The organism is Chitinophaga terrae (ex Kim and Jung 2007) (assembly GCF_900107795.1).
In the GTDB taxonomy this organism is placed as follows: domain Bacteria; phylum Bacteroidota; class Bacteroidia; order Chitinophagales; family Chitinophagaceae; genus Chitinophaga; species Chitinophaga terrae.
Window position 1 is genome coordinate 1 of sequence record NZ_FNRL01000027.1, and the last position, 92,010, is coordinate 92,010.

The 92,010-nt window shown below is 47.0% G+C and carries 63 protein-coding genes and 1 pseudogene; 24 read left to right on the forward strand and 40 right to left on the reverse strand.

Annotated features, from left to right (window positions below):
* Positions 1 to 207: pseudogene (locus BLV62_RS28645) on the forward strand (hypothetical protein); the annotation flags it as partial.
* 129 nt (positions 208 to 336) lie between these two features.
* On the opposite strand, the gene BLV62_RS22465 reads toward BLV62_RS28645, so the two are convergent.
* Positions 337 to 1,500, reverse strand: a complete 1,164-nt coding sequence (locus BLV62_RS22465) for a FecR family protein (protein ID WP_089764504.1) — start codon at positions 1,498 to 1,500, stop codon at positions 337 to 339.
* A 354-nt stretch (positions 1,501 to 1,854) separates the two neighbouring features.
* Here BLV62_RS22465 and BLV62_RS22470 point away from each other — a divergent pair, with 354 nt between their 5' ends.
* From BLV62_RS22470 to BLV62_RS22485, 4 genes are all read left to right on the forward strand, one after another.
* Entirely contained in the window at positions 1,855 to 2,232 is a 378-nt protein-coding gene (locus tag BLV62_RS22470; protein WP_089764506.1) for a helix-turn-helix domain-containing protein, read from the forward strand.
* 84 nt (positions 2,233 to 2,316) lie between these two features.
* On the forward strand, positions 2,317 to 3,072 hold the full coding sequence (locus tag BLV62_RS22475) for an SDR family oxidoreductase (RefSeq protein ID WP_089764507.1): 756 nt from the start codon (positions 2,317 to 2,319) through the stop codon (positions 3,070 to 3,072).
* A 76-nt stretch (positions 3,073 to 3,148) separates the two neighbouring features.
* Positions 3,149 to 3,499, forward strand: a complete 351-nt coding sequence (locus BLV62_RS22480) for a DoxX family protein (protein ID WP_089764509.1) — start codon at positions 3,149 to 3,151, stop codon at positions 3,497 to 3,499.
* A 105-nt stretch (positions 3,500 to 3,604) separates the two neighbouring features.
* A complete protein-coding gene (locus BLV62_RS22485; RefSeq protein WP_089764511.1) occupies positions 3,605 to 4,069 on the forward strand; it encodes a GNAT family N-acetyltransferase in 465 nt (154 codons plus the stop codon).
* Here the strand turns inward: BLV62_RS22485 and BLV62_RS22490 are convergent, their stop codons facing one another.
* The 9 genes from BLV62_RS22490 to BLV62_RS22530 form a co-directional block, all read right to left on the reverse strand.
* Entirely contained in the window at positions 4,070 to 4,567 is a 498-nt protein-coding gene (locus BLV62_RS22490) for an RNA polymerase sigma-70 factor (protein WP_168927952.1), read from the reverse strand.
* A 129-nt stretch (positions 4,568 to 4,696) separates the two neighbouring features.
* Positions 4,697 to 7,516: a M14 family metallopeptidase gene (locus BLV62_RS22495; RefSeq protein WP_089764514.1), complete on the reverse strand. Its 2,820-nt coding sequence runs from the start codon at positions 7,514 to 7,516 to the stop codon at positions 4,697 to 4,699.
* A gap of 18 nt (positions 7,517 to 7,534) precedes the next feature.
* Positions 7,535 to 8,989, reverse strand: a complete 1,455-nt coding sequence (locus tag BLV62_RS22500; protein ID WP_089764516.1) for an amidohydrolase — start codon at positions 8,987 to 8,989, stop codon at positions 7,535 to 7,537.
* An 11-nt stretch (positions 8,990 to 9,000) separates the two neighbouring features.
* Positions 9,001 to 11,724, reverse strand: a complete 2,724-nt coding sequence (locus BLV62_RS22505) for a M14 family metallopeptidase (RefSeq protein WP_089764612.1) — start codon at positions 11,722 to 11,724, stop codon at positions 9,001 to 9,003.
* A 149-nt stretch (positions 11,725 to 11,873) separates the two neighbouring features.
* Positions 11,874 to 12,494: a hypothetical protein gene (locus BLV62_RS22510; RefSeq protein ID WP_089764518.1), complete on the reverse strand. Its 621-nt coding sequence runs from the start codon at positions 12,492 to 12,494 to the stop codon at positions 11,874 to 11,876.
* 22 nt (positions 12,495 to 12,516) lie between these two features.
* Positions 12,517 to 14,127, reverse strand: coding sequence for a SusD/RagB family nutrient-binding outer membrane lipoprotein (locus BLV62_RS22515; protein ID WP_089764520.1), 1,611 nt, complete (start codon positions 14,125 to 14,127; stop codon positions 12,517 to 12,519).
* Between the two features lie 16 nt (positions 14,128 to 14,143).
* Positions 14,144 to 17,719, reverse strand: a complete 3,576-nt coding sequence (locus BLV62_RS22520) for a SusC/RagA family TonB-linked outer membrane protein (RefSeq protein ID WP_089764522.1) — start codon at positions 17,717 to 17,719, stop codon at positions 14,144 to 14,146.
* Positions 17,720 to 17,909: 190 nt separating this feature from the next.
* The gene (locus BLV62_RS22525) at positions 17,910 to 18,863 is read right to left on the reverse strand and encodes a FecR family protein (protein WP_089764524.1); all 954 of its coding nucleotides are present in this window, start codon (positions 18,861 to 18,863) and stop codon (positions 17,910 to 17,912) included.
* 57 nt (positions 18,864 to 18,920) lie between these two features.
* Positions 18,921 to 19,487, reverse strand: coding sequence for an RNA polymerase sigma-70 factor (locus BLV62_RS22530; protein ID WP_139170353.1), 567 nt, complete (start codon positions 19,485 to 19,487; stop codon positions 18,921 to 18,923).
* Positions 19,488 to 19,764: 277 nt separating this feature from the next.
* On the opposite strand from BLV62_RS22530, the gene BLV62_RS22535 reads away from it, so the two are divergent.
* Both BLV62_RS22535 and BLV62_RS22540 read left to right on the forward strand, forming a co-directional pair.
* Positions 19,765 to 20,871: a hypothetical protein gene (locus BLV62_RS22535; RefSeq protein WP_089764527.1), complete on the forward strand. Its 1,107-nt coding sequence runs from the start codon at positions 19,765 to 19,767 to the stop codon at positions 20,869 to 20,871.
* Positions 20,872 to 20,992: 121 nt separating this feature from the next.
* On the forward strand, positions 20,993 to 22,081 hold the full coding sequence (locus BLV62_RS22540; protein ID WP_089764529.1) for an acyl-CoA dehydrogenase family protein: 1,089 nt from the start codon (positions 20,993 to 20,995) through the stop codon (positions 22,079 to 22,081).
* A gap of 304 nt (positions 22,082 to 22,385) precedes the next feature.
* On the opposite strand, the gene BLV62_RS22545 is transcribed toward BLV62_RS22540, so the two are convergent.
* A complete protein-coding gene (locus BLV62_RS22545) occupies positions 22,386 to 23,357 on the reverse strand; it encodes an aldo/keto reductase (RefSeq protein ID WP_089764531.1) in 972 nt (323 codons plus the stop codon).
* Positions 23,358 to 23,547: 190 nt separating this feature from the next.
* Between BLV62_RS22545 and BLV62_RS22550 the strand changes: the two genes are divergently transcribed.
* Positions 23,548 to 24,420 carry a methylated-DNA--[protein]-cysteine S-methyltransferase gene (locus BLV62_RS22550; protein ID WP_089764614.1) on the forward strand — a complete coding sequence of 291 codons (873 nt, stop codon included), beginning with the start codon at positions 23,548 to 23,550 and terminating at the stop codon, positions 24,418 to 24,420.
* On the opposite strand, the gene BLV62_RS22555 is transcribed toward BLV62_RS22550, so the two are convergent.
* Positions 24,389 to 25,180 (reverse strand): 3-keto-disaccharide hydrolase, encoded by a 792-nt coding sequence (locus BLV62_RS22555; protein WP_089764533.1) that lies wholly within the window; start codon positions 25,178 to 25,180, stop codon positions 24,389 to 24,391. The genes BLV62_RS22550 and BLV62_RS22555 overlap by 32 nt on opposite strands.
* Before the next feature lie 41 nt (positions 25,181 to 25,221).
* Positions 25,222 to 27,255, reverse strand: a complete 2,034-nt coding sequence (locus tag BLV62_RS22560) for a right-handed parallel beta-helix repeat-containing protein (protein ID WP_139170354.1) — start codon at positions 27,253 to 27,255, stop codon at positions 25,222 to 25,224.
* A gap of 327 nt (positions 27,256 to 27,582) precedes the next feature.
* On the opposite strand from BLV62_RS22560, the gene BLV62_RS22570 reads away from it, so the two are divergent.
* Both BLV62_RS22570 and BLV62_RS22575 read left to right on the forward strand, forming a co-directional pair.
* Entirely contained in the window at positions 27,583 to 29,634 is a 2,052-nt protein-coding gene (locus BLV62_RS22570) for a glycoside hydrolase family 71/99 protein (RefSeq protein WP_139170355.1), read from the forward strand.
* 185 nt (positions 29,635 to 29,819) lie between these two features.
* Positions 29,820 to 30,119 (forward strand): hypothetical protein, encoded by a 300-nt coding sequence (locus BLV62_RS22575; protein WP_211117923.1) that lies wholly within the window; start codon positions 29,820 to 29,822, stop codon positions 30,117 to 30,119.
* Here the strand turns inward: BLV62_RS22575 and BLV62_RS22580 are convergent.
* On the reverse strand, positions 30,093 to 30,476 hold the full coding sequence (locus tag BLV62_RS22580; protein WP_089764541.1) for a ribosomal maturation YjgA family protein: 384 nt from the start codon (positions 30,474 to 30,476) through the stop codon (positions 30,093 to 30,095). The genes BLV62_RS22575 and BLV62_RS22580 overlap by 27 nt on opposite strands.
* A gap of 59 nt (positions 30,477 to 30,535) precedes the next feature.
* Here BLV62_RS22580 and BLV62_RS22585 point away from each other — a divergent pair, with 59 nt between their 5' ends.
* Positions 30,536 to 31,171: a class I SAM-dependent DNA methyltransferase gene (locus BLV62_RS22585; protein WP_089764542.1), complete on the forward strand. Its 636-nt coding sequence runs from the start codon at positions 30,536 to 30,538 to the stop codon at positions 31,169 to 31,171.
* A gap of 62 nt (positions 31,172 to 31,233) precedes the next feature.
* Here BLV62_RS22585 and BLV62_RS22590 read toward each other — a convergent pair whose 3' ends face one another.
* Positions 31,234 to 32,331 (reverse strand): endo-1,4-beta-xylanase, encoded by a 1,098-nt coding sequence (locus BLV62_RS22590; RefSeq protein WP_225889681.1) that lies wholly within the window; start codon positions 32,329 to 32,331, stop codon positions 31,234 to 31,236.
* A 308-nt stretch (positions 32,332 to 32,639) separates the two neighbouring features.
* On the opposite strand from BLV62_RS22590, the gene BLV62_RS22595 reads away from it, so the two are divergent.
* On the forward strand, positions 32,640 to 36,779 hold the full coding sequence (locus BLV62_RS22595; protein WP_089764546.1) for a hybrid sensor histidine kinase/response regulator transcription factor: 4,140 nt from the start codon (positions 32,640 to 32,642) through the stop codon (positions 36,777 to 36,779).
* 187 nt (positions 36,780 to 36,966) lie between these two features.
* Positions 36,967 to 37,179 carry a hypothetical protein gene (locus tag BLV62_RS22600; protein ID WP_139170356.1) on the forward strand — a complete coding sequence of 71 codons (213 nt, stop codon included), beginning with the start codon at positions 36,967 to 36,969 and terminating at the stop codon, positions 37,177 to 37,179.
* A 401-nt stretch (positions 37,180 to 37,580) separates the two neighbouring features.
* On the opposite strand, the gene BLV62_RS22605 is transcribed toward BLV62_RS22600, so the two are convergent.
* The 16 genes from BLV62_RS22605 to BLV62_RS22680 form a co-directional block, all read right to left on the reverse strand.
* Positions 37,581 to 38,180, reverse strand: coding sequence for a hypothetical protein (locus tag BLV62_RS22605; RefSeq protein WP_139170357.1), 600 nt, complete (start codon positions 38,178 to 38,180; stop codon positions 37,581 to 37,583).
* A gap of 503 nt (positions 38,181 to 38,683) precedes the next feature.
* Positions 38,684 to 39,211, reverse strand: a complete 528-nt coding sequence (locus BLV62_RS22610) for a hypothetical protein (protein WP_139170358.1) — start codon at positions 39,209 to 39,211, stop codon at positions 38,684 to 38,686.
* A gap of 75 nt (positions 39,212 to 39,286) precedes the next feature.
* Positions 39,287 to 43,762 carry a DUF6443 domain-containing protein gene (locus BLV62_RS22615; protein ID WP_168927953.1) on the reverse strand — a complete coding sequence of 1,492 codons (4,476 nt, stop codon included), beginning with the start codon at positions 43,760 to 43,762 and terminating at the stop codon, positions 39,287 to 39,289.
* Entirely contained in the window at positions 43,746 to 47,825 is a 4,080-nt protein-coding gene (locus BLV62_RS22620; protein WP_089764555.1) for a DUF5977 domain-containing protein, read from the reverse strand. The genes BLV62_RS22615 and BLV62_RS22620 overlap by 17 nt, the downstream gene beginning before the upstream one ends.
* Positions 47,826 to 48,133: 308 nt before the next feature.
* The gene (locus BLV62_RS22625) at positions 48,134 to 49,087 is read right to left on the reverse strand and encodes a DUF5627 domain-containing protein (protein ID WP_089764557.1); all 954 of its coding nucleotides are present in this window, start codon (positions 49,085 to 49,087) and stop codon (positions 48,134 to 48,136) included.
* Positions 49,088 to 49,124: 37 nt separating this feature from the next.
* Complete coding sequence (locus BLV62_RS22630; protein WP_089764559.1) at positions 49,125 to 50,891, reverse strand: RagB/SusD family nutrient uptake outer membrane protein; 1,767 nt, start codon at positions 50,889 to 50,891, stop codon at positions 49,125 to 49,127.
* 33 nt (positions 50,892 to 50,924) lie between these two features.
* Positions 50,925 to 53,744, reverse strand: coding sequence for a SusC/RagA family TonB-linked outer membrane protein (locus tag BLV62_RS22635; protein WP_089764561.1), 2,820 nt, complete (start codon positions 53,742 to 53,744; stop codon positions 50,925 to 50,927).
* Between the two features lie 47 nt (positions 53,745 to 53,791).
* Positions 53,792 to 55,669: a RagB/SusD family nutrient uptake outer membrane protein gene (locus BLV62_RS22640; RefSeq protein WP_089764616.1), complete on the reverse strand. Its 1,878-nt coding sequence runs from the start codon at positions 55,667 to 55,669 to the stop codon at positions 53,792 to 53,794.
* Between the two features lie 11 nt (positions 55,670 to 55,680).
* The gene (locus BLV62_RS22645; RefSeq protein WP_089764563.1) at positions 55,681 to 58,818 is read right to left on the reverse strand and encodes a SusC/RagA family TonB-linked outer membrane protein; all 3,138 of its coding nucleotides are present in this window, start codon (positions 58,816 to 58,818) and stop codon (positions 55,681 to 55,683) included.
* 500 nt (positions 58,819 to 59,318) lie between these two features.
* Positions 59,319 to 61,280: a family 43 glycosylhydrolase gene (locus BLV62_RS22650; protein ID WP_225889682.1), complete on the reverse strand. Its 1,962-nt coding sequence runs from the start codon at positions 61,278 to 61,280 to the stop codon at positions 59,319 to 59,321.
* Positions 61,281 to 61,465: 185 nt separating this feature from the next.
* Entirely contained in the window at positions 61,466 to 62,590 is a 1,125-nt protein-coding gene (locus BLV62_RS22655) for a RagB/SusD family nutrient uptake outer membrane protein (protein WP_089764567.1), read from the reverse strand.
* Positions 62,578 to 63,660 carry a ligand-binding sensor domain-containing protein gene (locus tag BLV62_RS22660; protein ID WP_089764569.1) on the reverse strand — a complete coding sequence of 361 codons (1,083 nt, stop codon included), beginning with the start codon at positions 63,658 to 63,660 and terminating at the stop codon, positions 62,578 to 62,580. The genes BLV62_RS22655 and BLV62_RS22660 overlap by 13 nt, the downstream gene beginning before the upstream one ends.
* A 69-nt stretch (positions 63,661 to 63,729) precedes the next feature.
* On the reverse strand, positions 63,730 to 64,293 hold the full coding sequence (locus BLV62_RS22665) for a hypothetical protein (protein ID WP_089764571.1): 564 nt from the start codon (positions 64,291 to 64,293) through the stop codon (positions 63,730 to 63,732).
* Positions 64,294 to 64,342: 49 nt separating this feature from the next.
* The gene (locus BLV62_RS22670) at positions 64,343 to 65,074 is read right to left on the reverse strand and encodes a protein phosphatase 2C domain-containing protein (protein WP_168927954.1); all 732 of its coding nucleotides are present in this window, start codon (positions 65,072 to 65,074) and stop codon (positions 64,343 to 64,345) included.
* Positions 65,075 to 65,101: 27 nt separating this feature from the next.
* Complete coding sequence (locus BLV62_RS22675; protein WP_089764575.1) at positions 65,102 to 65,809, reverse strand: carboxypeptidase-like regulatory domain-containing protein; 708 nt, start codon at positions 65,807 to 65,809, stop codon at positions 65,102 to 65,104.
* Positions 65,810 to 65,923: 114 nt separating this feature from the next.
* The gene (locus BLV62_RS22680; protein ID WP_089764576.1) at positions 65,924 to 66,946 is read right to left on the reverse strand and encodes a sialidase family protein; all 1,023 of its coding nucleotides are present in this window, start codon (positions 66,944 to 66,946) and stop codon (positions 65,924 to 65,926) included.
* Positions 66,947 to 67,203: 257 nt separating this feature from the next.
* On the opposite strand from BLV62_RS22680, the gene BLV62_RS22685 reads away from it, so the two are divergent.
* The gene (locus BLV62_RS22685; protein ID WP_089764578.1) at positions 67,204 to 67,956 is read left to right on the forward strand and encodes a nuclear transport factor 2 family protein; all 753 of its coding nucleotides are present in this window, start codon (positions 67,204 to 67,206) and stop codon (positions 67,954 to 67,956) included.
* Positions 67,957 to 67,965: 9 nt separating this feature from the next.
* Here BLV62_RS22685 and BLV62_RS22690 read toward each other — a convergent pair whose 3' ends face one another.
* Positions 67,966 to 68,808, reverse strand: a complete 843-nt coding sequence (locus tag BLV62_RS22690) for an SUMF1/EgtB/PvdO family nonheme iron enzyme (RefSeq protein WP_089764580.1) — start codon at positions 68,806 to 68,808, stop codon at positions 67,966 to 67,968.
* Complete coding sequence (locus BLV62_RS22695; protein WP_139170359.1) at positions 68,809 to 69,534, reverse strand: hypothetical protein; 726 nt, start codon at positions 69,532 to 69,534, stop codon at positions 68,809 to 68,811.
* A gap of 360 nt (positions 69,535 to 69,894) precedes the next feature.
* Between BLV62_RS22695 and abc-f the strand changes: the two genes are divergently transcribed.
* Positions 69,895 to 71,484, forward strand: a complete 1,590-nt coding sequence (gene abc-f, locus BLV62_RS22700; protein ID WP_089764583.1) for a ribosomal protection-like ABC-F family protein — start codon at positions 69,895 to 69,897, stop codon at positions 71,482 to 71,484.
* On the opposite strand, the gene BLV62_RS22705 is transcribed toward abc-f, so the two are convergent.
* The 4 genes from BLV62_RS22705 to BLV62_RS22720 all read right to left on the reverse strand — a co-directional run bounded on the left by BLV62_RS22705 (position 71,476) and on the right by BLV62_RS22720 (position 73,663).
* A complete protein-coding gene (locus tag BLV62_RS22705; protein ID WP_089764585.1) occupies positions 71,476 to 72,363 on the reverse strand; it encodes a DUF72 domain-containing protein in 888 nt (295 codons plus the stop codon). The two genes, abc-f and BLV62_RS22705, sit on opposite strands and share 9 nt — an antisense overlap.
* Before the next feature lie 78 nt (positions 72,364 to 72,441).
* The gene (locus BLV62_RS22710; RefSeq protein ID WP_089764586.1) at positions 72,442 to 72,819 is read right to left on the reverse strand and encodes a DoxX family membrane protein; all 378 of its coding nucleotides are present in this window, start codon (positions 72,817 to 72,819) and stop codon (positions 72,442 to 72,444) included.
* Between the two features lie 27 nt (positions 72,820 to 72,846).
* On the reverse strand, positions 72,847 to 73,347 hold the full coding sequence (locus BLV62_RS22715) for an SRPBCC family protein (RefSeq protein WP_089764588.1): 501 nt from the start codon (positions 73,345 to 73,347) through the stop codon (positions 72,847 to 72,849).
* Entirely contained in the window at positions 73,337 to 73,663 is a 327-nt protein-coding gene (locus tag BLV62_RS22720) for an ArsR/SmtB family transcription factor (RefSeq protein WP_089764590.1), read from the reverse strand. The genes BLV62_RS22715 and BLV62_RS22720 overlap by 11 nt, the downstream gene beginning before the upstream one ends.
* A gap of 298 nt (positions 73,664 to 73,961) precedes the next feature.
* Between BLV62_RS22720 and BLV62_RS22725 the strand changes: the two genes are divergently transcribed.
* Both BLV62_RS22725 and BLV62_RS22735 read left to right on the forward strand, forming a co-directional pair.
* On the forward strand, positions 73,962 to 74,339 hold the full coding sequence (locus BLV62_RS22725) for a hypothetical protein (protein WP_089764592.1): 378 nt from the start codon (positions 73,962 to 73,964) through the stop codon (positions 74,337 to 74,339).
* Positions 74,340 to 75,108: 769 nt separating this feature from the next.
* Positions 75,109 to 75,879: a hypothetical protein gene (locus BLV62_RS22735; protein WP_089764595.1), complete on the forward strand. Its 771-nt coding sequence runs from the start codon at positions 75,109 to 75,111 to the stop codon at positions 75,877 to 75,879.
* 64 nt (positions 75,880 to 75,943) lie between these two features.
* Here the strand turns inward: BLV62_RS22735 and BLV62_RS22740 are convergent, their stop codons facing one another.
* Positions 75,944 to 76,339, reverse strand: coding sequence for a barstar family protein (locus tag BLV62_RS22740; protein ID WP_089764618.1), 396 nt, complete (start codon positions 76,337 to 76,339; stop codon positions 75,944 to 75,946).
* Positions 76,340 to 76,430: 91 nt separating this feature from the next.
* Positions 76,431 to 77,081, reverse strand: a complete 651-nt coding sequence (locus BLV62_RS22745) for a DUF1349 domain-containing protein (RefSeq protein WP_089764596.1) — start codon at positions 77,079 to 77,081, stop codon at positions 76,431 to 76,433.
* 125 nt (positions 77,082 to 77,206) lie between these two features.
* On the opposite strand from BLV62_RS22745, the gene BLV62_RS22750 reads away from it, so the two are divergent.
* The 5 genes from BLV62_RS22750 (at position 77,207) to BLV62_RS22770 (ending at position 84,348) form a co-directional block, all read left to right on the forward strand.
* Complete coding sequence (locus BLV62_RS22750) at positions 77,207 to 77,968, forward strand: response regulator transcription factor (protein WP_089764598.1); 762 nt, start codon at positions 77,207 to 77,209, stop codon at positions 77,966 to 77,968.
* Positions 77,969 to 78,079: 111 nt separating this feature from the next.
* The gene (locus tag BLV62_RS22755) at positions 78,080 to 78,493 is read left to right on the forward strand and encodes a hypothetical protein (RefSeq protein ID WP_089764600.1); all 414 of its coding nucleotides are present in this window, start codon (positions 78,080 to 78,082) and stop codon (positions 78,491 to 78,493) included.
* Positions 78,494 to 78,647: 154 nt separating this feature from the next.
* A complete protein-coding gene (locus BLV62_RS22760; protein WP_089764602.1) occupies positions 78,648 to 79,730 on the forward strand; it encodes an efflux RND transporter periplasmic adaptor subunit in 1,083 nt (360 codons plus the stop codon).
* A 27-nt stretch (positions 79,731 to 79,757) separates the two neighbouring features.
* Complete coding sequence (locus BLV62_RS22765) at positions 79,758 to 82,922, forward strand: efflux RND transporter permease subunit (protein ID WP_089764604.1); 3,165 nt, start codon at positions 79,758 to 79,760, stop codon at positions 82,920 to 82,922.
* On the forward strand, positions 82,915 to 84,348 hold the full coding sequence (locus BLV62_RS22770; protein WP_089764605.1) for a TolC family protein: 1,434 nt from the start codon (positions 82,915 to 82,917) through the stop codon (positions 84,346 to 84,348). Before BLV62_RS22765 ends, BLV62_RS22770 begins: the two co-directional genes overlap by 8 nt.
* Positions 84,349 to 84,449: 101 nt before the next feature.
* Here the strand turns inward: BLV62_RS22770 and BLV62_RS22775 are convergent, their stop codons facing one another.
* Positions 84,450 to 85,988: a T9SS type A sorting domain-containing protein gene (locus BLV62_RS22775; RefSeq protein WP_089764607.1), complete on the reverse strand. Its 1,539-nt coding sequence runs from the start codon at positions 85,986 to 85,988 to the stop codon at positions 84,450 to 84,452.
* 535 nt (positions 85,989 to 86,523) lie between these two features.
* Between BLV62_RS22775 and BLV62_RS22780 the strand changes: the two genes are divergently transcribed.
* Both BLV62_RS22780 and BLV62_RS22785 read left to right on the forward strand, forming a co-directional pair.
* Positions 86,524 to 89,640, forward strand: a complete 3,117-nt coding sequence (locus BLV62_RS22780; RefSeq protein ID WP_089764608.1) for a hypothetical protein — start codon at positions 86,524 to 86,526, stop codon at positions 89,638 to 89,640.
* Between the two features lie 67 nt (positions 89,641 to 89,707).
* Positions 89,708 to 91,879, forward strand: coding sequence for a Hint domain-containing protein (locus tag BLV62_RS22785; protein WP_089764610.1), 2,172 nt, complete (start codon positions 89,708 to 89,710; stop codon positions 91,877 to 91,879).
* The last annotated feature ends 131 nt before the right edge of the window (positions 91,880 to 92,010 follow it).

The following is a 92,010-nucleotide window of genomic DNA, read 5'->3' on the forward strand; positions in this document are numbered from 1 at the left end:
AAAATGCAGGTCTATTGCGTGCTGATCGCTCAATTACTGATGGTGGTCATCAGAAAGAAAGCTGCCACGAAAAAATCTTTTGCTAATATGATCACCGTTATAAGATTACACCTGACAAGCTATGTTGGACTGATGGAATTTATTAAAGACACATATAAAGCATGGAGAAAAAAACACAATGCATCATCGCTTGCCTTTTCACCGTAATAAAGGAGGGGAGCTTCCCCCCATTTTGAAACAATCAAATTTTAGGCTGTAATCCTTATCAGAAAGGGATTACAGCCATTTTTAACCCGATTTTTGTCGGACAATAATGATTATTTTTCATCACGTTTGCTACATTACATCGATCACGCGGCCATTTATTTTAAAACGGGCGCCACTTACAAAGCTCAACATTTCAAGCACCTGCGGCAAACCTGCCTGCCGGCTGATGTTCCCGGTGATGCGTTTAACAGGCACATTCCCTTCATAGCGGATGCTTACATCATACCAGCGTGCCACTTCATTCATGATATCCCGAAAATCATCGTCCCTGAAAAAGAACACGCCATCTTTCCAGGCGGTGATCTTTTCTACATCCGCTTTCCCGATATTAACCCCGGTATTGCTAACCCTGGCTTCCTGGCCCGGTTTAAGGCGCCAGGAATGGTTTCCGTTTAACGCTACTTTAACAGCGCCCGATACCAGGGTAGTTTTTACTTCATTCTCGTAAGCGCCTATATTAAACCCGGTACCCAAAACCTGCACTTCTACCTCCCTCACTTTTACTTTGAACGGCTTTGACGGGTCCTGCGCTACATCAAAATATCCTTCTCCTGTCAGCTCCACTTCTCTTTCCCCTTTCCCGAAATGCACGGGGAAACGCAGCGACGATGCGGCATTCAGCCAAACCCTGGTGCCATCTTCCAGGGTAAGTTGGTATTGCCCTGCCTTAGGCGTAGTTAGCAGGTTATAAATAAGTTCCTCACTATTGGTTGCTCCTTTATGATATTGCAATGCGCCGTTTTGCTGGTTGATATCTGTTCCATCCGTTTCCTGGATCACTCCCAGCTGGCTTCCCAGTTTCACCTCTTTGCCGTTTCCTAACGTCAGCGTAGCAGTATTGCTGGCGGGACGAATGACAGGCAGTTTTTTTACCTCTGCGGTTATCTTCTTTTCTTCCGTTATCCTGCTCCAATTGTAACCCACCAGTACAACACCGCCAAGAACAGCTGCCGCCAACCCGGCAAGCAAAACCTTGCGATAAGGACGCATGGCACGACCGGTATCAGCCCTGGCCAAAACGCTTTCCCAATCGGCCTGCGTATCTATACTTTCCTGGAACTCCATCGCCGCTCTTACATTCTCCCTGGCCATTAACTGTTCATACGCCTCCTGGTGCTGCACATCCGCCTGGAGCCAGGCTGTCAGCTCCGCTTGTTCTTCGTTGCTGATCTCATTCTTGATCTTTTTCCATATCAGGTCTGCATACCTGAGATCATTGAACTTGTTTTCCATAAAGCCGTGTTACGATATAAAGAAACCCGGGACCGAAAAAAGGATGACAAGCGGGAGAAAATTTTCAAAATATTTTTCCATCGTTATTAAAGTAACTATTGACAGTTTCCTTTATAGCCCATTTCTACTTTCGAACTTGCACATTTACAGGTACTTTTGGTATATTTACTGTAGTATTCACTTAAGCAGCTGGTGATCCCTGGCCAATTATGGTCATACTCCTAACAGAGTAAATTAACCCGGGGTATGAACATGATCCTGAAACAGTAGAAAGTACCCATTTAGTTTCATCAACCCGACCGGCAGTTGCAGGGCGCTAGCGCAACCAGCAAGCTTTATCTTATTTTTATTGAGATGAATGAAATAAACCACGACATATTAAAACGAAGCAAGGAAATAACTGAAAAGTATTTCCGTTTTCTGGATAAACATATCTCTGATGTTGTTTCGGGGAAGGAAAGCGATTTTATGGAGATTAACCAGATCGCGAGCAAATTATTCCTTTCACATAAGCATTTGACTGATACAGTACAAAAAGAAACAGGGAACCATCCCTGTCATTTTTATGATCTCAGGATCATTGAAGAAGCCAAGAAAATGCTGTCCCAGACCGATCTGTCGGTTTCGGAGATTGCCAGGATACTGACCTACGACCCCTCTAATTTTTCAAAGTTCTTCAGGAAATTCACCAGGCAAACTCCGGGGGAATTCCGAAAACAACACCAGAAATAAAGTTCCGAAAAGTTCACCATGATATAATTACCGGGTCTTGCCATCTTCGCACTATCGATTACAAAACATTTAAAATCATAACAGATGGCAAGAAACGATCTAAACGGAAAAGTGGTCCTGATTGCAGGCGGCGCAAAGAATTTAGGAGGTTTGTTAAGCCGCAATTTTGCAGCCAAAGGAGCCAAAGTGGTGATCCACTATAACAGTGACAGCACAAAAGCAGATGCTGAAAAAACCCTGGCCGACATCACGAAAGCAGGAGGAGAAGCGTTTTTATTCCAGGCCGACCTGACAGATGTAAAGAATATCACGAAACTTTTTGACGCTGCAATCGCCAAATTCGGCGGCATCGATATCGCTATCAACACGGTAGGAAAAGTATTGAAAAAGCCGTTCACCGATACAACCGAAGAGGAATACGACAGCATGAGCGATATCAACTCGAAAGTGGCTTACTTCTTTATCCAGGAAGCAGGTAAAAAACTGAACGATAACGGCAAGATCAATACGATCGTCACTTCCTTATTGGCTGCATTTACCGGCTACTACTCTACTTATGCAGGCGCCAAGGCGCCGGTAGAACATTTTACCAGGGCGGCTTCCAAAGAATTTGGTTCCCGCGGTATTTCAGTAACTGCAGTAGCCCCGGGCCCGATGGATACGCCATTTTTCTACGGCCAGGAAAGCGATGAAGCTGTTTCTTATCACAAACATGCATCTGCATTGGGTGGATTGACAGATATCAAAGACATTGCGCCATTGGTAGAATTCCTGGTAACCGACGGCTGGTGGATCACCGGGCAAACCATTTTTGCGAACGGAGGTTATACTACAAGATAATCCCGAAAAATTTTGTATATTTTTGAAAGGCAAACAACCGGGTTGTTTGCCTTTCTTTTAAAACCTCGAAGCAGCTATGATAGCAAAAATCATCAATTCCGTTCTAATCCTTATCGCGGTATTTATGGGAGCCAAACAAGGCTGGAATATGCTTACCGCGAAACCCGAAATGCTGGAAATGTTCGGCAAATGGGATTTCAGCAAAAATGCCGTTATGATCAACGGCGCTGTAACACTGCTGGCTGCTGTGCTGATATTATTCCCCAGAACTTTTGTATGGGGCAACTTCCTGATGTCGGCAGGGATCCTGATGATCATTTGCCTGCAGTTACTGACCAGGAACCTGAAAGGCGCCGCCATAGAATTACCGTTCTTTCTTCTTAACCTCATCATCATCTACCTGCAATACCCGTTGAAAAATCAATGAATGCATCTGGCCACCTCTCCCGACGGCATGCGTACCATGAACATTGCCTGTAACAGCATACCTTCGCAGTGGAATATTATCATCATCCAATAAAAAGACATCCAGATGTCCAGGCATTTTAGATTCAGGGAACTAGGGGCAAACGAAGCAATACCTTACGACTTACTGCTGGCTGCAGATCCATCAAGGGAGCTGGTAGAAGAATATCTTGGCGCTTCGGCTGTGTATGTGGCGGAATATGAACGCCAGGTAGTTGGCGTGGTTGTGCTTTCAGAGATCAGCGATACGCAGGCGGAGATCAAAAATATTTCAGTAGAGGAAAGCATGCAGGGACAAGGGATCGGTAAATTCCTGCTCTCTGAGACCTGTAGAGTGGCGAAAGAAAAGCAGTATAAAAGTATCTGTATAGGTACCGCCAATTCAAGCATCATGCAGTTATACCTATACCAGAAAAAAGGGTTTGAAATAAGCAGTATCCGGCAGCATTTTTTTACGGATAATTATCCTGAACCTATTTATGAGAACGGGATACAGGCAAAACACATGATAATGCTGGAAATGGAATTGTGATCAAAGAAATAATAAGGTGAAGATCTCGGGATTCAATCGCTTTTTCAGCATTTCCAGGCCTCTTTTCTTTTGGGTTTTAACCGTGTTGATGCTGATGCTCAGTTTAGAAGCTATTTCCAGGTTCTTGAGTCCTTCCAGGTATCCCATCCGGATAACCTGCCTGCAGGCTTCCGGCAAGGTTTCCAGCGCCCTGTAAATTTCTCCCATCACCTCCGACCTGATCATGGTAAGCATTATACTGGTATCGTCGGCTTCCGATTGGCTGGAAGCAGCAGCATATTGTTCCACTACCCTGGCATGCCGTAAATAGTTCAGGCAGGCGTTCTTTACAGTAGTATAGAGAAAATTTTTAATAGCAGCGGGATGAGGAGTGATCTTTGATTGCTGGGCGAGATAAGTTACAAATGCTTCCTGCGCAATATCCCTGGCCTTGTCTTTATCTCCAGTGAACTGAAAAGCAAAATAACAAAGGCGGGTGTAGTACTCCTGAAAAAGCATGGCAGGTGACGGTATGTCGAATTGCATTGGCATGATACTCCCGGTCTCGATGCCCAATATACTTAAATTTATGACATAAATAACAAAGCAGCAGAAAGGCTCCTGCTGCTTTGTTTCCAGTGATTATTTTCAGTTGCCCGCCGGCAGGTTGATCGTAGGTCCGGGATTAGATGCGCCATACAAACCGTTGAACAACATTTTAAAGGTGCCCAGGGATTGGCCACGGAAGGTTATCTCAGGCCCGAATGCGTATAAAATGCCCTTGCCAACCGGGGCAGAAAATGCAGCCACTCCGTCTTTCAGGTAGCTTTGTCCCCATGCCCAGCCGCTGCGTAACGGGCGATCTGTAGAGAACCAGGCCAAAGGCTTCACTCCTTTCTCCGCCGCTTCAGCACCCAGTTTGAATACCGGGCTGTTATCAAAGTTGATATCCGCTTTCGAGAACATGCCCCAGGCAACTGGTTGCAATGTATCTACGCTCACGGCCAGGATACTTCCCGGCACAAAGTACTTGGTACCCGGCAAAGCCGTTTCCTTCCCATCAGCCCCTGTTTCCACCAGCGCATTTTTAACAGGAAGGCCTAAATGATAAGCGAGGCTGGTACTGCTTCCGATAGTAAGCACCGCTCCCCCGTCTTCCATAAATTGTTTGATCTGGGGTACCGACTTCTCAACCGTGATCTTGCCCAGCAAAGGCCTGTATTGTTCAGGTATCTCCGCTTCTACCGGCTCTTTAGGCGTATAGCCGCGATTGTTGTTTGCACCGCCGGGGGCAGGGATAGCCCTGGTTACAAAAATGATGGCATCATATTTTGCTTTTAGTCCGCCGGCATCAATATCCTTTGAGTAAATAACATCAAAAGGAAATTCATACTGCTCCAATATCCATCTCACCCAGCCTGAAGGCATAGAACCTCCGTAGGTATCCCATAAGGCTATACGCGCCTGGCTGGCCGGCAAAAGCCGGCGGGGCCGGGAATTGGCGGCAATAGTGTTTAACCCCAGTTGCGACGCTGCGTCAGATAATATAGCTGCCGCTTTTGCATTGCCAGGCACATAAAATGTACCTGCCGGTAAAGCCGATTTGCCGGTTACCGGAGCGGTTAAACGAAAAACAGGTACGCCTGCTTTCAGCAAACGATTCACGGCTATAAAGTTATTGTTGGCCTGCGGACTAATGAAATATCCCGCTTTCCCCGCTATCGCCTTCCCTTTTGGCGCCTCCTGCAATAAGCCTTCCGACATTTTATGAGGCACTTCAAATCCGTCCAGCACCCGGTCGAACCGGACGCCCATCTGGTACGCCAACGTCCATCCTGCCGCATCGTACGGCCTGATCGGGGGACCGCCAGGGTATTGAAAGTCGTTCGGGTGATCCTGTGGTTCGAACATATCCAGGATATGCGGACGGAAAGCCTGGTTGGTTTTCACTATAAAACTGCCTTTAGGATAGCTTTTACCGCCAACGGTAAAAGCTTCGGTTGCTACCTGTACATCCACTCCGGTCCTGATCAAAGCATTTACAAATTTCACAGCAGTACCAAAATCCGGTTGGTCTAACGGGATGATATAGCCCCGGGGATCTCTCAGGTTGGGATCTTTGTAAACAGCATCATAATACTTCGTATCAATATTACTGCCTCTTGTCATCCAGCCATAAGGGTCGCTCGCCTGGTTCTTTGCCTGTTCAGGAGTAAGCGGATGATCCTTTTGGTAAGCGGCGGTAATGGCGGCGGCATGGCTTGGACTTAAGGTCCAGGTATCCTTATTTCCTTTATCGATGGCGTTGCGCCCCATTTTATAGATATTGTACAGCAACTCATCCCGGTGCCTGGCCGCATAGTCCAGCACTGCGTAATTAAGGGAAAGAGAATAGTCGATAGATTGCCGGAAATACCATTTATCCTGCGGCGTTACGGGATTAGGGGTAGCGCCGTTAGGAACCAGGCGTTGGGGTACTACCGGTACCTTCTCAGGCGTAGGATTGCCTATAATTTCCGTCAACAGGCCTATCATGTTATGATACTGGGCGGTTGTACGCAACCCGCCGTTGTACCAGGTAGAAAAACTGGAACCATTCAGGCGGGTGAACCCTGGTTTGTCTTCAGCATTCAGGCGATTATACATCGCGGCGCCCAGGGCGTCGATACCCGTTATCATGAGCGGATCAAAGAAGTAGTTGAACGGGTCGCGATACGGAGGCCCTGCCAGAACTGAGCCTTCAGGGCCGCGCTGATGGTGATTGTACATGATCTGCGGTAACCAGTCCTGGTACATGAATTTACCCATGTTCCGGCTCTCTTTCATATTCATGATGTAGAAATCGCGGTTATTATCGTGCCCGATGTATTTCTGGTACAGCACCGGAAGCTGGTCTACCGATCTTTTCAGCGTATCGGGGTTCCGCATATACCAGTTGGCTACGAGTTCCTGGCCGTCGGGATTGGCGTGTACCAAAAGAATGATCACATTATCCAGTATCCTGTTGGTTTCGGGATCTGTCCGGGATGCCAGTTCATAAGCTGTTTCTATCAGTTGATGAGATCCAACCACTTCGTTGGCATGCAGGCCGCCGTCTATCCACACCACTGCCTTTCCTTCGTTTGCGAGTGTCCTGGCCTCCTGTTCCGTTATTCCTTCCGCTTTTGCCAGCTGCCGGGAAATAGACTGGTAACGGGACAGCCGGGCCAGGTTTTCCGGAGAAGAAACAATAAGCGCATATTGCTCCCTGCCTTCTTCTGTGCGGCCGATGCTTTGCAGTTTTACCCTTGGCGATGCAGCCGCCAGCTTTTTGAAATACCCTTCTGTTTGGGTATAATTGGCCAGCTGGTAATTGTCGCCGATATTAAAACCAAAATGTTCCTTTGGCGAAGGGATGCGGGAGCTTTGGGCGAATACGCCCAGGCAGGCGCCCAAAGCCAGCAACGAGGTAAATAATTTGTGCATCATGGTTTAGTTTTCGTTGTGTTATTTTCGATAGTCCAGGGCGGGTTTGCGATCGCCCAACATAGCTTCATAATGGAAGCCGGGCCCCTGGCGGTTGATCAGTTCTTCTTTTGCTTTTTTCAGCACATCAGGACTTTTAAACAGGTCGTAAGCTGTCAGCGCAATCGTTTTTGCTGCAACCATCATTCCCTTGGTGCCGATACTGCTTCCGGCGGCAGCCACATTCTGCCAGCTATGGCCCGACGAGCCGGGAACGAAGGTGGCTGTTACTACGCCGGCGGTAGGCACTACCCAGCTCACATCCGCCACATCTGACGATGCGCCGCCGTTGCTTTCCGTAACGATCTTAAACGGTTGTACGGTAGCCGCAATGGAAGACGGGTTGTTAATACCCGTTGTTTCTGCAAACGTTTTCTGTATACCGGCAGCGAAGCTGTTCTCTTCCGGCGTATAGGTAAAGCCGCCAACCTGGTGCAGGTTCTGATCCATCAGGCGCGAAAGGGTTTCGTTGGGTTGCATATTGTATACGCCGCCTATCACTTCGTATTCCATTTTTGTACCTGTACCCAATGCAGCGCCTTCAGCCGCTTTCACTACTCTTTCCCATACACTCTTTACCACTTTCATATCCGGATGCCGCACATAATAATAGACTTCCGCAAATGCCGGCACCACGTTAGGCGCATCGCCGCCCTTAGTGATCACGTAATGAATACGGGTATCAGAAGGAATATGTTCTCTCATCATGTTTACCATATAGTCCATCGCTTCTACGCCATCGAGGGCCGAGCGTCCTTTGTCGGGGTTTGCGGCCGCATGAGCTGCTACGCCGTAGAACCTGAACTTGGCGTTCTTGTTTGCCAGCCAGGGCGCAATAGCGGCAGAATTCTGGTTGCCCGGATGCCAGTGCAATACGGCATTCACATCGTTGAACAATCCCGCCCTTACCATGTACACCTTACCAGATCCGCCTTCTTCAGCCGGGCATCCATACAACCTTACCGTTCCTTTGGCGCCGCTTTGCTGCAACCAGTTCTTTACCGCTATGGCAGCGGCTACAGAGGCAGTGCCGAAAAGATTATGCCCGCACCCGTGACCCGGTGCGCCGGCTTTTACCGGCTTCTTCTCCGTTACTCCCGCTTCCTGCGATAAACCCGGCAGGGCATCATATTCAGCCAATATCCCTATCACCGGTTCCCCGCTTCCATAGCTGGCCACGAAAGCAGTAGGAATCCCCGCTACACCGGTTTTCACATCAAACCCTTCACCTGTTAAAGTTTGTTCCAGCAAGGCTGCACTCTTTTCTTCCAGGTACCCGGGCTCGGCGTACGACCAGATCTTGCGTGCGATGGTATCGTACGTCGGCGTATGCAGGTCCAGGTACCGGATCATCGCCTGCTTCTCCTTTTGCTGGGCCGCCGAAATCCCCGCGATGCAACAGAGAAAACCTCCCAGCACAAATGATAGCTTGCTCATAAGCAAAAATGTTATTTATAGAGTTGGTTGAATAAAAGTCTGAATGTACTGTGCGACTGCCCCCTGAACGTGATCTCCGGTCCGAATACCAGCAGCTTGCCTTTACCTATGGGCGCTGAAAAAGCGGCAATCCCGTCTTTCAGGTATTGTTGCCCCCAGGCCCAGCCGCTATGCAGCGGGCGATCGCCGGAGAACCAGATCAGTTTCTTTATTCCCGTGGCTCCGGGCTGCAGGGTAAATACAGGGCTGCGATCAAAATATACATCGTTGCGCGCCGGCATTCCTGCGTTTTCTATTGCGGTAGTATCAAAATCAGCTGTGAGCAGGCTTCCGGGGATGTAGTATTTTGTTCCTGAAAGCGGCTTGATCTCCCCTTTTGCTGTTCTTTCTACCAATGCATTATTCACAGGCAGGCCAAGATGATACACAATGTTGGCGCTGGAGCCGATTGTAACGATCTCTCCTCCTTCTTCCATGAATTTCTTTAACTGTGGTATAGAAGTATCCGCAGTGATCTTCCCCAGCCAGGAGCGGTACTCAGGAGGCAACTCAGACGCCTTGGGTATTTTAGGTTCGTAGCCTGAACGCGGTTTCTTTTTCGCAGTATCAGGAATAGCGCCGCCAGGAAAAATAATAAGATCATACTTCTTGCGAAGATTGCCTGCGTCGATGGCCGCCGGGTAAATGAATTCGTACGAAAAACCATATTGTTCCATCAACCAGCTGATCCAACCGGAAGGAATAGACCCGCCGTAAGTATTCCAGATAGCAATGCGGGCGGGAGATATGTTCCTGCTATCCGCTGGCCTGGCGTCCGCCTCTTTAGCCACAACGCCGTATTCAGCGGCCAGTTTGCCCAGCACGGCGCCCGACCTGGCGCTTGCAGGAACATAGAATTCTCCTTTTGTTGTTTTGCTAACCTTCACGCCGGCTTTCAGCAATTCGTTCACTGCAATAAAAGTATTGTTGGCGGCTGGACTCAGCAAATATCCATTCCTGGAAGCCGCAAATGTTGCCGCAGGCGGTTGTTGTATTTGCCCGTAAGGCAGTTTTTCAAACGGCCCGTCGAAACCTTCGAGTATCCTGTCGAACTTCACGCCCATCTGGAATGCCAGCGTCCACCCGGCGGCATCGTAGGGACGAATAGGCGGTCCGCCTTCGTATTGAAAATCGTTCGGGTGATCCTGGGGTTCGAACATATCGATCACGTGAGGTCTGAATGCCTGCGCCGTTTTCACGATATATGATCCGGCAGGATATTGTTTACCGTTAACGGTAAAAGCAGCAGTTGCCTTATGTACTGATATGCCCGATCTGATCAACGCATTAATAAACCTGACGGCTGTAGGAAAATCGGCCTGGTCGGCCGGTATAATGTACCCTCTTGCATCGCGCAGGGAAGGAGATCTTAGTACCGCGCTGTAAAACTTAGCAGGAATAGTATCTTCTCTCCCGAATGAAAAGTCGCCTCCTTCGCCGGTATTATTTGTGCCGGGCTTCTGGCTGCGTTTATTCAGCGCCTTGATACTGTCGATATACCGGGGGTAAAATGTCCAGTTATCCCTATTTCCCTTCGCGATTGCATTCGCGCCCATTTGATAGATATTATAAAGGAGAGTGCTCCTGTACCTGGCGGCATAATCCAGCACGGCATAGTTGAGGGACACGGAGTAATCTATCGATTGGCGGAAATGCCATTTCTGCGGAGTAACGGGATTAGGCGTAGCGCCATTGGGAATGAGCCTGTCGGGCACCAGCGGTACATTTTCAGGCGTAGGCCCGCCAATGATCTCAGTTAACAGGCCAACCATGTTATGAAAGTAAGGCGTTGTTCTAAGACCGCCGTTCCACCAGGTAGAGAACTGCGAACCTGCCCTTTGCGTGTAGCCGGGTTTACCTTCAGTATTTAGCCTGTTGTTCATGGCAGCGCCAACGGCGTCGATGCTTGTTACAATAAGAGGATCATACACGTAGTTAAACGGATCACGGTACGGAGGACCTGCCAGCACCGAACCCGCAGGGCCTCTTTGATGATGGTTGTACATGATCTGCGGGAGCCATTCAACAAACAGCTGTTCGCTGATGTGTTGGCTTTCCTTCATGTTCATCATATAAAAATCACGGTTATTATCGTGTCCCACATACTTTTCGTACAGGCGGGGAATGCTCATATTACGTTTAGCCGTATCCGTTTCCCGCATATACCAGTTGGAAACCAGTTCCTGGCCATCAGGATTTGCATGGGTACAGAGAATGATCACGTTATCCAGTATCCGCAGGGTTTCCGGATCGGTGCGGCTCACCAGTTGCCACATTGTTTCTATCAGCTGGTGTGTGCCTACCACTTCTGTAGCATGCAACCCGCCATCTATCCAAACAACTGCTTTTCCGGTTTCAGAAAGCTGCTTTGCCTGATCGGCGCTCAGATCTTCCGCCCGGGCAAGTTGCTGGGAAATGGATTTATACTGGTCTAATTTCCTGATATTTTCAGGAGAAGAGATGATCAGCATATATTGGCGCCTTCCTTCTTCCGTTAACCCGATATCCACCAACCTGGTACGATCGGAGGCCGACAGCTTTTTAAAATAGGCCTCCGTTTGCGTGTAGTTAGCGAGCTTGTAATCGTCTCCGATCTTAAATCCGAAATGCTCTTCAGGCGAGGGAACCTGCGCCCATGCTACAGCTACAGTGGCCAACAGCAAGGCTAAGAGCCGTAAAAATTTGCTATTTATCATCATTTCTCATTTGACAGTTGTTGTAAAGTGGCAGTTCCAGGTCAACAATTTATGAAAAGCGATTCCTAAAACCGGTATTTCAGGTGCCGGTTCGCTGGTACTGCTGTTTACCTTGCTATAATCAATGGTATCTTGTTCAGATCTGGTTGCTACTGTTTTTTAAACCTCACGCCTACACGGCAATCACCGGGTTCGCCCCTGGCTTCGTCGCAAATGTTATTAAAAAATGTAACAATCCTGCGTCCATCTGCCAGGTTGAGGATAAATTTAAACAGAAAGTAATCGTTTACCCCCACATTTGCAAGATTAACATGGTTCATATCTGCCAATTGCGCGGCAGTAAAGGAATATGTTTTCGGGAAGGTGGTAACGGTTTCATATAGATGATCGTTGCTTCCCACGATACTGGGCAACGGGAACTGGGCAATATTCGGGTAGATGTTTCCCGGTGTGGAGATCACCAACGGGTAAGCCGGCACACTGGCTTCCGCCTTGTTATAACTATTATACACTTCAATAGAGGTCACCGTTTCCTTGCCAAACCCTTCCCAGCTGAGAGTAAATGCAAACTGCTGGCTGGCTACATCCGGGTCTTTCAGGTTGAAGAAAGCCACTTTACCCGTTTGCTTTGTTGGCAGGGCTGTTTTGGTGGTATCTATCGTTACCACAGGAACAGCGGTATAAGTATAGTTCTCCCACTCATATTTCACTTTCTTGCAGGCAATGCCGAACAACAGCATGGAACCTAATATGATAATTGCACTTTTCATAAAAATATGTTTTGATCAATCATTATTTATCCCAGAATACAGGCGTAGTTTGTTGCTTCACCTGCAGGCGGCCGGCGTTTTCGCCCAGGCTGGTGTTGGCAATAAGCTCCGTTTCGGAGTAGTAAAGCCGCAACGGGAATACATTCAGCGGCGACAAAGGAGGCCGTAAAGCGGGCCAGCCTGTTCTCCTGTAATCGTTGTATGCCTCCATGCCGTTGCCGAATTGCGCAATGTATTTCTGGGTAATCAGTACGGCCAGCTTGTCGTTTGCCGATGCAGCGTCGAATTTCTGTGCAGCCGCTTCTGCAAACGAATTGATCGCAGCAGCAGCCATCGGCACTCCCCCATTTGAAGAAGCATAGGTACTGATACTTGTAAGGTTGGCGATGATGCCTTCTTTAAGCAATTGCCTGGCATCTTCGCCTGTATTCAAAGTAAGCGCAGCTTCTGCGCGGATAAATTTCACCATGGCATTGGTGATAAAAGGCATCAAACCCGCGCCATTGCCGTCTGTAGGCCCTACCACCTTTAAACTGCCTGTAGCCCCGGTATTGGTCAGGTATTGATTAGCAGCGGGAAGATTATTGATCGGCGCATTGTCGTACAGGCCGCCCGCCGGGTAAATACCAAAGGTTGAACGACGGTTCAGATCGGCCGGCGCAGCAGTGCCATCACCAGGGTTCCTGCCATAATACCCATTGCTGTTATTGCTGTTATTTAGTCCTGCTGTTGCATTCTGGCGGAAGATGAAGTATCGCAACCTTGGATCATCGCTGTTAAACAGCAGGTCAATAAACGCCTGGTTCTGGTAGAAGGTTTTACTTCCCTGGTATTCCGATCTATGCCATGGATGGCGGTTATTAGGATTCTGACCAGGACCGAACCGGAAAGTAAAGTCCTGGGCATTGGAGTTATTGGAACCGCCCATCAGCATGGCTGCATTTGCGATCAATGACCTGATAGTATCTGCAGACCTGGCAGGATTTACCAGGCGAACCTGGTTATAGAGTTTCAGTTTCAGCGAATTGGCCATAGCAAGCCACGACGATTTGCTTCCGCCGTAGATCATGTCTGCCGTTGCCGGAACAAGTGTAGCGGCACTTACTTTATTCGCCTCCGCGATTCCTTCTTCTATCGTTTTGAAAACCGCCTCGTAGATCTCCGCTCCCTTCTCGAACTTAGGACTTACGTTGTTTTGTCCCTGCTGGCTTTCGCTGTATGGGATGTCGCCCCACATATCCACCAGGAGGCTGACAAGATATGCCTTTTCGAACTTGGCAACAGCCGAATACCCCCACTGCTCCTGGACAGCGCTTGCCCGGATCACCGATTCGAGGTCGTTCAGCGTTTGCGTATAGAAGCCGTTCCAGGAGTCGTCGAAGCTGGTGCCCTGCTGCTGCAGGCGGCTCAGGCCCGACGAGAAGACCGTGTACTGCATAAAGGTAGCGGTACCGCTGTTAAGCTGGTACATGTTGGCTGCCATAGAAACCTGCGTTGCAGGAAGCAACAGCGGCAACTGTGCGGTTACCGGGTTATTGGGATCAGTGTTGATGTCTACAAACTTACTGCAGGCAGTAAAACTCAACATGCTGGCTAACCCGATTGTATATACGAAATTATGTAGTGATTTCATGTTGCAGAGTATTAGATCAGAAAGAACATTTCAGGTTCACGCCAAAACGTTTGGTAGTAGGCACCGCCAGGTTATCGTACCCCTGCGAGTTTCCTACGCCCAGCGAGCTGACTTCAGGATCGAAATGCGTGTACTTCGGGAAATTAGGCGCCTTATACCAGAGGTTGCGGCCGGTGAACGAAATACTGGCAGCGCCGAACGGCGTTTTGCCCAGGAAACTTTTGGGAATGTCGTAACCCAATGCGATCTCCCGCAGCCTGAACACAGTAGCGTCAAATACGGAGCCTTCGTTAATACCTCCGTTGCCCGGCCCCATGCTGCTGCTGAAGAAATGGTCTTCCCATGATAAGGCCACGTTGTTGGGGATCTTGTTCCCTTTATCGTCGAGCAGCGGGGTTTGGGTATTGATATCTCCCAATACGCCCGGCGAAACAATGGCAAACTCACGGTTCTCCATATCCCTTGTTACGCCGCGCGACAGCATTTCAGCCACTGTACGGGAAAATATCTGTCCGCCCTGCTTCCAATCGAACAAAATGTTCAGCGAGAAATTTTTGAAATGGAAGCTATTCGTAATACCGAAAATGAAATCAGGATTCGGGTTGCCGATAGGCTTTAAAGCCCCTGCTATTAATGGTTTACCCGTATTGGGATCTATCAGTACATTACCTTCATCATCCCTGGCATAGGCGGTACCCTGTATCAGTCCATACGGCTGGCCTACAATATGCACGCTGCTGGTACCGTTGGTACCGCCGTAACTGAAACGTTCATATCCGCCCAGGTTCTGTATAATATTCCGGTTACGCGTGAAGTTGGCGGAGATATCCCAGTTCAGTCCTGTGGCACTTCTCAGCGGGGCGCCGGTAAACCCTATCTCAATTCCCTTGTTGGTAGCTTCACCCAGGTTGAGGATCTGCGTCATGTAACCGGAGGAAGGAGCTGCAGTTACTTCGAATATCTGGCTGGTACTTTTCTTATTGTACCAGGTAAAGTCGATGCCTATCCTGTTTTGAAAGAATTGCAGTTCTGTACCTAATTCCAGCTCTGTGATGAACTCGGGTTTCAGGTTAGCGTTAGTAAGCAGGTTGGCCAGCGTTACTACGTTATACGTGCTGCCGCCGGGCGGCGTGAATGGAAGCCCCACGTTTGCCGGGCTGGAAGATGCGCCCAGAACAGGGTTGATCTGGTAGAAGTTCTGCGTCTGGTAAGGCGATGCTTCATTTCCCACGCGGGTGTATCCCGCCCGGATCTTACCGAAATTCAACACGGCTTTCGACATAGGCAGCGCTTCTGTAAAGATCAGCGATCCATTTACACCGCCATAGAAATAGCTCCTGTTGTTGGCGGGCAAAGTAGAAGAAATATCGTTCCTGCCTACCAGGTTCAGGGAGGCAAAATTTTTATAATCGAGGGTGATATCTGTAAAGAAAGCGTAGTAGCGCTGCTTCAGCAGATTCCTGTTATTGATCAATTGTATTGGTGTAACGGAACTGGTGTTATTGATATCCACCAGGTCGGCAACAATGATATTGTCGCCATAAAAAGCTTTCCTGTCTGTAAGCCGCTGGTTCACGTTATTGCCGAGGATCACTTTCAGGTTCCAGTCGGGCGTCAGCGATTTGGTAGCGGTCAGCAACAAAGTATTATCCAGTTCCTGCCTGTAGATGTTATCGGTTGTGATACTACCGTTGGGGTAAGACGAACTTCCTTTGCCTCTTACGCTTACCCTCCTGTCGGTATACGCATTGAACCCGATAGTATTCTGTACATTCAGCCAGGGCAAAGGATCGAATCCCAGAACCAGGTTGCCGTAGTACCTGTCAACCGCGCTTGTGGAAGGGCTATGTTTTACGGACCAGTAAGGGTTATCAATACCCGTATAGTCGTATACGTTGCTACCATCCAAAGGGTTCTCGTACGGGTAGTTAGTCAGGTCATAGCTGGTAGGCACATACATCAGCGTTGACATGATAGAACCGGTTAAACCGCCGATAGGCGGCGTTTTCTGGCGGGTGATCACGTAATTGATCGAGCCGCTTGCATAGAATTTATTATCCAGTTTGATGTTGCCGCCGATGTTGACGGATGTTCTGTTGATATCGTTGCCGGGAACAACGCCGGTGTTCCTTGTATCGGAGAAACCTGCGTTGAAGTTGCCTTTTTCGCTGCCCGAGGAGATGGTGATAGCATTTTCATAAACGCTGCCTGTACGGAAGAAATTCTTCACGTTTTCGCGGGCATATGATTTATATGGCACCTGTATAGGCGTAACGCCGTCGGCCTCATAAAACTGCGGGAACACCGCGGATGAGAATTGTCTTGTTAACTGGTGAGGGATGGTTTTGCGGGTAGGAATAATACTTTGCACCCCTTCAAATGGTTGGCCCCAGGAAGCGTAAACGCCCTGGCGGTAATCATTGTTGGTTCCCTGCCCGTATTTGGTCTGGTATTCGGGCAATCCCGATACCTGTTCAAAGGAATAGCCTGTATTGTACGTGATCTCCGTTCCTTTACGGCTCTTTTTCTTGCCGGCCTTCGTGGTGATGATGATCGCGCCATTGGCTGCACGGGAGCCGTAAAGGGCGGCAGCAGCCGCCCCCTTCAGCACCGTCATTGATTGTATGTTGTTAGGGTCGAGGTCAAAAGCCCTGTTAGTCACCCCTACTCCTCCTACCGTGGTAGCGCCAACATTCGCGAAACTGGAGTTATCGAATGGTACGCCGTCAACGACAAAGAGAGGTTGGTTGTTTCCGTTTAACGAAGAGTTGCCGCGTATGGTAATGTTGGTACCGCCGCCGGCAACGCCGCCAGCCGATTGAATATTAACGCCCGCTACTTTCCCTGTCAGCGCCCTGACAGGATCGGGTTCTGATTTTTGTGCGAGTTTATCTGAGCTAACGGTGCTAACGGAATAGCCTAAGCTGGTTTTTTGCCTGGCTATTCCTGCAGCCGTTACCACTATATCCTGCAGCTGCTTAACAGCAGCTTTAAGTCTGATGGTTCCCGCTTCGGATGCTTTCACGTCCATCACATCATATCCTATTGCTGTAATAACGAGGATAGCGCCCTCTTTTACCTTTATTGAGAAACTGCCATCCGGTCCTGAAACGGTGCCGTTTGAAGTACCTTTTTCAACAATAGTGGCGCCGGGGAATGGCTCGCCAGATTCGCTGAGTATTTTTCCTTTTACCTGGAGATCGGCATAATTGCCCGAAGCGGTTGGTTTCTGATGGTTATCCTTTAGAACAATATAATCGTCGGTCGCTACAAAAGCGATGTCCAAACCGGCCAGCAGTTTATCCAACACTTTGCCCAGTTCTTCCTGGTTGGCGCTGGCAGATACTTTACGATCCAGTGCGATATGGTTGGAACTGTATACGAATTTGATGGCTGTCTTGTCATGGATCTGGCTAAGTACCCCTTTAAGGCTCACATCATCGGCCTGCAATGAAATTTTCCGGTCAAGGATACTTTGGGCATGACCTGAAACCGGGCAGGCGATGCCGCACAGCACATTGGTCAGGAGATAGAGCGTAGCGGCCTTCCGGCATTTGGACAGGAAAACATTTGTTGTTAGATTTAGGTGCATAACCTTGTACTTTGTTTGATTGCTAAAGAATTGGACAAAGGATTCCCTTCCGCGCTGTCACGCGGTCATAAGCAGGGTTTTTCAACAAAAGCTGGCGGGGCTGTCACCCCCCGGCTTTTTTAATTACAGGTTTGTTGAGTCATTTGATTGTGTTTTTGCTTGTTACAGTTTCTGATTTTGGTTGCGCATTTCATTTTTCACTTTTTTGTTTAAGTAAAATAGATTTTCCGTTTGCGTTAAATTCCAGGTTGAGCGCCTGGCAGATCATGTTCATAGATTGATCCAGGGACTGGTCTGTCAGATCCGCTGTGAGCCGGTTTGCGGCGATAGCCGTGTCGGATAAGCGGATAGTGACATCGAACTTCCTCTCGATGCGGTTTAGAATGTTGTTTAGCCTGGCATCATTAAAAGCCATTCCATATTCGGTTTGCTCAATAATAGATCTTACATTGCTACTATCTTGTGGTTGCTGCCGTATAGCAGATTGCTGAGGGGTATAGATTGCCTGCTGAGCGGGTGATAAGGTGACCGGCTGGCGTGCAGGTGCGGAAATGACGATCTTTCCTGTGAGTAATGTTATAGATACAGAATCTCCTGTTGTTTTTATATTAAAGCTGGTTCCAAGCACTTTGGTTGTCAGGGCTCCTGACCGTACCAGGAACGGGCGGCTGGCATCTTTGGCAATTTCAAACAGTCCTTCCCCGATAATGGTAACTTCCCGTTTGCCCGGCGGAAAGGTTTTAGGGCAAAGCAATTCACTGTTACCTTTCAGCCACACGATAGACCCATCCGATAGTATTTGCTTCCTGGTAGTTCCTTTGCTGTAGAAGGAAATGATCCGGTGAGGCGCAAAGAGATCGAGAAGCCAGGGACTGAGCGATACGATCAGCAATATAGCTGCCGCCGCGCCTGCAAACGTTTTCCAGTTGACCAGGGAGACAATGCGTTCCCTGCGTCGTATCTGCCGGGAAAGGCGATTGTAGCCCGCTATCCTGCTGCGCTCTTTTTCATCTTCACCAAGCAGTTCGAAGCGCTGCTCGTCGCCGATGGTATCCAGCCACAACTCCAGTTGCGATGCGGTGGCAGGGTCTAACCTGCCGGCTAAATAGTCATCGATCAGTTGTTTGAAAGCTGTTTGATCCATCGGTTGTTGTTCTTATACTAAGGAAGTAACGCGAACAAACGCATACACCTACACGATTCAAAAAAAATTTTTCAGCTCAGTACAAACGAGCAACAACCAGCTATATTGATGTTTCAGCGCTGTTCTTAATTGTCGCAGCGCTTTGGTCAGTTGATTTTCTACTGTTTTGTGAGATATATTCAGTAAAGTGGCAATGTCGTTAATTGAAAGATGCTGGTGCCTGCTCATCCTGAAAATTTGCTGGCATTTTTCCGGCAACCGCGATATTTCCTTCTCCATGGCTTGCTTCAGGTTGGAGGCTTCTATTTTTTCTTCATTGGAATTATCACTCAGCTGTTCCCTGTATTCAGAGAAATCGGTAGCATATGTTCTGCGCGTTTTGCAATTCCTGATATAGTTCAGCAACTGGTACCTGATTGCACCAAACAGGTAAGCGGATAATGTATGGGTTAACTGCAGCTCTTCCCGCTTGTTCCACAATGAAATAAAAACTTCCTGTACAATTTCTTCCGCTACTTCCCTGTCTGAAGTCCTGTTAAAAATATACCCGTACAGTTTAGGCCAATATTGATCGTAAATAGCTTTAAAAGCCTGCATATCCCCTGATCTTAATAAGGTGATCATGCGCGCTTCCCCATATAAATTATATTTATTTACAATATTCAATATTTAATCCATTTTCCTGTTTATAATTATAAAAGAACAAAAAATATTACAATTTTCATAACCATAATATTCATTTTTTATGTTCATACGCATCAAAAAACATATTTTTCGCGACAACCTTCAATAAACACTAGACAATTTTAATTACAAATTTTTACCAAATTTTAAATTCATCTTCCGGCTTCTTCACATATTTTTTATATTAACAACCGGGCATGCCACTAACATGCGATTTATGAAGAACTTACTACCGGCGATTATATTATTCCTGTTTTTTAGCCCCCGCGCATGGTCGCAGGCCTCGCATGAAAAAATGAACGAACTGGCTGCACGGCTTGATTCTGTTTCAGAACGCCTGAACCAAACTTCGGTTTATATATCTGCCAACAAAGACATCTTTATAGCCGGGGAAGATCTCTGGTTTAACGCCTTCGTACTGAATGCGAGGGACTTTTCGTTAATACATACTGATAACACGCTTTACCTGCGTTTGCAACACACAGAAACAGACAGCACCATATGGCAGGAAATAATACCGGTCAGCGATACACAGCAGGGCATTGCAGAAGCCACGCTGTATGATGCGGAGCTAAGACCGATGGCAACCCGTTTGGTATATCTTCATCCGCAACAACAACTGAACATCAGCTTAAGTTTATCAAAACCTGACTGTCAGCGCAAAGAGAAGCTGATGCTTAAAATAAAAACAACCAATCCTTCAGGTCGGCCCGTTCCTGCCGCACTAAGCGTTAAAGCCACAGATAAGCTGTTCAGCAATCCACATAACGCAAAGGATATTGTAAGCTACTATTATCTCGCTACGCAGCTACGGGGAAGAATATACGATCCTGCCTGGTACTTCGATCCTTCCAACAAGGATAGTCAATCAGCGCTGGATCTTTTGCTGCTGACCCAGGGCTGGAGCAGGTATACCTGGAATGATGAAAACATCCGCGCCACTGTGGCGCAACCAGGCAGGTTGGCCGACAGCCTCGAATCGTATATTCTCCCCGTTAAAAAAGCAGGGTATAAACCGGCGCCATTGACGTTAATGTTGTTCAATTACAACAAAAAAAATATGCGCGTTACCGTTACCGACAGCAGCGGTAAATTCTATATAACGCCCGATGACCTGGCAATCGGAAGTCGTTTCTTCATTAAATACCTCTCAGAAAAAGAATACAGCATACAGGTATCCGATCCTTTCCGGGTAATCAATTCAACCATCAGGCAAAAACCGCCTATTACCGGCCCTTTCATTGGAACAGTTGAAGGAGTGGCAGACCTGGGACTCCTGGGAACAAGGCAGTTTAATTTCAGCGTAACAGGAAACGTTCCCTAACCCTTCTTTTTCCTATCTTTGCCCCGGCCCACCCGGGGTGCCTTACTATCAGGCTGAGATCACAACCCGTGGAACCTTTGACAGGATAATGCCGGTCAGGAAAGGTGGGCAGTGATGTATCATGAAAGCAATCTTAGACAACAACGTAACCGAAACAATTTACCGCTATGCCGCTTTGTCGGAAACCGAACAAATGCTGCATCCCGCATTACTTGAGCTGGCATACCAGCAACGCTGGTTTAAACTTTTTGTTCCTCCTGTGTATGGCGGGCCAGGGAAAACATTACCGGAAATACTGCGCCTGGAAGAAGCCATAGCAGCGGCCGACGGCAGTTTGGGCTGGACAGTCACCCTCTGCAGCGGCGCCGGCTGGTTTGCCGGCTTCCTGGACCCTGAACTGGCACACGAACTATTTGCCGATCCTAAAGTTTGCTTTGCCGGCAGCGGAGAAGTTGGAGGAACCGCCACAGAAAAGGACGGAAAGTATATCGTCAACGGTACCTGGCGTTATGCCAGCGGCGCTATGCATGCCACCGTTTTTACAGCCAACTGCATTCTCCAGGATGAAGCAGGAGAACAATTACAGGATGAATCCGGGGCGCCAACAATCGTTTCATTTGTATTAAAACGGGAAGAAGTGAATATAATTCCCGGCTGGTCGTATTTCGGGTTGGTAGCTACAGGCAGTCATGCGTTTGAAGCTGTGAATATTTCCGTGCCCGGGAACCGGGCATTCCGGATCAACGAGAACATCCAGGCTCCCGGCCTGGGATTCGATTATCCTTTCCTGCAAATGGCGGAAACAACGCTGGCAGTCAATATTGCCGGCATGGGCCAACATTTCATCAGCCTGGCGGCAGCCGCATTCGAACAACGCTCAGGTTTGAAAAGGTATACACCTGACCAGATCCAATACTTCTATAATACGCTGGAATCTGTAAAGGCACAGATGAAAAGAACAAGAACCGAGTTTTACGAAGCATTCGATAATAGCTGGCTTGCCCTGCTCAATACTTCTACTATCCCCACTTCTATCCTGGAAGCAGTAAGCCAGCGAAGCAGGGCCCTGGCCCACTATGCGAGGGAAGCCTGCGATACGCTGTACCCCTACTGCGGACTGGATGCCGCCCGTAAAGAAACTACCATCAACCGCGTTTGGAGAGACATCCATACCGCGAGCCAACACTCGCTATTAACCTTCTCACTGTGAGGCGGGGGGCACGCAAAGGCGCAAAGGGAGGCAAAGAGACATAAGTTTTTTTTAAGAGGCGTAAGTTTTTTTTAAGAGGCGTAAGTTTTTTTATAAGGGACATAAGTTTTTTAAGAATAAGTAAGAAAAGAAAAAGAAGGAGCGGAGATTATGTAATTGCTATTACAAAATCTCCGCTCTTTGCTTTCTTAATCTTCTTAAAAAAACTTAATCTTCTTAAAAAACTTATGTCCCTTATAAAAAAACTTACGCCTCTTAAAAAAAACTTATGTCTCTTTGCCTCCCTTTGCGCCTTTGCGTGAAACTACTGGGACCAGCCGGTTGGCCGCCTATCCCAGCGGTGAGGCTTCAGTTGGGTGAGCAGGGCGGCGCTCAGGCCTTTACCATCGCTGGCTGCCATGTTGGCGCGCACGTTTTTGATCCTGCGCATACCCGGAATGGTGGTAGCGATATCTGGATTGCTTAAAATAAAGCGCAGGGCCATTTCTGGCATGGTCATACCTTCGGGGATGAGCGGCTTCAGCGCATCTGCGTGTTCTACGCTTGCATGCAGGTTTTCAGGCACAAAATAGCTTGCCCGCCAGTCGTTCGCCGGGAAGGTAGTATCTTTTGTGAGAGTGCCTGTAAGTGTGCCCTCATCAAATGGTACGCGGGCGATAACGCCGATGTCCAGCTTTTTACAGAGCGGCAGCAGGTTGTCTTCCGGCGCCTGGTCAAAAATATTGTAGATCACCTGTACGCCGTCGATCAGGCCGGTTTTCAGGGTTTCAAGGCAGTTGTCGGGTTCCCAGCGGTTTACGCTTACGCCCCAGGCCCTGACTTTTCCGTCTTTCTGCAGTTTGGTGATGGCTTCTTTCCATTCGTCCTGGGTCGACCAGCTGTCTTCCCATACATGGAACTGCTGCAGGTCTATAGTTTCGACGCCGAGGTTCTGCAGGCTTTTCTCGGTGTATTCGATGATGTAATCTTTAGGAAAAACATCCTGGATACTGTAGGAAGGTTTTGATGGCCATTTCCGGTTCTTTGGCGGAATTTTAGTGGCCACATACAAACGTTTGCCGGCGTGGCGACGAATCGTTTTATTGAGTATCTGTTCGCTAAGGCCATCGCCGTAGGCCCAGGCGGTATCAAAAAAATTGCAGCCCAGTTCAATGGCCTGGTCTAAAGCCTGGTTTACTTCGTTTTCTTCGGAGCCAGTCCAGCCGGCCATTCCCCACATTCCATATCCTATTTCACTAACCTGCCATCCGGTTCTTCCAAATTTCCTATATTCCATAGTGCTGATTTTAGTGTGCCAAATATACCCAAATGAAAAAGAAATATTATAACAAAATGATGGACGTTCAGATGCCGGGTATATGATAAAAACAAGTTATTTATCCGGAAGGAATACAGCTTTTATTTTCCGCAAGAACCGGGTTTACTACCTTTGGAGCGCGGTATACCTTTGTGTTAAATACAAGATCATGAACACACAACAGGAAATAGATTTTAACAGGATAGCCTCGGCTATTGATTACCTGAAGACTAACTTTAAATCACAGCCCAGCCTGGAAGCTGCGGCAGCGCATGTACATTTAAGCGCTTTCCACTTCCAGCGGATGTTCAGGGAATGGGCAGGCGTTACGCCTAAACAGTTCCTGCAATACCTGAGTGTAAATTATGCGAAGGATATATTGCAGGAAACAGCCGCCAACCTGGCAGATGCTGCGTATGAAACGGGATTGTCAGGAACCGGGAGGTTGCACGACCTTTTCATTAAAATAGAAGGCATGACGCCGGGAGAATATCGCCAGGGAGGCGAATCGCTTACCATCAATTATTCATTTGCAGATAGCCCGTTCGGGATGCTGATCGTTGCCGCAACCGCCAAAGGTATTTGTCATATGGCTTTTGCAGACGAAGGAACAGATAAAGCATTGGAAGAATTAAAAACCATTTTCCCCAATGCCCGTTACCAGCAGGTGGTTGACAAACACCAGCAGAATGCGCTGTTTGTATTTTCGCAGGACTGGAAAAAACTGGACGAAATAAAACTTCACCTGAAAGCAACGCCGTTCCAGATCAAAGTATGGGAAACATTGCTGAAGATCCCTGCGGGCGGTTTAACTACCTATGCGTCGCTTGCCGCGCAGACAGGGAACGCCCAGGCGGCAAGGGCTGTAGGCAGCGCGGTTGGCAGCAATCCTGTAGCCTTCCTTATTCCCTGCCACCGCGTGATCAAATCTACGGGGGTGATAGGCGAATATCACTGGAACAGCTACAGGAAAAACGCGATCATTGGCTGGGAAGCAGCACGTTTCCGTGCTACTGCTGAGCATCCAGGTTCAGGATCCTGATGCGGCGGAAGTCCACTTCCTGGCCTTCGCTCTGCAGGGCAATAAACCCTGATGATAATAGTTTTCCTTCCACTTTGACAGCAGGGTCATAACCATTAACCACTCCTCCGCCAATCTGCGGTTTGCTATACTGCAATACCGTATCGCCATTGATGATGTGCGTAACCAGCGAATCGCCCAGCACGATCAATTCTCCCCTTACCCACTGATCGCCGTCATAGGTTTTGGAAGTGGATTCGATACAATGCGTCGGGTCCAGGATGCCTTTATACACCACGTTGGTGCCCGGAGAACACATGTTGCCCGTGGGTCGCGGCTTCCCATCTCCCAGTCCTCCCAGGAGCTGCATTTCAACGGAAATAGGCCAGTCCTGCTCCTTAGGCATGGTCTTGGGGTCTTGCGAATGGAACATTACGCCGCTGTTCAGCAGGGTGTAACTGGGCGCGGTAGGCACCCATCTGCCAACAAAGCGGTATTCGAATTTTAAATGATAGTGAGAGAAAGGTTGTTTATAGTAGAGGTGACCAAACTGGTCGTTGAAGTTGCCGTACTGATCATACCTGACTTTGATTATACTATCTTCTACCCTGAAGGTATTGCCAAAGTTTTCTCCTACCTCGTGGTGATGGATCTTCACTACCCAGTCATTAATGTCTTTTCCATTGAAAAGATCTACCCATTCGGGTTCTTTGGGTTTACTGGTTTCCGCACAGGCAGAAAACAAGAGGATAGTCAACAGGGTGTAATAACATTTTACCATAACGGGGATAATTTTTAAGCAGGCCAAAATACAAAAAACGATCACTTTAACAAATACTCATTCCCGTCGTATCCTGATTTCACCAACGGCGGAAAGACAGGTTGCCTGGCTATTTTCTTCAGCGAAGGTTTTAGTACTCCGAATTGGTTCATAGGAATATTCCTGAAACCTATTTCAAAAGCCGGCGAATTACTTTTCAACCAGTAGTTCCCCTTTGCAGGGTCCGTAAACCCCGGATCTCCTGCCAGGCTATGCGCATCGGTATTCCGCTGCTGCGATTTTTGCAACGCATCGTTATCAGGAAATAGGTTATAATCCACTTCCCTTCCCCATACCGGTATTTCAACCGGCAGGAATGCCCTGCTGACTATGTTATGCCTGAAAACATCTTCGCTATTGCGGAACCAGACATGCGGATGGAAAGTATTATTGATCATAATATTATTCTCCACCACCCGTAAAAAGCCTTCTCTTAATTTAATTCCGCCATTAAGGCATACGTTGTTGTAAATACGATAATTGCTGGAACCGTCGTCCAGGTCTATATCCCAGCCATGATCGCACCTGAAACGATTATTCCGCAGGGTTACCGGCACCTGTACATCCAACAGGATCAGTTCAGGATGTACGGTTGTAATGCTATCCATAAATATGCGATCGGCTGACCAGTAACGGTCACGCCCCCACGAATTGAAGGCGCCGTGATCGCTGGTTTCAAGTACCGTATTAAAAACATCGTTATACTCAATAAGATGACCGCCGAAACAGCCATCACCTACGTTAATACCTGCCCTCGGCACGTCGTATATACTGTTGTGGCTAACAGTAATACCGGCGCAGATAGCCAGCTCCACTCCTGCCACCTGCTTTTCAAACTGCCCGATATGATGAACCAGGTTATCGGTGATCAGGCAATGCTGCGGGAAATTTTCGTCCTTCGGGCCCGGGTACTTATCTATCGCGTTGTACGGTAACAGCGCTTCGTATTTGTCGCGGGCGGATCTTACTACCTTCGGATCGCCAACCAGGCAGATGGCGTTGGCGCCAATATGATGAATATGGCACCCGTTAACAGTGTCTCTTTTACTGTAATTGCTGATCATAATAGCATTTCCGCCCAAACCTTCAAATTCGCAATCGCTGATGCTGCAATCTTCTGTTCCGTCCAGCAAGAGCGCGCCATTACGGTAGATGGTCCAGTCGCTGCGCAGCAGTGGCTCGGCGGTTTCCATGAAGGTTCGCTCGTTATGTGCGAAACGCAGTCCCTGGATTTTTACATTCCTCACCGGGTGCGTAGCGTCGCCTTTCAGGGTAATGCTGTTCTTAAGATTAGATGCCACCACTTTTGCTTTCCCGGGCTGAATGCCGGCAGGTGGATAATAATACAACTGGTTATTTTTTGTATCCAGGAACCATTCATGCGGCGCATCCAGTTCTTCCAGGCTGTTTTCGACGTATACATATTTTTCATTCATCCCGTCCGGCCTGTTGGTTTGCCAGCCGCCTTCCAGTTTTATTTTTCCGTTGTTATCTTTACTTACCCTGTAACTATTCCCTCCCCAGCGGTGTAAATGTAACGCATGTACGTAGCCGTTACCGGCGTCTTTCCATTTATCTATTCTTTTGATCGCATCAGGGGAAGTTCCATTCAATACAGCTGCACTGCTGTCATAATCCGGATATCTTGCCAGAATCTGCGGTACGTCGTTTACATACAATCTTTCGAACCGAATACCTGCGGGCACGTTTGCCACATAGATCCCATTCCTGTATGGTTTCCAGTTAAGCGCAAGCGGCCGGCCGGCGCTCACCGTTACCTGTTCATTGGCGGCAGGCTTAATCTGCAGGCTATTGCATTTCATGTCGCCTGCGTTGATCTCAATATTCCGGGGCAGGTAATATACGCCTTTATGCACCTGGACCACTACGTTTTCATTCTTTCGTTGCAGCGCATCATTCACCGCATCGTTAATGGTTTTGTAAGCGCCGCCTGATGAGCCGCCAACATGTAAAACGGTTTGCCCGGTCGCTGAAACAGCATATAAACCCGCGGCAAGGAGCAGAAAATTTTTCATAACATCCATAAGGTGAATACGACCTTTTTTCATTGTTCAATGAAATATAGCAATAAAGAACAGAGGAGGCAGTTAAAAGAGAAAAAAATACCAGCAAAAACCAAAATCCTATTCGGTCACGCAATAAAATTCCGGCCAGGCAGCAGGACAGTACAGGTTGCCATACCGTAAGCAGAATATTATTATTGCTGTTACATAAGTAATCCAGTACTCATAAAAATCGAAACATGCAGGAAAGATGGCCTGCACAGGCCATCTTTTTCCTTTGAAGAAAGCTATAGTCAGTACGCATTGCCAAGAAACATTCATATAACCAAACAGTAAGCCGTGCGAAAAAAATTAAGGTCAACCAACCTATTCCTCAGCGCTATGGTGCTGGCAGGACTAGGGTTTTCTTACCCGGGTATTGAGCCCGGGAAAAAGAAAATATCAATTCCCGTTAGAGAAAAAACTGATACTACCGGTAAAGCGAAACCCTATCGCGACCTCTATGCTGATACCTGGGTAGCAACCGATGCACTGGGCCGTACTATGCCCGGCTTGCAGGAAGCGGGTCCCGTTAAAAAAGATCAGCGAAGAGTGGTGAGTATCTTCTATATCACATGGCATCGTGATCATCATCATAACAACAAGCCCTACCAGGCAGATGTTACCAAAGTGCTGAGCGCTCATCCTGAAGCCAGGATGGACGCCAAACATCCTGCCTGGACTGCGGGCTCCTATCATTGGGGCGAACCTGAAATGGGCTATTTCCTCAGCAAAGACGAGTACGTGATAAGAAAAGATATGTCGATGCTTTCGGATGCCGGCGTTGATGTACTCATCATGGATGTAACCAACGCAGAAATGTACTGGGACGAATGGGAAGTAGTATTCTCGACTATGGAAAAAATGAAAGCAGAAGGAAACAAGGTGCCAAAATTCTGCTTCTGGGCGTTCAATGGAGAGGTGATCCCCGTGGTGCAGCGGCTCTATGAAAGGATCTACCTGAAAAACAGGTTCAAAGACCTCTGGTTCTATTGGGACGGGAAACCGCTACTGCTGTACAACTCCCGGCCTAAGTACGACGCAAATGGCGTAGATGCGCCGCAACGCAACTACAATTACGACAGCGCCGCCAAAACGGATAAGAACCACCCGCACTATAACGATCCCGAATATACGGAGCCATTTTATAAAGACTATACAAAAGGGGTAAAGAACTTCTTCACCCTGCGAACCATGTGGTGGGGCTACTATGAGTGGGCAGGCCAACGCTTTGTGGGCACGGAAGACAACTGGAGTTTCGGCTATGACCTCGACAACAAACATGTAAAGGCTATGCTCCCCGACAGCCTGGTTTCGCTGCACAATGGCAGGAAAGAAGAAGCCGCGGTAACGCCGGCACAGCACCCGGCGTCTATGGTCGGCAAATCATGGACCCGCGAAAAAGGCGAACCGCAGTTAAACCAGTATGATCTACCGGAACCTACTTATGTGCCCTGGTTAGGGAAAACGGTCGAAAACCCAGAAGCATATGGCATATACTTCCAGGACAGGTGGAATGAAGCATTGAAATCTGATCCGCAGTTCCTGTATATCAACGACTGGAACGAATGGACAGCGGGCAAATACCAGCCTAAAAACGGCACTACCAATTTCCTGCGCCGTAAAAACCCGTTCTTCTTTGTAGACCAGTATAACTCGGAGTTTAACAGGGCCATACAACCGATGAAAGGCGGGTATACAGACAACTACTATATGCAGATGGCACAGAACATCCGCAAATACAAAGGCGTTCGTCCTATCCCTACCCTGAATGGTTATACGAAGATCAGCGCTGATGGCAAGTTTTCAGACTGGAAGAAAGCGAAGATTGAATACAGGGATACCGAAGGCGATGTATTTCACCGTGATTACATCGGGTATGGAGACCTTCATTACAAGAACAACTCGGGCCGGAACGATATTATCACCAGCAAGGTTGGAGTAGATAAAGACAATGTATATTTCTACGCCGCCACCGCCGGCAACCTCACATCACACACGGATAATAACTGGATGTTGTTATTGGTGGATGCCGATAATAATTCATCAACCGGCTGGCATGGATACGATTTTATTATCAACAAACAGGTAAAAGACGATCATACCACTACGCTGATGCGTTATGACGGCCAGCAATGGACAGCAGTAGCCGATCTCTCCTTCCGCTATTCGGGGAATGAAATGGAAATCGCGGTACCTAAGAAAGCATTAGGGCTTGCCGACGATAAATTTACATTCGACTTCAAATGGAGCGATAACGCGGCAGACCTCAACGATGTGATCTCTCTTTGCCTGGATGGCGATACAGCGCCTAACAGGAGGTTTAACTACCGTTGCATCTGGACTAGATAATATTAAAAAGAACATTGCGGTTTAATCTCTCGCCAGTGGTTGGTTTCTAAGATCCCCATACTCATTAATCAACCCTGGCCATGAGGTTGAACCGTATTTCTTTTTGGAGAGAGTAAGCCGATAAGAATTGGAATTTAACCTAAATCTCTTTAGATTTAGTATCTAACCCATTAAGGCCTTAGTTTATGAACCGACGTTTAGATGTTGCCAAAATTTACGGTAAGATTAAGATTGTAGAAGATTTCCCTGACTATAAAGTAAAAGTGGTAAGCAGTTTTGCGGACCTGAAAGTAAAACTGGTAAATGACTTCGCCGACGGGCCAGGCAAATGGAAATACGTTACCAGTTTCCCTGATTTCAAAATAAAATTCGTTGAATCGTTCCCTGATTTCACTATCCGGTTTGTAGACAGTTTTCCGGGCCCAGGTATCAACCAGAAAGAAATTGTAGCAGAAAAATTATTGCAATACCTTTTTAAGTCTTAATCGCCATTCAATCAACAGAACAGTCAGTACACCCAGGGTATAGGCTATCATGTCGCCCCATTCGAAACTGCTTCCCAAAACGATCATGGCAACTTTGTTATGCTCCAAACCCAGGCGATGGGCATACCTGAAATACTGCAATATCTCTATCAGATAAGCAAACAATAAAACGCCGATAGCGGCTTTCGTCTTATTTACCTCCACAACAGCCATTACACAGCAATAAAGCCATATTACAACCAGGAAATCGCCTCCATAGGGACGAATAATAGCATCTTTTACATACATGGCTATCAGCACTTCTACCAGGAACAAACCCAGGGCCAGCAAAAAATAGGTACGGTTAAACCTGAACATGCGGAAATTTATGACTTAATAATACTGTATTCTTTTTATCTTGTTCCAAACACCCCAAAATGGATTATACAGATTTAGCAGTCGCCCTGTTCGACAAACATGCAGATGCCTACGCAAACAAGTTTATGGATGTTAGCCTGTATAAAGGCTCGCTGGATCTGTTTTGCCAACATCTCCCCGCCCCGGATGCACGCATACTGGAAATAGCCTGCGGCCCGGGAAACATTTCCCACTACCTGCTTCAAGAGCTTCCTGCCTTGCAGGTTACGGCTACCGACCTGGCTCCCAGGATGGTGGAACTGGCGCAAGTTAACAATCCTACTGCAATTTGCCTGCTGATGGATGGAAGGGATGTAAAAAAACTGCCGGGCGATTTTCATGCCATTGTATGCGGGTTCGGGTTACCTTATTTTTCGAAAGAAGATGCGTTGCAATTCATCAAAGACTGTGGAGATAAGTTGTTGCCAGGCGGACTGCTTTATATCAGCACCATGGAAGGCGACTACCTGGGATCGGGTATCCAGCGGTCTGCGTCGGGCGATGAAGTATACATCTACTATCACCAGGAAGATTATATTACCGCCGCATTGCAGCACAACGGGCTTAAAGTGCTTGACAGTCGCCGTACGCTTAACACCATGACCAACGGGGTTAAGGTTGTTGACCTGGTGATCGTTGCGCAAAAGGTTGTGTAGTATTTTACCTGTTAGGGGGATGGAGCGGGAACCTATTCTGACTACATTCCCGCCCCGGGTTGTCAGAACTGAACAACCGACCAAAAAGCTTTCTTTGGATGCAGTTCTTTATCGAATAACAGCGGGTAGTCTTTACGGCCACGTACCGGGAAGTTATCCAGCCAGCTATACCTGTCGGATATGTTCCAGAATGTTACCCCGGTCAGCGCATGACGGTATTTGCGGAAAACTTCGAAACACATTTTGAACTGTTCGATCTGCCGTTGTTCCTTTTCGGCGGTAAAAGCGGTAGCGCTGTCGCCAGCCTGCCTGGCCCTCATCTCATGCTCTTTTGGATAAACGGAGATATCCAGTTCCGTTACCTGTAGTTTAAGTCCTGTTGTGGTAAAATCTTCCATTGTCTTTTCCAGCTGGGCCCTGGAAGGTTCGTTGATAGCCCAATGGCCCTGCAGGCCCACTCCATGAATAGGTACGCCTTTGCTGATCAGTCCTTTCACCATCCTGATGATCTTTTCCCGCTTTTCGGCGCTGATTTCGTTATAATCGTTATAAAATAACAGGGCCTGGGGATCTGCTTCATGCGCCCAGCGGAAGGCTTTTTCTATAAATTCTTCGCCGCAGATCCGGTACCAGGGCGAGTTCCTGTAAAATTCGCCTTTGCGGTCGCTGATCACTTCATTGGCAACATCCCAGGCATAAACCGTTCCTTTGTAACGGGTAACTACCGTGGTGATGTGTTCTTTCAGCCGCTGCAATAATACTTCTTTGGAAACCTCCTGCCCGTTGTCATCTTTAAAGATCCATCCGGGCGCCTGGCTATGCCAGACCAGGGTATGCCCCCTGAGTTTCATATTGTTCCGACGCGCAAATGCCGCTATAGAATCAGCGTCCCGCCAGTTATACTGGTGTTCGCCCGGGTGGATCACCCCCATCTTCATGGCATTTTCGGGAGTCATGCTATTGAACTGGCTGGTCACCAGCCCTGCTTCGTCTGTATGCAGGGCGCGGGGTGAAACCGCCACCCCGATAGGGAAATAATCTTTATAGTAGTCTTTCAGCCCCTGCGTGTCCGGAACCGCAGATTGTTTAAGATAGGCCGCACAACAAAAGTTCGCTGTGATCACTGTCAAAGCGATAGCAGCGTAGTGGAAATACTTCATAGAGAAACCATTCATTAATTCATAAAAGATACGTCAAAGCAGCTTACTAAGGAACATGAGTGCTATAACGAGGAATTTGTTTACAACTTTTAAACGCTATGCAAAGGCAAAAATACCCGGCGCCCTGTTTACCGGATGGCTCATTTGTTGAATTTTATAGCATAAATGTCGTTTAAACACTAATAAAGGTTTAAACATAATACTATCGCTGAATTGAAAAATTAAATATATTGAGTTCCGATACAATACCGATAGCAAAAAGACCACGTTAGCATATTCAACCAACATCCAGTTAATGATAGCCAAATATGTCTACTTATCCATCCACGTTACTTTACATCTTGCTATTCCTGGCTCAAGTTGCCGGGGCACAGAACAGGCATATCAACTTCACCTCCCTTACCGCCAGGGACGGGTTACTGTCCAACAGCGTTAACGCCATTATTAAAGACCACTGCGGATTGATGTGGTTTGCGACAGACGACGGGCTGAACAAGTTCGACGGCACTAATTTCACGGTTTACAGGCATCAGCCGGGCGATTCCTCCAGTCTCAGGGCCAATGAAGTGTTGGCGCTGCATGAAGACAAATCCGGCAATCTCTGGATCGGTACCAGCGGCGGCGGACTAAGTTTGTACGACAGGAAAAAAGATATTTTCCTGCACTTTCCCCTTCGCGATAATGCCCCACAGCTGCCACCGAATGCCGTGATAATGGATATTTCCAGTGATACGTCGGGTAAAGTCTGGATTGCGCAGTTCGAGAACCTGTTTGTACTTGATCCGGGCAACCGGCATATCACCAAAATTGACCTGGGCGCGGGCGTAATTGACCTCGAGGCAAAAAAAACGCCCAATTGCCTGTTTGTTGACCGGCAGCAACAGGTATGGATAGGCACCACACAAGGCTTGTACCGGTACTCCCCTTCTACCGGCGCCGTAAAACGCATACCTAATAACAAGGCCGGCTATACGCAGCCGGATAATGACATCAAGGCTATTTCACAGGATAGCCGGGGCCAGATCTGGGTAGGTTCTCTTACCGGCCTGTATACGCTGCAAGCCGGCGACGCAGGCATCACCCCCTATCATTTGCCTGTTGGCGCTCCTTTTACAGGCAACAAACAGGTAAATTGCATTGAACCCGATAAAGACAACCAGTTATGGATCGGGACAGAAGAAGGATTGGTAATTTTACATACCGACACCAACACGGCAGATTATTACCTGCCCGACGATGCAAATATCTACAGTCTTACCACCCAGTCTATAAAATGCGCGTATATCGACAAGCAAGGCATCTATTGGCTAGGCACTTTCCGGGGCGGGATCAATAAATACGACAAGAATCTAAGCCTTTTTAATTTTAAGCCGGGAGCCATTTTCCATGAACATGGCCGGCAATCGTCGATTGCCAGCGCATTTGCTGAAAACAGTGAAGGAAATGTTTTCGTAGGAACAGATGGCGGAGGGCTGTTCGAGTTCAATCCGCAAACAGATAAGATCCGGCCGGTAAATCTCCCACTCCCCGCCGGTGGAAGTAAAGCATCTGTGATCGCGCTTCATTACAGCAGGGATAAAAAACTGTACGTCGGCACTTATGGGCTGGGTTTACTGATCATGAACCCATCGGGCGGCGGTTACAAACATCTTTTGAAAGGCGGCGGTGCAGATGATCTGAGCTGCAGTGATATTTTCTGTATCAGGGAAGACAGCAAAGGCAATGTATGGGTTGGCACCAACGGCGGAGGAGTGAACGTGCTAAAAGACAACAAAGTTATAGCCCGTTACAGCCCTCTTCCCCGGCCCATACCCAATGAAAGCAAGCTGCCGTTCAACGGTTACATAAGAGCTATAGAAGAAGATGCAGAAGGTAATATCTGGGTTGGCTCGCATGGCGGAGGAATAGGGATCTTTCATCCCGCTACCGGCCAATGGACCATTTACAACCAGAACAACAGCCGCCTGCCCGGCGACAAGGTACAGGCGCTGTTGCGCGATAGTCGCGGTCATATGTGGGCAGGTACCTACGGCGGCGGTTTAAGCCTCTTTGATCCAAAAAAGAAACAGTTCATTACTTTTTGCGAAAAAGATGGTCTGCAGAATACCACCATCTACCAGATCCTGGAAGATAACAATGGCAGCATCTGGCTAAGCACCAACATGGGTATCAGCAGTTTCAATTTTGCTACCCGGAAATTCAGGAATTACAATCATTATAACGGCGTACAGCATAATAATTTCGTTCATGCTTCCGGCGTCCGCCTGTCGAATGGCGACCTGATGTTCGGCGGCCTGGAAGGGTTCAACTATTTTACCCCCGCAGGTTTAACCGTCAATAAAACAGTGCCGGTCGTATTGCTGACAGACCTGAAAGTAGCCAACAGGTCAGTGATTCCCAGCGATGAAGGTCCTATCAGGGAGCATATCTCCATGGCCGACTGCATCCGGCTTGCCTACAAACAGAACTTTGTGCTAAGTTTCGTGGCGCTGAATTATACTATTCCCAGGAAAAGTACTTATGCCTACAAACTGGAGGGATTTGACAAAGACTGGAATTATACAGGCACTGCTAACACCGCCGCCTACACGAACCTGGACCCGGGCGAATATATCTTTCACGTAAAAGCCAGCAACAACGACGGTATTTGGAGCGCCAGCGATACCCGGATAAAGATCTACGTCAAGCCCCCCTTCTGGCGCACCACTTATGCTTACGTATTTTACGTGGTTGCCATCTGTCTTTTGCTGCTGTACGGACGGTACCTGGGGATCAGCAGGCTGAAGAAAAAATTCCTGCTGGAACAGGAAAGGCAGGAAGTAAAACGGGTCCAGGAACTGGACAGGCTGAAGATCAAATTCCTGACTAATCTCAGTCATGATTTCAGAACGCCTATCTCGCTCATCATGGGACCGGTAGAACAGTTAGCAGCGGAAGAGAAGAACGGGAGCCGGCTTGAGAAGCTGAATATGATCAAACGCAACTCCAGGCGCCTCCTGAACCTCGTCAATCAACTGCTGGATTTCAGGCGAATGGAGGAAATGGAACTAAAACTACATCTCTCCGAAGGCGACCTGGTATCTTTTATCAGAGAAGTGACAGATTCGTTCAGGGATTTTGCAGAGCGGAAAAACATACGGTTCAACTTTAAGAGCAGTACGCAGGCGCTGCATGTGCTGTTTGATCATGACAAAATAGAACGTATCCTGTTCAATTTACTTTCCAATGCCTTCAAGTTTACATTGGAAGAAGATGCAGTAAGCGTTGAACTGCAGTTGTTAGACGAAAACAACGCTGCCGACCGGCAATGGGTGCTTATACAGGTAAAAGACTCAGGTATCGGCATTTCCAACGACATGAAAGAAAAGGTCTTCGAACATTTCTTCCAGGCTAATACTACTTCCGCTATCCTTAACCAGGGCGCGGGGATCGGGCTATCCATTACCCGCGAGTTTGTCAGGATGCATGAAGGCAGCATCGAAGTAGAGAGCGAACCTGGCAAGGGCGCAACCTTTTCCATACGTCTTCCGTTAAAGAAAACCAGGGAAAACCTGGTGGAACCGGCAGCATTGCCAACCAGCGTTAGCTGCAGTGAAGAAAAAACGCCGGTATTACCGGAACTCCAGGAAGCCCCAGCCATGCCGGTTTCGCCGGCCGGCGACCCTGAACTATTTACCATATTGCTGGTAGAAGACAACGAGGATTTCAGGTTTTACCTGAAGGATAACCTCCGCGCCAACTTTAAAGTGATAGAAGCAACCAATGGAAAAGAAGGCTGGCAAAAGGCGCTATCACTGCATCCACAACTGATCGTAAGCGACATAAGTATGCCGCAGATGGATGGTATCAGCCTGCTGCAAAAACTGAAATCCGATAAAAGAACCAGCCATATACCTGTTATCCTGCTTACTGCGCTGACCAATGAAGAGCAACAGCTTTCAGGCCTGGCAACCGGCGCGAACGATTACATCACCAAACCGTTCAATTTCGAGATCCTGCATGCCAAGATCAGGAACCTGTTGCACCTGAATAACACGCTGAAGAATACCTACACCAGGCAGATAAAAGTAATATCGCCCGAGGTAGACAGGGAATCAACAGAGGAAAAGTTGCTGGCGAAGATCGTCAGCCACCTGGAAGAGAAACTGACAGACTCCCAGCTCTCGGTTGAAAGTCTTAGCAAGGAAGTGGGCATGAGCCGTAGTTCTTTATATAACAAACTGCTGGAACTAACCGGTCAGACGCCTGTCGAATATATCCGCTCCTACAGGTTGGAAAAAGCCGTGGCCCTTATGAAGAAAAGTGATCTGACCATTGCCGAAATCGCTTACCAGGTTGGTTTTTCAACGCCAAATTATTTCGCCAAATCATTCAAGACAAAATACAATATGTTGCCCTCTGAATTTATAGCCCAGGCAAAAAAAGACAATGCGCATACGGGAGCATGAACCCTTATGAAAACAACCAGGGCTGACCCAAAAGTAAAAAAGACATTTAGGTTACCACCTTAATTTTCCAAACGGATAATAGTACGTTTCTTTAAGAAGAGGACCAGCATTGTGAGTAACAACAATATTATCAAAAAATACATCGTGGATACTTTCATTGCTGGTATAGACGCAATACCGCCCAGCGATGATGACCGATTTTATATTATCGGAGCGGTTATTGCCTGAAGAAGAAGTTATCCGCCTGCAACAGAACACACCCACAGACATTATTCGCAATCAAAAGGTTTGTCGGAATGCACAGAAATATTTAAGCTGGTATGACTTCCTGGAGCTTTTTACAGAAGAGGATGGATTGGAAGATGTAGGACATCATTGCAACACCTGCCGGATGATATGATCCCGGTCGATAGCAACACCCAACTGTGTACTATTTCGTGTTGGCAGCTCCCTATGGTACACTCATTCGGATGCTCACTATCGCACATTTTAATAACCCCAATTCGTAGCCATTTTTTGTGACGCTAATAACGAAGATAAAGAAGGGAATTTTCAAATAATTTTTGAAAATTCCCTTTCTATAGATGAATAAGAAACACAATGAATGCAATTCTAAACTCTAAACATCCATGGTCTTCTCTTTTATTATCCGATCTGGTTAAAATATTTGCTATCCATACCAGAAAGGATCGAAATGATATTTCCGATGAGCCATTATATTCTAAGCGCTCATCACTCTCGCCCGTCTTTTTCACCTTTTGTTACTCTTTATTGATTTCCTTTCTTACTTTATTCCAGATGCTAAGAAATTTCCTTTATTTCGTAAGGATCATGCGTAATTTCATAATACTTCCCACTTTCATCCATGCCAATAAAATCTCCATCCTCAAGATCTTGAAGGTGATAATACATCTTACCATCCAGTTCTACTTCATATACATTATCCGGTGAAACTTTTCTAAGATAATCAGATCGCAACAGTGGCTTAATCTTCTCATACAATTGGTTGGTATTGTACTGAACCCGCAACTTCGAGGTGTCGATTCTGTGAATATCTAGTTTCACATTTTTGTTATTGGGCGTTGAATAGCCGATGACTAAACCATAGTATACAATAATCTCAAAATCTATATAAGACTGAGATAAATTATCAAAAACCTTTACTCCTTTAATTACAAAGCCGGTATCACTTTTTCTCTCATATTTTTTAGATACACTTCCATCATAACTAAATCCAACAAAATTAGGACGAACAGTTGAACCAAAACTCACCCTTTTCAGCAACCCATCCTGAATTTGCTCTTTTAAATAATTAAACTCAGGAGGCATTGCACAAAAAATATTGATCAATACCTGTTTTTCCCATTCTTCAACTTTTGACCGCTTAAAAAGATTAAACATAATTCTAAGGAAATTTTGTGAACCAATTATACTTGCCAAACCATCCCACCTCTGGTTTTATCCCTGCTCTTAAAAAATTAAAACGGTAGGAATCTATTAACGAATGCTGAATGGTATTTAGTTTCCAAACATTAAGTCTATTGTTAACTAGCCAATTCGGCAAATTATATGCACGTTGAACTCTTTGTGTAATAAAAATGTGTGCATACTCTTTGCTGATCCGTTGGGTTACTTTCTCACCCGCTGCATTGGTTGTTTCTACCAGCTTTAAAGTTTCAGTCCCCCCTCTCGCCGCTTTATATTGATTAAATGTCTTTCCCCCCCGAAACCATTTGAAAAATCTAGCCTTCAGTGACAGTCTTCCCCTCGCTGCAATCGCTCCTTGCTCAGCAGCTATAGTAATCCCACTCGCTGCAATTCCTTTAAGTCCAAAACCAGAAATTGTCTCAGCTCCAATGCAAAGTAATCTGTAATGAATATAAAAGAATTTCTTTGGCTTTCAACTAAGAAATTTCCTTTATTTCATATGGGTCATGCGTGATTTCATAATACTTCCCATTGTCATCCATGCCAATAAAATCACCATCCTCGAGGTCCTGAAGGTGATAATAAATCTTACCGTCAAGTTCTACCTCATAAACATCATCGGGAGACACTGACCTAACATACGCAGGTTTCAACAAAGGTCTAATTTTATCATATAAGGGGTTAATATCATATTGTATTTTCAGATCACTTACATCAATTTTATTAATATCGATGGATATCTTTTTATTATTTGGTGTTGAATAACCTATTACTAATCCATGAGAGATATGAATTTCAAAATCAATAAAAGATTTTGACACCTCATCATACACTCTTACCCCTTTAATTTCGAATCCATTGTCCTGCTTTCTTTCAAATTTACCTACCACATCGCGATTGTAGCTAAAACCAACATAATTTGGGATAGGAGTAGAAATAAAAAAAACTCGTTTAAGTATTCCCTCTTCAACTTGATCGCACAAATAATGAAATTCGGGTGGCATTTTCGAGAAAACGTTAATGAGTAGTTGTCGTTCCCACAATTCCACTTTTGTTCGTTTAAAAAGATTAAGCATAAGTCAATTAAAAGATTTGGTGAACCAATTATACTTCCTGAACCAACCAACGTCAGGTTTTAGTCCAGCTCTTAAAAATCTGAAGCGATAAGAATCAATCAATGAATGTTGAATAGTGTTAAGTTTCCAGACATTTAGTCTATTATTTACCAACCAATTTGGCAAATTATATGCACGTTGAGTCCTTTGTGTAATAAATATGTGCGCAAATTCTTCACTTATTCTTTGTTTAACTTTTGTCCCTGCTGCATTCGTTGTTGGTATTTCTGCTAACGTTTCTGTTCCTCCTCTTGCCGCTTTATATTGATTAAACGTCTTTCCTCCTCGAAACCACTTTAAAAATCTAGCTTTCAAAGATAACCTCTGACCCGCTGCAATCGCTCCTTGCTCAGCAGCTATAGTAATCCCACTCGCTGCAATTGCTTCAAGACCAAAACCTGCAATTATCTCAACTCCAGGTGCAAAGTAGTCCGTAACGAATATAAATGATTTTATTTGACTTCCAACTGCGTCCGCGAACGCCTGGGATGACCACTCGTAAGGTGCAGATACGCGTTGGGAGGCAGGGAAGCCATCAATTAGCCTATTTGCCGAAATGGTAACTTCAGGCAAATTGATCTGGCGCATTGGTTGGTAGGCAGCCTTTATTGCATTATTCCATTTGGCCACATCAAGATCAAATTTCGGTCGATTGGCAGCACTGGCAGCTATGGCAATCCGACTAAAGCCATTTGCTTCAAAATTGCGGAATAAGCCATCAAATGTGCTATTAGATAGCCGTGAGCCATACACCGTAACTCCATCGAGTTCAATAGCGGGCATACCGCCTTGTCCGAACCCAAAAGCATATTGAAGCCATGTCCAGAATGGGTCATCACCGTCTGGATCTGCAAAAGACATTGGATTGTTGAAATTGCTATTGTATGGTGAAATACCTGTATAGTCGAAAGCAGCGGGGTCCATCTGCCACCAACGGCCAATCTGTGGATCTAGCGTCCTGTATAACGCGTCATATTGGTTTAACCCTATCTCCGTTGTCTGTTCTATGCCGTTATAATTGAACCTATTTTCGGCATAGCGATTTTTCAGCGCCCTGGAACTGATGCCGGCCATGGTGAGCCCAAACGGATAATAGTGCGTTTCTTCAAGAAGGGGACCAGCATTGTGCGTAACTACAATATTGTCAAAATACACATCCTGAATACTTTCATTGCTGGTATAGACGTATAAAAAACCTGTCTTGCTGACAACAAACCGGCCAGTTGCAAGAGTCTGTAGCTGATCCGGACTTCCCTGCACCTGTCTTACCCCGCTGTTGGCATCGACCATGTTCAACTGTTCATCAAAAAGCACATAACTTAGGTATGCCTTCGGCATATTCGCCTGATTTTGTGTTGGGTCCTTTTGCTGCAATTGTTGATAACCAGCGCTGGAAAAGCTTGTTGCAATCGGAGAACCACTACCTGTTCCATTTCCATGTGGCCCATCTGATGGGGCGGCGGGATTAGCCACAAATGCCTGGACGATGGCCGTTAGCATGGCCGATGGCGTAGTGCTGGAGGTACTGGCAGCGGTAGATTTATAAAAAGCCTTAGCCCCGATCTGAATGGTATCTCCGGACATTACACGAAGCACCAGTGCGGGTCCTATCTTGTTCCCGCCTGCACTTGCGTTCAGCTTGGAAACATAATCATTTGGAGAGGTAGTGGGATCTGATGGGTAACCAACTGGCTTTGCCGCCCGGGTAGTATTAATATTGGCAAAAAGCGCATTCTCAGTGGCAGAATTGGCCGATTCCATCGTTGCCGCATATACAGCAGCAGATGTCTCTTCAGTTAAAACTAACCGGGTATTGCCAAGGTGGTCTGTTAGGAAATAATCATACACCGGTATAGGACTTAATCCCGTGCGATAAATCATTCTCACCCTGCCCTCATCGGTTCCAAAATAAATTAGTGAATCATTTCTATAAACAAACCCATTCAGGTAATCATATGTACTGGTAGAAGCAGGCGGTGTAAGGTCAGTTACCTTTTTTCTATGTTTATTGCCTGCGGCGTCAAACACGTTTTCCAAATAACCCTTGCCCGTTATCGCTATGCTATCCGGAAGACTCAGATAGTTGTATCGCTTTACAACTAGTGATCTGTTATTATCGGTCACAAGGTTACCGCTGTTATCAAAAGTGTAGTCTTGCGTTTCATTATTGGCGCTCTCACGAAAATCGCCAAGTTGGCTTTGAGCATCATTTCTTTTATCAGTTACAAAACGGAGCTGATTGCTATTAGGCGCATAACCGAACTTCAGACTATCTATTGCCACTATCGACACCCCCTTCATACCCATCTGCTGAAATCCCAAGATGTTGCCATTCACATCATAGGAAAGATCTTTAAGAGTATAATCTACTTTATCTTTTGTCCAATTGGCAGCACCTTGGTTTTGCTGTGAGAAATCCGCCGTTGTGATTCGACCAGCCGCATCGTAGGTAAATCCAAGAGATCTGGCTATCCCATCACCTCTCGACTTCCAGCGAGTGCCGGCTAACTCACCCCCGTACTGATTGGTGCTGTATCCATAATCATATGCCAGGTCCTGTCCAAACCAGTTACTGGTACTGTTAGCCGTGTTGATAAAGTCTTTATTGACCGTTTTGACATCTCCCTGGATATCATATTCATAATTCTGCGTCTCAATGGCATTAGCGCCATTAATGCCTATGCGCTTGGTCTTAACCTGGTTTGCCTCATTATAGGAATAGGAAGCAAGTGTTTTAACAGGCGTAGCATTATCATTCACCTGGGTAGAGACGTCTACAAGATTGCCCGCAGCATCATAGCGCAGCATACGTAACACGGTTGTCTGCGGTGTCACCGTACTACGCGGGTTGGTATGACGAAGGTAAGTACTCAGCACTTTACCCGAAAAGTCATAAAGAAATGTGGCTACTTCCTTGCCTGCATTGAGATTATCGGAGATTTGCTGAATTTTTCTGCCTTTATCATTGTAGTAAATGGTAGTAGCAAGAAACTGGGTGGTATTAAGCACCCGGAGCCTTACGCCGGTAAGTTGGGAAATGGTTCGGTGGCTAATTCCAGTATTTATTTCCGCATATGGGTTTGTTCCCGCCTGAGGTTTTGTCAGATCCGTACTGACTGCCGCCTGCACGCCCGGAAACGAGTAGTTGTCGTCATAGTAAAAGAATGCCAGATCTGTCAGCAAAGACGCAGAAAATGGGAATGTACCAGGTGTAGCAGCATTAACCTGGCTTTGCACTGCATCACGCGTTACTGCCCCCGATTGGTATAGAGCAACACGGGTTATCCTGTCAAGATCATCGTAATAGGCAAGTGTCCATTGTCCTTTTGATTTCAGATTACCGTCACGCCATAAAACAGGTCTGTTTTTGGTATCATAAACAGTTTCCAATGAATCGGCCCCCGGAGGCTTCGCAATGATATTGCGCCCGCGTTCATCATAGCGAAAGCCATAACATAGACCCGCAGCTACGCCACTCAAACTCCACGAACCCAGCACCGATTGAACGGCAAGCGGGGGAATAACATAATTAAGATTACCCAGTGCGTCATATACAAAATAGGTACATAGCCAACCTACATGCCCGGCGCCCGGGCTTGCCGTCGCCTGCACCTTACGCAGCACTATTTGCCCGGCGCGATCCTGAAACTCCACAGTTTTGAATCCCCGCTGGTCTGTATAGATGGTTTTATATAGCTGACCGGCTGCATATAAACCGGTGGAAACCGGAATGGCATTTCCTGCCTGCGCGACCCAGATCCGTACCGAGTCGGCAGTTACATTGGATGAGGTATACTCCGTGACGGGCCTGTTGCCTCCCTCCTTGGCCCAACTGCTACCAGGTTGGAACACTTTAATAGGGGTAGATGACGGGGAACTTTCAAATTCAGTTTGCTGGTAAAAAATACTGTCTGCCGCAACGCCAGGATTAAGCGTCGCATTTCTATAAAATGTACGCTGTCCGCCTACCGGGTCAAGTTTGAATTTACCATCATTCATATTGGCCGTCTGCGCGCTATAGGGAAGCAACTCATATTGACTACGCCCAAACACATCGTATAAATAGGGTTGCACAAAGTCTTTTCCTGTCGGGCTAATGCCCTTAGCAACTTCCTGGACTATCCTTCCCCAGCTATCCGTATACTGGGTATACTGGCGGACTTCGCCTACTGTCCTGGCGGTAGCGGTTACGGTTATTGGATCTTGTGTGGGCATTTGAGGCTCCCAACTGCGAACATAACTAATCGTTGGATTTACATAGGCATTTGGCTGGGGCGCGGGAATTGCTACCGGGCGAGTTGAGGTAGACGGGGTTACCTGTGAAGTTCCCTTAATAGCCAGTAACAAGCATACTACCAACAACCAAGAAAAATATTTGGAGTTTAATAACATGATCTGGAATTTTTCGATTAACATTTTGGGGTCAAGGACAAGCGACATACCTGCCATAGTATTTTATGCTATGTGATCCGTCTGAGAACCTGTACCAATAGCCTTCCCTACATCGCGTCCCTCCGTCCACATAGTCTACAAACGTTTCTTTAAAGCCTTTTTCACACCTGCCATTTATTACGGCCCTGTCTTCTCCCAAACACTGGCACTGTCCATTTTGGTTAGCATAATTTTGCCCGTTTGTTTGAACATCGCCGTATGCTAGGTTATTGGCCGTTTCCTGATCATCGGCTACATAAGTACCCGCCGGAACGGTGTAGGGGACAGACGACGGTGTAAATCCAATACCGCAACCTTGTTTGGTAAATACCTGTGTAACGGCCACATTGCTGTAACTGCCACCTCCGCAGGTCTCCGGCTGCCCGTAATAGTTGTAACAAATCCTTTTCAAAATGTTACCATACTGGTCACGCACAATACTCAGCCGGCTCATACCGTCATATTCATAAAACTTTACCCTACCATTCTGATCTGATTCCGAACTGATATTGCCTGATGGCAGGTAGGTGTAGGTGCCGATGACGGCATCTGTTGGATATACCCTCACTTCGTCGATGGCGTCCCCCTCGGTCAGTGTCATACCATTTGTATACGGTTTAGCAATGTATGTCCATTGTGTCCCTGTTCTATACCAGTAATCAATACGATAAGAACGGCTGTTGGGGATGGTAAAGGGAACCGTGAAATCGCCAGGTTTAAACCGCTGACCAATAAATGGCTTACCAACTGACAAATAACTGCTGTCTTCAAAACTTTCGTAATAAAACTCGGCAGCAACCGTATTGGTTTGATCTGTATAATAGCTATAATAGACGCGGTTAGGATTGGCTGATGTAGTAGGGCTTACAGCAAATTGATCTGTCGTTAAAGTATATATTCCTGCCTTTAAATTGCCGAAGATGATGCTAACCGGGTAGGTACTTTTCCTGTTATCCCATGTTTCATTGAGTGTGCCAGGAGACAACACCTTGCATAAGTATCCTGATTTGGTAATTGCCGGACTGCCACCAGTAAGCGTATAATGGCAATAACGGGATTCTGGCGACAGTACCTCTAGTTTGATATAAACCGTTCCGGGCTGTGACAGCGTGAACGTAACTGATTTGGTTTCTCCAACATTAGCCGTAATGGTTCCTGATGTCGCTGCACCAGGTGATGCGTTAACCTTATCCTGACGTGCCGCGTTGGCATTCTGAACAACAGCGACCACACGCTCACCATTATAGCCCCACTTATAACTTTGTTTAGGACCAGCCTGGGATACAATGGTCACCACCCTGCCACTATCATCGTAGGTAATAGCCTGCTGACGAATATTTAACGATGGTAACCGGTTGAGAACTGCCGGATTAAAATTACCAGCCGCACTTGCCGGTAAAGGAGCCGACGTTTGAAGCTGGAATTGTTGCTCGACGTTAATATTCCCTGTTATCTGCGGTTTAAAATCGCTTATTGTTGCATCCAACAAGAATTGGGCGCCAGGTCTTAGCTGCCATGTTTCACGAGACACCAGCGTGCTAATGGCGCCTGCGTCTTTAAGTCTGTTTAAGGCGGCTAAGGAGCTGCCGTAATCAGCAGCGTAATAGTAACGTTCCTGAATTGTGTCGCCTATGCTGTTAACGGAAGTAATTGTCTTTGGGTAATAATAGTTGACATCATTAACATAGGTCTTTGTGGTTTGAGTCACAAGTCCTGTACTATCGTAATCCTTCATTACAGTACTGGTTAGTTCCGCATTACCGGCAAGGGGATAATAACCATCAGATATTATTTTTGTTCTCGACGCCGCGTTGGGAGCAAAGCTGTTTTCAAAGCACATCAGCATTTTGGTAGCCTTATATCTGGCAGAATATTGAGAGGTAGGATTTAGAGCCCTCTGGGTGAATTTGTATGTATTTATCAGTTCGGATACTGGGCGGTTATTTTTATCTAATTCAAGTTTTCTCTTCAATAGACCATACATCCAGGGCAAACAACGTGTTCTGTCGGAATATGGAGCGGAAAGGACAGGCACTGCCAATGCAAAATCCGACGGTGAGGTAAACTCGTAGATTGTCTTTCCTATATTACTGCTGCCACTTCCCTCCAGCACCTCCACCCGCTGATACATGTGTGGCAACAGATTGTTTTTGGAGGGGTGATTGCTTAGCTGGTAGGCATTAGTTATTGAATCTGACCTTGGCGTAGTCGGGGATGATGAGGGCTGGAACAAATTTGAAATAATAGTAATTGCCATCGCTGCAAATATGTTGAAAGACAATTGCCCGGAGATCTGGGCAAAGCTCAGGCTATTGGCGTAGGCATTGATGGCAATAGGCGCAGCGGCCATACCGACATTATAGGCCATATTGGCCGCATAGTACCTGGAAGTACCAAACGGAATGATAGAAGTGGTAACAACCGTATCTTTATACAGGGGAGGTTCATATCCCCAGGCAGAAATGGTACTGTCCTCCCTGACATAGCGATATTCCCTGATTACTTTTTTGTTGCTGTCTAACATGTCAGTTAAAATTGTTCTACCAACACGGACACCTCCTGTGTTTACAACACTTGCGCCATATTTTTCATTATTTATTTGATACTCGAAATTAAGCCGACCACCAGTCGGATAAGTGACCTGCTTCAAAGTTCCCAAAACTGCCTCTCCATTGCCATTAACATTTCGCTGATTTTCACTAGATAAACCTCTGGCGTTATTGAAAGTCGTATTATCATTACTGTAATAATCGTATAAGGTACTTCCATTAAAATAGCCAAAATGATCTTGAGCGGCCCAGGTTCTTGGTGGTACATAAGAGGCGACGCCAGACAGGTTTTTGTCATGATAATAGTCAAAAAGATAAGGAGGCTCCATCGAGGTAAACTGACCCGTCTTCTGCACTGACCATAATGCAAGCCTTGCATCCGGTAACTCCGCAGCGGGAAAAACATAATCGAAATCACGGTATTTCTCTCTTGAAAAATACCGGTACTTGAAAAGGTAGCCGGATGCGGTTTGTCCTTTACTTTTTATTAATATTTGCTTGAGTGGCTTTTCTCCTGGCATATCGGCCTGGGCGTCATAATAGGTAAAATCCACACTTGTATTACTTGCGCTAATAGAAATATTCTGTAGTCGTTTTTTCGTTCCTGAATACCAGTGCTGTATTGTTTGTGTTGAAAAATCTTGTTTGTAGTCCGGGGGCGATGTCATAACTGTATATATCCCTTCATAACCTGTCACATAACTCAAAGGATAGTCTGAATAATTGAAGGTAATGGTATGGCCAGTAAACGGATCAAATATTTCGGACAGATGCCAGGCTGTCACCACACTGTAGGGTGATATGTTTTTATTTTGATAGATCAGCGTTTGTCCCGAGCTTGTTGTGACCTGGCTGCCCTTCTCATAAGTAACAATGTTTGAGGTTTCGATGGCCGAAAACTTATATTTTATCCCTTTCTCGTCGGTAATGATAAACCCATTGATTCGCGTGATAATATTAGCTGCGCGCTGGTCCTTTTCTGTCTTTTCGATTGACAGCATAAAATTTGCACCTGGAAAAATATACCCATCTTTAGTAAGAGTAAAGCTACCGGACCTATTACCAAAGCGGAAAACAAACATATCCAATTCGCGGTCTGCAATCACCGAAGAATCAGGGCGGTAAGAGTTAATTTGACTGGTACCTAACGGTATCCAGGCAGCCTTTGCGGGAATTCCAGCAGCCATATTGTAGGGAGAATATAAGTATCCGTCAGCATACCTGACGCCTCCATATGTGCCTCCAATCTGGTCGTCTGGTTCACCGACTGTAGCACGTACGATGCTGCCACCCACAAGCAGCTCCCATCCCAGGCCTACAATACCGGGCGTTTCATTAACTTTTATTCCACCGCCACCCGAATAATTCAAACTAATGGTCGTTTTTAATCTCTCCCCATCATCGTAGTTAAATAAGGGCAAACTAAAAGTTGCTTTTCCGGTAGGTAGGTCTACCTGGGCCTTCGCAATACTAAAAAACAGTAACAGGAAAACGGATAAGGGTTTACATTTTTTTAGGGACATATAATCGATATTTTAGGGAACGGAGTTAATTGAAGTTCGGGATATAGGCTATCATCTAAACTTGCAGGTTAACCGAATCGAGACTTAGCAGATTTTCTACTCTTTTTTTGAAAATTAATACTTATTTTAATAATTAGGAATCCAAATTTTTACTTGGAAAGTTTAAAAAAGATAATTCCTAAATATTATCATTCAGTGGCAGGATTTAATGGGGCACCCTTTAAAATAACCAGGGGCCGACTAAAAAGCTCTTTTACTTTTTGGTCAGCCCCCATCATTATTATCTGCACTTAAAGTTACAGCTCAAATCATTTACTTACGGGCGTAAACGTTTCCATGGTTACAGCCCTGTCCCTCATCACCAGCGTATCCGTTGTGGAAACTTTCATGCCAGGCAATGTAACCTGGTAGCTGAGATAAAGCGCATCCCTGTCTTTATTCCCCCAACTGTTCTTCTCTCCTCTTTTCACAAACTGCCCGCTGCCGGTCGCTGTAAAATTCCCGTTAGCGGCAGTAATCGTGCATTTGTTGTTATCATCGAACGTGAGCAGCAGTGTGCAGTAGATGTTCACGCCGTTCTTATCTTTGAAGACCACCGGAAACTCCAGTTCTTTCAGTGACCTGGTGTTTAGCTTATTCACTTCGTCATCTTCCACGTATTGCTTATGCCTTACTACTGTCTGATCCAGCTCCCCGGTGAATACATCCTTTCCCCTGCGCAGGTAGTTGCCATGCCAGGTATTCACATACTTAACGGCATAGAGGATGAAATCTTTCCCTTTCAGTATAGAGTCGGCAAACGATTTATTGGTAATGCGCAATGGGATCACATAGGTGTTTTTAATCGCCTTCGGATCTTTGAAAAATGCGTCGGTCAGCTGTACTTCTACCCCGCCTGTCAGACCTCCTTCAGGAATAATGATGTTATTAGCCGCCAATGTAAAATAATTGGCAGGCATAGGCAGTACCTCATCTTTTCCTACACCGAATAACAAACCATTACCCAGCAGTGAATTATCTACCGCGATGCCGATACTGAGGTCTTTCTTGCTGTAGTACACACCGCCGGTTGTAGCCATGATCTTACATTTGCCCTGGTTATCCAGTTCGTTGCTGAATATATCTTCTCCGAAAGTGATGGTACGAACAGGATACTGGTACGCAAAATATACTGTCTGGTATTTGTAGTCGGGAAACGTCACCTCTTTATTGCATGCTGTAAAGGCAAGCAGCAGCATGACTGGTATTAAAAACTTCTTCATCTTTACTATTTTCAAAAGTCATTTAAATTTTGTTCTGCTAGCGCCATCCTTTATTCTGCTCTAAAGCTCCGAACTTAAGTATCTCGCCGTACGGGATAGGACCATAAACCATGAATGGCTGGAACTGCCGGCTTTCCACGTTAATTATGGAAGGCGTGTTATTCCGGATGCTGACCCCTTTAGCGGTTTCGCTCAGCGTCATTTTCCAGCGACGCAGGTCCCAGAAGCGGAATCCTTCAAAACAGAGTTCTATTCTTCGTTCGTTCCTGATCAGTTCTCTCATCTGGTCTTTATTGCCTTTTGCTTCTTCCAGGTAAGGATCTCCGTTTGTTGCTCCTACCCCTGCCCGTTTGCGGATCGCTTTGATCACATCATAGGCCGAGTACCCGTATTTGCCGGCGCCAACGGGCCCCCATGCTTCGTTGGCCGCTTCTGCGTAGTTGAGGAATATTTCTGTGTACCGGATATGCGGCTTGTAGTGCCGCTGATTGTTAGCGGAATTTGGATTCAGGTTTACATCCTGCCGCAGCAACTTGCGGAGATAGTAGCCTGTCCTGGTAGAAGTTTCTACTTTGTTCAGCGCGTCGTTGGTGGGTCCGTCGATCGCTGTATTGATAGCAATGTTATTAGGTCCGGCTGTACCGCCATTCACCAGTATGAACAACCTTAACCGCGGGTCTCTGCCGATATATGGGTTAGATGCGTCATACCCGCTGCCGGCACTGTTGATAGGTAATCCATTTGCCATAGGAAAAGCATCTACCAGGTTCTGAGTGGGGTTGATACGACCATTGCCGAAAAGACTTGGAGGAAAATTTGCCTGTTCCAGGTCCCGGTTATCGCCGTAGTTATTTCTCCAAAGTATTTCGTTGGGATTAGCGCCATCAGCCAGGCCGGCAATTTCAGCAGCGTTGGAATACCAGGTAAGGCCATTGGATGCCAGGGCATTGATACCACCTTTTAAGGAAATGACCTCTCCGGCATAATTAGCTGCGTCGGCCCAGGCTGTAGCATTGCCTGTATTAAAAGCCGGGCTGGCAGCCAGCAAAGCGGCTTTAGACCTGATCGCCTTCACTATGCGGCCGGTAAGGAAACCCCGGAAAGCAGCGCCGAAGGCGCGGTTGTACTGTTCCCTGGTCACGGAGCCAAACTTCTCCGGAATAAAAGCCGGATCTGCAACGTTCTCATAATCCAGGGGCAGCAATTCATCGGCTTTATTCAAATCGCTATACACCTGTTGCATGCATGCTTCAAAAGATGCCCTGGGTTTATTGAAATCAGCTGTTGGCCCCTGTACTTCCAGGATAAGCGGTACGCCCAATACAGCGCCGCTTTCGGAAACGCCGGCATGCGCCTGCAGCAGGTGATAATAAAACAATGCACGTAAACCGTATGCTTCTCCTTTTATCCGCATGCGGAATAACCTGCTCACAACCGGGTCGGCTGTCCATTGAACAGTGTCAACATCCCGCAGCATAATATTCAGGTACTGAATAGCCGCATAGGCGTTGGTCCATTGGTTAAGCGGGTTATTGCTTGCCGTCCATTGCCCGTTGGCTATTTTCAGGAAGCTGTTATTCTGGTCGTTCGACACAGCATCGTCTGTAGCTACATCGTTAAACGACCAGGAATTGGTTGGAATGCGGTTGTAGCCATTGAGTAAGATACCAAACGGCAATCCTGCATTGTTGGCCGGGTAATTCCCATTCAGATCCTGGTTATTCTCTATTTCCGGCACCAGCAGATCTTTACAGCCAGCCAGCAAAAAAACAGATGCCAGTAAAACGATAATATTTCTTTTCATAAAGTGGATGCTTGATTAGGCTAAATAGAAAGATTAAAACGATCCTTTGATCCCTACGTTATACAGGCGGGTCTGAGGCGCGCTGCCAATATTCATTTCCAGTGTTTTGCGTTCCGCAGAAATTGTCAGCAGGTTGAATGCGCTGACATATGCTCCCAATTCCTTTACAACTTTTTTCTTACCCAGGCAACTGCTCAGATCATACGAGAGCTGAACCTTGGCCAGGTCTACCCGGTTGGTTTTATACAGCCAGAAATCAGAGCTGCGGAAGTTATTGTCGCTGTTGAAAGTGGTCAGGCGCGGATACTTAGCAGTTGAAGCGGTTTCCTCTGTCCAGCGGTCTCTAACCACCGCTGAATATTTATCTTCTCCATCTACCCAGAACCAGGAATTGTTTTTCATGCCATAGGCGCCATAACGGGCAACACCCAACGCAAATACGGATAAGTTCTTCCATTTTACGCCCAGGTTCAATCCTAACGTCAGCGGTGCGCCGAACCATCCGCCGCGGCCAAGGTATACTTCATCACGGGCATCTATCACCCCGTCTCCATTCTGATCTTTATATTTTATATCGCCCGGTTTAACCTGTCCGAAAGCCTGGGTGGGCGATTTGGCGATATCATCTGCATCACGGAAAAAGCCCTGGCTTTGCAGGCCCCAGATCGCGTCCAGGGGCTTGCCCTGGCGATACTGGTAATCATCTGCGTATATTTCGGCCCGTTTCGTAGCAGTGGTTTTGTAGTAAGTACCTACCACGCCGATCGAATAGCTGACATTGCGCATTTTCTTATTGAAGCTCACGCTAAAGTCAAAGCCTACCCGTTTATCGTCATTATAATTGATATAGGGAATAAAGGAAGAAGATGGAAATCCTGTGGTGAAATAAGAAGGGTAAAGCACCTCGGGTTGAATGATGTTGCCTGTAAGTTTATTCACGAAGAAATTACCTTCTGCTTTGATCAGTTGATGAAAGAAGGAACCGTCTATGCCTATACTGATCTCTTCCCTTTTCGGGAAACGCATATCCGGGTTCGCGCCTCTCCTGGATTCTGTGGCCTGTACCCCCGTTCCATCTTTCCATCCAAACCAGCTTCCCTGGGTTGTATAGATGCCCTGGTATAAGTAGTAGGCGGAAATATCCAGGTCTGTATGCAGCACTCCTGCGGAAGCGGTTAAACGGAGATCGTCGATCGCTCCTGCATTACGCAGGAATCCTTCGTTGCTGAGCCGCCAGCCGAGCGACACGGTAGGCGAAAAAGCATTCCTGTTACCTTCGGGTAATTTCGCGCTATGCACTAATGCGCTGCTGAAATCGATGTAGTAAGTATTGCTGAAATTATATCCCACTTGCAGGCCCAGGTTGGCATTGCTGGTACGGTGATAAACTGCTGATTCCGATTGCTGGAAACCATTTACCAGCAGGATAGCGGAAAGATGATGCTTATCGCGTATTGTATTCACATAATTGAATTGCCCCGTTGCAGCAATGGTTTGGCGATACCAGCTATTGCTGACGTTCTGGACGCCGGAGGTTGCATCCTGCCCGTATTGTGTAAGGCCTGTAATGATATCTGTTCCCGGGTCGGTACTCCACGTTGGCGCATACACTGCGTAGTTATTGTTGTAGGACAGGTTGTAAGAAGTGTTATAGTCCACTGCAAACGTAGCGCGGAAAGAAAGGCCTTTCAGCAGGTTGCGCAGATCTGCATTCACCCCCGTATTAAACTGGAATTGACGGCTGATATACCTGTTATTGCCTCCTGCATAGATAGCGGCAAATGGATTGGTTTGATCCAATTGCGTTCCGCCCAGGAGGTACTTTCCGTCGATAATATGATTGCTGTTCTTGGCGAGCAGGCTAATAGCCTCGTCGCCTGGTTTCAGCATATCTAAAGGAATGAGTGGTGAAAAACGGTACGGGCGCAAAGTGGCCGCGCTTCCCCAGTAATCGGTATTCACTCCTCTTCCTGTATAAAAGATAGCCGTAGCATCTACATTGCAGCTGATATAGTCGTTCAGGTTAACATCTACGTTACCGCGCAGGTTAAGGCGATCTGACTTCCCATTTTCACGGGCCTCGCCAAAGTTAAGCAGGGAGCCGGAAGTCTGGTAACCGATGTTCGTATAGTAACGTGCCTTGTCATTACCGCCTGAGATCTCCGCGGTTGCGTCGTAGCGGCTGAAGTATTTTCTCAGATAGCTATCTGAATAATAATCCACGTTGGGATACCTGAACGGATTCTTACCTGATGCATACTGGGAGATGGTTTCAGCGCTGTATAGTTCAGGCAGCCCGTCGTTGCGCCGCGCTTCGTTGTACAGTCCCATGTACTCGGCCGACCCAAGGTATTCCGGATAGGCTTTCGGAACGTTTATACCTCCGTTCACCCTTACGTCTATACGTTGCGCCCCCGCCTTTCCTCTTTTTGTAGTGATGTATACGACGCCTTTTGCTGCACGGCTGCCATAAAGTGCCACGGCATTCACTCCTTTCAGGAAAGAGATCTGTTCTATTTCCGTGGGCAGTACATTACCGGCTTCGCGGGGCACGCCGTCGATCACCAGCAGGTAGCTGCCCATTCCCCACATGCTGTTGCCATTGAAGCCATTCACCCAACCTTCCATATTTTCCAGGCTGGAGATCATATAGTTTTGTGTCATTTGTGAAGAGACATCTACTACCCCCACGTTGCCGAGCACGTCTTTTTTATTGAGCTTCCTGAAGGCTACCTGCACTTTTTCATTACCCGGCGCATTTGATATCATAATGCCCGAAGTATCCTGTGCCTGTAATACCGGCGCTATGCTCATCAGCGCCGCAGCCGCTATTAATGCTTTTATCTGGTTCATGAATTTTTGAAATTAGAGTAAACAATACCCGGTAACAGCTGCATGTATTACCAGCCCGGGTTTTGAGGAAATTCCAGGTACATGTTGGCATCAGCATTTTTCAATGGCAGCCAGTAATGTTTCTCGGAATACCTGCGCTCCAGGATCACTGTTTCGCGCAAATTGAGCACCCGGTTGTTCTTTGGATCCGCGGTACTGAAAGCAGGCGACCTATCGAACTCCACTGATTTCTTCAGGGTATACGGACTCTCGATCAGCAGCATCCATCTTCTCAGGTCATTAAACCGGTGTCCTTCGAACGAGAGCTCAACGGCGCGTTCCCGGCGTATTTCGCTCATAAACGCATCCAGTGAAGCAGTAAAACGGGCGGCTACATGTCCGGCGCCTGCACGGTCGCGGATCACGTTGACCGCATCCAGTGCTGTTTTGGTATAGTTGGGCGCTTTGCCAGCCGCTCCGCCATATCCCTGGGCTGCAGCTTCTGCATACATCAGGTATATATCGGCGAGGCGCATATAAGGCAGGTGGATGTTCAGCGCCTTATCGTAAGACCAGCCATTATCAAACCTGTTGGCGGTTATCGGGATGAATTTATAAAGCAGGTAACCGGTGCGGCTGCCGCTGCTGATATCCCTGTAACTGCCGCCGGTAAAGAGATTGGCGTAACGGTTGTTTTCATCGGTTGTAGAACCCTGCACACATTTGACCCCATCGAAAACAATGTCGTTATAGAAACGAGGGTCCCTGTTCTTCCACGGATAAGCAGGATCATAGCCGGATTCAGGATCGGCCTGCGTGATATCTTTGATCGGCAGGCCGTTGGCCATCCCGTAATAATCCACATAGTTGGCGGTTGGAACAAAGGTGATGGATTCTTCTGTCAGTAAAGCCGGCCCATACTGCTTGGCAGTACCGTAAGTAGAGCCATGTGCGCCGTAGTAAGGACCGCGGAAAATGGCTTCCGTACCTCCCGGCATCAACCAGTTCTGACCTGTGCTGTAGAAATTGGTATAGTATTTTGAAAACGGCACCAGGCTGTAAGGCGCTTCGCCGCTTTCGCAGAGTTGCAGCAACTCGCCAAACGCGTCTGCCGCCTTTTTGCAATAGGTAGCTTCGTAAGTTTTGTTGCCTGTTGAAACATAATTCATCAGCGGACTGCCGGCCCATAAGTAGTTCTTTCCAAGGTATCCCAATGCCATGATCTTGTTGATGCGCAACTGGTTCTTCCCCAATGTTCGTTTACCCGCTTCCGTATTGTCCCAGTTGGCAGGCAGGAGGTTAGCCGCCTCCCTGAAATCGGCAGCCGCTTTGTCTGCACATTCGCTGTATTTCAGGCGAGGCAGGTTCAGTTTCTGGTCGCCGGGCAATACCTTGTCGATATACGGCAGACCGCCGAAATACTGGATGAACATGAAATGGAACCAACCCCTGAAGAACAGCAACTGTCCTTTGATCAGGTTTTTCTCTTCCTGGGTTGCATCGGTGAGCTTATCCAGGTTTTCCAGCCCCATATTGGCTTTGCGGATGCCATACCAGCCCAGTTTCCAAAGCGATTTAGCGAAACGGTCGTCGTTGGTGCTGGTATTGTTCCTGTCCATCCACCCTGCCTGCCAGCCATCAAACTGCGATTGCCAACCCCAGAAATCACCATTATCTATTTTAATGATGAAATGAAAGTCGCGGGCAGTAGATTGTATTTCATCTTCTCCCCAGTTCCAGGAATTCGTCCAGTAAGCGTTGGTAAAATCGGGGATACAGTGATAGAGTTCTTCTGTGAAGCCCTGGAAACCTATGAAGGTTTTAAATGCGTTGTCGGCAGAGATGATAGACTGCGGCTCTTTATCCAGGAATTTCTTACAGGATGCCAGGTTTGCGCCGATCGCTATCCCGGTCATTGCAAGCAATGTCTTTATGTACTTATTCATACGGATCATGTTTAGAAAGTGAAATTCGCGCCGAGGTTATACCGTTTTACCGTTGGGTAAGCACCCTGCGAAGCCCAGCCGGTACCCGCGAAATTGGATTCGCGATCGTCAGGCATCTTGCTCCAGGCAGCCAGGTTATTACCGTTCAGGTATACCCGTAAAGATTCAAGACCGGCCCGCCTGATAAACCCTTTATTGAAGGTATATGCGATCTCCGCGTTCTTCAACCGCAGGTAAGAACCATCGTACATGTATTGAGTACCGCGATAATAACCGGCAGGCGTCGACAACCAGCGCGGCATAGGTACATCCGCATCCGGGCGGTCTTTTGACCAGTAAGTGCCTTCGTTGTAAACGGTGTGCCCCTGCGATGCAAGGCTGTTGAAAACTACCTGCCTTGTTACGTTGTTCACTCCATAGAACTGCACAAAAACGCTTAGCCCTTTCCAATCCACTCCCAACGTCGCATTGTAGGTATTGGTAGGCCAACCGCTATGGCCGTAAGGGATATTATCATTCGCATCTATCACCCCGTCGCCGTTGTAGTCAACGATGTAATAGTTGCCGGGAAGTTTCTGGTTATCGTTGGTATTATGTATAGTGCTGCCATACAATTCATCCCATGTATTGTAATAGCCATGGCTTACATAAGAGTAAGCCTGCCCGATCTGCATGCCTTCTGATTTCTGGTAAGCAGGCAATAACTCAGGGTTATCGGCTTCGAGTATTTTGTTTTTGGCATGGGTCATATTCAGGTCAGACCAGAGACGGAGTTGTTTGTTAGCCTGCCAGTTGAAATGCAGTTCCAGCTCGTAGCCGCGCGAGGTTACCCGGCCCAGGTTGGCAACCGGCGGAGTAGCGCCATAGTACGAAGGAACAGACGACCTGTTAGCAAGCAGGATCTTGGAACGTTTGTCCTGGAAGAAATCCATCTTTCCTCTTATGAACCCGTGGAACAGTTCGAAGTCCGTACCCAGGTTGATTTTCTCTGCCTGTTCCCATTGCACGTTCGGGTTACCAACGGTTGCTTCCCTGTACCAGGTGAAAGGACTTTGCTCAGCGCCTTCGCCGGTAGTGCCTAACCTGGCCCTGCCTCCATACGCCCATTCCGTCAGGTAAAGGAAACGGCCGGCAACATCATCAAAACCTGTCTGACCATAGGATGCACGGAATTTCAACAGGTCCAGGAACCGAACGTTCTTCATAAAGTTTTCGTTGGTTAAGATCCAGTTCACGCCGCCTGAAGAAAAGAAAGCGAAGCGGTAGTCGGGCGCAAATTTCTCGGAGCCGTTATACGCGCCGTTGTATTCGATCGTGTATTTATTGTTGTAAGTATAAGTGGTTCTGAACACCCAATCCTCGCGGTAAGAAGGGATCATGCTTCCATAGGCGGTAACGTTGCGGTTCAGCAGTCCCATAGCCGTCACGTTGTGTTTATCAGCAAATGTCCTGTTATAGTTCAGTTGCAGTTGATAGAAGAGGCGGCGTTGGTTGTCGGTTACCGCACCGGCAGCGGGCGTCCACTTTATTCCTTCCTGGAAATCGAAGTTGGTAACACCGTCAAATGCGCTTTTATAGAAAACATTCCCGGTTTCGGGATCTATCCATTTACGTTGCACATCATGATACAGGTCATTTACTCCCCTGTCGCTTTCCACGAACGTATTATCCATTGAGAGCGTTGCGTTAAACTTCAGTCCTTTGAGCAGCATATCCAGGCTCTGTTCAACGGTGAAGTCTGTAGTGATGCGGGTAGTGGTCTGGTATTGGATACCGCCAACCGCCAGGCTCCTGGCTGAATTTTCGGCCCTTCCTTCGTTAGGTGCAAAGTATCCCCAGGAACCGTCGGCATACACAGGCAGGAAAACATCGGGGGCGGTTGTATATGCATCGATCCATGAACCGTATTGGTTGCCGGAAAAACCCCAGGGACTTTTACGTACCCCATATGATCCGGCAAGGTTCACTTTGAAGAGTGTAGAAGAGGTCAGTTGAAAATCGAGGTTGGAACGGGCGTTCAACCTGGTAAAACCAAAGCCCGGTTTATAGCCGCGTTTGTTGTCATATATCTTGAAAAGATCGCCTTCGTGGAGGAAGTCGGCGCTCGTGAAATACTTCACTGAACGGGTACCGCCACTGATGTTAACGTTGGCATTCTGCGACATTGCATAGTCCTTGAACAAGGCTTTTGCCCAGTCTACGTTCGGGTAACGTTCCGCTTCTTCCAGGTTGGCGGGGAAGCGGTATTTGTCCAGGATCGCCTGCGGGTAGTAATTGTTCCAGCTCTCCGGTTTCAGCGCCAGTTCGTATTCTATCGCTTCGTTGATTGTGCGTAGCGCATCATACGAATCTGCTTTCCCCGGCAACTTGGATGGCGCTTTCATGATCGTATTCACGGTTGCGCGGATAGACGCCTTGCCTGTCTTTCCTCTTTTCGTAGTTATGAGAATAACGCCGTTAGCGCCCCGGGAACCGAATACGGCGGTGGCGGAAGCGTCTTTCAATACGGTTACAGTTTCTACAGACCCTATGTCGACACTGGTCATAGGCCGTTCTACTCCGTCTACCAGCACCAGGGGGTTGCTGTTATTCCAGGTGCTGAGACCGCGGATGATGAGCCGGGGATCTTCTTCACCCGGCAACCCGGTGCTCTGGGCAGTGATCAGGCCAGGTACATTGCCGGTTAATGCGGCGCCGATATTTGAAACGCCGCCTGCCCGCTCGAGAACTTTACCGGTAGTTTGCGAAACAGCCGCCACGACGCTGGCCTGCTTTTGCCGGCCATACCCTACTACCACCACATCTTCCAGTCCCACTACATTATCTTTCAGGCTGACGGATATTTCAGAACGATTCTGGACGTTCACTTCCTGCGGCACTTTTCCTATGTAAGTGAAAACAAGTATGTGTTTGTCGGATGGCACGCGTATAAAGAATTTACCATCGCCATCGGTGCTGGTACTTATCTTGGTTTCTTTTACCAACACTGTGGTACCGGGGATGGGCGCTTTTTTTTCGTCCAGTACCACGCCGTGGACTACACGTGCATCCTGGGCCTGCAATGGCGAACAATCAGCGGCAATCGATAGCATTACCGCCGTCGCTACAAGCCAGTTCCACGACAACTGAGAAAGGATCTTTTTCAACATGGAATTCAAAAAATTTAATGTTAGGGCAATAAGGGGTTCTGACAGCCGGAACAAGACTATCACGCCGGATAAACCGGCAAGAACAATTACAATACGATAAAAGCAATATCCCTGTGCCGGGATGTACCAGATGCTACCTGGTCAGGCAATAAAACAGAATTTGGTTGTTACGGGACGTGGCGGCCCTGTCGCATTGAAACTTCATAAGTAATCATTTAGCGTTTAAGTAGAGAATTTTCATAACGTAAAAAGTTGCAGATCGATCAGCAGACACCGAAACAAAAAACAACAGCCGAATCTACAATAGCCCTATATATATAAATGGTACGAATCTCCAAAAGGATAGCAATAATGTCTAAATACGGTTCAACTGGGATTTAAATACAGCGAAATTCTCCGCTGGATTAAAGATTTTCAATGTTATCACATCAATTAAGTGTCATTTAAACAATTAATAATCAACATCTATTTTTTCCAACGGATAGCGTTGTCCCTCTTCATTATTTTTCTTTTCCTGAAAGACGTATATCCCGGATATGAATATCGCCCGGGGCGCCTCGGGGAAACCTCACAAAAAGATCATGCTGCCCCGATACGGAACGGGAAAGCATATTTTTAAAAGATCCCTTTCCCTTAACAGGCACTTCAGCGATCTTTACTCCTTTCTCCAGGTCATCTATCCACAATTCCAGCTTTCCTCCTTTACCTGCCCTGCCGGTTATTTCTACTGCTTTGGCCTCGCCGCCGGCGCCGAAATCAACTCCCGATATCATTATCCATCCGCCATGCACAGAAGAACTGGCAACTTCCTCTCCTTTTACTTTGCTTATACCATAATAATTACTTGCGCCGATTGCAGGTAGCGGCGAGAAACCGTCTTTACCGGTAAAAGAATGAAAATCAACCGGGCCTTTCTCTGCGAACAAACCGATACTTGTACCAACCCAGCTGTTAAAATCCGGTTGCGCTTTGTCGATAGGCTTTGCACTGATAAATGGACCTATGTCCTGCCAGTTTTTACCATCTGCACTATAAAATCCTTTTAAATTGTGTTCAAACCTTTCCAGTTTAAGCCAGACATCTTTCCCTGCGCGATAAGGCATTTCTCTCAGCGCTGTATCCAATTGGAACACAATACGTGGATTGTTACCGGAAGCATAATAAAGCCGGGCAACTACACTTTGCTTCCCGTTAGTCAGGTAAATACCACCCAGGGCTCCGCTATCATCATTTACCTGTAGGCGTGTAACTGCTGCATAATAATGATCTGTCTCTTTCTGGAGGAGATGCGTTCGCCCGCTGTCTGGCAACAAACGGAGCCACCCTTTGCGTTGGGTGAGCGAATACTTTGCCGCTGCAGGTTTTGACAGGAAATGCCACCAGGCGCCCAGGCTGTCGGACCCGAAACGGTCGGAACGTACGCTGCGCCAGGGAGTATTGTCGTTTTCCAGCGCCGGTTTTACTACCGGCCCGCTTGACGGGGCTACGCCCCAGGGACGGTCTCCTTCCCAGATCACCTGGTAAAGCGATGTTTGTCTTCCCATTCCCGACCAGTCGTCGTTCCCCTTTTTTTCATAGCTCTGCCCTATTGTCCACCAGGTGCCATCTTCCAGCTGCACCGGGGCTGAAATATGATTAGGGCGCGGGAAAGCGTTGGCGGTATCGGTAATGGGTTTAAAGAAATCGCCCAGGCGTTCCCATTTGGAGGAATCTGCCGTCAACGCGGTTGTCCTCAAAACATACTGCCCTCCGGACACGTCGCCTGCCGGGAAGTAATAGTAATACCCGTTACGTTTACACATTACCGGGCCTTCCGCCCAGCTGTATTGCAAACGGGCATTGATCCAGTCGAGGTTGATCACCGAATCGGTAAGCTGGCCATCGGGGCCTAATGCCTGCAAACGGTTAACTTTCTGCCCGTTTTTGATCACCATATAAGGTTTGCCATCATCCACGAAAATTGAGTTGTCGTACCCCAGCGGGCCTGTTACCGGGTTTTCTTTTACCCTCACCGGCGCCGACCAGGGTCCTTCCGGCGAAGAAGCTTTGGAGAACCATTGCCCGCCGGCTGAAAAATAGATCCAGTAAGAGCCATAGAAATAAGTAATGGCGCCCTGCCATACCCCGCCACCAGGACGGTCGGATACCATACCGGCGCTGGATGGCGGTAATACGCGGCCAATCACTTTCCAGTGTACAAGGTCTTTGGAATGATAGACAGGGAGGTATGGATTGAAGTGGAAAGAAGAACCACAGTGATAGAAATCATTACCTACTTTCAGCAAAGTAGGATCAGGATGATCACCGGGTAAAACTGGATTGACATAAGTGCGAACCGAAGAGTAAAAAGCCGTTGACTCCTTTGTACCGGGAGGCCGGGCAGGGCCGCTTTGTTGAGCATAGCCATCCTGCATTGCCGTAAGCAAACAGGCAAAAACAAAAGCTGCTGATCTTCTAACCATGTGACAATATTGTTTATTGAAAAAGCAAGGTAATCCTGCCTTTTTCAACTATCTGCCACAAATGTCGAAATGATGAGTAATAATGTTTATCAACCGGAAAGAAAATTGTTCTGACTTATTTTTAAAAAGGAAAGGGCGCTGCAGATAACTCCGCAACACCCCTTCATTTTGCAAGTACGTGATATTTAGTTCCAGCTATTCGCTACATCCCCGCTCACGTTCGGGTTTGTGTCTTTCTCCTGTTGCGGGATCGGCAACAGTACATTCTTATCCTGGAATGTTTCTGCATTGTATTGCGCTTTCAGTTCCTTATTCAACTCCTGCTTCAACAGGCCCCAACGCAGCAGGTCGAAGTACCTCGACTGCTCTCCGCCTAATTCCAGGCGCCGTTCTCTCATCAGGATCTGCATGGCATTGTCTTTATTACCAAGGGTTGTGAATTCGAAAGCGCCGGAACGACGACGTACGTCATTGATGAATGGTTTCGCCGCATCGGGATTCCCTGCCTGGATGTAGGTTTCGGCGATCATCAACAAAACATCTGCATACCTGATCACCAGGGAGTTGATCCCGCTGGCAGGGCCGCCATAGCTTTTCACATCCTCATAATACTGGTATTTGCGCCAGCGATAACCACCTTCACTGGAAGTAAATGGAAACGGAATAGTACCTCCGGGGCAACGATTACAGTAGTCAGTTTTTCCACCGCTGGCAGCATCGCCATAGAAAGTGGATTTCGCGCGGGGATCAAGATAATCTTTGTTCGTTTCGTCTTTATACTTGAATGAAGCTACCAGGGCATCGGATACATAAACATTTCTCCAGTCGTTGAAGCCATATTCCTGCGCCCTGTCGCTATGCGTAGCTTTGTTTCCCCAGGTTTCCTGGCCGCCGAACACGTAGTACTGGTTCCCGATACCCCAGTCCGTCCATTTTGCATGCATTACCTGGAATATGATTTCAGGGTTGGACTGATTGGATTCGGTGAACAGGTCGTCATATTTTGGACTTAATATATAGGTGTAAGGAGCCTGCGTCAGCGGCAGCAAAGTAGTATTAGCCTGCTGGTATTTTTTCTGGTAGAGATACGCCCTGCCCAGCAACGCAATAGCGGCGCCTTTGGTAGCCCTTCCCAGGTTAGCTGCCGGCTGGTCTTTAGGTAACGGAAGATCGGCAATGGCAGCGGTCAGGTCATCTTCTACCGCTTTCCATAATTCTTCTGTGCTGTTGCGCTTCGGGTACAGGTTATTAACTGCTTCAGTGTAGCTGTTGCGCAGCGGCACTCTTCCCCAGAGCGTTACCAGTTGCATATTTGCTGGTATAGCGGGAAATGAGGACTGCTTTCATGGAAATAGTTCACTCCTTTTTTAAATGTTCCTAACCAGATGATACCTGCATCATCTTTAAATATTGCGTTAATACTATTCTGCCCCAGGCTTTTTTCTTCTCTTTCGTTGTGAAGAACATAGGATACCTCTCCGTTCTGTTTATCAACCAGGTTGATGCCTCCATGATCTGTGGCGATCCAGATACGTTTATTATTATCGGCTGCAATGCCGTTAATGATATCATTGTTGAGGCGCAGCTGCCCTGCGTTCTTTTGCAACAGCTGCATTTTACCGGAAGCAGGTTGATAATAAAAGGCGCCTTTTACCTGCCCTGCCCTGTAAAGCCAGATATCATTATCCGGATCAACGAATATTTTATAATCTACCGATGATTCTCCTGTTACCGTTGCAACACCGGTATTCCGGCGCAGCGCTTTTCTGCCGTTCCTGTCCCACTGTTCCAGCACTCCTTCAGCATACACCATCCAGATATTGCCCTGGTGATCGGTTGCCATCCCGGTAACATTATCTGAATAAAGCGTTCCTCTGTTTTTACTATAATGCGTGCTTTTACGGGTAGCGGGATTGTACCTGTAAACGCCTTTACCTGTTACTACAAACCAGTAGCAGCCGGCAGAATCGGGAACGATGGCGGTAAATTCTTCGTTGGGCAGTTCCATGGCAGCCAGGCGGTTCTGCAGGTGAACAGTGAACCGTTCGGTGCCGGGGTCGTATATATTCCAGCCGTTGGGAGTTTGCACCCACAGGAGATGATGGGGACCTTGCACTACCTGGTTGATGTAATCGTCGCTTAGCGTGGTTGTGTCGCCGGGTTTATGCCTGAATACTCTGAAGCTGTAGCCGTCGAACCGGTTAAGCCCTGCCATGGTGCCAAACCACATGAACCCTGCATTATCTTTTGTAATGCAGTTTATCTGGTTGCTCGACAAGCCCATCTTGCTATCCACCGTTTCAAACTGCCGGGGATAGCTTTGAGCTGTCAGCACCTGGCTAACAGCCATCAGCACTATTAATACGGGTAATCTAAACATGGAACTGCTGGAATTTAAAGGCAATTGGCAGAAGTCAAATATAACGCTATGCTGGCTTTCCGGCGCTAATTATCTTATTTTATTTTGAATAGCTGTGATGATGTTTAGGCATTCTTCCAGGCGCTGATAGTGTACGCTGGCATCGATAGCCAGGTCTTTTTTTGTTACCGGCACTCCGGCGAGAAATGCTTCCAGGTTGGAAAGATATCGTACCGGTTCCCCGTATAATACATTGTACATTTCGTCGTTCAGTTTATCTCCTTCCGCTTGCAGCGCAGGGCTCACCAGGTCGTTGACGCCCCTCAGCTGCTGCATTACCTGGCTCATTTTCCCTTTCAATACTTCCAGGTTATCCGGGTTCTTGTTACCTGGTGCGATGTTATGTCTCATCAGGCTGTCGGAATACGTTTTCCTTGTTTTCATGTATGCCGCCAGGTCAGTTTTTAGCTGTGCCAGCTGCTCGTTCATGGCTGCTTTTTTCTCGGCCGACAAGCCTTTATCAACGTCTGCTTTCAGGCTTTTCATGTAGGTAAGCATGCGGAAGGTAATTTCATTCACCGACGGTTCAGCCTTTTGAGCGATGCCGATATTTGCCAGGAATACGCCTGTAAACAGGAGGATAAGAAAACGCATAATGAAAGTTTGTTTTCTAATATAAGGAATTTGGGAGAAAACGGGCAAGTCAGGAGAGGATGACGCGGATCACCGCCAGGTCGTCTGTTGGCTTTAATGCATGCTCGTCGCGGATTTGCAGCATTTTCCGGTGAAGCATATTTTCTGATTCCCGGTATGTAGTGTCTACCAACAAATAATCCAATACATCAATGGAAGCCACGGCCGGTTGATTAATGAATCGACTGAAGGTGAAAATTCCGTCTGTTGCCAGGCTGAAATCCTGCACATTCTGATGTGAGAAAAACTGTGTCTGAGCCGTCCACCAGTCTTCAAACGGTTCATTTAAATGATATCCCAGGTAATCCGGCTTATTGTCCTGCTCCCAGATGGTCATTTCCCCATCAACACACATCATCCCGTCTCCTATTGCTATGCCTTCCAGGTGCAGCGATTGAGTGTCTAAAATACCGAGCAGCAAGGTATTGAGACATTCGTCCCTGTTCAGCAACAGGTAGTTATTAATAAACTTTAATTCCTGGCAAAGGCGATGCATTATGTCTTTTAAAGAGACCCGGGAATTTGAATTTCTGTTGATAAAAGACCTGTAGAAGAAATCCTTGCCGATCTTTCTCAATAGTTTGCCTGTGATAGTAGCCGGAAGATAGCTGTCGGTTCCCATGGTGCAGCCGTCCATGACCGCAAATAACCATTGCTGATCGGTTAATTGAGCGGTAACAAAGAAATCTTCGCAATGATTGATGTGATGTTCCCCGATTTGAAGGTGAGAATATATTTTCATGAAGAAACTGCAAGATACCATATTCTATTACAATCCCTTGCTAAACTGCTTATAATTTTGCGTGATATACAGCCACACATCATAAGTAGAAGCATCTTTTATAAACTCATAAGTTGGCTCATATTTTATCATGAACTGGTTCAGGCTATCCCCCTGCAATCCTGTCAATTTAGTTACCAGTTCCGGGGTAAAAACCCGCTGTACGCTATTTTCCTTTTCCTTCGCGATCAGTATCTTTTTAAATTTCTCTTTTCTCTTGTTCTTTTTAAAAGATACCGCCTTATATAGCTGGTTGATATTTACAGTAAAGCCAAGTCCCATCATCGGAACAACTTCATTCCAGCGCGGGCGCCTGAATGCAAATTCCCTGGCATATTCTTCCCTGAATTTTAAAGAATCCTTGTGGTAATTATACTTGATAATATTGATGGTATTTAGCTCGATAGGTGATCTCTTCAACCAGATAGTGATATCTGTTCTTTCTTTTTTTACGATGTAAAGAAGAGGTGTATAACCTAACGCCTTAAATAATACTGTATCGCCTTTTTGGGCCGAAAGGGAAAAAGTGCCATCATCGTTGCTGACAACGCTCTGCCCGTTTTCCTTGTTCAATATGGTGATGTTATTCAGGGGAATACTGTCTTCAGACCTGACAGTTCCTGTCAGTTTACTCTGTGCATTGACGGACAGTGATGTAACAGCCAGCAGTATAAAAATGATTATCCTCAAAAGCATAGAAAGGTTTCGGCCGGTACGAAGCTACAGAAAATGTGCGGATTTACAGGTGCAGAACATGAACTAGAAAAGCAGTCACGTTCCGGGGTCGCCGACCCCGGAACGTGAGATCAGTTAGTTTTCCTGCAAGATCACATGCTTTATATTCTTACGGTTATAGGTATACGTAATATGGATCTTGTTATCGGAAGTTTGAATAACGGCGGGGTAACTGAATTCATTCCTGTTGTTACCATTCTCGAGGGTAATCACCTTCGTCCAGTTCTTCCCGTCCCTGGACATCGCCACTGCCAGTTCGCCGCGGCCATTCGACCATTGTTTGCCTGAAACGGTTGGATTGTATACCAACAGCTGCCACCCGCTTTTCAGGGTAACGCCATCAATACCGGAGTTTGGATTATCTAAAGAAATAGGCTCCAGTTTACTCCAGGTAACTCCCTGGTCTGCCGACCAGGAGGACAGGATCTTATCCCTGTCGCTTCTGCAAAGCGCCTGCAATTTGCCCGGATATACGAGGATGGTGGGTTGAATGACCCTTACAGGATTCGCTGTATCAATAGGAAACAGTTTCCAGGTTCTTCCCTGGTCCTGCGAGATCTCTACATGGGCCTTCCAGATCTTGTTGGTGAACTCCACGCTGGATGGAGAGATAATCGTTTTCCCTACGCTTACCGGTTTGTTTTTAATTGGCCCTAAAACACCTTCAGGCAATGCCACCGCATCAGACCAGGTTTTCCCGTTATCGTTGGAAGTTTTTTGCAATCCCCACCATTCTCGGGGATTGGGTCCTACTTTATAATAAAGTACCAGGTTCTTTTTATCGGTCCTATAGAAAACCGGGTTCCAGCAAGGATATTGGGTTCCGCTAACCTGTTTGCCGTTGGCTACTTCCACAGGCGCATTCCAGCCAGTAGCGGATTGACTGACCGTCCAGATACCAACATCTTTATTCCCTTCTTCTGTGCCACCGAAGAAAGCAACCAATACCTGCTTGCCGGGAGTTTCGATAAGGGTAGATGCATGACATTCAGGAAAGGGAGGATTGTTAAGGATCAGCTCTTCTTTTAACTTGGAAACTTTTTGTGCGTTGGCGCTCGCAACAGCTAACAGCAATAAGGAACAGGATAAATTTTTCATAACGTTCACATTAAAAATGACGAGATCATAAGCCGCACAAGCTACTGTATATTTTAAAGCGGCGCAATACCAGCCGGGTTTTTAGGGCTTATCTTGTACTTCATTTCTTTACCCGCCTAACTTATAGCAAAATATTATTCCGCCGCTTTATCTACCTGTTTCCTTTCAACCTCTTATTCCCCCGGCTATCAACTAATATAGTACCAGGCAATAAATAGTACTTTATAATCCATAATTTGCATTCAAATCCAACCACCATGACAAAATATCTCGTTGCATTGTCTATTCTCTTTACCGGCGCTTTCAGTGCCAGCGCCCAAACAACCGATGAAGAACTCAACGCCACGATCCGGCGGGCCGACAGTCTTTTCTGGCAAGCCTATAATACCTGCAATATCCAGGGGATGGAGCAATTCATGACCGAAGACCTGGAGTTTTACCACGACAAAGGAGGATATACCGTCGGACGGGCGGCATTTTCCGCCAATACCAAGAAGAATCTTTGCAGCAATCCCAACTTCAGGCTCAGAAGGGAAGTATTACCGGAGAGCGTTAAAGTGTTCCCGTTGCATAAAGACGGTATTATTTACGGCGCTATCATGAGCGGCGTACATGTCTTCTATATCATTGAGAATAATAAACCTGGCTACCTGGATGGAGAAGCCAGCTTTACGCATCTCTGGTTAAAGAAAGACGGCGCCTGGAAAATGAGCAGGGTATTAAGTTATGATCATCATCCTGCCAACCAGAAAAAGCAAGTTGCATCATTGACCGCAGCGCAGCTAAAGCAGCATGAAGGAAAGTATAGTGGTCCCCAGACCAAGAGTATGAACATTACAGCGGCAAACGACCACCTGGTTATGGAAATTAACGGGAAGAAATTTGACCTGTATCCCTCTTCCCCTTCCCTGTTTTTTATGAAAGAAAGAAACCTGAGCCTGGAATTTGATAATACTGGCGCAACAGTGAAAGAAAACGGCGAGGCGGTTGAAACCCTGCGTAAACAATAATGGAAGGCGTTATCGCTCCTGGCCGGGCGATGGCGCCTTCACTACCCTGAAACCCTGGTTGCTGAAAGAAGCGTGGCGGTTCTGCGTACCGATATCTACTGAATTAAAATAGTTACAGGAATTCTTACTGCACCACCAGGAACCGCCCCTGGCATGAACCAGCTTGCTGTCTTTTTTATCGGTAGCCGTTTTGCCCTCACAGAACTCGAACACATTCCCGTACATATCGTATAGGCCGTACCCGTTAGGTTTAAAACTGGCGACAGGGGAAGTATACATATATCCATCTGTACTGTCAGCGGTTGTGTGGTCTCTTCCGTACCAGATGTTGGCGTATTTACGAATTCCTTCGCGGTTGTTTCCCCAAAAGTAGCGGGTGTTCGCTCCCGCGCGGGAGGCTACTTCCCATTCATCCAGCGTAGGGAGGCGACAGCCGGCCCAGGTGCAGTAAGCCTCGGCGTCGGAGAAACTGATAGTGGTAACCGGGTGATCCATTTTACTGCTGATACCTCCCCGGCTTATTCCGTTCGGGTAACGCCAACAGGCAGTCGAATCTTCTAACCATCTGAATTCTGCCAGTCCCGGTTCAAAAACCAGTGCATTATGCTTTCTTTCAGCATCCGTTATATAACCGGTAGCTGCAACAAATGCAGCGAATTGGGAGTTGGTTACTTCCGTAACGGCAATCTCGAAGGCTGGCAGATTGATTTTCCTTTCTGGATTGATCAGCGATCTTTTTGCTCCAACCTGGTACCTGCCGGCAGGAATGGTCGCAAACTTTAAGGACTGTGCCTTGGCAGTTTGTATTGACGCCACCAATACCAGGAAAAATATCAGTCGGAACTGCTTCATCTAACGTTTATAATTCTTATAAAAATCGTTTACCCGTTGCAGTATCAACTGTTCATTCGCGCTGTTGTAAACGATATGTGTGCCGTAGTTAGCGTCGTCTCCATATAGTTTCTTAAAAGAACTGGACGCCAGGAATGGCTGGTATTTATTCGCTTTCATCAGCAGCAGGAAAACTGTAAGAATATCGTGATCTTTTTTATCGCGGAGGTAAACTTCTTCCAGGAAAGGGATTATTTCTACGGCATTCATGCTAACGATGGCTTCTTTATAGTTTACCCCTACCCGTTTGCTGCGGGTCACAGATTCTTTGATCAGGGCAATTACTGAATCCCTGTTGTTATCGAAGAACTGGGTTTGTTTGTCGCTCCAGCTGTATTCATCAAACGCGCCGGGAAGCTGGGCAAAGATCTTTTTATGTTCATCTTCCACGGGCGGCATGGGATCGCAGTTTTGAGAGTATATCTCTCCATGGATCATATTGTATGTAAATTTTTCCCGCAGGCTAAGCGAGTTGTAGAGGTTATCAGGCAGTTTTTCGATCTCCTCGTCATTGGGAGTCAGCTTAGCGATCATTGCCTTTACCTTCGCCAGACCATAAGGAGGAACAGAAACCTTGGTGCGGTACACATTATAATCCAGGCTTTCTTTGCTGGGTTTGGGATATTCGTCCTGGGCGTTTACAAACAGGGAAGCCATCATCAAGAGGCCAGCCATAAGCATTCTCATATCAAGAAGTTTAGGCATCAAAATTACTGATATAATTTCAATCCTGTTTCTCAACTACCAGCTTCTTCAATCGCTCTTTTATTCAGTATTATTTTTCTCACTTTTTATCACAACAGAAAGAACAGCATATCTTGTTTATCTAAGCTCCCTCCCATGAAGACAGCCATGACAACCGTCCAGGCCAACCGGTTAATGAAAAGCATGCGCAGTATCCTGTACAATTTTTTTATTTAGAAAACTTTTTTACCTTTGCGTATCGTTCATCAAACTATCTACATCAATGTGAGATTTAATTTCTTTCAGGAAAAATAAATAGCCAGCACTGGCCAATATTCTTCATCTCTCTTAAAGAAAGAAATTATGCTCACGCTTCAAGGCGTTTCTTATACGCATCCTAATAAGGATACTCTTTTTACTGATATCCATCTTTCCGTTCCAACTGGTGAAAAAGTAGCTATTGTCGGCAACAATGGCGCCGGTAAATCAACCCTGCTCAAGATCATTGCCGGCATACTTGTTCCTGCCTCCGGCACCATCAAAGCCGATGGCCAGGTTTATTATGTACCGCAGCATTACGGCCAATACAGCGGTCTGACTGTTGCGGAGGCTTTGCATATAGATAAAAAGCTAAAGGCTTTAACCGCCATCCTGGCGGGCGATACAGCAGAGGAAAACTTCCAATGGCTGGACGATGACTGGACAATCGAAGAACGTTGCCAGGAAGCGCTCGCCTATTGGGAGATGGAAGGACTGGACCTGAATCAACCGATGGATACCCTCAGCGGAGGACAGAAAACGCGGGTATTTCTCACTGGTATCCAGATCCATCAACCTTCCGTAGTATTGCTGGATGAACCGAGCAATCACCTCGACGTGCAAAGCAGGAAACGATTGTACGACTATATTGCCAATGCCAGGGAAACATTGGTTGTAGTAAGCCATGACGTTACTTTATTAAACCTGCTCGATACAACCCATGAACTCAGCAAGAAAGGGATCAGCTCCTATGGCGGCAATTACGACTTCTATGCTGCACAGAAAGCAATTGAACAGGAAGCGTTAAGCCAGGATATACGAAACAAAGAAAAGGCATTACGAAAAGCGAAAGAAACGGAAAGAGAAACCATGGAACGCCAGCAAAAGCTGGATGCAAGAGGCAGAAAGAAGCAGGAGAAAGCCGGTTTACCCACTATCTCCCTTAAAACTTTCCAGAACAGTGCAGAAAAAAGTACGGCAAAGATCAAAGGCGCGCATGCAGAGAAGATAGATAATATCTCGGAGGAATTGCAGTCGCTAAGAAAAGACCTGCCAGACGCCGATAAGATGAAAGTCTTGTTCGACAACTCTACCCTGCACCAGGGCAAAATACTGGCAACGGCAAAAGACGCCAATTTCCGGTATGGGGATAAAGCTGTCTGGAAAACAGCGCTCAGCTTCCAGATACTAAGCGGAGAACGCATTGCCATCAAAGGCCCTAACGGCAGCGGCAAAACGACGTTGATCAAACTCCTGCTGGGCAACCTCCAACCCAGCGCAGGATCACTAACCAGGGCCGACTTCAACTCTATTTACATAGACCAGGATTACTCGCTTATCGATAACGATCTAACAGTTTACCAGCAACTGGAACAGTTCAATCATGGCGCCTTGCAGGAACATGAGATCAAAATGCGGCTCAGTCGCTTCCTCTTCGATAAAGACGACTGGGATAAACCTAACAGGTACCTGAGCGGCGGAGAAAAAATGAGATTGATGTTATGCAGCCTCACAGTCAGCAATCAACCGCTGGATGTGATCATACTGGACGAGCCTACCAACAACCTGGACATCCAGAACATCAATATTCTTGTACATGCATTGAAAGATTACAAAGGAACATTATTGGTGATCTCGCACGATGAATATTTCCTGCAGCAGATAGGCGTTACCAGGACTATTGACTTAGAATAATGTAAGCTGCGTTTCCAGCTGCGGAGTGGCAATTGAGAGTCCGAATTGCGATTGAACGGTTTTGTAGAAATCGGCTTCATACTTCCCGTCGTGTACATGCAGGAAGAAATAAACTTCTTCGACACCCTGCACTTTCAATTCTTTGATTCGCTGATCCCATTCCCTGAGCCGTACTTCATCCAGCGGGTGCCCGCCTTTGGTTACAAAACGGAGAAAGAGTTTCGGTAGGGTAAGCGTCATGTGCAAGCAGTCGCGACGCCCCGGCGTATCGGTGATCACCGCGCCGACGCCCAGTTGATGAAGCGTATTGAATAGTTCTTCCCTCTCCTGCTGGTTATTGAACCAGTCGGGATGCCGGAGTTCTACAAAGAAGGAGATATCGCGGGGCAGGCTTTCCAGGTAGGTATACAGGTTGCGTTTACGAACGGGCGAAAAGAATTCGCTTAGCTGGAGAAATACGGGACCGAGTTGATCTTCGAAGGCCCGGATACTTTCTATAAAAGCAGCGGTTTCTGTACCTGCATTCAGGAGAGTGCTCTGATGGCTGATGGCCTGGGGTACTTTAGGGCAAAATTTAAAATCGCGGTTCTTCACCTTCGCCGTCCATTTACGGATCGCATCGGGACTGTAGATCTTATAATGAGTTGCGTTCAGCTCTACGCAGTTGAACAGTTTTCCGTATTCGGCAAGCAGCGCATCATCCTTCACACCAGGAGGATATAATGTACCGGCATATTCTTTCCTGCTCCAGCCGGAAGTACCGATCCGGAGCGGAGTATCAGCAGGTTTACCATTCAGCACACGGGCATTGAACTGATCCCAGGCGGGAATTGAAAGATCCGTTTTCTCGTATAACTGCCAGTTTGCACCAAAATCCATCGTCCGTTTTTTCCTGCAATATAAATAAATAAAAAAGCAGGCTACGTTGTAGCCTGCTGGAAAGTAGTTCAAATAACATCAGCTGATCATCGGAAGGTACTTGTTGCGATTTTCTATCAGTACCCAGATTTCGATAGCCCAGAGCGGGAGTACGATCGCCAGGCCGGAAGGCGCCGCTGTTATGTTGATTAACAGGATGCCTACCAACACGGGGAACAGGATCAACGCTCCCAGCGCCCTGGTTTTGCGGAAAATAAATAAAATGCCTCCTAATAATTCTGCAATTCCTACCAATGGAATGAACCATGAAATACTGCCCAATGCAGTGGTCAGTTTAATCAATGGCTCCGGCATATCTTTAGGCGCCGGCATGTAATTCAGGAATTTGTTCAGGCCTGCATTAATAAACATTAAGCCGAACAGGAGGCTTAGTACAAATAGAATGTTCTTTTTCATAGTGTGTGTTGGTCAAAAAATATGGCTTTATTTTGATGAAGCAAGGAGTTCGTCCAATCCGTCCATCGCCATTGTAATACCTTCTTTGAAGCCCATTTTGATGATGTCCTCCAGTTGCGAAAGGTCGTCGAATGAAATCTGGTATTCTACAAGCGTATTTGATCCTATCTTTGAAAAACTTACCTCCCATTTCGATTGGGGAAGGACCTCATTTATGTTTCCATCGGCATCACAAAATGCGTCCTCTGCGGAATAGCGTTGATGTGGTTGAATATTTTTATAGTTCGCCAAAGACCAGTGTTCTTCGCCATTGGGACCTACCATGGCGTATAGCCATTGTCCTCCATCCCTGAAATCCATTTTTTTGGTCCTGGCTTTCCAGGGTTTTGGCGCCCACCATTGATCTAAGATATCACTTTTTGTGTAAGCGTCCCAAACTGTTGGAACATCGGCAGCAAATTCCCGTTTAATGACAATTCTTTTGTTCTCTTTATCAACAGAAAAGTCAAATTGCAAGTTACTTCTCATTTTTTTGGTTTTTTATAGTTAACAGTAATTGATCCAGTTGATTGAATTTCTTCTCCCACAGTCTTTTAAACTCCTCCAGCCATTTTTCTATTTCCTGCATTTTCGTACCGTTTAATTCGTAATAAATTTCTCTTCCCTGTTGTTGAGGCTGTACCAGTTCGCACTCCGACAGGATCTGGAGGTGCTTGGATACTGCCTGCCGGCTCATGTCAAAATGGGCGGCAATAGCATTAGGCGTCATTGCCTGCACCGCGATAAGCAGGATAATAGCCCGCCTGGTGGGATCTGCTATTGCCTGGAATACGTCTCTTCTCATTTTTTAAATATTTACGCAACCATTCAGTTGCAAATATACGCAACTATTCGGTTGCGCAAAATTTATTTTTAAAAACGCTGCAATTTTAACTGTCCAAAGCTGCGGATTGCCTGTAAGTCTTACCCAATCTGTGTAGTGGTCAACCCATTTTTCAACACGTTGACTTGTTGCAGGACGATTCATACAGACACATCATAAACGATTAATTATAAATAAGTTACACCTGAACCCGGCAACAACAAAACAGATAGTGGTATGTTAATTGCCTTTTTGAAAGGCATAACCAAAACGTATCTTTATGAAAATGTTTATGAGCTTCATGGGAGCGCTTCTCCTGAGTACATTGTTGTTTACCTCCTGTAGCAAAGACAAGGACCCTGCTGACACAGATATTTTTGCAGGTACATTTAAAGGAAAAATTGGCTACACTGATTCCGATCAAAATATTAGTAAGGATAACGGAAGTGTTTTCGTAACTAAGGTAGGCACCCGTTATGACTTCAGGTTCTCTGATGGGATCCCTGATCTGACAGGCGTGGAATTCGAGAAAAAAGACGACAACACCATGGTTAGCATCGGCTCTTCCGGCACCGGATTGATCACTATCAACAAAGACAGGTTGGTGATCGGTTTTACCAGGGATAATAAAGCCTGGTCGGCGGATTGTACAAGGTAAACCTACAGCTTAATTCATTTGACAGATGCCGGGGGATCGCTTCCCCCGGCATCTTTTTTTGGCTGCAACCCGGGCGATAATTTAATAGACATTTAATAAAGCTAAATATCATTTTAAATCTCTATGAATAAATAATTTACAAAACCAATTAAGAATAATAAGTATAAATACGCTTCATTATTGCCCAACACTGCGTACATCTACTCTTGACTATCAATGAGCCGCCTGCTAGTTTTGTACCCGGAATATAGCTTTCCGCGCTTCCTGCAGTGGTGTACAGCAAAAAATAACGATTGTCATTCAGCGAAATCATTTGTATATACACTGTGTCTACCTACAACTGTTTTTACAACAGGAAGCATACTGTTAAAAATTAATACAACGTATTCGAAGCTTTCGAGAGTCAATAAACCAGGAAAGCGAATGTAGAAGAAAGTTTTCCGAAAGGGAATCGCCCAACCAGGCATTTCAATGCCAGGTTATATATTAACCGCACACCTGCTGTTATAGCCTTTTTGAAACTACAGCACACCACCTGTTCTTTTATCCGGAAAGGCTCTCCTAACCAATACAATGTGGTGAAAATAAGCATAAAACCAGGTTACTGATAAGCGGAGCATACCAAAATAAAAATGGGTGAAAGCATTTTTAGATTTATTTTCTGATTTACATTGCAGGTAGGAAACCAGCTTTATAATTTTTATAAGGCGCTGGTTTTGAGTAGATTTTTTATATATTCGTCACTATTACAAGACTATAATCGTCCTATATGAAAGGATATTCATTTGTACTGCTTTTATTCCTGTCAGTTGGTGCATTTGCACAGAATTCAATCAATAACTACAAGTATGTACTGTTGCCAGAAAGATTCAGCTTCTCTAAGGAAGTGAATGAATACGGATTGAATACAGTTGCTAAAAGTTTGCTGGAAGAAAAGGGATTCACTGTCTACTTCAACAATACAGAAATTCCGAAAGAGCTTGCCGGCAATAAATGCAATGCGCTGCTGGCGGATGTGGAACAACGTAAAGCTATCTTCACTACTAACCTGACCCTGATACTGAAAGATTGCCAGGGAAATGTACTGTTTAAAGGAAAAGAAGGAAAGAGCAGGGAGAAAGATTTTTATGCCTCCTATAACGGGGCGCTGAGAGAAGCTTTTAAATCATTGGATGATGCCCATTATGCTTACAATGGCACTACCAACAATGCTCCTGCTGCAACCCCGGCTCCTGCGCAGCCCCAGGCTTCCGCTCCTGTTGCGGCTCCGCCATCTCCTGTTCCGGCATCGCAACCGGCAACAGCAGAAAGCAAAGAAGCCGCAGGCACCCTGTATGCGCAAGCAACCGCCAACGGTTACCAACTGATCGATACTTCGCCTAAGATCGTGCTGACACTTTCCAAAACCTCCACACCCGACCTGTTCATCGCAGAAAACAGCACAGCGCATGGAGTTGTAAGCAAAAAGAATGGCGACTGGTATTTCGAATATTATAAAGATGGCAAACTGGTTGCAGAGAAACTTCTGATCAAGTTTTAATTTTCAGCCTTACATAAAAAAAGGGAGAATGACCCGGGTCATTCTCCCTTTTTTATAAAACCGTTCAGGGCTCGGTAACCAATTCCACGTTGGGGTGTTCCCTGATTATTTCCATCAATATATCAAAATACGTTTCTCCTTTCCCCACTTCCAGCGCTGCCAGCTTTTTCCTGAAATGATCTTTGTTGAACGGAGACTCCGGCCGCAGCTTTTCTTCATAATACTTCCGGGTTGTTTCAACTCCCAGCGCCGCTTTGCTTTTTTCTGTATGCTTCCAGACCAGCTTCACTTTATCACATCCCTGCAAAGCCCCGAATCCGCCATAGAGCAGATCGTTGAACGCATCCAGGCTGTTGCCCAGCTTCCAGTCTTCCCCTTGCATGAATACGCGATTGATCTCTGCATAAAAAGAAGGAATATCGTGGATGTTATCACCGTCGATAATAAAATGTTTTTCCATCATCAACAATGTAAGACTTTTCGCCTGAAAACAGGAAAACCTGTGAGAAATCACAGGTTCACATATTCATTATCAATCTCTATTGTTCGCTCTATTCAGCGTTTTGCTTTAACCAGTTCAGCCTGCGCTGATCAGGCAAATGAGTTACTTTAAATCCTTCAAACTTAGCCTTGAAGCCTTTCCCGTCGGGCGATGCCGCCATCATCCCTACCATTACCGGGCGATTATCCTGCAAGGGAGCATTCCTGGTCATTATATAGTTCTTATCGTCCAGCGAGTAGTAGATCTCTACCGCATCCAATCTTCTCACCGCTTTTATCCAAATGAAAGGAGGCGCTTTTTCCAGTGGCAGTACGCTCCAATCGCTGGTTTTATGCGTAACTACGGTGCTCACATTGAACTTTCCGTCTACAAACTCAACGCCTGTCTTTATGTAGTTTTCATGATCAATCCTGATCATTAATCCCATTTGATCAAACCTCGCCTTGTATTCGCCTGTGAGTTTAACTTTCACTTCAAATTCTCCACCGTAGTTAGCATAATAGAATGGCGCATCATCAACCGTGAAACCATAGTGGGAAATGCGCCAGTAATCAGTTTGCGGAGTAACGGTCATAGACAGTTCATTTCCATTTATATCCCATTCAGCCGGTTCGTTAAACCATTGCATCTTTTTCAGCGTCTGGGCTGAAACTGTATGCATCGCCGATAACATCAATACGCTTAATAAAATCTTCTTCATACCATATTCTTGTTTGCCTGCTAACCATTCTTAAAAAGAAATTAACCATCGAATTAATTAGCTTTGCAAAGGTAAATCCTTACCAATGAACACACAATGGTTAAAAATAACCATATTTAACGGGTATGAATATCTTAAATACGCTCAACGATAAACTGCTGCAACAATCATTCGACGATCTTGACCTGTCGGCCCGTCTCCCCTACTGCCAGTTCATTGCCCAGGCTTATGCCAGGGTCGAAAATTCAATCAGCGTACTGAGCGATCTGAAAGCAAATAAAAGCTATATCTATAACGGGGGAACAGCAGCTGCACTGGGACTGGAACATAACGCCAATGCAGAAGAAATTGCATCCATCTGGGAAGAAGATATATTCAGGAAGATAAGACCTGGTGATCTCCTGGAAAAATACGCCCTGGAACTCCGCTTCTTTCATTTGTTAAAAGGGCTTCCGGTAACAGAACGTTCCGATTACCAGGTTGTCAGTTACCTGCACATGCACGACAAGGACAATAAGCTCGTCAGGGTACTGCACCGGATGTTCTATATACAAAGTACAGACGACGGGAATATCTGGCTGGCATTATGTCTCTATAACCTCGCGTACGACGCGGGGAATTCAGACGCCTATTACGGCGTTATCGTCAATACCCGTACAGGTAAAGTGATTTTGCCGAACGAAGATGAATTCAATAATATTTTATCAGAGAGAGAAAAAGATGTTTTGCGATTAATTAAGAATGGGAAGAGAAGTAAAGATATCGCATCTATCCTTTCTATCAGCATCAACACAGTTAACCGCCACCGGCAGAATATCCTGGAGAAGCTGCATGTAAGAAATGCCATGGAAGCCTGCAGGATAGCTGAATCGGTAAAGCTGATATGACCATAAAAAAATAAAAAGGAATGACGAGCGGATAAAATTTAATTTACTTCTAACCTATATTTGCGTTCGGAAATTGGATTTTTTCCTGACAATATATATTTTTATGGCTCGATGAAAAGGTGGTTAAACAGATTACTAATATACCTGGGTTTATTTATCGTAGGTTTTTATAGCAAGGCTACCGCACATGCCAGCAAAGGAGTTCGTTTCCCCGCCAGGCAAACGGTGACCACGGTTGGCCACATACCTATGGCAAGGGAAAAGCATACGGATCTGAATTTTTCCCGCCCTAAAAAAGTAAAAGAAAACTTTAAGATCATCTACGCAACAGATACTGAAGACGAAGATGAAACAGTAGTTGCCTTCAAAAAAAATCTTGTTACTCCCCAGTTAGTTGCCTCACTTTATTACTACCTGTTGGCCTCCCTGCCAGACCAGGCTACCTTCAAACCTTTAGTTCCCGTTACACCGCATTTCGATTACCCTGCCGGACTTTATTTGCGCCTGCGAGTGATCAGGATCTGATATTTCTATAATCAACTGTAAACCTGTCGCTGTTTCGGAATAGCCGATCCAGGATACTGTTTTGTATACGTCCGGCTACCCGGAATGCAGGATGTTATTGCCGCCAGGTTACACCTTCCACTGCCAATCACTTATTGCTACATACAGATTTACTATGAAAAGGATTTTCATGCTATCAGGCTTGTGCGCCCTGCTATGCCATTTCGGCTGCAAGCCTAAAACCGAAGAAAAGGAAAAAGAAGGCCAGTACTTTGTTACCAGCCCGGTGTACATGGACACCGCCGTAACACGGGAATATGTTTCACAGATCCGCTCTGTAAGGAACATCGAGATCCGGGCGCAGGAACGCGGATACCTGGAAACGAGCTATGTAGACGAAGGACAGGTCGTAAAAAAAGGACAACTCCTGTTCAAGATCATGCCCAAGATCTATGAATCAGAACTGCAGAAAGCAACAGCAGAAGCCAAAGCTGCGGAAATAGAATTAAAGAACACCCAGGCGCTGGCAGATAAACATATTGTGTCGCCCAACGAACTGGCGCTGGCCAACACCCGCCTGCAAAAAGCGAAAGCCGAACAGGCCCTCGCCAGCGTACACCTGGCATTTACGGAGATCCGCGCGCCATTCGACGGCATTGTTGACCGCCTCCCGCGCAAAATAGGAAGCCTTATAGAAGAAGGCGACCTGCTCACAACGCTCAGCGACAACAGCCAGATGTACGCCTATTTCAATGTGGCCGAACCTGAATACCTGGACTATGCAGGCAGCGCTGCCAAAAACAATAAAGCAACCGTTCAGCTGATCCAGGCCAACAACCAGGTATTTAAATACCCGGGCGTAGTGGAAACCATAGAAAGTGAATTCAACAACGAAACGGGAAACATCGCCTTCAGGGCTACTTTTCCCAATCCAGACAGGATACTGAGACATGGAGAGACCGGCAAAGTGCAGATGAAAGTACAGCTGAAAAACGCAATGGTGATCCCACAGAAAGCGACCTACGAAATCCAGGACAAAAGGTATGTATACATCGTTGGAAAGGATAATACGCTGAAGTCGAAAGAGATCAGCATCGCCGCCGAAATGCCCGACCTTTTCGTAGTAGGCAGCGGTATAGGAGCGGGCGACAAGATACTGCTGGAAGGAGTACAGAAAGTAAAAGATGAGCAGAAGATATCTTATCAATACCAGGCTCCGGAAAAAGTGATCGCACAACTAAGATTAAAGGCCGAATAATAAGCCGCACCCAAAAATCAATTAACTATGTTCAGTAATATTATCAAAAGGCCGGTGTTATCAATAATGATCTCGCTCATTATTGTTTTCCTTGGGATCTTAGGAATTACCACCTTACCGGTAACCCAGTTTCCCGCCATCTCGCCCCCTACTGTAAAAGTAACGGCAGAATACCCGGGAGCCAACGGCGAACTGCTGGTAAAAACTGTGATCATCCCGCTGGAAAGAGCTATCAACGGGGTGCCGGGAATGAAATACATGACCTCCGACGCTACGAATACCGGGGAAGCCAACATACAGATCGTATTCGACCTGGGTACCGATCCTAACCAGGCATCGCTGAATGTACAGAACCGTATTGCCAAAGTGATCAACAAACTACCGCCGCTGGTTATACGCGAAGGATTGCTGACAAGCCTGGAACAACCAGCCATGCTGATGTATGTAAACCTTTACAGTAAAGATCCCCATACCGATGAACGTTTCCTTTACAACTACGCGGACATCAATATCGTTCCCGAATTAAGCCGTCTGAAAGGTATAGGTAACGCCCGTATCCTGGGAACCAGGGAATACTCCATGCGTATCTGGCTGAAGCCTGACCGGATGCTGGCCTATAAAATATCGCCGGAAGAAGTGATGAAGGCGCTGAACGATCAAAGCCTGGAAGCAGCGCCCGGAAAAACAGGCGAAAGCTCAGGCAAACGTTCCCAGGCCTTTGAATACGTGATGAAATATTCGGGCCGGTACAGCACGAAAGAAGAATATGAAAATATTATCCTCCGCGCCAACCCGAACGGCGAAAGCCTTCACCTGAAAGATGTAGCCGATATTGAATTCGGCAGCCTGTTTTACGACATCTACTCCAACCTCAATGGCCGCCCTTCTGCAGCCATTGTATTGAAACAATACTATGGCAGTAACGCCAGCCAGGTGATCAAGGAAGTAAAAGACAAACTGGAAAAGCTGAAAGCCAATTTCCCCGCAGGTATGAACTACGAAATCAGTTACGACGTATCCAAGTTCCTGGATGCCTCCATTGAAAAAGTGTTCCATACCCTGGGCGAAGCTTTCATCCTCGTAGGTATAGTAGTGTTCATCTTCCTCGGCGACTGGCGCTCCACCCTCATCCCCGCCCTGGCGGTGCCGGTGTCGCTCATCGGTACTTTTGTGTTCATGCAGTTCTTCGGGCTCACGCTTAACCTGATCACCCTGTTCGCGCTCGTACTGGCTATCGGTATAGTGGTCGATAACGCGATAGTGATCATTGAAGGCGTGCATGCGAAGATGGCCGAAGAGCATCTCTCCGCCGTGCAGGCCACAAAGAAAGTAGTGCATGAATTAAGCGGAGCTATTATTGCCATCACGTTCGTAATGGCGGCGGTATTTATACCGGTTGCGTTCATGTCGGGCCCTGTGGGAATATTCTACCGGCAGTTTTCTGTGACTATGGCTACCGCCATCATCCTGTCGGGTGTTGTTGCCCTTACCCTCACTCCCGCCCTTTGCGCTATCATGTTGAAAAACACGCATGGCAAACCGAGGAAGAAGACACCGGTAAACCGCTTCCTGGATGCGTTCAACAACTGGTTCGACAGGCTAACGGGAAGGTATGCACGTTTACTGCGGCGGATCGTAAACAGGCGGGTAGTGACCTGGGGGCTGCTGCTTGCGTTTTGCGCAGGCACCTGGGTTTTGAGCACCACCGTTCCACCAGGCTTTATTCCGAACGAAGACCAGGGTATGATCTATGCCGTGATACAGGCGCCTCCGGGCTCTTCACTGGAACGAACCAACGAAATATCAGAACGGTTGCAGAAAATAGCGGAGAAAATAGACGGCATACAGTCGGTATCTGCATTGGCAGGTTACGAGGTATTGACAGAAGGTACAGGCTCCAACTCCGGTACCTGCCTGATTAACCTTAAAGACTGGAATGAACGGAAACATTCAGCAGAAGAGATCATAGAAGAACTGGAAGAAAAAGCCAAGGATATCCCGGGGGCAACCATCGAATTCTTCCAGCCGCCAGCAGTGCCGGGTTATGGCGCCGCAGGAGGTTTCGACCTTCGCCTGCTCGACAAAACAGGAACCAGCGATTACAAGAAGTTCGAGAAAGTGAATACTGATTTTGTTGCTGCGTTGCGCAAAAGGAAAGAGCTTACAGCCCTGTTCTCATTCTATAGCGCCAGCTACCCGCAGTATATGTTGAAGATCGACAATGAGATCGCTCAGCAAAAGGGAGTGACCATTGCCAACGCCATGCAAACCCTGGGTACGCTTGTGGGCAGCAACTATGAAACCAGTTTTATCAGGTTTGGCCGATTGTATAAGGTAATGGTGCAGGCAGCGCCGCAATACCGCGCCTTGCCTGAAGATATCATGAAACTTTATGTGAAAAACGACCATGATGAAATGGTGCCTATTTCCACTTTCATGAAAATGGAGAAGATGTATGGCCTGAATGAGATCACCAGGTATAACATGTTCACCTCTTCCGCCATCAAGGGGTCTCCGGCCCCTGGTTACAGCAGCGGCGACGCTATTAAAGCAATCCAGGAAGTGGCAGCGGCAACCCTGCCAAGGGGATACGATATTGACTGGGGCGGTATGACGAAAGATGAAGTAGGCCGGGGTAATGAAGCCATCTATATCTTCCTGATCTGTCTTGCGTTCGTTTACATGATCCTTGCTTCGCAATACGAAAGCTTCCTGTTGCCTTTAGCGGTTATTCTTTCCCTTCCGGCGGGTATATTCGGGGCATTCCTTTTCCTGAAATTACTGAACCTGGAAAACAACATCTATGCACAGGTAGGTATGGTTATGCTGATAGGATTGCTGGGTAAGAACGCCGTATTGATAGTTGAATTTGCGGCGCAGAAACACCAGCAGGGCGTATCTGTGTTCAGATCGGCGATTGAAGGCGCGAAGGTAAGGTTCCGTCCTATCCTCATGACATCACTTGCTTTTATTGCAGGTTTGATCCCGCTGGTTTTTGCGACGGGGCCGGGCGCTATAGGCAACCGTACTATTGGTACCGCAGCCGCAGGCGGCATGTTATTCGGAACCGTTTTCGGGGTAATAGTCGTACCTGGGCTTTATTACCTGTTCGCGAAGCTGGCAAGCAAAAGGAAACTGATCAAAGATGAAGTTGAAATTCCATTAACAGAAGAATTAGAACACAATGTGTAAGAGAAATAAAAAGATACTGGCGGCAGCGGGCGTCCTCCTGTTGGGCCTCGCAGCCTGCCGTATACCTGCCGCGATAGAGAAGCCGGTGCAGCACAACCTGCCGGCTTCCTATAACGGATCGCAGGACAGTACAAACATCGCAGCATTTTCATGGAGAACCTGGTTTAAAGACCCGATGCTGGTAACGCTTATCGATAGTGCGCTCAGCAACAACCAGGAACTGAATATAGTGCTGCAGGAGATTGAGATCAGCAGGAATGAGATCAGGGCCCGCAAAGGGGAATACCTGCCGTTCGTAGGATTGAAAGCCGGGGCGGGATTGGAGAAAGTAGGACGTTATACCAGCCAGGGCGCAGGAGATGCGACAACGGAAATTGAACCGGGAAAGGAAATGCCCGATCCACTGCCCGACTTCCTGGTTGGCGCTTACGCTACCTGGGAAGCCGATATCTGGCATAAACTGCATAATGCAAGTAAAGCGGCAGTAGCCAGGTACCTGTCTACCATTGAAGGAAAAAACTTCGTGGTAACTACCCTGATCGCGGAAATAGCCAACTCCTATTACGAACTGCTGGCATTGGACAAGCAGCTGGAGATCATCAACCAGAATATCGTTATTCAAAACAATGCGCTGGAAATCGTAAAAGTACAGAAAGATGCCACCAGGGTAACGGAGCTGGCAGTACGAAAATTTGAAGCGGAAGTATTGAAAACAAAAAGCCTGCAATATGATATACAGCAGCGGATCACGGAAACAGAGAACAGGATCAGTTTCCTGACAGGGCATTTCAACGGGCATATTCCCCGGAAGGCGGAAACCTTCGACCAGGAATTACCGGCCGTTATCCAGGCGGGCATACCTGCACAGTTGTTGAATAACCGGCCGGATATCAGGCAGGCTGAGCTGGCGTTAAAGGCTGCCAAGCTGGATGTAAAAGTGGCCAGGGCGCAATTCTATCCTTCTCTTGGCTTCTCCGCCGGGGTTGGATACAATGCCTTTAGCCCCGCTTACCTGTTCAGAACGCCGGCTTCTCTCCTGTATTCGATCGGCGGAGAATTGGCGGCGCCGCTGGTGAACAGGAATGCCATCAAGGCAGCTTACAATAGCGCTAATGCCAAACAGGTACAGGCAGTTTACAGCTATGAGCAAACCGTTTTGCATGCCTACATAGAAGTAGCCAACCAACTCGCCAATATCGGCAACCTGGATAAAAGCTATACATTAAAACATCAGCAAGTGGATAAGCTGGTACAGTCGATCGACATTTCGAACGACCTGTTTGCCGCAGCCAGGGCCGATTACATGGAAGTATTGCTTACACAGCGGGATGCGCTGGAATCTAAAATGGAACTGGTCGAAACCCGTAAACAGCAGTGGAATGCAATGATCAATATATACCAGGCGCTTGGCGGCGGCTGGAACTAGACCTGCAAACTGGGAGGGCTGCATCAAAAGTAACCGGGCTATAGGAAGATGAAATGAAAATTTCCATAGTCCAGGTTCCCCTTGATACAGCCCTCCTTTCATCAGTGTTGTACAAGCAATTTTTCTGTTCTCACATTTCGCCCATCGCTTACCTCCAGGAAGTATACCCCGTCGGGCAAATTAATTACCGGGATAGTGAATTGTTTACCCTGCTTCCTTACTGTATATCTTACCGCTCCTGCAAGATCAATGATCCTTATGAAATAGGTGTTGGCGGAAGAAGACAAGGCTTGCGAAGAAGCTGCTGCATATTTAGCATTGGCACCGGAAGTATGCGACGTTGCGTCATTCTCTGTTCCCAGCACAGTAACCGTTACTTCTGTAGTGGCGGGATTAGGTCCTACCTTCAGCGTACCGGTAGCTGAAACACGGATAGACTGAGGGTACTGCACTATTCCGCAGGCGTTGCCGGCACGCAGGGTGATCACGCAATAAGCAGGGTTGGAAAATGATCCGTTCACATACCTCGCTCCTATGTTTGCGGGGTTTTGAGTAAAAGTAGCTTCAGATGAATTACTCCAGGTATAATTCGTAACGCCCCGGGAATTGGGAATTGTAGGATTGGCAGCAATAAGATCTCCTGAATTAAACGGCCATCCATAGAAATAAGCGTTATACTGCGGTACTACAATGGTTGTAGAAGTACCCGGACCAGCCGACCATTGGGAAGTAGAAATCGAAGTGATAGTTTCCGGAGGCCCTACCCATACATTATATTGCGCCACGTCTGCATGGCTGCCATCAGTGAAATTCAACGTCGCTTTAATCCATCCCGCACCGCTTCCATTAGCCGTTACCGTTATAGGATAAGCGGTTGGATTAGCAGGCAGGCTAATGTTGGAACTGGCGCTCCATGTTACCGTAAAACTTTCAGGCTGACCGCAGGACAAGGTAAATGTCGCCCCGGTACTGCATACCAGTTTGGGCCCCGTTATAGAATAGTTAGAACCCTGTATGTTGTTCTGTGCACCGGCATCCGCCGCCTTCCTGTAAAAAGTGACCAGTCCGGCTACATAGTAAGGACAGTCGGTAAGCGGATGCACAACCAGCTGACCACCGTCCCACTTTGAAATGTACCAGCCCGCACATTGAGGATACTTCAGGATGCTGGAATTAGGATTGCTGGAGTTGGTGATCCGCACAGCAGAATGTGAAGGATAAGAAGGGCTCCCGTAAATCACCAGTTCTGCGTCTTTCTCGTTGGTTACCTGAACGTAATAGCCGCTGTTGTAGTAAATCATCGGCGGATCTGTAGCCGCACCTGTACCTGTGGTGACCCATACTGTTTTATCGTTGGCGAATGCGAAGGCATGGCAGTTGTAATGACCGTCTGTTGCGGCATCTACAAATGCCTGGGTGCCGGGATGAGAACTTAACCAGGCACCATACGTATCGCCAGGCGAGTTGCTGTAATAGCCGCAATAAGTATAAGTAGTGCCGTTGCGGGTGAAGGTAAATTGTTTGCCGCCGGAACATGCCTGTGCATAAAGCGATGAGTGGGCAAGCATTAAAGAACAGAGAAAAATAAGCGCACAGAGCGCCCTGTTTCCGCAGGGAAACCTGAGTAGAATTGTTGCCATCGTGGAATGTTTTCGAATAAGGACAGTATCGTCTTATCCTAAAAATAATCTATTTAAAGCAGAGATCAAATGCAGTACATATTCACAGGATAAGTTGACATCAAAATAAATATCACGCGCCCTATCCCAGGTCTATCAACTCATTGAATAACACTTTTTATCATTACTAACGTAAACCTATATACGAAATATTTAACCAGGCGACAATAGCAGGCTGAAGCAAGCCACCATCAACATTTTTTCTTTATATCAAAATAACTATTTACAGATATTTTTTTCTTCATTTTAAAACCAAACCATAGCAGCCGATCGAATATATATCTTGTCTGTTATCCGACATTAATTCCAAATCAGATTCCGACATCTAATTACCCTAAACTTAAAAGCTGTCCTGATGCAAAGTCGAGCGCGTTAACTGTAAAGCACCCCTTATACAGTAATTGCAAGGATCCCTCCCTTCGGGCGTCGTTCACCTGTCAGTAATCGTTTTGCTGACACGCGTTCCTATTGTTTTTTCTTACTCTAAATATCCATTATGATGAACCAATTCAAACAAAGCGCGCGACCCAGGCGGCGCAAAAAAGAACCCGAGTCCCACAAACTCCCTATGGTAATTAAAATGAGGTTATGGAAGGCGCTTTCCTCCACCGACCAGGATGCCCCGTCCCCTTCGCAGTTATTGTTGATACGGGGGCACGAAAATGACAGCAGTACAGATCAGTTGTTTATCGACCAGGTTCCGTTGCCTCGTGAGGCGTGGACATTCGACAAACGGGAACGTATTTTAAGCTGGCATCACCTTTATGGCGGCGGGCGACTGTACATAGCCTTCGACAGCAACAGCTGCACGGGCGTGGTCAATCCATCTCTCAATATCATCGATCTGCTGAATATGACGCCATACAGGTATGTCGATAACGGCTGGACAAATGTGGTACAGGATGCAGTGACAGACGACATGGGTATAATCATGAACAGTTTCATTGATCCGACTATGTGGAACCTGCTCTTCCCTGGCCAGGCCCAACCCGTATTATCAGGCAATCTTGCCAGGATCGCCAATTCACCGGTTCCGGGTGTTTCTGATCCCACAGCCTGGTATACCTCTTTGTCGACTGCCGTACTTACCTCGGGTATGGCAAACAGCGACAACAAAAATGCCGTCAACATGAACGGACCAAGAGCTTCCGCATGGCTGCAGTCGGAGGTCAGCACTTCAAAGGTTTACTATTATCACGCGCAGCAACTCTTCGCTGATCAATGGAATTATTTCAATAATAGTTTTCCCTTGTTCCTGCAAGACCAGATAGATAATGCAGAAGCTTATAATGTAGAAATAGACGAACAGACGGAGATCAGCAAAAATGATATACTGGCTAATGTAAGCACGAATGGAGCCAGTGATCCCAAGCTGATACCTGACCTGATCGCCAACCTGGAGGAAATGGGCCAGTACGCAAAAGACAATAAACTGTACTGGGCGTTTGCTACATACACCTATGTCACCTCTGCAACTATGTTCTCGAATGTACAATTGCAACTGTCGAGACATACCGGCAACACTGAAGGCTCTACATTGTCGCGCTGGTTCCAGCAATACTCAACGGTGCTGACAGCGTTAGATCCTTCCGGTTACTTCGCACAAAAATTCAATGCAGACTTCAATCTGTATCTCTCGACCAACATTATGCCTACGCTGTATGGGTTTAATGGAGACGCAATGGATTTTGACCTGATAAGGGACTACCTGCAAACGTTTGTGGACGAAAACATCAACAACGAAGACGCGCAGATACAAAAAGCGGCAGCAGAGATCCAGGCGATCATCGACGGGGAGAACGGAATGGAGATCCTGCGGGAAAGTATTGCAGTGATACAGGAAGCCGCGGATATAATAGACGATGTAATGGCGCTCCCATATGTGACCCAGTATTTCATTAAGTGGGCGGAGAATAAGTTCCCAAGCTGGACTTTTACCGCTGCCAATATGCTTGGAGGATTATTGGTCATGGGAATGGCATCGATGGGTGCATTTGCTATGTACTATGATTTCACTAATTGGAAAAACCTTTCTACGGAGGAAAGGGCGGAACTGGTAACCAATGTTGCACAAATGGGATTGCAGATCGCAGGCTCCATTGCCAAAAGAGGCGTAAGGGCATGGCTGGTTGCAACAGCCGATGGTTTGGCGCCCGGACAGCGTGTAGCCGCAACGTTTAATGTATTATGGAACGGTAAAACAAACTGGAAATTTCTTGGCGATTCAGAGATACTGGACGACGCACTGTTGAATACGGGTAGTAAAGCGGCTAAATGGGTAGCGTCGTCAGAAACCGGTCTCCTGGAAACACTGGCAGAAGATGGAAGCCTGACGGTCGACAATGTGCTGGAAGTAGCCAGCAGCTTCGGGGAGGACGATAGCTGGATTGTGACCATATTTGGCAAGAACCTGGATACTTTTATCGCCACACGTATTTGCTCCGTATTTATTATTGCGGGTATGGGCTATACGATTTACGCGATTGCAACCGGCGATTCTGGTATAGAACTGGGAGCAGATATAGCCAGCCTGGTAAGCGGTGCTTTGTCGTTACTGGCTATCGCCGGCGAATGGGCGGTAAGCGAGGCGCTGATCGACTCCGCCGGTTGGCTGGCCGCCTTCTGCACGGTTGCCGGACCACTGGCTATTGTTGCTGCATTGGCTGGACTAGCGCTCATGCTCTGGAATGTTTTCAGGAAGAAACCTGACCCCGTAGCGGAATTTGTTAACCAATATGTAAAACAGGCAGGGTTCTATGTAACGTCTAAAGACTCGGCTATTGATTATGTGACGCTGTATAAAGCAACCGACCAGAATAACCTTATGATGGTTGGCTTTACGCTGGGAACCGGAGCTCAATGCCTTTGCGCGAACAATGACGGCAGCATCGGCCTTGGAAGCACCGACTATATGCCTGCATACGTATGGCTGGTAAAAACAGACGGAGTGGGACTTTCACAGATCTTCGCAGTAGTACAGCCAGCAGGTACCACCGGCACCGTTCAGCTCTTGCTAAGCCTGATGAAAGACAACACTATCAGCTTCCAGCCTGTTACCAACAAGCCTGGCGACAAAAACGATGTGGTTACCCAAAGCTGGTATACTACGCCGACCAGTAATGCAGTACTAGCCAATGATGGCGCTAACCTGCAAAGCCTGTCGCTGCAGTTTCAGCCGGTGATACCACACGACGGGACCTACGACCCCGAGTATGCACAGGGATACATGGTACAGACAACTACGGGCGTAGCTTACAGCCTTAACGGCCCGGGTACTTCTTTTCAACTGACCATGTCGGCAGTTGCGCCTAACTACATGCAAATGGTTAACCTGAATTTCAAACAGAACACTATACCCAGTGAACTGCAAAAATGGGGGCCGACCTTTGGGCTGTTTCCAAGCACCCCGCTTACTTTCGCATTGAATAATCAACTACCCGACTTCCTGACATTCAACACAGGAAGCGGCGAAATCCAGCCTAACGGGCAGGAAGCTATGTCGGTGCTGCGGATAGACGAAACTATGACAGCATCAAATGCAAAAGGAAGCGCAAACGCAACTTTCACTATCAATGTAGCCCCCGTTGGCGCTGCACAATTAGAATTAGCTTAATGTACAAGATCACAGGAGGGGAAAGAAGAATGTTTCTTTCCCATCCTGCTTCAATAAAACTATACTCATGGCAGATTATCCTTCCCTGCAAAGCGAGTTGGTAAACGACCTTACCAATCGTATTGACGCAAACAAACAATATAACGATAACACCAGGAGGTTGCTGATCATCCTGGTAGAAGCGCTTCCTGCCTATTCCAATTCAGGAGTGATGGAAGCTATGTATGCAACGCTGGCTAACATACTAGGCGCCTGTTTACACAACAACAAGATCATTCAGCAGCCCAGTGAACCAAGTGCAGGATGCACCGCCGCCTACGAATACTCGGGTCCCTACAACGGGTACCAGGATGCATTCTTTAACGGCGTAGTATTGTCAAAAGCCGGCCGTACGGCCTTTGACATGGTTTATGCAGTGAACAACGATTTCAACACCAATTGGTGGGGAAATTTCGCGGTGCCGGTACTTACAGACGCTATCCTGAAAAGCGGCGTAGGCATAGTACTGGATGAATCGAAACTGACAGATGACCTGTCGAATATCAACAGCAGCTATTTCCAGGCGCTGGCGGCCACCTACCTTGCCGTTTACCAAACGGCCTATTCTCCTACTGCCAATGCGTGGACTAACCTGATGAATGGCTGCAATCCCAACGACGCCTGGAACCTCTTGCTGGATATTATCACAGATCCCGGCTTCATCACCAACATTAATGTCAGCATCACGAAAGGCGGAGATAATGGTACTGCCACTACCTGGTTCCTTTTTAATATCTGGATCACTTTCAGATCATTGCTGGCTGCCGGAGATGTTAACGGCGTTATTTCCCAGTGTATGAACAAAGGTATGCAGGTGCCGTATGTTGTTCAACCATATAACTGGTGGAACGGCAGATACACAACCTGGTTTGGAATGATCACAGGAACGGTGTTACAGCCCTCGGCAGCGGAGATCATCAGCGCCGGATTCCCCCAGAAGGAAACCGTTTATTGCTTTATGGGGCCTATCACGGGCAGCATTTATGTTTCGGAGCCTAATGGCTACTGTAAAAGCCTTTGCCTGTGGGGATCGTTGAACTGGTACAAACCATCCAGCGGTAGTTGCTTTGGAAAAGATACGATGGTACTCATGGCCGACGGATCTGCCGGGCCTATATCCGGTATTGTAATTGGCGACCAGGTACAAACCAATCTCGGCCCCCGGAAAGTTGTATTGGTAGAAACGCCCGCCAGGAACGGCCGGCCCCTGTACCAGGTCAACGACCAGGCCTTGTTTGCAACCGACGCGCATCCGTTCAGGGGCACAGGTTCACCGGCGCATTATTCCATTGCCCCATGGTCTACTGCTCATTATGTGCCAACACTAATTGCAGGAGGTATCGGCAAACTAACCAGGGGAGTACAACTATCCGCATATCAGTCCGACGTTGCAGTTGCTTCTGTTACATCCCATGAAGCGGGGAAGAAAGAAGAACTGGTATATGATCTTATCCTGGAGAACTGGGAGAAAGACCAGCTTACCTGGTATGTAGGAGGACCGGATACTTATTTCTGCACGGTTTCTGAAACATCGGACCCCCGGTATGATATCAGGACTACGGCCGGTATCCTAGCCGCTATGAATGTAGCTGTGGATGCAAGTCGGAACTTCGTACAGGCGCCTGCAACACAACTTCCTGCCATTGTTTATTCCATGCCCCTGGAAGCGCTTCACCACAGGGCGTTACGGCGGGTTAAAACCTCGGGAGGCAAAGGACTCAGGCGGCTTCCTATCCCCGGGCCGGAGTATTACCTGCGCGATGGAAAATGGGACCCGCATGCCTCAATAATGGAACAGGTGCTCGTTCAGCGGTTGGGCCTTGCATTGAGAAGGGAATCGGCCGGGGGCTGGCGGCCAGCGGGGTATCACCCGCATGGTAAAAGGTTGGCGCTGATGCTTCATGATATTATCGTGGCAGGCGAACATCCTTTGCCGGCGGAGCAACCAATAGCGCTTCATCTTTCCTGGCATCAGCAGTATGCACAATATGCGCAGCAACAAACGCTGCTGCTTCCCGGAACCACTGCCAAACAGTATTTCAGGGAGGTAGTGTCTATAACGGAGGTCAATGGGCCAGTTAATTCGGTTTTATTTGCCAATTATTTCGGAGGTCACTGGGCCAAAAAATCTCCTGAATTTCGGAGGTCGTTGGGCCATTCTTATTTAGAAAACGGAGGTCACTGGGCCACTTTCCATTAAACTGCTTAAGTTGCTGTTGTATAAACATATCACAACAGCATGGCAGGACAACGGAAAGACAAAATGGAACTTAGAACACTGATCCTTCTAAAGAAAAAAGGACTTAGTAACCGTAAGGTTGCCCAGATAAT

Excerpts from the sequence above, each read along its gene's own strand:
- BLV62_RS22645 (WP_089764563.1), bottom strand. The coding sequence starts at position 58,818 with ATGTTGAAAAAGATCCTTTCTCAGTTGTCGTGGAACTGGCTTGTAGCG.
- BLV62_RS22695 (WP_139170359.1), bottom strand. The coding sequence starts at position 69,534 with ATGAGAATGCTTATGGCTGGCCTCTTGATGATGGCTTCCCTGTTTGTA.
- BLV62_RS22760 (WP_089764602.1), top strand. The coding sequence starts at position 78,648 with ATGAAAAGGATTTTCATGCTATCAGGCTTGTGCGCCCTGCTATGCCAT.
- BLV62_RS22625 (WP_089764557.1), bottom strand. The coding sequence starts at position 49,087 with ATGAAGAAGTTTTTAATACCAGTCATGCTGCTGCTTGCCTTTACAGCA.
- BLV62_RS22550 (WP_089764614.1), top strand. The coding sequence starts at position 23,548 with ATGAACACACAACAGGAAATAGATTTTAACAGGATAGCCTCGGCTATT.
- BLV62_RS22665 (WP_089764571.1), bottom strand. The coding sequence starts at position 64,293 with ATGCGTTTTCTTATCCTCCTGTTTACAGGCGTATTCCTGGCAAATATC.
- BLV62_RS22585 (WP_089764542.1), top strand. The coding sequence starts at position 30,536 with ATGGATTATACAGATTTAGCAGTCGCCCTGTTCGACAAACATGCAGAT.
- BLV62_RS22580 (WP_089764541.1), bottom strand. The coding sequence starts at position 30,476 with ATGTTCAGGTTTAACCGTACCTATTTTTTGCTGGCCCTGGGTTTGTTC.
- BLV62_RS22770 (WP_089764605.1), top strand. The coding sequence starts at position 82,915 with ATGTGTAAGAGAAATAAAAAGATACTGGCGGCAGCGGGCGTCCTCCTG.
- BLV62_RS22540 (WP_089764529.1), top strand. The coding sequence starts at position 20,993 with ATGAAAGCAATCTTAGACAACAACGTAACCGAAACAATTTACCGCTAT.
- BLV62_RS22660 (WP_089764569.1), bottom strand. The coding sequence starts at position 63,660 with ATGTTTAGATTACCCGTATTAATAGTGCTGATGGCTGTTAGCCAGGTG.
- BLV62_RS22510 (WP_089764518.1), bottom strand. The coding sequence starts at position 12,494 with ATGAAAAGTGCAATTATCATATTAGGTTCCATGCTGTTGTTCGGCATT.
- BLV62_RS22590 (WP_225889681.1), bottom strand. The coding sequence starts at position 32,331 with ATGAAGTATTTCCACTACGCTGCTATCGCTTTGACAGTGATCACAGCG.
- BLV62_RS22515 (WP_089764520.1), bottom strand. The coding sequence starts at position 14,127 with ATGAAATCACTACATAATTTCGTATATACAATCGGGTTAGCCAGCATG.
- BLV62_RS22465 (WP_089764504.1), bottom strand. The coding sequence starts at position 1,500 with ATGGAAAACAAGTTCAATGATCTCAGGTATGCAGACCTGATATGGAAA.
- BLV62_RS22485 (WP_089764511.1), top strand. The coding sequence starts at position 3,605 with ATGTCCAGGCATTTTAGATTCAGGGAACTAGGGGCAAACGAAGCAATA.
- BLV62_RS22500 (WP_089764516.1), bottom strand. The coding sequence starts at position 8,989 with ATGAGCAAGCTATCATTTGTGCTGGGAGGTTTTCTCTGTTGCATCGCG.
- BLV62_RS22480 (WP_089764509.1), top strand. The coding sequence starts at position 3,149 with ATGATAGCAAAAATCATCAATTCCGTTCTAATCCTTATCGCGGTATTT.
- abc-f (WP_089764583.1), top strand. The coding sequence starts at position 69,895 with ATGCTCACGCTTCAAGGCGTTTCTTATACGCATCCTAATAAGGATACT.
- BLV62_RS22735 (WP_089764595.1), top strand. The coding sequence starts at position 75,109 with ATGAAAGGATATTCATTTGTACTGCTTTTATTCCTGTCAGTTGGTGCA.
- BLV62_RS22725 (WP_089764592.1), top strand. The coding sequence starts at position 73,962 with ATGAAAATGTTTATGAGCTTCATGGGAGCGCTTCTCCTGAGTACATTG.
- BLV62_RS22755 (WP_089764600.1), top strand. The coding sequence starts at position 78,080 with ATGAAAAGGTGGTTAAACAGATTACTAATATACCTGGGTTTATTTATC.
- BLV62_RS22530 (WP_139170353.1), bottom strand. The coding sequence starts at position 19,487 with ATGATCACCTTATTAAGATCAGGGGATATGCAGGCTTTTAAAGCTATT.
- BLV62_RS22475 (WP_089764507.1), top strand. The coding sequence starts at position 2,317 with ATGGCAAGAAACGATCTAAACGGAAAAGTGGTCCTGATTGCAGGCGGC.
- BLV62_RS22685 (WP_089764578.1), top strand. The coding sequence starts at position 67,204 with ATGACAAAATATCTCGTTGCATTGTCTATTCTCTTTACCGGCGCTTTC.
- BLV62_RS22655 (WP_089764567.1), bottom strand. The coding sequence starts at position 62,590 with ATGCAACTGGTAACGCTCTGGGGAAGAGTGCCGCTGCGCAACAGCTAC.
- BLV62_RS22545 (WP_089764531.1), bottom strand. The coding sequence starts at position 23,357 with ATGGAATATAGGAAATTTGGAAGAACCGGATGGCAGGTTAGTGAAATA.
- BLV62_RS22525 (WP_089764524.1), bottom strand. The coding sequence starts at position 18,863 with ATGGATCAAACAGCTTTCAAACAACTGATCGATGACTATTTAGCCGGC.
- BLV62_RS22675 (WP_089764575.1), bottom strand. The coding sequence starts at position 65,809 with ATGCTTTTGAGGATAATCATTTTTATACTGCTGGCTGTTACATCACTG.
- BLV62_RS22635 (WP_089764561.1), bottom strand. The coding sequence starts at position 53,744 with ATGAACCAGATAAAAGCATTAATAGCGGCTGCGGCGCTGATGAGCATA.
- BLV62_RS22690 (WP_089764580.1), bottom strand. The coding sequence starts at position 68,808 with ATGAAGCAGTTCCGACTGATATTTTTCCTGGTATTGGTGGCGTCAATA.
- BLV62_RS22785 (WP_089764610.1), top strand. The coding sequence starts at position 89,708 with ATGGCAGATTATCCTTCCCTGCAAAGCGAGTTGGTAAACGACCTTACC.
- BLV62_RS22720 (WP_089764590.1), bottom strand. The coding sequence starts at position 73,663 with ATGAGAAGAGACGTATTCCAGGCAATAGCAGATCCCACCAGGCGGGCT.
- BLV62_RS22595 (WP_089764546.1), top strand. The coding sequence starts at position 32,640 with ATGTCTACTTATCCATCCACGTTACTTTACATCTTGCTATTCCTGGCT.
- BLV62_RS22710 (WP_089764586.1), bottom strand. The coding sequence starts at position 72,819 with ATGAAAAAGAACATTCTATTTGTACTAAGCCTCCTGTTCGGCTTAATG.
- BLV62_RS22575 (WP_211117923.1), top strand. The coding sequence starts at position 29,820 with ATGAACCGACGTTTAGATGTTGCCAAAATTTACGGTAAGATTAAGATT.
- BLV62_RS22640 (WP_089764616.1), bottom strand. The coding sequence starts at position 55,669 with ATGAATAAGTACATAAAGACATTGCTTGCAATGACCGGGATAGCGATC.
- BLV62_RS22555 (WP_089764533.1), bottom strand. The coding sequence starts at position 25,180 with ATGGTAAAATGTTATTACACCCTGTTGACTATCCTCTTGTTTTCTGCC.
- BLV62_RS22670 (WP_168927954.1), bottom strand. The coding sequence starts at position 65,074 with ATGAAAATATATTCTCACCTTCAAATCGGGGAACATCACATCAATCAT.
- BLV62_RS22615 (WP_168927953.1), bottom strand. The coding sequence starts at position 43,762 with ATGTCGCTTGTCCTTGACCCCAAAATGTTAATCGAAAAATTCCAGATC.
- BLV62_RS22560 (WP_139170354.1), bottom strand. The coding sequence starts at position 27,255 with ATGAAAAATTTTCTGCTCCTTGCCGCGGGTTTATATGCTGTTTCAGCG.
- BLV62_RS22650 (WP_225889682.1), bottom strand. The coding sequence starts at position 61,280 with ATGGTTAGAAGATCAGCAGCTTTTGTTTTTGCCTGTTTGCTTACGGCA.
- BLV62_RS22745 (WP_089764596.1), bottom strand. The coding sequence starts at position 77,081 with ATGAAGAAGATTTTATTAAGCGTATTGATGTTATCGGCGATGCATACA.
- BLV62_RS22505 (WP_089764612.1), bottom strand. The coding sequence starts at position 11,724 with ATGATAAATAGCAAATTTTTACGGCTCTTAGCCTTGCTGTTGGCCACT.
- BLV62_RS22680 (WP_089764576.1), bottom strand. The coding sequence starts at position 66,946 with ATGAAAAATTTATCCTGTTCCTTATTGCTGTTAGCTGTTGCGAGCGCC.
- BLV62_RS22535 (WP_089764527.1), top strand. The coding sequence starts at position 19,765 with ATGAAGAACTTACTACCGGCGATTATATTATTCCTGTTTTTTAGCCCC.
- BLV62_RS22780 (WP_089764608.1), top strand. The coding sequence starts at position 86,524 with ATGATGAACCAATTCAAACAAAGCGCGCGACCCAGGCGGCGCAAAAAA.
- BLV62_RS22620 (WP_089764555.1), bottom strand. The coding sequence starts at position 47,825 with ATGTCCCTAAAAAAATGTAAACCCTTATCCGTTTTCCTGTTACTGTTT.
- BLV62_RS22740 (WP_089764618.1), bottom strand. The coding sequence starts at position 76,339 with ATGGAAAAACATTTTATTATCGACGGTGATAACATCCACGATATTCCT.
- BLV62_RS22610 (WP_139170358.1), bottom strand. The coding sequence starts at position 39,211 with ATGCCACCCGAATTTCATTATTTGTGCGATCAAGTTGAAGAGGGAATA.
- BLV62_RS22520 (WP_089764522.1), bottom strand. The coding sequence starts at position 17,719 with ATGCACCTAAATCTAACAACAAATGTTTTCCTGTCCAAATGCCGGAAG.
- BLV62_RS22630 (WP_089764559.1), bottom strand. The coding sequence starts at position 50,891 with ATGAAAAGAAATATTATCGTTTTACTGGCATCTGTTTTTTTGCTGGCT.
- BLV62_RS22470 (WP_089764506.1), top strand. The coding sequence starts at position 1,855 with ATGAATGAAATAAACCACGACATATTAAAACGAAGCAAGGAAATAACT.
- BLV62_RS22490 (WP_168927952.1), bottom strand. The coding sequence starts at position 4,567 with ATGCTTTTTCAGGAGTACTACACCCGCCTTTGTTATTTTGCTTTTCAG.
- BLV62_RS22600 (WP_139170356.1), top strand. The coding sequence starts at position 36,967 with ATGATGACCGATTTTATATTATCGGAGCGGTTATTGCCTGAAGAAGAA.
- BLV62_RS22495 (WP_089764514.1), bottom strand. The coding sequence starts at position 7,516 with ATGATGCACAAATTATTTACCTCGTTGCTGGCTTTGGGCGCCTGCCTG.
- BLV62_RS22605 (WP_139170357.1), bottom strand. The coding sequence starts at position 38,180 with ATGTTTAATCTTTTTAAGCGGTCAAAAGTTGAAGAATGGGAAAAACAG.
- BLV62_RS22705 (WP_089764585.1), bottom strand. The coding sequence starts at position 72,363 with ATGGATTTTGGTGCAAACTGGCAGTTATACGAGAAAACGGATCTTTCA.
- BLV62_RS22765 (WP_089764604.1), top strand. The coding sequence starts at position 79,758 with ATGTTCAGTAATATTATCAAAAGGCCGGTGTTATCAATAATGATCTCG.
- BLV62_RS22775 (WP_089764607.1), bottom strand. The coding sequence starts at position 85,988 with ATGGCAACAATTCTACTCAGGTTTCCCTGCGGAAACAGGGCGCTCTGT.
- BLV62_RS22750 (WP_089764598.1), top strand. The coding sequence starts at position 77,207 with ATGAATATCTTAAATACGCTCAACGATAAACTGCTGCAACAATCATTC.
- BLV62_RS22715 (WP_089764588.1), bottom strand. The coding sequence starts at position 73,347 with ATGAGAAGTAACTTGCAATTTGACTTTTCTGTTGATAAAGAGAACAAA.